Source organism: Chryseobacterium taiwanense, from assembly GCF_000813825.1.
GTDB lineage: Bacteria > Bacteroidota > Bacteroidia > Flavobacteriales > Weeksellaceae > Chryseobacterium > Chryseobacterium taiwanense.
This window is the reverse complement of record NZ_JWTA01000004.1, coordinates 230,687-346,029: the sequence shown is the minus strand read 5'-3', so window position 1 is coordinate 346,029 and position 115,343 is coordinate 230,687. Positions and strand designations below refer to the sequence as shown.

Annotated in this window: 89 protein-coding genes, 1 tRNA gene and 1 pseudogene (2 of these 91 running past the window's edge); 46 read left to right on the top strand and 45 right to left on the bottom strand. The window is 35.7% G+C overall.

The window, feature by feature from the left end:
- Positions 1–303, bottom strand: the 5' portion of a protein-coding gene (locus RM51_RS05050; protein WP_039365772.1) for a 23S rRNA (pseudouridine(1915)-N(3))-methyltransferase RlmH. The gene continues 171 nt to the left of window position 1, outside the view; 303 of the gene's 474 nt are visible here — the first part of the coding sequence; its start codon is at positions 301–303; its stop codon lies beyond the left edge, outside the window.
- A 123-nt stretch (positions 304–426) separates the two neighbouring features.
- On the opposite strand from RM51_RS05050, the gene RM51_RS05045 reads away from it, so the two are divergent.
- Together RM51_RS05045 and RM51_RS05040 are read left to right on the top strand one after the other, a co-directional pair.
- On the top strand, positions 427–1,449 hold the full coding sequence (locus RM51_RS05045) for a DUF4421 family protein (protein ID WP_039365771.1): 1,023 nt from the start codon (positions 427–429) through the stop codon (positions 1,447–1,449).
- A 3-nt stretch (positions 1,450–1,452) separates the two neighbouring features.
- Positions 1,453–2,472: a YihY/virulence factor BrkB family protein gene (locus RM51_RS05040; RefSeq protein ID WP_039365769.1), complete on the top strand. Its 1,020-nt coding sequence runs from the start codon at positions 1,453–1,455 to the stop codon at positions 2,470–2,472.
- A 71-nt stretch (positions 2,473–2,543) separates the two neighbouring features.
- On the opposite strand, the gene nhaA is transcribed toward RM51_RS05040, so the two are convergent.
- From nhaA to RM51_RS04980, 12 genes and pseudogenes are all read right to left on the bottom strand, one after another.
- Entirely contained in the window at positions 2,544–3,713 is a 1,170-nt protein-coding gene (gene nhaA / locus RM51_RS05035) for a Na+/H+ antiporter NhaA (protein ID WP_039365767.1), read from the bottom strand.
- Between the two features lie 5 nt (positions 3,714–3,718).
- Positions 3,719–5,923: a RelA/SpoT family protein gene (locus RM51_RS05030; protein WP_039365765.1), complete on the bottom strand. Its 2,205-nt coding sequence runs from the start codon at positions 5,921–5,923 to the stop codon at positions 3,719–3,721.
- Between the two features lie 105 nt (positions 5,924–6,028).
- Entirely contained in the window at positions 6,029–6,394 is a 366-nt protein-coding gene (locus tag RM51_RS05025; RefSeq protein ID WP_039365764.1) for a hypothetical protein, read from the bottom strand.
- A gap of 212 nt (positions 6,395–6,606) precedes the next feature.
- Positions 6,607–8,523, bottom strand: a pseudogene (gene acs / locus RM51_RS05020) (acetate--CoA ligase); the annotation flags it as partial.
- Positions 8,524–8,565: 42 nt separating this feature from the next.
- Positions 8,566–10,464, bottom strand: coding sequence for an AMP-binding protein (locus tag RM51_RS05015; RefSeq protein ID WP_039366463.1), 1,899 nt, complete (start codon positions 10,462–10,464; stop codon positions 8,566–8,568).
- Positions 10,465–10,578: 114 nt separating this feature from the next.
- The gene (locus tag RM51_RS05010) at positions 10,579–10,938 is read right to left on the bottom strand and encodes a response regulator transcription factor (protein WP_039365759.1); all 360 of its coding nucleotides are present in this window, start codon (positions 10,936–10,938) and stop codon (positions 10,579–10,581) included.
- Entirely contained in the window at positions 10,935–13,646 is a 2,712-nt protein-coding gene (locus RM51_RS05005; protein WP_039365757.1) for an ATP-binding protein, read from the bottom strand. Before RM51_RS05005 ends, RM51_RS05010 begins: the two co-directional genes overlap by 4 nt.
- Positions 13,639–13,833 carry a hypothetical protein gene (locus RM51_RS05000; RefSeq protein ID WP_039365756.1) on the bottom strand — a complete coding sequence of 65 codons (195 nt, stop codon included), beginning with the start codon at positions 13,831–13,833 and terminating at the stop codon, positions 13,639–13,641. Before RM51_RS05000 ends, RM51_RS05005 begins: the two co-directional genes overlap by 8 nt.
- A 74-nt stretch (positions 13,834–13,907) precedes the next feature.
- A complete protein-coding gene (locus RM51_RS04995) occupies positions 13,908–14,135 on the bottom strand; it encodes a DUF6814 family protein (protein WP_039365754.1) in 228 nt (75 codons plus the stop codon).
- Between the two features lie 43 nt (positions 14,136–14,178).
- Positions 14,179–15,759, bottom strand: coding sequence for an MFS transporter (locus RM51_RS04990; protein WP_052248406.1), 1,581 nt, complete (start codon positions 15,757–15,759; stop codon positions 14,179–14,181).
- Between the two features lie 223 nt (positions 15,760–15,982).
- Positions 15,983–17,362 (bottom strand): porin, encoded by a 1,380-nt coding sequence (locus tag RM51_RS04985; protein WP_039365752.1) that lies wholly within the window; start codon positions 17,360–17,362, stop codon positions 15,983–15,985.
- Between the two features lie 252 nt (positions 17,363–17,614).
- Entirely contained in the window at positions 17,615–18,031 is a 417-nt protein-coding gene (locus tag RM51_RS04980) for an IS1/IS1595 family N-terminal zinc-binding domain-containing protein (RefSeq protein ID WP_039365749.1), read from the bottom strand.
- Positions 18,032–18,191: 160 nt separating this feature from the next.
- Here RM51_RS04980 and RM51_RS04975 point away from each other — a divergent pair, with 160 nt between their 5' ends.
- The 8 genes from RM51_RS04975 to argH all read left to right on the top strand — a co-directional run bounded on the left by RM51_RS04975 (position 18,192) and on the right by argH (position 26,963).
- Entirely contained in the window at positions 18,192–18,791 is a 600-nt protein-coding gene (locus RM51_RS04975) for a GNAT family N-acetyltransferase (protein WP_228375777.1), read from the top strand.
- Positions 18,763–19,956 (top strand): argininosuccinate synthase, encoded by a 1,194-nt coding sequence (argG, locus tag RM51_RS04970; protein WP_039365747.1) that lies wholly within the window; start codon positions 18,763–18,765, stop codon positions 19,954–19,956. The genes RM51_RS04975 and argG overlap by 29 nt, the downstream gene beginning before the upstream one ends.
- 59 nt (positions 19,957–20,015) lie before the next feature.
- Entirely contained in the window at positions 20,016–21,002 is a 987-nt protein-coding gene (gene argC / locus RM51_RS04965) for an N-acetyl-gamma-glutamyl-phosphate reductase (protein ID WP_039365745.1), read from the top strand.
- A gap of 286 nt (positions 21,003–21,288) precedes the next feature.
- Positions 21,289–22,428, top strand: coding sequence for an aspartate aminotransferase family protein (locus tag RM51_RS04960; RefSeq protein WP_039366457.1), 1,140 nt, complete (start codon positions 21,289–21,291; stop codon positions 22,426–22,428).
- Positions 22,429–22,439: 11 nt separating this feature from the next.
- Complete coding sequence (locus RM51_RS04955) at positions 22,440–23,399, top strand: N-acetylornithine carbamoyltransferase (RefSeq protein ID WP_039365743.1); 960 nt, start codon at positions 22,440–22,442, stop codon at positions 23,397–23,399.
- 7 nt (positions 23,400–23,406) lie between these two features.
- The gene (argB, locus tag RM51_RS04950; protein ID WP_039365741.1) at positions 23,407–24,201 is read left to right on the top strand and encodes an acetylglutamate kinase; all 795 of its coding nucleotides are present in this window, start codon (positions 23,407–23,409) and stop codon (positions 24,199–24,201) included.
- Complete coding sequence (locus RM51_RS04945) at positions 24,176–25,258, top strand: M20 family metallo-hydrolase (protein WP_039365739.1); 1,083 nt, start codon at positions 24,176–24,178, stop codon at positions 25,256–25,258. The genes argB and RM51_RS04945 overlap by 26 nt, the downstream gene beginning before the upstream one ends.
- A 400-nt stretch (positions 25,259–25,658) precedes the next feature.
- Positions 25,659–26,963, top strand: a complete 1,305-nt coding sequence (argH, locus tag RM51_RS04940; RefSeq protein ID WP_052248405.1) for an argininosuccinate lyase — start codon at positions 25,659–25,661, stop codon at positions 26,961–26,963.
- Between the two features lie 22 nt (positions 26,964–26,985).
- On the opposite strand, the gene RM51_RS04935 is transcribed toward argH, so the two are convergent.
- Positions 26,986–27,996: a hypothetical protein gene (locus RM51_RS04935; RefSeq protein WP_039365737.1), complete on the bottom strand. Its 1,011-nt coding sequence runs from the start codon at positions 27,994–27,996 to the stop codon at positions 26,986–26,988.
- A gap of 1 nt (position 27,997) precedes the next feature.
- Positions 27,998–28,459, bottom strand: a complete 462-nt coding sequence (locus RM51_RS04930; RefSeq protein ID WP_039365735.1) for an Lrp/AsnC family transcriptional regulator — start codon at positions 28,457–28,459, stop codon at positions 27,998–28,000.
- A 242-nt stretch (positions 28,460–28,701) separates the two neighbouring features.
- Between RM51_RS04930 and RM51_RS04925 the strand changes: the two genes are divergently transcribed.
- The 4 genes from RM51_RS04925 (at position 28,702) to RM51_RS04910 (ending at position 34,791) form a co-directional block, all read left to right on the top strand.
- Positions 28,702–29,592, top strand: a complete 891-nt coding sequence (locus tag RM51_RS04925; RefSeq protein ID WP_039365733.1) for an aspartate carbamoyltransferase catalytic subunit — start codon at positions 28,702–28,704, stop codon at positions 29,590–29,592.
- Between the two features lie 174 nt (positions 29,593–29,766).
- Positions 29,767–30,840 carry a carbamoyl phosphate synthase small subunit gene (locus RM51_RS04920; RefSeq protein WP_039365731.1) on the top strand — a complete coding sequence of 358 codons (1,074 nt, stop codon included), beginning with the start codon at positions 29,767–29,769 and terminating at the stop codon, positions 30,838–30,840.
- A gap of 133 nt (positions 30,841–30,973) precedes the next feature.
- Complete coding sequence (gene carB, locus RM51_RS04915; protein WP_039365729.1) at positions 30,974–34,156, top strand: carbamoyl-phosphate synthase large subunit; 3,183 nt, start codon at positions 30,974–30,976, stop codon at positions 34,154–34,156.
- A 107-nt stretch (positions 34,157–34,263) separates the two neighbouring features.
- On the top strand, positions 34,264–34,791 hold the full coding sequence (locus RM51_RS04910) for a hypothetical protein (RefSeq protein WP_039365727.1): 528 nt from the start codon (positions 34,264–34,266) through the stop codon (positions 34,789–34,791).
- Here RM51_RS04910 and RM51_RS04905 read toward each other — a convergent pair.
- From RM51_RS04905 to fucP, 9 genes are all read right to left on the bottom strand, one after another.
- A complete protein-coding gene (locus tag RM51_RS04905; protein WP_039365725.1) occupies positions 34,788–35,087 on the bottom strand; it encodes a type II toxin-antitoxin system RelE/ParE family toxin in 300 nt (99 codons plus the stop codon). The two genes, RM51_RS04910 and RM51_RS04905, sit on opposite strands and share 4 nt — an antisense overlap.
- On the bottom strand, positions 35,077–35,307 hold the full coding sequence (locus RM51_RS04900; protein WP_039365723.1) for a hypothetical protein: 231 nt from the start codon (positions 35,305–35,307) through the stop codon (positions 35,077–35,079). Before RM51_RS04900 ends, RM51_RS04905 begins: the two co-directional genes overlap by 11 nt.
- A gap of 63 nt (positions 35,308–35,370) precedes the next feature.
- Entirely contained in the window at positions 35,371–36,153 is a 783-nt protein-coding gene (locus RM51_RS04895) for an L-fucose dehydrogenase (RefSeq protein WP_039365721.1), read from the bottom strand.
- Positions 36,154–36,561: 408 nt separating this feature from the next.
- Complete coding sequence (locus RM51_RS04885) at positions 36,562–37,386, bottom strand: amidohydrolase family protein (protein ID WP_052248404.1); 825 nt, start codon at positions 37,384–37,386, stop codon at positions 36,562–36,564.
- A gap of 27 nt (positions 37,387–37,413) precedes the next feature.
- Positions 37,414–37,743, bottom strand: a complete 330-nt coding sequence (locus RM51_RS04880) for an L-rhamnose mutarotase (protein ID WP_039365716.1) — start codon at positions 37,741–37,743, stop codon at positions 37,414–37,416.
- The gene (locus tag RM51_RS04875) at positions 37,740–38,591 is read right to left on the bottom strand and encodes a fumarylacetoacetate hydrolase family protein (protein WP_039365714.1); all 852 of its coding nucleotides are present in this window, start codon (positions 38,589–38,591) and stop codon (positions 37,740–37,742) included. Before RM51_RS04875 ends, RM51_RS04880 begins: the two co-directional genes overlap by 4 nt.
- Positions 38,592–38,789: 198 nt before the next feature.
- A complete protein-coding gene (locus tag RM51_RS04870; protein WP_039365712.1) occupies positions 38,790–39,554 on the bottom strand; it encodes an SDR family NAD(P)-dependent oxidoreductase in 765 nt (254 codons plus the stop codon).
- Positions 39,555–39,695: 141 nt separating this feature from the next.
- The gene (locus RM51_RS04865; protein ID WP_039365710.1) at positions 39,696–41,336 is read right to left on the bottom strand and encodes a UxaA family hydrolase; all 1,641 of its coding nucleotides are present in this window, start codon (positions 41,334–41,336) and stop codon (positions 39,696–39,698) included.
- Between the two features lie 137 nt (positions 41,337–41,473).
- On the bottom strand, positions 41,474–42,754 hold the full coding sequence (gene fucP / locus RM51_RS04860; RefSeq protein WP_052248403.1) for an L-fucose:H+ symporter permease: 1,281 nt from the start codon (positions 42,752–42,754) through the stop codon (positions 41,474–41,476).
- A 486-nt stretch (positions 42,755–43,240) separates the two neighbouring features.
- Between fucP and RM51_RS04855 the strand changes: the two genes are divergently transcribed.
- The 7 genes from RM51_RS04855 (at position 43,241) to RM51_RS04825 (ending at position 47,601) form a co-directional block, all read left to right on the top strand.
- On the top strand, positions 43,241–43,735 hold the full coding sequence (locus tag RM51_RS04855) for a hypothetical protein (RefSeq protein ID WP_039365708.1): 495 nt from the start codon (positions 43,241–43,243) through the stop codon (positions 43,733–43,735).
- A 254-nt stretch (positions 43,736–43,989) separates the two neighbouring features.
- The gene (locus RM51_RS04850; RefSeq protein ID WP_039365706.1) at positions 43,990–44,766 is read left to right on the top strand and encodes an isocitrate lyase/PEP mutase family protein; all 777 of its coding nucleotides are present in this window, start codon (positions 43,990–43,992) and stop codon (positions 44,764–44,766) included.
- Complete coding sequence (locus RM51_RS04845; protein ID WP_039365704.1) at positions 44,766–45,809, top strand: bifunctional transcriptional activator/DNA repair enzyme AdaA; 1,044 nt, start codon at positions 44,766–44,768, stop codon at positions 45,807–45,809. Before RM51_RS04850 ends, RM51_RS04845 begins: the two co-directional genes overlap by 1 nt.
- Before the next feature lie 29 nt (positions 45,810–45,838).
- Positions 45,839–46,444: a DUF2911 domain-containing protein gene (locus tag RM51_RS04840; protein WP_039366444.1), complete on the top strand. Its 606-nt coding sequence runs from the start codon at positions 45,839–45,841 to the stop codon at positions 46,442–46,444.
- A gap of 31 nt (positions 46,445–46,475) precedes the next feature.
- Entirely contained in the window at positions 46,476–47,003 is a 528-nt protein-coding gene (locus RM51_RS04835; protein WP_039365702.1) for a GNAT family N-acetyltransferase, read from the top strand.
- Positions 47,000–47,368, top strand: coding sequence for a cupin domain-containing protein (locus RM51_RS04830; protein WP_039365700.1), 369 nt, complete (start codon positions 47,000–47,002; stop codon positions 47,366–47,368). The genes RM51_RS04835 and RM51_RS04830 overlap by 4 nt, the downstream gene beginning before the upstream one ends.
- A 2-nt stretch (positions 47,369–47,370) precedes the next feature.
- Positions 47,371–47,601 carry a hypothetical protein gene (locus tag RM51_RS04825; protein ID WP_039365699.1) on the top strand — a complete coding sequence of 77 codons (231 nt, stop codon included), beginning with the start codon at positions 47,371–47,373 and terminating at the stop codon, positions 47,599–47,601.
- A 53-nt stretch (positions 47,602–47,654) separates the two neighbouring features.
- Here the strand turns inward: RM51_RS04825 and RM51_RS04820 are convergent, their stop codons facing one another.
- The 3 genes from RM51_RS04820 to RM51_RS04810 all read right to left on the bottom strand — a co-directional run bounded on the left by RM51_RS04820 (position 47,655) and on the right by RM51_RS04810 (position 49,574).
- Positions 47,655–48,398, bottom strand: coding sequence for a dienelactone hydrolase family protein (locus tag RM51_RS04820; RefSeq protein WP_039365697.1), 744 nt, complete (start codon positions 48,396–48,398; stop codon positions 47,655–47,657).
- 104 nt (positions 48,399–48,502) lie between these two features.
- Positions 48,503–49,117, bottom strand: a complete 615-nt coding sequence (locus tag RM51_RS04815) for an HAD family hydrolase (protein WP_039365695.1) — start codon at positions 49,115–49,117, stop codon at positions 48,503–48,505.
- Positions 49,118–49,142: 25 nt separating this feature from the next.
- Positions 49,143–49,574, bottom strand: coding sequence for a type I restriction enzyme HsdR N-terminal domain-containing protein (locus RM51_RS04810; protein ID WP_039365693.1), 432 nt, complete (start codon positions 49,572–49,574; stop codon positions 49,143–49,145).
- 7 nt (positions 49,575–49,581) lie between these two features.
- On the opposite strand from RM51_RS04810, the gene holA reads away from it, so the two are divergent.
- The 3 genes from holA to RM51_RS04795 all read left to right on the top strand — a co-directional run bounded on the left by holA (position 49,582) and on the right by RM51_RS04795 (position 52,065).
- Complete coding sequence (holA, locus tag RM51_RS04805; protein WP_039365691.1) at positions 49,582–50,619, top strand: DNA polymerase III subunit delta; 1,038 nt, start codon at positions 49,582–49,584, stop codon at positions 50,617–50,619.
- Positions 50,620–50,815: 196 nt separating this feature from the next.
- Positions 50,816–51,757 carry a thioredoxin-disulfide reductase gene (gene trxB, locus RM51_RS04800; protein WP_039365689.1) on the top strand — a complete coding sequence of 314 codons (942 nt, stop codon included), beginning with the start codon at positions 50,816–50,818 and terminating at the stop codon, positions 51,755–51,757.
- A gap of 223 nt (positions 51,758–51,980) precedes the next feature.
- Positions 51,981–52,065 (top strand) — tRNA-Ser (locus RM51_RS04795).
- An 83-nt stretch (positions 52,066–52,148) separates the two neighbouring features.
- Here RM51_RS04795 and RM51_RS04790 read toward each other — a convergent pair.
- A complete protein-coding gene (locus tag RM51_RS04790; protein WP_039365687.1) occupies positions 52,149–52,595 on the bottom strand; it encodes a PepSY-like domain-containing protein in 447 nt (148 codons plus the stop codon).
- A 168-nt stretch (positions 52,596–52,763) separates the two neighbouring features.
- On the opposite strand from RM51_RS04790, the gene RM51_RS04785 reads away from it, so the two are divergent.
- The gene (locus RM51_RS04785; RefSeq protein ID WP_039365685.1) at positions 52,764–53,192 is read left to right on the top strand and encodes a cupin domain-containing protein; all 429 of its coding nucleotides are present in this window, start codon (positions 52,764–52,766) and stop codon (positions 53,190–53,192) included.
- Between the two features lie 77 nt (positions 53,193–53,269).
- On the opposite strand, the gene RM51_RS04780 is transcribed toward RM51_RS04785, so the two are convergent.
- From RM51_RS04780 to RM51_RS04760, 5 genes are all read right to left on the bottom strand, one after another.
- Positions 53,270–54,079: an HAEPLYID family protein gene (locus RM51_RS04780; RefSeq protein ID WP_039365682.1), complete on the bottom strand. Its 810-nt coding sequence runs from the start codon at positions 54,077–54,079 to the stop codon at positions 53,270–53,272.
- Positions 54,080–54,386: 307 nt separating this feature from the next.
- The gene (locus RM51_RS04775; RefSeq protein ID WP_039365681.1) at positions 54,387–55,664 is read right to left on the bottom strand and encodes a sensor histidine kinase; all 1,278 of its coding nucleotides are present in this window, start codon (positions 55,662–55,664) and stop codon (positions 54,387–54,389) included.
- Positions 55,661–56,338: a response regulator transcription factor gene (locus tag RM51_RS04770; protein ID WP_039365679.1), complete on the bottom strand. Its 678-nt coding sequence runs from the start codon at positions 56,336–56,338 to the stop codon at positions 55,661–55,663. Before RM51_RS04770 ends, RM51_RS04775 begins: the two co-directional genes overlap by 4 nt.
- Before the next feature lie 145 nt (positions 56,339–56,483).
- Positions 56,484–57,281, bottom strand: a complete 798-nt coding sequence (locus RM51_RS04765; protein WP_039365677.1) for an SDR family NAD(P)-dependent oxidoreductase — start codon at positions 57,279–57,281, stop codon at positions 56,484–56,486.
- A gap of 35 nt (positions 57,282–57,316) precedes the next feature.
- A complete protein-coding gene (locus RM51_RS04760) occupies positions 57,317–58,138 on the bottom strand; it encodes a helix-turn-helix domain-containing protein (protein WP_052248402.1) in 822 nt (273 codons plus the stop codon).
- 658 nt (positions 58,139–58,796) lie between these two features.
- On the opposite strand from RM51_RS04760, the gene RM51_RS04755 reads away from it, so the two are divergent.
- The 16 genes from RM51_RS04755 to RM51_RS04680 all read left to right on the top strand — a co-directional run bounded on the left by RM51_RS04755 (position 58,797) and on the right by RM51_RS04680 (position 82,515).
- The gene (locus RM51_RS04755) at positions 58,797–60,683 is read left to right on the top strand and encodes an amidohydrolase (protein WP_039365674.1); all 1,887 of its coding nucleotides are present in this window, start codon (positions 58,797–58,799) and stop codon (positions 60,681–60,683) included.
- A 112-nt stretch (positions 60,684–60,795) separates the two neighbouring features.
- The gene (locus tag RM51_RS04750) at positions 60,796–61,713 is read left to right on the top strand and encodes a helix-turn-helix domain-containing protein (RefSeq protein WP_039365671.1); all 918 of its coding nucleotides are present in this window, start codon (positions 60,796–60,798) and stop codon (positions 61,711–61,713) included.
- Positions 61,714–62,135: 422 nt separating this feature from the next.
- On the top strand, positions 62,136–63,281 hold the full coding sequence (locus RM51_RS04745) for an efflux RND transporter periplasmic adaptor subunit (protein WP_039365669.1): 1,146 nt from the start codon (positions 62,136–62,138) through the stop codon (positions 63,279–63,281).
- A 9-nt stretch (positions 63,282–63,290) separates the two neighbouring features.
- Positions 63,291–66,431, top strand: a complete 3,141-nt coding sequence (locus RM51_RS04740) for an efflux RND transporter permease subunit (protein WP_039365663.1) — start codon at positions 63,291–63,293, stop codon at positions 66,429–66,431.
- Between the two features lie 17 nt (positions 66,432–66,448).
- Positions 66,449–67,867, top strand: a complete 1,419-nt coding sequence (locus tag RM51_RS04735; protein WP_039365661.1) for an efflux transporter outer membrane subunit — start codon at positions 66,449–66,451, stop codon at positions 67,865–67,867.
- A gap of 56 nt (positions 67,868–67,923) precedes the next feature.
- A complete protein-coding gene (locus RM51_RS04730; RefSeq protein WP_039365659.1) occupies positions 67,924–68,463 on the top strand; it encodes a DUF2652 domain-containing protein in 540 nt (179 codons plus the stop codon).
- Between the two features lie 279 nt (positions 68,464–68,742).
- Complete coding sequence (locus tag RM51_RS04725) at positions 68,743–69,201, top strand: hypothetical protein (RefSeq protein ID WP_131667045.1); 459 nt, start codon at positions 68,743–68,745, stop codon at positions 69,199–69,201.
- Between the two features lie 101 nt (positions 69,202–69,302).
- The gene (locus RM51_RS04720; RefSeq protein WP_039365654.1) at positions 69,303–70,388 is read left to right on the top strand and encodes an efflux RND transporter periplasmic adaptor subunit; all 1,086 of its coding nucleotides are present in this window, start codon (positions 69,303–69,305) and stop codon (positions 70,386–70,388) included.
- A 15-nt stretch (positions 70,389–70,403) separates the two neighbouring features.
- Positions 70,404–73,565: an efflux RND transporter permease subunit gene (locus RM51_RS04715; protein WP_039365652.1), complete on the top strand. Its 3,162-nt coding sequence runs from the start codon at positions 70,404–70,406 to the stop codon at positions 73,563–73,565.
- Positions 73,558–75,024 carry a TolC family protein gene (locus RM51_RS04710; RefSeq protein WP_039365650.1) on the top strand — a complete coding sequence of 489 codons (1,467 nt, stop codon included), beginning with the start codon at positions 73,558–73,560 and terminating at the stop codon, positions 75,022–75,024. Before RM51_RS04715 ends, RM51_RS04710 begins: the two co-directional genes overlap by 8 nt.
- 181 nt (positions 75,025–75,205) lie before the next feature.
- Positions 75,206–77,710 carry a cation-translocating P-type ATPase gene (locus RM51_RS04705; RefSeq protein WP_039365648.1) on the top strand — a complete coding sequence of 835 codons (2,505 nt, stop codon included), beginning with the start codon at positions 75,206–75,208 and terminating at the stop codon, positions 77,708–77,710.
- 175 nt (positions 77,711–77,885) lie between these two features.
- The gene (locus RM51_RS04700; RefSeq protein WP_039365646.1) at positions 77,886–78,692 is read left to right on the top strand and encodes an AraC family transcriptional regulator; all 807 of its coding nucleotides are present in this window, start codon (positions 77,886–77,888) and stop codon (positions 78,690–78,692) included.
- A gap of 170 nt (positions 78,693–78,862) precedes the next feature.
- On the top strand, positions 78,863–79,732 hold the full coding sequence (locus tag RM51_RS04695; RefSeq protein WP_039365644.1) for an SDR family oxidoreductase: 870 nt from the start codon (positions 78,863–78,865) through the stop codon (positions 79,730–79,732).
- A 21-nt stretch (positions 79,733–79,753) separates the two neighbouring features.
- On the top strand, positions 79,754–80,293 hold the full coding sequence (locus RM51_RS04690; protein ID WP_052248400.1) for an SRPBCC family protein: 540 nt from the start codon (positions 79,754–79,756) through the stop codon (positions 80,291–80,293).
- Positions 80,294–80,548: 255 nt separating this feature from the next.
- Positions 80,549–81,496 (top strand): alpha/beta fold hydrolase, encoded by a 948-nt coding sequence (locus tag RM51_RS04685; RefSeq protein ID WP_052248399.1) that lies wholly within the window; start codon positions 80,549–80,551, stop codon positions 81,494–81,496.
- Positions 81,497–81,882: 386 nt separating this feature from the next.
- On the top strand, positions 81,883–82,515 hold the full coding sequence (locus RM51_RS04680) for an HdeD family acid-resistance protein (protein ID WP_039365642.1): 633 nt from the start codon (positions 81,883–81,885) through the stop codon (positions 82,513–82,515).
- Positions 82,516–82,640: 125 nt separating this feature from the next.
- On the opposite strand, the gene RM51_RS04675 is transcribed toward RM51_RS04680, so the two are convergent.
- From RM51_RS04675 to RM51_RS04620, 12 genes are all read right to left on the bottom strand, one after another.
- The gene (locus RM51_RS04675) at positions 82,641–84,197 is read right to left on the bottom strand and encodes a peroxidase, FMP-type (RefSeq protein ID WP_228375776.1); all 1,557 of its coding nucleotides are present in this window, start codon (positions 84,195–84,197) and stop codon (positions 82,641–82,643) included.
- A 26-nt stretch (positions 84,198–84,223) separates the two neighbouring features.
- Positions 84,224–85,720 (bottom strand): ferritin-like domain-containing protein, encoded by a 1,497-nt coding sequence (locus RM51_RS04670; RefSeq protein WP_039365640.1) that lies wholly within the window; start codon positions 85,718–85,720, stop codon positions 84,224–84,226.
- 2 nt (positions 85,721–85,722) lie between these two features.
- Positions 85,723–87,777 (bottom strand): GMC oxidoreductase, encoded by a 2,055-nt coding sequence (locus RM51_RS04665; RefSeq protein ID WP_039365638.1) that lies wholly within the window; start codon positions 87,775–87,777, stop codon positions 85,723–85,725.
- Positions 87,774–88,217: a hypothetical protein gene (locus RM51_RS04660; protein WP_039365636.1), complete on the bottom strand. Its 444-nt coding sequence runs from the start codon at positions 88,215–88,217 to the stop codon at positions 87,774–87,776. Before RM51_RS04660 ends, RM51_RS04665 begins: the two co-directional genes overlap by 4 nt.
- A 525-nt stretch (positions 88,218–88,742) precedes the next feature.
- Positions 88,743–89,225 (bottom strand): hypothetical protein, encoded by a 483-nt coding sequence (locus tag RM51_RS04655; RefSeq protein WP_228375775.1) that lies wholly within the window; start codon positions 89,223–89,225, stop codon positions 88,743–88,745.
- A 71-nt stretch (positions 89,226–89,296) separates the two neighbouring features.
- A complete protein-coding gene (locus RM51_RS04650) occupies positions 89,297–90,544 on the bottom strand; it encodes a condensation domain-containing protein (RefSeq protein ID WP_039365634.1) in 1,248 nt (415 codons plus the stop codon).
- A complete protein-coding gene (locus tag RM51_RS04645) occupies positions 90,537–91,808 on the bottom strand; it encodes a condensation domain-containing protein (RefSeq protein WP_039365633.1) in 1,272 nt (423 codons plus the stop codon). Before RM51_RS04645 ends, RM51_RS04650 begins: the two co-directional genes overlap by 8 nt.
- Before the next feature lie 4 nt (positions 91,809–91,812).
- Positions 91,813–94,209, bottom strand: coding sequence for a glycosyltransferase (locus RM51_RS04640; RefSeq protein WP_039365631.1), 2,397 nt, complete (start codon positions 94,207–94,209; stop codon positions 91,813–91,815).
- Positions 94,202–94,993, bottom strand: a complete 792-nt coding sequence (locus RM51_RS04635; protein ID WP_039365629.1) for an alpha/beta fold hydrolase — start codon at positions 94,991–94,993, stop codon at positions 94,202–94,204. The genes RM51_RS04640 and RM51_RS04635 overlap by 8 nt, the downstream gene beginning before the upstream one ends.
- Positions 94,984–95,283, bottom strand: a complete 300-nt coding sequence (locus RM51_RS04630) for an acyl carrier protein (RefSeq protein WP_039365627.1) — start codon at positions 95,281–95,283, stop codon at positions 94,984–94,986. Before RM51_RS04630 ends, RM51_RS04635 begins: the two co-directional genes overlap by 10 nt.
- Positions 95,271–99,506 (bottom strand): type I polyketide synthase, encoded by a 4,236-nt coding sequence (locus tag RM51_RS04625; protein WP_039365625.1) that lies wholly within the window; start codon positions 99,504–99,506, stop codon positions 95,271–95,273. The genes RM51_RS04630 and RM51_RS04625 overlap by 13 nt, the downstream gene beginning before the upstream one ends.
- A gap of 21 nt (positions 99,507–99,527) precedes the next feature.
- Positions 99,528–106,526, bottom strand: a complete 6,999-nt coding sequence (locus RM51_RS04620; RefSeq protein WP_039365623.1) for a type I polyketide synthase — start codon at positions 106,524–106,526, stop codon at positions 99,528–99,530.
- 1,105 nt (positions 106,527–107,631) lie between these two features.
- On the opposite strand from RM51_RS04620, the gene RM51_RS04615 reads away from it, so the two are divergent.
- The 5 genes from RM51_RS04615 to RM51_RS04595 form a co-directional block, all read left to right on the top strand.
- A complete protein-coding gene (locus tag RM51_RS04615; protein WP_052194093.1) occupies positions 107,632–108,348 on the top strand; it encodes an NUDIX hydrolase in 717 nt (238 codons plus the stop codon).
- A 16-nt stretch (positions 108,349–108,364) separates the two neighbouring features.
- A complete protein-coding gene (locus RM51_RS04610; RefSeq protein WP_039365619.1) occupies positions 108,365–109,843 on the top strand; it encodes a xylulokinase in 1,479 nt (492 codons plus the stop codon).
- Positions 109,844–109,957: 114 nt separating this feature from the next.
- The gene (xylA, locus tag RM51_RS04605) at positions 109,958–111,286 is read left to right on the top strand and encodes a xylose isomerase (RefSeq protein WP_039365617.1); all 1,329 of its coding nucleotides are present in this window, start codon (positions 109,958–109,960) and stop codon (positions 111,284–111,286) included.
- A 96-nt stretch (positions 111,287–111,382) separates the two neighbouring features.
- Positions 111,383–114,247, top strand: a complete 2,865-nt coding sequence (locus tag RM51_RS04600) for a SusC/RagA family TonB-linked outer membrane protein (RefSeq protein WP_039365615.1) — start codon at positions 111,383–111,385, stop codon at positions 114,245–114,247.
- A gap of 10 nt (positions 114,248–114,257) precedes the next feature.
- A protein-coding gene (locus RM51_RS04595; RefSeq protein ID WP_039365613.1) for a RagB/SusD family nutrient uptake outer membrane protein crosses the window boundary here: on the top strand, positions 114,258–115,343 show its 5' portion. The gene runs 852 nt beyond the window's last position; the window shows 1,086 of its 1,938 coding nt (coding positions 1–1,086); it begins with the start codon at positions 114,258–114,260; its stop codon lies beyond the right edge, outside the window.

Here is a 115,343-nt window from a genome sequence, read left to right as displayed (position 1 = left end):
GTGAATTTTCTTTACCGATGAATTCATCCAGGTATCAATTTTCTGAGCAAATTCTCTGCTGGTAAATTGTTTTCCTTTTTCGTCGAGAATAATCACCAAATCATTCTTATCGATATGGTTCAGAAAAAGCTTGGCCTCTTCTTTTTTCAGAAGATCCGGAGTGAGATTCTTGGCATTTTTAACATCAGGAATTTCAATAATTTCAAAATTCCAGTGTTTGGGAAGACGTTTTAGATAGTAACTAATTAATGAAGTGATTTCCTTATCGTCTGTTTTACCAATACAAAGCAAATTAATCTGCATTTTCTGTCTTTAAATATTTACAGGGTCAAAGATATTCATAAATTAAAGAAAGTCATAATTTGAGCAACTTTTAGAGAATTTTAAGTTTAAAAAAATCATTACTTTTGTTAGAACACCCATCTCATGAAAGAAAAAATCCTTTCCTGTTTCTTGATCTGTTTTTCATTACTTTCCTATGCTCAGGAAATTGACGAAACTCAGGAGAAGAAATATGTAGAAGAGGATAAAAATAAAATTTCAGTCGTTACGGGATTAAGTTATATCCACAATATTTTTGGATTATTGTATCAGGATAAAGTTTTTCGGTTAAGACCTAATGACGCTTTTTATACCGAGTTTTTCTTGCGCTATCGATGGCTGGATGTGAGTTTTTCTTTTGCTCCGAAACTAACGAGAATCAATAATGATGATCCCGAAAAAGGAAAATCAAAGTATTTCAACGTAGGATTTACTTTTTTTCTTAGCCCAAAACTCAGGCAATATGTTTATTTTAGTGAAGTGAAAGGATTGTATTTTCAGGATACCAAAGAATTTATGCGCCTGATTTACGACGAAGATTATAATGAAGAAGGTTATTTACAGTTTCCTGATGCGAAATATAAGTCTTTTAAAGGCGAAACAAGTTATCTGTGGCTGGGAAATAAAACTGACTACAGAAGTTTCAACAATATGACGTATAAGCCGCTGAAAGATGTTTTTATTGTAAGTACAGGATTGTTTTATCAGTATAATATTCTCAGTGATCTTAATAAGACAATCTATCAGGGCGAAATTTTTAGTGAAAGTGCAGATGATTCGCCTTCAAAGGATTTTAGAATTGCTCTAAGATCGGGTGGAGGTGTGCAGAAAAAAATTGGAGGCAATTGGTATACTATCGTAGAAGCTTATCCAGAATTGTATTATTCAAAATTAATAGGAGAAGACTTTCATGAGTTTAATGTGGGATTGTATTCCAATGCAAGAATGGGATATGATAACGGAAAATGGTTTTTCGGTGGGGGATTTCAGCTGAACTGGATCAACAGTTCTAATGAGAATTTTTATTCAACAACACAGTGGTTGTTTCGGGTGGGAGTTGGTTTCCGGTTTAATTCACCTACATTTGTAAACAGAAACTTTGATAGAATAGATCATATTTTAAAGTAACTTATGGGTATAAAACTTCCTAGATTTATCTTGAAAATTCAAGAGTTTTTTGATGACATTCATATTCCTGTTTTAGGAATATCGCTTTGGCAGATGTTTCAAATCTATATTTCAGGTATTTTCAAAGGGAAAATAGGAAGAAAAGCAGCGGCAATTTCCTGGAGCTTTACCATAAGTTTATTTCCGTTTATTCTTTTCTTATTGTCCGTTTTACCTTATATGCCGCATTATGACAAGCTTCAATTCTATATTTTTGAGGTTTTGATGCACAATGTATTTCCCTCAAATATGGAAGGTGATGTAAGAGGCTATATAGAAACAAATATTATTCCTAATATGAAGGGAATCAGTAATCTGACGATTGTTTTAGCATTGGTATTTGCGACGAATGGTACGTTTTCCTTAATCAATGGTTTTAATGAAAATTCTGAAGAAAAGCTGACGGATGTGAAAGAATTTATACTTTCTTTTTTCATTACCATCGGGTTTATTTTAATTGTATTTCTGGCACTTTTTGGAGTGTATTATGTAGAAGTTGTCATGAAACTGTTTACCCCGTCTTATGATATTTCATGGCTGGTGAATAACCTTTCTAAAATCATCGGATTTGTTTCTTTTCCTGTGTTTTACTTTATCCTTTTGGCCTTGTTTTATTGGTTGGGTACCGTGAAGATTACAAGATTCAGACAGGCAGTTCCGGGAGCAATCTTAACAACGGTTTTGTTTGTTCTTACCACTTATATTTTTGCCATTTATGTAAAAGATATCGCAAGATACAACGTGTTATATGGCTCTATCGGAAGTATGATCCTTCTGATGGTTTGGGTAAATGTAAATGTATATCTTCTTCTTTTCGGAAACGAACTGAATATGGCGATCAGAAAGCTCAGAATTGAAAAACTACTTTCAGATGAACTTCAGAAGGAAGCTTTAAGTTATCACACGGGAACTAAGGAACCTAACTTGGAAAGCGATGAAGAACATACCAGAAAATTAAATCAGCAAAGCGATTTTAAAGCATAATCCTGATGTAAAAAGCCTTATTAAACTAATGGTGTAATTTAATAAGGCTTTGTTTTTGTAAATATTGAGTTTTACTCTCCTGAATATTTCTTAGAACTTATTTTCAAGATGATAAAGCCTAAAAATGCTGATAAAAAAGAAGCGACCAGTATGGCAAACTTGGCTTCATCCTGAATCTGTATTTCCGTTTTAAAAGAAAGCAGGGAGATAAAAATAGACATGGTAAAACCGATTCCTGCCAAACATCCGACTCCTATCATTTGTCTCCATGAACTATTCTGTGGTAAAGAGCTTACTTTTAATTTTATAGCTAAAAAAGAGAACAGATTGATTCCTATCAATTTACCTAAAACCAATCCGCAGATAATTCCTAGTCCTAACGTACTGGTAAGTCCACCAACCATTCCATTAGTAAATGTGATATTCGTATTGGCAAGAGCAAATACAGGCATGATTAAAAAGCTTACCGGAAATTGTAGTTGATGTTCCAGTTTTTCTAATGGAGATATTTCTGTATTTGATTCATTGGTAGGGATGGAGAACGCCAGTAAAACTCCTGCAATCGTCGCATGAATTCCGGAATGATGAAGGAAATACCAGAGAAATAACCCCAGAATAATATAAAAAATAAGTTTGGTGACTTTAAAAAAGTTTAACAGGAATAATAAGATTGTTACTCCTAAAGAAAGGAATAAATAAACCCAGTGGATTTGGTCGGTATAGAAGATGGCAATTACCAAAATAGCTCCCAAATCATCTACAATCGCCAATGCAGCTAGGAAAATCTTAATTGAATTGGGGATCCTGCTTCCAAGCATTGAAATAATAGCCAATGAGAAAGCGATATCTGTTGCCATAGGAATTCCCCAACCATTTTCGTAAGGCGTTCCATAATTGAAAATTGTGAAAATAACGGCAGGAACGAGCATTCCGCCAACAGCAGCAAAAATAGGAAGAGAAGCATTTTTAAAAGAAGAAAGTTCCCCTTCAATAATTTCTCTTTTAATCTCAAGACCTACTAATAGGAAAAAGATAGCCATTAAACCATCATTAATCCAGATACTTATAGGATATTCTAAATGAAAAAGAGAAGTTCCTACTGTTGTGTCTAACAGTTTCTGAAAACTTTCGCCGGCAGATGAGTTGGCAATCAATAAGGAAACTATGACACATAAAATGAGCATAATTCCCGAAAACTGACTACTGTTGAAGAATTTTTTAAAATATAAAGTTAATTTCATTCCAATTATATTCTTCTTATCCTTGAAACTCCGTTGATACCTTTCAGTTTTTTGAAGGTTTCTTCTAGCTGGTTTCTATTCTTCACTTCAAGATTTATAGTACCGTTGAAAACACCATTGTTAGATTCAATAGACATACTCTTCATATCCATTCCCATTGCGCCGCTTATTACGGTTGTTATATCATTGATCATTCCCATTCTGTCCAGACCTTCAATTTCAATTTTTATTCTGTTTTTAAAGCTCTCTTCATTTACCCATTTTGCAGGAATTACCCTATAATCGTACTGTGCACGTAGATTGATAGCATTAGGACAATTGTCACTGTGTACTTTAATTCCGTCAGAAATAGTAATAAATCCAAAAATTTTGTCTCCCGGAATTACGGTACAGCATTTTGCATAGCTGTAATTAAGTTTTTCCTCATCTTTCCCGAAGACAATCATATCCAGATTCTGCTCTTTAGGCTCTTCGTAGTGTACATTCTTTGAAGGCGACTTTCTGAATCTGGAAAGTAAGTTGTTGAAAACGTTTTTACTTTCGATATATTTTCTTAAACTGCTTGCATCCAGTTCGTTATTTTGGAATTTAAGAAATAGCTCCTGCGAACTTTTAAGATTGAAGAATTTTTGCAGTTTATTGATTTCCTCATCATTAAAGTTAATTTTTGCGTGGCGCAGTTTTCTCTGAAGAATTTCTTTTCCTTCTTCTACAATCTGATTTTTTTGTGAATTTAAATAGCTTTTAATCTTAGATTTAGCTTTAGAAGTAACAACAAATTCAAGCCAATCTGATTTTGGTTTTTGATTCTGTGAAGATAAAATATCTACCTGATCTCCGTTTTGAAGGGTATAGGAAATAGGAACAAGCTTTCCGTTGATTTTTGCACCTAAACATTTCATTCCTAAATCTGAATGCACAGCAAAAGCAAAATCTAAAGCGGTAGCATTGGTCGGTAAAATTTTAATTTCCCCTTTGGGCGTAAATACAAAAACCTCTTTTGAATATAAATTAAGTTTAATATTATCCAAAAGTTCTGATGTAGAAAGGTTTTGCTGTTGTTCCAGTACTTCACGAATCTCTGTTACCCAATTTTCAAAATTTCGGTCTTCCGAACTTTGTTTATAGCCTTCTTTGTATTTGTAATGTGCAGCAACTCCTTTTTCTGCAATTTCATCCATTCTTTCGGAACGGATTTGCACTTCGATCCATTTTTTATCAGGACCAAGAACCGTTAAATGTAAACTCTCGTATCCTGTAGAACGCGGTTGTGTAATCCAGTCACGCATTCTGGAAGGGTTACTGTGATAAACATCCGTTACAATTGAATATATTTTCCAAGCAAGAAATTTTTCATTCTTAGCATCTGATTTATAGATGATTCTGATCGCGTAGTTGTCAAAGACCTCTTCAAAAGAAACCCCTTGTTTCAGCATCTTTCTGTAAATAGAAGAAATAGCTTTTGCACGACCTTTAATTTTAAAGTTTAATCCTTCTTCATGTAGCTTTTTAGAAACTTCTTTTGTAAACTCCTCAATATATCTTTCACGGTTTTCCTTAGCTAATTCTAATTTCTCCGAAATTTCATTATAAACATCAGGATTGTTATATTTTAAAGATAGATCTTCAAGCTCAGATTTGATATTATAGAGCCCTAAACGGTGCGCCATCGGAGCATAGATATAAACGGTTTCAGAAGCAATTTTCTTCTGCTTATCCGGAGCCATGCTTTCCAAGGTTCGCATATTGTGAAGACGGTCTGCAATCTTAATCAGAATAACTCTGAAATCTTCTGAAAGGGTAAGAAGCAGCTTTCTGTAATTTTCAGATTGTACGGAGATATTTTGATGGTTCATAATGGATATTTTCGTCAATCCATTTACGATATCCGCAATTTTTTTTCCGAATATTTTCTTTAAATCTTCGTATGTATAATCTGAATCTTCAATCACGTCGTGTAGAAGCGCACAGGCAATAGAAGTAGCTCCCAAACCAATTTCGGTAGCAACAATCTTTGCTACGGCAATAGGGTGGTAAATATAAGGTTCTCCGGTTTTTCTTCTTTGTTCTTTATGAGCATCTAGCGCAATATCAAATGCCTTTCGGATGAGCTTATTGTTTTCCTCATCCAAAGTTCTGTATGTATTGGAAATTAAATCTTTATATCTTGCAAGAATTTCTTTATTTTCTTGCTCTAAGTCGTAGCTCATGTGAATACCTATGTTTAGACGAATATACGAAAAAATAAGCATTTTTCCAATAAGAAAATCCGTAGATGACTCTACGGATCTTTGGCTATTAGAATTTTATCTTTATTAGAATTTTACTTCAGAATCCATCCCTGTACTTGATGCTTTTATTCTTACTTCCGGGCAGTTGTGAATTTCAGCCTTATTTCTGGCATCAATATATCCTTTGAGATGGGCGTAATCAGCTTGTTCAATACTCATATTTTCAAATAAATATGTTTTATGAACCGTGTGCTTGGTGAAAATATCTTTCGCAATATTGGCTTGGTGATTATCTTGAACAGCTACACTGACCAGATATTGGGAATGGTGCAGTGAATCATTAAGATATACAATATAATCAGAACTTGTGAAACCAGAATTTTCTAAATCTGCTTCGAGCTTTTTGTAATCGCTGTGATGTTCAAATAATCCAGCTAATATATTTGACATAAGCAATAGTTTTTAAATTTGTACCTTAAAGATAATACTATTTTGAATACGAATTAAATTATTTTTAATAAAATTTAATATTTTATAATTTTATCTATTGTTTTTGATTTAATATTTGTATATTTCTATTGAACGTGTGTTTAATTTTAAGTATTTGTAAATGAAAAAACGGGCGTTTAAGCCCGTTCTCCTGATTTCTCAGTTCATATAGTTTAATTAATTCGCTCGTTTTTAATTTCTTCAACAATCTCAGGATTTAATAGAGTCGTAATGTCTCCAAAGTTACTGAAATCTCCTTCTGCAATTTTTCTCAGAATTCTACGCATGATTTTTCCGGAACGCGTTTTCGGAAGCCCTGAAACAAACTGAATTTTATCCAGTTTAGCAATTGGTCCTATTTGATCAGAAATCAATTGATTGATCTCTTTTACAAGATTCTCCTGCTTTCTGTCCGCTCCTGAATCTTTTAAAATAACAAAGCCATACAATGCACTTCCTTTGATATCGTGAGGAAACCCTACAATCGCAGATTCCGCTACAGCAGGATGTTCATTGATGCTGTCTTCAATTGGAGCGGTTCCTAAATTGTGCCCAGAAACGATAATCACGTCATCCACACGACCTGTAATTCTGTAATAGCCAACTTCGTCTCTCAAAGCACCATCACCTGTAAAATATTTTCCAGGGAAAGCAGAGAAATAGGTTTCTTTATAACGTTGATGATCTCCCCAGATTGTTCTTGCAATTCCCGGCCACGGAAAACGGATGCAAAGATTTCCTGTTACTTGATTTCCCGAGATTTCATTACGTTTATCATCCATCAGAACGGGTTGAATTCCCGGTAAAGGTAGCGTTGCATAAGTCGGTTTTGTAGGGGTAACAAATGGAAGCGGTGAGATCATGATTCCTCCCGTTTCAGTTTGCCACCAAGTATCAACAACCGGGCATTTTTTCTTTCCGACATGATCATTAAACCAATGCCAAGCTTCATCATTAATAGGCTCACCGACAGAACCGATTACTTTTAAGGTGCTTAAATCATGCTTGTCCACCCATTCTGTACTTTCTTTTGCTAATGAACGAATTGCAGTAGGAGCGGTGTAGAATTGGGTTACTTTGTGTTTTTCAATAACTTCCCAGAATCTGTCCGGTTCAGGGTAAGTCGGTACACCTTCGAAGATTACGGTGGTTGCCCCATTTAAAAGTGGTCCATACAAAATGTATGAGTGTCCTGTAATCCAGCCGATATCGGCTGTACACCAATAAATATCGTTTTCTTTATAGTTGAATACATTTTTGAAAGTATAAGCGGTATAAACCATGTATCCTGCGCACGTATGAAGCATTCCTTTTGGTTTTCCTGTAGAACCGGAAGTATACAGAATGAAAAGTGGATCTTCTGCATCCATAATGATGGTAACGAAATCAGCGGATGCTTTTTCATACAGATCAGCTAGCCAGAAATCTCTATGTTCCTTCATTTTAATTGGATTGTTGGTTCTTTTTACCACCAAAACATTTTCCACGGTTGGTGTTTTTTCCAACGCTTCATCTACGATGCTTTTTAAGTCTAACACTTTGCTTCCCCTGTAGCTTCCGTCTGATGTAATCACCATTTTTGCTCCACAGTCATTGACTCTTGAAGAGACGGCAGATGCGGAAAATCCCGCAAAAATTACGGAATGAACAGCGCCCAGTTTAGCACAAGCCAACATGGTAATCGCCAACTCAGGAATCATCGGAAGGTAGATGCAGACTCTGTCGCCTTTTTCGATGCCCATTTCTTTTAAAACATTGGCCGTTTTGTTAACTCTTGTATATAATTCGTTGTAAGAAATATGCTGTGCTTCTTCTTTCGGATCGTTGGGCTCCCAAATAATAGCTGTTTTTTCGCCTCTTACGGAAAGATGTCTGTCTAAACAGTTTTTGGTGATATTTAGTTTTGCGTTTTTAAACCAGGTGATTTTCGCTTCATTCATATCATACTTTACAACCTTGCTCCATCTCTGATACCACACAAAATTTTGGTCGGCTATCTTGTCCCAGAATTTCTTAGGATTTTTGATAGAGTTTTTATACTCTTCAAAATAGTGTGGTAAATCTTCTATTAGGTAATTTCTCATATCTCTTTCGTTTTTGAAATTTGAATTTTATTTAGATTAAATTTATGTTTAATTTCTTGTTCCGGCTCTATATTCTGTAATTTTTTCCTGAATTTCTTCAATGATTTTTTCGTCATCAATTGTCGATGGAATCTGGAATTCTTTTCCGTCTAATAAGGTTCGGACCAGTTTTCTTAAAATCTTTCCCGAACGTGTTTTTGGTAAACGTTTTACAACCATTACATTTTTAAGACAGGCAACAGCTCCGATTTTTTCACGGACAGTTTTTACAATGTCTTTTTCTACTTCTTCTTCCGAAATTGTGGAGCCATTTTTTAAAACAACCGTAGCGAAAGGAATTTGTCCTTTCAGTTCATCATCAATTCCGACAACGGCGCATTCTGCTACATCGGGATGAGACGAAACAATTTCCTCCATTTCAGAAGTGGAAAGTCGATGTCCTGCAACATTTATGACATCATCGACTCTTCCTGTAATGAAAATATAACCGTCTTCATCTTTTATCGCTCCGTCTCCTGAAAAATAATATCCGTTGTATTGTGATAAATAACTATTTTGAAAACGCTCATTATCATTCCAGATTCCTAATAAGGCTCCCGGAGGAAGTGGAAGTTTGATGATTAAGTATCCTTCTTGGTGTGCATCGAGTTCATATCCGTTCTCATCGAAGATTTTTATATCGTAACCCGGAATTGGTTTTCCGGCAGCGGCTCTTTTTATTTTGTAATTTTCATCATAGGTCATTAAACCTAGCATTGGCCAGCCTGATTCAGTTTGCCACCAGTGATCGATTGCAGGAACTCCGATATGTTCTGCAAACCAGTCTAAAGTCGCAACATCACATCTTTCCCCGGCTAAAAACTGTTTTTTAAAATGGTTTAAATCGTATTTTTTTACCAATTCTCCGTTCGGATCTTCCTTTTTAATTGCACGAATGGCTGTTGGAGCAGTGAACATTACTGAAACTTTATATTCTGAAATAATTCTCCAAAATGTTCCTGCATCGGGAGTCATAATGGGTTTTCCTTCGAAAATGATAGTTGTATTTCTATTGATTAAAGGTCCGTACACTGAAAAACTATGACCAACTGCCCAGCCAAAATCGGATGCTGCCCAATAGGTTTCTCCCGGTTCAACGCCGTAAATGTATTTCATGGAAAATTTTAACGCTGTTGCATATCCACCTGTATCACGGGTAATTCCCTTTGGCTTTCCTGTTGTTCCGGATGTGTATAATAAATAGAGTGGGTGAGTAGATTCAACGGAAACACAGTCTGCAGGTTCTGATTGTTGAACTAATTCTTCATAATCGATCAGTCCTTCAAACATTTCGTGTTGATTGTTTACTAGTTTTCTGTTGTAAACAATGATGTTGTCAACTTTATCCTGAGCTAATTCAATTGCTTTTTCTACCAAAGGTAAATAGGGTATTCTCTTTGCGATTTCTACTCCTGCGGTTGCTGTTATCAACGCTTTAGGTTTACAATCGTCGATTCTCACTACTAATTCATGGGGTGCAAAACCTCCGAAAACCACATTGTGAATCACTCCGATTCTCGCACAAGCTAACATGGCGAAAAGCGTTTGCGGAATCATTGGCATATAAATAACAGCGGTGTCTCCTTTTTTTAGGCCTAAAGAAACCAATCCTCCTGCTAATTTTGAAACTTCTTCTTTTGCCTGATTAAATGTATAGGTTTTTTTCTGTTGGGTTACAGGTGAGTCATAAACAATGGCAACCTGCTCTCCAAAACCGTCTTCAATATGTTTGTCAATACACAGATAAGACATATTCAATTTTCCGTCGGAAAACCATTGAGTATAATTTTTCTCATCTTCAGAAAGTATCTGCGTAGGAAATTCAAACCAGCTGATTTCCTGAGCCTGTTCTTTCCAGAAATTCTCTTTGTCTTCTATACTTCTTGTGAATAGACTATCTGTATTCATATGAATTTTTTGTTTTTTAGGGAGTTGTTGGCTCTTTGGTTTTGTCATTGCGAGGAGCGAAGCGACGAAGCAATCTCTTAATACTCTTAATTCCTTAATTAAAACTTTAATGGTTTAAAACATTTCCTCAATCTGCTGCATCAGTTTTTTTATAGAATAAGGTTTCGTTACATATGCATCAGCTCCCATTTCCAATCCTCTTTCAATATCTTTCGGGTTGTTTTTCGCACTCAGGAAAATAACTTTTGTATCTTTTAATTTTTCGTCTTGTTTGATGAGTTCCAATGTGCTGTACCCATCTAAGTTTGGCATCATAATATCCAGTAAAATCACATCCGGAACCATTGTTTTTAAGAATTCCAGAACTTCTGTACCGTCTCTTGCAATGAAAACATCATAACCGTTTTTTTTGAAACTGTATTCCAGCGACATTAATATTTTGTGCTCATCATCTGCAATAATTATCTTTTTCATGGGGTGTGTTTGTGTTGTTCAACTTCATTTTTATTCTCTTTTATTTTTTCAGGGAGGGTGATGGTAAAAGTCACACCCAACCCACTGTTTTCTGCTTTTATGGAGCCTCCTTGAGCCTGAACTATTTTTTTAGAAATGGCGAGTCCAAGTCCGCTTCCTGTAGGTTTTAAAATATTTTGATTTTTCGACTGATAAAATTTATCAAAAATCATTTCCAGATCTTCTTCAGGAATATGTTTTCCTGTGTTGAAAATTTTAATAACTAATTGATTTTCTTTTTCAGATAATTTCGTTTGAATGGTTCCCTGTTCATCGGTAAACTTTAAGGCATTTCCTAAAATGTTCTGAAATAGCTGAATCATTCTTGCTTCATCATATCTGAATAAAAACTGGTTTAAGAGATTAACTTCACTCAAATGGATATTTTTCTGCTGAATCAAATGCAGAAGAGGGTTTAAAGCCTTTTTATAGGTTTCGATGATATTGTTTTCCTGAATATGTAAAACAATTTCTCCGTGTTGAAGTTTGTCTAAATAAAGAATGTCATTAATGATTTCGCTTAGTCTGTCAGATTCTGTGATGATATTATTTAAAAATTCTCTTTTGATATCTAAAGGGATATCATCGTCATCTGCTAAAATTTCTCCGGCAGAACGGATAGCGGTAATCGGAGTTCTCAATTCATGAGCAACGGAATCAAGGAAATCGTCTTTTTGATGGTCTTTGATGATTAAACTTTCATTGGCTTTTCTTAAATCATCAGATAGCTTTTGAAGTTCTTCAGATTGTTCGGTTAGCTTTTTATTGAGTGTAATATTCTCTTTGGACTCCTCTAAAATATTTAAGACCTCCTTTAAAGATATTTTATCTTCTTTCGTTACGCCTTCAATCAAAATTTTGGCAGAAGCAGTTCCGATTCTTCCGGCTAAAAGGTTTTCTGAAAACTTGATAAATCTTGAATCTGCAGTTTCTGCTTGGGAATCAATATTGTATTTTAAATTGAAAATTCTTAACGCTTGCTCTGTCTTATTTTTACCTAAAAATCTTTCAAGAATATTTTTAATATCTGAAACATAGGCTGTTCCGCGCCAAATGAAAGCGTTTTCGTGGTTTTGAATGTATTTGTCAATATCTACATACAGTTCGGCAAAATTTCTTTCCCGGTAATTTCCTTTGATACTTACAGAAATAATACTGAATAAACCTGTGTTTACCAATAACGACCAAAAGAAGATCTGAGGAATTTTACCTAAATAGGGAATCGTGAAAAAATCGAAAGCATTATAAATATCTCTCAAAGCTCCTTTGAATTCCTGATTGTAAGAAAAATAATATTGAGGAATGATTAAACCAAAATAACAAATTGCTAATCCTGCTAATAATCCGACAACGGCACCTTTATAACTTCCTCTTCTCCAGAAAATAGCTCCAAAAAATGCGGGTGCTAATTGTGCAATCACAACAAATGAGATCAGACCAACCGAATCTAATGATGTTTTTAAAATGAAATATTTATAAAAGGCAAACGCCATGATGATCAATGCGAAAATGCTGAATTTCCTGATGTTGGTAATATTTCGTGTGTTCTGAACTTCGTTTTCAGATTTAAATTTTCCCAACAAACCATACGGAATGATCAGGTTGTTGGAAAGCATGATGGATAAAGTGATGGCAGAAATAATAATCATCGAAATACAAGAGCTTAATCCACCTAAAAACACAAAAACAGTAATCCATGTATTGCCAAAATGCTGAGGAATTAAAATAGAGTAGAATTCCGGATTTACTTTTTCTCCGTCAAAAATCAATCTTCCTCCCCATGCAATCGGGAAGATGAAAATGGTAAAAATCAATAAATAAAGAGGAAAGAACCAAATAGCAGTTTTAATATGTTTTTCCTGTCTGTTTTCAACAATTGCGGTATGAAACTGTCTTGGCAAAATACAAATTGCCGTTCCGGAAATCATACATAAAACCATCCAATTCAAAGCGCCTTCAATTCCGTTGAAGGTATTTTTTTCTTTAAAATCTTCAAACTGACTGGCTTTTTGATAAATGTCTGAAAATCCGTCAAAAACAAAATAAATGACGAAAAATCCTAAAATGATAATAAAGAAAAGCTTTAAAAAACTTTCTAAAGCGATCGCAGAAATAATTCCTAGACGTTTTTCAGAAGCATCAACATATTTTGTTCCATAATAGGAAGAGAATAAGGCAATTAAAACCACAACGAAAGTTGCATTATCTGTCAGAATATTATTCGACATTGGTGTTTCCGTTACCAAGTGAAAAGTTTCGGAAATTGCTTTTATCTGTAAACCGATGTAAGGAACAATGGCTAAAAGGCAGACAATTGTAATAATTGCACTAAAACTTCTGCTGTTACCGTATCGTAATGAAATAAAATCCGCCAAACTACTGATTTTATTGACTCTTGAAATTCGTACAATTCTGGTATTAATGTAAATCCATGCAGGAATTACCACGATGGGACCAATGTAAATCGGAAGATAATTAAGTCCGCTTGTTGCGGCAACTCCTATGCTTCCGTAATACGTCCAGGCTGTGCAGTACACCGCCAGAGAAAGCGCGTAGATGTAGGGATTGTTGATCCAAAGCTTACTCTTTTTCTTCTCCGCCAAATGAGCGACTAAGAATAAAAGTGCCAGATAAAACATAACCACGGTAAATAACGCGAAACTACTCATCATATTTTTTTACGATTACAAAAGAAATGATGATGGAAACCATCCAGATCACGAAAATATAAATCAGAATCATCGGATACCCGAAAACTTCTTTGTCGCTGTTGAACAACAAAGAGATAGGAATACTGAATGCGATCAGAAGTCCGAGGCTTAAAATGATTAGCTTTTGTTCGTGTCTCTTTTTCATACATGATCATTGATAAAAGATAATTGATGAATAAATGCTGGATCATTCATCAATTATCATTCATCGTTTATAGATTAAACTTTATCGTCAGAATATTCTCCGGTTAAAGCATAATAGCCGAAAATGGCTAATCCGCCTGAGATAATTGGCATCAGAACAAACAAAATAATGATTCCGAAAACCAAGTCTTCCTGTTTTCCTGAGGTGATTTTTGGAATTCCCAATACCGTAATTCCGAAATATCCTACCACCAATGCGATGGCTATCCAAAGTATGCCTAATATTTTTTTTAGTCCGTTCATTTTAGTTGTTTTAAAATTAATAAAAATTTGAGTGATTCAGTGGTTAATCGTGAATATTATTGTTCTTAGTCTTAAGATAAAATAATCCGATCACTAAGCAGACGGTAGCAACTCCAATCGGATACCAAAGTCCTTCCAGATACCAGGTTGCGTGCCCTGCCTCTTTTCCTGTGGTTACTAAATAGGTTGCAACAGCAGGAAGTAATCCTCCAAATACTCCGTTTCCGATGTGATAAGGTAAAGACATCGATGTGTAACGGATTCTTACCGGGAACATTTCCACTAAAAATGCTGCAATAGGACCATAAACCATTGTTACAAAAATCACCTGAATGAATACTAAAAATATCAAATACCATTTTGTATTATCAGCAAGTGTAATGCTTTGAGAAACTTTTGGCTCTTCCGCTTTTCCGTCTTTCATAACGGGACCGTTCGGTGACCAATGAGTTACACTGTCTTTTTTTATTAAAGTTCCGTCTGTGTAAAGTATTTCTTTATGGAAAGTTACTAAGCTGTCGGTGGTGATTTTATCATGGATTTTTGCTGTTCTTTTTTCTATAATTCCGTTAACGGCGACTGTTTTACTTTCAAGATTTACGCTTTTGAACATCGAGTCATAAATCGGTCTGTACGCTAAAATAGCAACAAGCATCCCTGTTAACATCACTGCTTTTCGTCCTATTTTATCAGAAAGCCATCCGAAAAATACGAAGAAAGGAGTTCCTAAAAATAAAGCGGTTGCCATTAATGAATCAACCTGTGCAGATTCCACATTCATTACTTTTTGAAGGAAGCTCATGGCGTAGAATTGTCCGGTGTACCAGATCACCCCTTGTCCCATTGCAGCTCCGAATAATGCCAATAAAACAAATTTGAAGTTGAATTTATTCCCGAAACTTTCTTTTAACGGATTTTTAGAAGTTTTCCCCTCGCTTTTAGCCTTGGCGAAAAGCGGTGATTCCTTCATGTTTCTTCGGATGATGTAAGAAACTCCCACCATTAAAATAGAAATCCAGAACGGAACTCTCCAACCCCAACCGTCAAATTCTTCCGCAGAAAGAGAGGTTTTCGTTACCAGGATTACAATTAATGAAATGAAAAGTCCTGCTGTTGCTGTTGTTTGGATCCATGAAGTCCAGTAACCTCTTCTTCCGGGTTGTGCGTATTCTGCGACATACGTTGCAGCTCCTCCGTATTCCCCTCCTAAAGCCAATCCTTGTAATAATCTTAAAATTAAAACTAAAACAGGCGCCATAAATCCGATGGTTTCATAACTTGGGATACATCCAATCAGGAATGTTGAGAACCCCATAATTAACAAAGTAACCAAAAAGGTATATTTTCTTCCGATAATATCTCCCAATCTTCCGAAGAATAATGCACCGAAAGGTCTTACCACAAATCCTGCTGCAAAAGTGGCAAGCGTAGATAAAAATGCTGCAGTCGGGTTGTCTGCCGGGAAAAATTTTGTGGCTAAAACTACGGCTAAACTTCCGAAAATATAGAAGTCATACCATTCTATCAATGTGCCGAGTGATGATGCAGTGATCACGCTCCATATCGTGCGGTTTTTCTGCTTGTCGGTCATGTTTTCGTAGGTATCGTGATGATTTTCGCTCATATTGCTTAAATTTTGATGTTAGTTAAATTGATATTGAGTTTTTTTGATAATTTGTATTTAATTATTTTAACATTAAGAAGTTTAGAAACTTTGCTGTAAAAAAGATTCATTAAGGTATTTGAAAAAGTCAAAATAATAAGTATCACGCTTAAAAACATCTTTGATGTTTTTCTTAATTTATCTTAACCGCTTAGATAATCTTAATGTTTAATGTCTAATGTTTTTATAAGTAAATCTGGAATTGTATAATGAATTCTCCTTTAGATTTTGGACTTTCCGTAGGGCTTGTATAGGTTGGTCTTGTGGAATATTGGGTTGTGATTTTCGCGTGATGTCCATCTATGAACCAATTCGCACCGATATCAAACTGTGATGATGATTTATTAAACGCCTCGAAGCTTTTATGGGTAAATGCTGCAAAAGGCTGAATTCTGATTTTTGGTTTTTCGGTTTGATTAGGTAGTAGTAAACCAGCCTGTGCGTAGATAATATTACCTGTTCCAATAGTAGGTTGTAGATTTCCCGGTCCTGCAATCGCTTTGTCTCCGATAAAATTAGGATCTGTAGAAGCGATGTTCATAATGCCTAAATTTCGGATGTAATTTGGGCCAAATTGATAGTTGTAATATCCTGCGTATGCCGAAACTGCCATTTTATTTTTAGCATTTCCTAAAGGGATATCTGCAAAAGCATCTACTGCAACGAGTGAAATGTCATGTTTTTCAATAGCTGAATTTACAGAAGATCGTGTTCCATCTTTTTGATGATAAAAGCCTGCTCCTACATTAAAAACCTTTTTTGTACCTAAGTAAGAACCAACTTTAAAAGGTAAGGTATTAGATTCTTCATCCAAAAATTGATATTCAACATACCCTGCTTTTGAAAAATTAGGATTTCCATTATTATCAACAGCCACGGCTTTAGACGGATCGGTAACATTTGTTGGAACTATATCTGTTGCAAAAGGTTTATTTAAGCTAAAACGATATTCCAATTTTCCATATTTTCCTTTTGCGAACATTCCCAATTGTCTGGCGAACTGGTCGGAATTATCAATTAACGGCCAGGTGAAAATAGGAGAATCAACTGTAAGGAAATTTAAGGTAGAAGCCATGGTCATACGGGAAAGTCCCATGTAATAATGCAGTCCTGCTCCTAAACTCAAACTGAATTTTCCTGCTTCCCCAGGTAGAATAACTGCATATTCATTCCACGCATCATGAAAAAATAGTTGAGGTTTTTTCCCGTTTCCATAACCGCCTGTTCCTGAAGTTCCGGAACCACCACCGTTGATAAATGTTTGATTATTAATTCCAAAATGCCCCAAAATCATATATCTTTTGGAAATCTGAGCATACGCTAAAACACGCAATCGTCTGTTTCCTAAGCTCCAGGAATTATCGGTAGCTTCTCCGCCAACCATACTTCCGGGGTTCATTTGAGTATTTCTTAACCAAAATTGGTCCCACAAAATAAATCTGACGTATTTATCGCCTTGTTGGTTGAGGTTTACTTTTAAGCCACTTCCATAATCAGGCGAACCTTGAGAATATAAAGAATTGCTGATTAAAGCTAATCCAATAAAAGTGAGTAATTTCTTCATAAATTATCAATTTTTGGCGTTGTTTTTTGTGAAAGCCAAATTGTAATTAATAATTTGTTTGAAGAAATTTAATATATATTAATGGTAATACTATAGTTTTAAGTTTTAAGTGATGAATTATGAGTTATTAAAATGTTCATTTTTTTTTGAATTAGTATCATATATAATGTTTTGATTTTTAATTATATAATTATTTTTATCTGCGTACAAGAAAACTCATAACTTATAATTAATAACTTATAACTCTCAAGTTTATTTTTTAAATCTTTCCCATTTTATCAGCATATATTTATCCGCAAACTGAGTAATGATTAAACCTGAATTTTTAATATTTTCTTCCTTGCTCATGTATTCAAGCAATTCATTTTGTTTTAAAATTTTATACACCGGATGAAATTCCGAATGGGGAGGTCTGATGATATTATATTTCTTGATCCAAGAACTGATCGTAACATGAGAAACACCGATAATTCTTTCTATTTCTCGGAAGCTTAGACCTTCAAGATAGAGCTGTAATGCTTTCGTTACGTAGTAATCATCTATTTGTTTTCCGAGTTTTTTTACCGTGAAATAATAGTTACAGTCTTTGCAGTGGAAGCGTTGTTTTTCATTCACGATTCCACTTTTTACAACTTTCGTGCTGCTGCATTTTGGACATTGATTTTCCATAACTATATCTTTTTAGCAAATATATAATAATTTAGCAAAATGTTAATTTAGTGTAAAGATAAAATTACCTGTATATTAATTAAATTCAATAAAATTATCTTTTTTATTTTGATTTAAAAGAAATTTTATTTTAAATTTGCCAAAAAATTTAGATAAATAAATGGAAATAGAAATTTCCTCATCCATACATCTGATGTATGTGAGTGAAATACAGCAGGAAATGTACGATTCTGCACAGCGTAGAGGGACGGGTATAGCAAAACGTTCCATAGAGTATTTAAGTAAGAAGATTTCAGAAGGCAATGCTGTGGTGGCTACTGAAAATGGGGAGTGGGTAGGTTTCTGCTATATAGAAACTTGGTCGCATGGTCAGTTTGTGGCCAACTCCGGACTGATTGTTTCTCCGAAATTCAGGGAAAGGGGTGCTGCGACTTTAATTAAAAATAAAGTTTTCCAATTATCTAGAGATAAATATCCGAATGCGAAAGTATTTGGGCTTACGACAGGTCTTGCCGTGATGAAAATCAACAGTGATTTAGGCTATAAACCGGTAATTTATTCTGAGCTGACTCAGGATGAAGAATTCTGGAATGGTTGTAAAAACTGTGTGAATTATGATATTTTAATGAAAAAAGAACGAAAAAACTGTCTGTGTACAGCGATGCTTTTCGTTCCAGAGAATATAACAAAAAATGGAGCTGCCCATACGCAGCCGGAAATTAAATATAGCAATGAACAAGAAAGTCATCTTAGCGTTTAGTGGAGGATTGGATACCTCTTACTGTGCCAAATATCTGAGTGAAACACTTGGGTATGAGGTGTATGCAGTTACTGTAAATACCGGAGGTTTTTCTAAAGAAGAAGAAAAAGAACTGGAGAAAAAAGCCTTAAATCTTGGGGTGAAAGAATACAGGTGCGTGGATGCTCAGGAAGATTATTACAATTCTTGCGTGAAGTATTTGATTTTTGGGAATGTCTTAAAAAACAATACCTATCCTTTGTCTGTGAGTGCAGAGCGTACAATTCAGGCACAGGAAATTGCAAAATTTGCGATTGAAGTTGGAGCAGATGCTATTGCTCACGGAAGTACAGGAGCGGGAAACGATCAGGTTCGTTTCGACCTGATTTTCCAGGTGATGTGTCCGAATGTTGAGATCATCACACCGATTCGTGATATGGCTTTATCTCGTGAAGAAGAAATCGAGTTTTTGAAAAGCTACGGTTACGAAATGGAATTCCAAAAAGCACAATATTCTGTGAATAAAGGACTTTGGGGAACTTCTGTTGGTGGTAAGGAAACATTAACTTCAAGAAATTATCTACCTGAAGAAGCTTTCCCTTCTCAAATTAAAGAAACTCAGCCTTCAGATTTGGAAATTGAGTTTAAAAATGGGGAAGTTGTAGCGGTAAACGGAGAGAATTTTGAACATTCAGTTTACGCGATTCAAAAGATTGAAGAATTAGCTTCGGCTTACGGGGTTGGGCGTGATATTCATGTTGGAGATACGATTGTTGGAATTAAAGGAAGAGTAGGGTTTGAAGCAGCTGCGGCGTCTGTGATTATTAAATCGCATCATTTATTGGAAAAACACACGCTTTCAAAATATCAGCAGATGATGAAGTCTCAATTATCCGATTGGTACGGAAACTGGCTTCACGAAGCACTTTTCTTAGATCCTGTGATGAGAAATATTGAGTCTTTCTTGGTAGATTCTCAGAAAACAGTAAGCGGAAAAGTTTTTGTAACCCTTCATCCGTACAGATTTATCTTAAACGGAATTGAATCTGAGCACGATTTGATGTCAGACAAATTCGGAAGTTATGGTGAAGCGAACAGAGCTTGGACGGGTGAAGATGTAAAAGGGTACACGAAAATTGTAAGCAATTCATTAAATATATATCATCAGATTAATTCTGGATTTTAACAGGGAACCCAGAGGGTTCAATAATAATAGCCATAGGTGAAACCTGTGGAAAAAATAAAATGATTGAGATTAATCAAAAAGAAATAAAAACAGCAGGAATCATCGGAGCTAACGGTTATACGGGAAGCGAATTGGTTCGACTGCTGGCTTTTCATCCTTATGTGTCTTTGAGTTTTTTATATAGTCGTTCGAATTCGGGAACAAAAATTTCAGATTTGTACCCGGATTTAGCGACGGTTTGTGAAATGGTCTTGACAGATAAACCTGAAGAGGTAGATATTTTATTTTTGTGTCTTCCTCACAAAGAAAGTCAGAATTGGCTGACTCAAAATCCGGTAAAAGATGAAACGTTAGTGATCGATTTAGGAAACGATTTTCGTTTAGATGGAAATTTTTCAAACAGAAATTTTATCTACGGATTGCCTGAAATCAATAAAAAACAACTTTCAGGAGCGAAAAGTATTGCGAATCCGGGATGTTTTGCAACGGCAATTCAACTGGCTTTGCTTCCTTTAGCTCAAAAAGGTTTGTTGAATGAAGTGTACACAACAGGGATTACGGGTTCAACAGGTGCAGGTCAGTCTTTACAGGCAACGACGCATTTTACCTGGAGGAATGATAATATTTCAGCGTATAAAACTTTGACACATCAACATGTGGATGAGATTTTACAGCAGTTAGTTTCTTTTAATACAAATGAAATCAGTCTGAATTTTGTTCCATGGAGAGGGGATTTTGCGAGAGGAATTTTTACGAGTTCCACAGTGAAAACAGATTTAGAACTTTCAGATATCGAACAATTGTTTAAGGATTTTTATGCAGATGAGCCTTTTGTAAAGATAAGCGAAAAAGCAATTGATCTAAAACAGGTTGTCAACACGAATCGCTGTGTGATTCATATAGAAAAGAGTGGAAATGTTGCGGTTATTCACTCAGCGATTGACAATTTGTTAAAAGGAGCTTCCGGACAGGCTGTTCAAAATATGAATATTGCATTGGGATGGGAAGAGAATTTAGGATTAAACTTAAAGCCGATAGCATTTTAAATGTGAATTAAAAATGTGAATTGTCAATAAGTCAATTGTGAATTTTAAAAGCTCGAATTAAAAACGACTTAGGAAAATGGAGCGTTAAGAAAAATAATTTTGTGAACGTTAAGAAAATTCTACTGTTTGAAGCGCGACACGAAAGTCGAGTCGAAGAACAAATGCTGATTTCGCGCAAGTTTTAGAATTTTTAGAGAACAAAAATATTTTTTAGCGAAAGTTTCCAAGTCTTGAACTTTTGTTTCTTTTGTTTCAAGACAAAAGAAAAATAATAAAAAAACAAAAAATGAATTTATTCAACGTATATCCATTATTCAACATAAATCCGGTAAAAGCTCAAGGATCATTTCTTTGGGACGATAAAGGAGAAAAATACCTTGATTTTTACGGAGGTCACGCTGTGATTTCTATAGGTCACAACCATCCGCATTATCAAACTCAATTAAAAGATCAATTAGAGAAAATATCTTTCTATTCAAACTCGGTTCAGAACGAATTACAAACTGAATTAGCTGAAAAATTAGGGAAGCTTTCAGGTTTGGAAGATTACAACTTGTTTTTATGTAATTCTGGCGCTGAAGCGAATGAAAATGCTTTAAAACTGGCTTCTTTTCATAACGGAAAAAGTAAGGTATTGTATTTTTCAGGTTCATTTCATGGAAGAACTTCAGCAGCGGTTTCGGTGACGGATAATCCCAAAATTGTAGCTCCGGTAAATTATGACGAAAGATTTATTAAATCTGAATGGAATAATATCGAACAGCTTCAAGAAGTTTTCGAAAAACAAGGAAGTGAAATTTCATCTGTAATTATCGAAGGAATTCAGGGGGTTGGCGGAATTATGATTCCAACGGTTGAGTTTTTAACTAAAATCAAAGAATTGTGTGAAAAACATGATGTTGTTTTGATTTTGGATGAAGTTCAGTCAGGATATGGAAGAAGCGGGTATTTCTTTGCCCATCAGGAATTTGGAATTGAAGCCGATATCATTACAACGGCAAAAGGAATGGGGAACGGTTTTCCGATTGGCGGCGTTTTAATTCACCCTAAATTTAAAGCAAGTAACGGTTTATTAGGAACAACGTTCGGAGGAAATCATTTGGCTTGTGTTGCGGCGATTGCTGTATTAGATGTAATGAAAGATGAAAATCTCATCGAAAATGCTCAGGAAATGGGCGCTTATATTGAAAATGAAATTAAAGATTTTCCACATATTAAAACCATCCGAAGGAAAGGTTTGATGATTGGAATTGAACTTTACAGGGATTGCTCAGAAGTGAGAAATAAACTGTTGTACGATCATCATATTTTCACAGGAAACTCTAATGATAAGGCTGTGTTGAGGATTCTTCCGGCACTTAACATTAAAAAAGAAGAAACTGATGTATTTATCAGTGCTTTAAAAACTGTTTTAGAAAATCTTTAAATCAATTCAAAATGAAAAAATTCACCTCTGTAAGTGATGTTGAAAACTTGCAGGAAATTATAAAAAAGGCTTTACAAATTAAAGTAGACCCTCTTTCGGAAACCGGGAAGGGAAAAGGAAAAACCATTGGACTTGTATTTTTAAATTCAAGTTTGAGAACCCGTTTAAGTAGTCAGATTGCAGCGCAGAACTTAGGTTTAAATGTGTTAACTTTAAATGCAGCTCAGGAAGCATGGAATTTGGAGTTTGCAGATGGTGCTGTGATGAACGGCGATACGGTTGAGCATATCAAAGACGCTATTGAAGTATTAAATCAATACTGTGATATCATCGCGGTTCGTTGTTTTGCAGGAATGAAAAGCAAAGAAGATGATGTTAATGAAAGCATTTTAAGCCAGTTCGAGCAACATGCAAAAGTTCCGGTTATTTCTTTAGAATCTGCAACACGTCATCCTTTACAGAGTTTGGCAGATTGCATCACGATTACCGAAAACTGGAAAGAAGAACGTAAGCCGAAAGTGGTTTTAACTTGGGCGCCTCACATCAAGCCTATTGCTCATGCAGTGGGAAATTCTTTTGCAGAATGGATGCAGGAAATGGATGTGGATTTTGTGATCACAAACCCTGAAGGGTATGATTTAGATAAAAACTTCACAAAAAATGTAAAAGTAATCCACGATCAGGATGAAGCACTGAAAGATGCAGATTTTATCTATGTGAAAAACTGGTCGTCTTTTGATGATTATGCGGCAATGCCGGAAGTAAAAGAAAACTGGATGTTGACAAATGAAAAGTTGGAAAATACTAACAATGCAAAAGTAATGCACTGTCTTCCGGTTCGTCGAAATGTGGAATTGAGTGATGAAGTGATGGATGGTGGTAATTCTATTATTTATCAGCAGGCGAAAAACCGAATTTTCTCAGCTCAGGCAGTTTTCTCTGAAATTTTAGAAGAAATTAATTCAAAATAATCAAATCATGCAAGAAAAGCTTTTCGTCATAAAAATAGGAGGTGCTTTGATTGATGATGAAGAATTATTAGAGCAATTTCTGGAGCAGTTTTCTGAAATTCAGGAAAAGAAAATTCTTGTTCATGGTGGTGGGAAATTAGCGACGACTTTAGCGGATAAATTGGGAATTAAGCAAAAGCTGGTGAATGGACGAAGAATCACCGATAAAGATACTTTGGATATTGTAGCAATGGTGTATGCAGGAGGGATCAACAAAAATATTGTGGCAAAGCTTCAGCAAAAGAAGTGTAAAGCTATAGGTTTTTCCGGTGCAGATGCTAATTTAATTAAAGCAACAAAAAGAGAAGATGAGGAGATTGATTTTGGATTTGTAGGAGATATTACGGAGAAAAGTATCAATAAAAAAATCATCTCAAAGCTACTTAAACTTGGGTTGGTTCCAGTATTTTCAGCGATTACTCACGATAAAAAAGGACATCTTTTCAATACCAATGCAGATACGATTGCTTCGGTAATTGCACAGGCATTATCAATAAAATATGATGTGGAATTATTGTATTGCTTTGATAAAGATGGCGTTTTGGAAGATGTGAATAATCCGGAATCTACTATCAAAAATATTTCAGAAGAAGAATTTTCAACCTTAAAAGACGAAGGAAAACTTCACAAAGGAATTCTTCCCAAGTTGGAAAATGCTCTTGGAGCAGTAAAAAATAATGTAAATAAGGTATTCTTAATCAAAGAAACCGAACTAAAAAACCACATAGAAAACCATCATGCAGGAACTGAAATCTGTTTATAGTAAAGAAGAATTGCTAAATAATGCAGTGGAATTGTTGAAAAAACTGATTGAAATTCCGTCATTCAGCAAAGATGAATTTAATACGTCTGTGGAGATTGAAAATTTTTTCAAAAAACATCAGATTCCTACCAAACGTTTTAAAAATAACATCTGGGCAGTAAATAAAAACTTTGATGTTTTCAAACCGTCGATTTTGCTGAATACGCATCATGATACCGTAAAACCGAATAAAGCTTACACGCTGGATCCTTTTTTACCGATTGAAAAAGACGGGAAATTATTCGGATTGGGAAGTAACGATGCAGGAGCTTCTTTGGTTTCGATGGCGCAGGTTTTTTTACATTTTTATGATAAAGAAGATTTACAATATAATTTAGTTATTGCTTTGACGGCAGAGGAGGAGATTTCAGGGTTTGACGGGATCGAAGCTTTATTTCCACAGCTTCCGAATGTGGAGCTTGCTATTGTAGGAGAACCAACGCAGATGAATTTAGCGATTGCGGAAAAAGGACTTTTGGTTATTGATGGAGAAATGAAAGGCACTCCTTCTCACGCTGCTCATCCGAATAATGATAATTCGATTGTGAAATGTATGGAAGATCTCCAGAATATCTTAAACTTCAAATTTCCAAAAGTTTCGGATTATTTAGGTGAGGTTAAAGTTACACTTTCAGGGATTCATGCCGGAGTTCAGCATAATGTCGTTCCGGAATCCTGTGCTTTTACTTTAGATGTAAGAGTTACTGATGAATATTCTAATAAAGAAGCCTTTGAAATCATCCAATCACAGATGAAATCAACTTTAACGGCGAGATCTTTCAGGCTAAATTCATCAAAAATAGAAATGGAACATCCATTTGTACAGGCAGGATTAGAAATAGGCAGGACAACTTACGGTTCACCCACTTCATCCGATCAGGCGATTATTCCTTGTACCTCTGTTAAGCTAGGTCCTGGAGACAGTAGGCGTTCTCATACCGCAGATGAATTTATTTTCATTGAAGAAATTGCGGAGGGAATTGAGATTTACATCAAGATTCTGGAGAAAGTTTTATAAGCTGGAAGTTTGATGATGGAGACTTGTAAACCGACCTAGGAAATGTAGGTGTTAAGAAAATTCTTCTGTTTGAAGCGCGCAATAAATATTGAGATGAAAAACCAATTGCTGAATTCGCGCAAGTTTTAGAATTTTTAGAGAACAGAAATAATTTTTAGCCGGAATTTCCAAGTCTTGAATTTTTGTTTTAAGACAAAAGAAATTTAGAAAAAATAGTTAGTTTTTTACTGTTTTGACCTTACTCAGCAGGCGATGGAGTTTGAATGTTTTTAATAAAGATTTATGCAAGAATTAATGTTAAAAATGAAAGACTTTAAAAATGTGGAAATGTTTAAAGTTGCAGAAATAGAAATGGGTTCTGCTGAGTTGTCAAAATAGATTAAATTTTTAAAGAAAGAATATGAAAAAAATATGGCAGAAAGACGATAATGCCACCAATATATTAGTTAATCAATTTACAGTCGGGAAGGATCTCGACTTTGATGAGCGTTTGGCGAAATACGATGTTAAAGGTTCGATGGCGCACTGTAAAATGTTGGCAGAAGTTGGAATTATTTCCAATGAAGAATCAAAGCAGATGCTATCTGTTTTGGCAGAAATTTTAGAAGATATCGAAAACGGAACTTTTGAAATTGATAAAAATGCGGAAGATATTCATTCGCAGGTGGAATCTATTTTAATTGAAAAATTAGGTGATACAGGAAAGAAAATACATACCGCAAGATCACGTAATGATCAGGTTTTATTAGATATTAAATTATATTTAGTGGATGAAATCCGTGAAATTACCGCATTAACGGATGAATTTTTTCAGATATTGATCAAATTAGCGGAACAACATAAAAATGTTTTGCTTCCGGGATATACCCATTTACAGATTGCAATGCCTTCCTCATTTGGATTGTGGTTTGGAGCATATGCAGAAGCGTTGCTGGATGATGTTGAAATGTTGTTTTCGGTTAAAAATATCATTAATAAAAATCCGCTGGGTTCGGCGGCAGGTTACGGTTCTTCTTTCCCGATTGATCGTGAGAGTACGACGTATAATTTAGGTTTCCAGTCCATGAATTATAATTCAGTATATGCTCAGATGACGCGTGGAAAGTCAGAAAAAATGTTGTCGATGGCAATGGCAACTTTGGCGGGAACGTTGGGTAAATTTTCTTACGATGTTTGTCTGTATTTAAGTCAAAATTTTGATTTTATCAGTTTTCCTAAAGAATTTACAACGGGAAGTAGCATTATGCCTCACAAGAAAAATCCGGATATTTTCGAATTGGTTCGTGCGCGTTGCAACAGAATTCAGTCATTGCCGAATGAGTTTATTTTGTTGACGAACAATCTTCCTTCAGGCTATCACCGAGATATGCAATTGACGAAAGAAATTCTTTTCCCGGCAATTGATTCTTTAAAAGAATGTCTGGAAATTTTAAATTACACGTTACCAAATATTCAGGTGAAAGATGGAATTCTTGAAGATGAAAAATATAAATATCTTTTCAGCGTAGAGAAAATTAATGAAGAAGTGAAAAATGGAAGTTCATTCCGTGATGCTTATATAAAAGTGGGACAGGAGATTGAAAATAATGAGTTTGATTTTGAAATTGGAAATCTGAATCATACCCATCAGGGAAGTATCGGGAATTTGTGTCTGGATAAGATAGAATATCAGTTTAATAAACTGAAAAATAAATTATTGGGTTGATAGTCTTTTTTTAAGGATATTTTTATTTTTTTAATATATATAAAACTGAATTTAGGTGGGGGTCAACATCACTTATCATGATAAAGTTTAGCGATTTGTCCATATAACTTCTGTAGTCTGAGAATTCTTGAGGCTTCTTATCGTCACACATAGATTGATTCATATTTTTTAATTTTATTCCCGATTGAAGTGTAATGAAATAAGTGCCATAAAAGAGATTGCAAGGATCCATTCCTCCGCCATTTATATATAGATTGAAGTCGGGTTTATTTCCGGGAATAAAGGTTTTGTGGGTATTGGCAAAAAAATTGTCTACGTTATAAAAATTAGTTGTAGCTAAAGAAAGTTCTTTATATTTTTCAGAAAAATCGTAGGATATATTATTGTCGCCAATAATTTCTAATAAAGATTGAGAATGAATATTTTTGGAATAATTGAATTTTTGGAGCTTATTATTTTTAAAAGAAATGATAAAATTGCAAGTGTCAATATTACTATTAGAAGAATTTTTTACTTCTGAATAGAATGCGATGTTGTTATTTTTAAGTGATTTAATTAATCTTTTTAATTTTGTTGTGTCCGATTTAGAAAAATAAGTAATATTTTCAAGTTGTTTGATTTCTTTGTTGTTATCAATAAACCAGCTTATATATGAGTCTTTTTCAATAATAAAATTATTAATTATTGTTGAGTACTTATTTATTATTATTGAATCGACTAAAGCTCCGTTATGGTCTAATTTTAAGATTATGTTCTTGTCTTTGTTTGGATGATATTTTTTTTCAATATAAACATATTTGTTATCATATATTAACGGAGAATAAAAGTGAAAATAACCTTGATTATTTATACTATCAGAAGTTATTATTTTATTGACTTTTCTACTTAAATATAGTTCTTCAATAGTTTTATATTGTGTAGTATCAATTATGTGCCCAAGAAGAAACCTGTTTTCTGTTTTACTTGACCATCTATCTTCACGACAGGATGTAAGCAAAGTAATAAGTAAAATTACCCAAATACAAAATTTCATTTTAATCCAAATCAATCTTAAACTTAGTAGATTTTTTTACTTCGTGAAGCACGATAGAACTGTGGTATTGTCCGATATTAGGAATGTTTGAAATCACATTTACGGCGAATTCATTATAAGAATTAATATCCTTTGCAATGATCTTCAACATATAGTCGTATTCGCCGGAAAGACTAATGATTTCTTGAACTTCATCGTGTTTACCAATGTTTTTCTCAAATGTTTCCAAAACTTTCTGAGATTGCTCTTTTAGGCGGACATTGCAATAAACAACGATATTCAGACCCAGTTTTTCACGGTTTAAAAGACCTACATATTTCTCAATAATTCCGTTTTTCTCCAATTGCTTGATTCTTTCATAGGTTGGAGTAAAGGTAAGACCAATCTTTTCTGAAATTTCTTTTACAGATAAAGTGGAGTCTTCCTGAATTATGCTGAGAATCATTCTGTCTTTTAAATCCATATAATAATGTTGAGTTGTAACAAAAATAATATTTAAAAATGAAAATAACGAGAGATTAAGATTTTTTAATCTAAATCAAACTTTAGTTTTGTCAGTTTGTAAAATTGTTGTATCTTTGCACCTAATGAATAACACAGTATTTATATCATTAGAATTACCGGGCGTAGACGCCCTTTACGATATTTATTTATAGTAAGCGAAGATATTTTCTTCGCTTTTTTTTTGTAAAAAATTAAGATATTATGTTTACAATTACAGAACTAAGCACCGAGAGAATCAACAGTATAGTAACAGAAGCCTTGGCTTTTGCGAATGGGAAAACTGCTAAAATTGAAGGGGAAGTTTTTTGCTCAAATCTTTTCTTTGAAGACAGTACAAGAACGAAAACAAGTTTTGATATTGCCGAGAGAAAATTAGGATTACAGGTAGTTCCTTTTGACGCTTCTCACAGTTCGGTAAACAAAGGTGAAAGCCTTTACGATACGGTAAGAACGCTTGAAAGTCTTGGAGTGAATCTTGTTGTAATCAGAGATAAAAAAGACAGATATTTTGATGAATTGGAGCAGATTAAAATTCCTGTAATCAACGGAGGAGACGGAACGGGAAACCATCCTTCTCAATGTATGCTAGATTTGATGACGATTTATCAGGAATTCGGAAAATTTGAAGGCTTAAAAGTAGGAATTGTAGGAGATGTAAAACACAGCCGAGTTGCCAATTCAAATGCAGAAGCATTAAGAAGATTAGGTGCAAAAGTATATTTCTCAGGACCTGAAGACTGGTTTGATGAAGGAGCATTAATCAACGGAACCTATTTAAGTGTTGATGAATTAATTGCAGAAGTTGATGTGTTAATGTTGCTAAGAATCCAACACGAAAGACACGATGCAAAAATGAGTTTCTCAGCTTCAGATTACCACAGGAAATATGGTTTGACGAAAGAAAGAGAAAAAGCAATGAAAAAAGAAGCGATCATCATGCACCCAGCTCCTATCAACAGAGGAGTTGAAATTGATACAGACTTAGTTGAATGTGAACGTTCAAGAGTATTCAAGCAAATGCAGAACGGTGTTTTCGCAAGAATGGCAATCTTGAAAGAGGCCTTAGAGAAAGAAGGGTATACTTTTAAGTAAGAGAAAAGTAAAAAGAGCCAAGTTAAAAGTAAAGTGCCCACAAAATTCCCCTCCTCTGGAGGGGTGGCAAAAATTCAAAGAATTTTTGACGGGGTGGTTCAAAAAGAAAGATCATCAATAGTAAGGATGATTAAAAGAATAAAATAGAAAGTAAAAGAAAATCTAAATAAAAAAATGAAGAAAAAGTTAATACTGGAGTCCGGTGAAGTGTTTCATGGAGAAGGTTTCGGAACAGAATTGGAAACTGCAGGAGAAGTAGTTTTCAATACCGGAATGACAGGGTATCAAGAACTGATTTCTGACCCGTCTTATTGCGGTCAGATTGTGTGTATGACCTATCCATTAATCGGGAACTATGGGATTAATAGAGATGATTATGAGAGTATTGAGCCGGCTATCAAAGGTCTTATTGTAAAAGAGCTTTGTGATTTGCCTTCAAATTTCCGTACTCAGATTACTTTAGATGAATTATTTAAAAGGAAAAACCTTTCAGGAATTTCAGGAATCGATACAAGAAGACTGACAAGAATTCTTCGTAACTACGGAGTGGTGAAAGGGAAAATTGTAAACGCTGATGCTGACGAAAGTACAGTAGTTGCAGAATTAAAATCAACAAACTTTCCTACCAATCAGGTGGAGCAGGTTTCTACAAAAACTCCTTATGCAAATCCGGGAAGAGGTTTGAAAGTAGTATTGGTAGACTTTGGTTCTAAGTTGGGAATTATCAGAGAATTGTCTCAGAGAAACTGTGATATTACGGTAGTTTCTCAGGATGTAACGGCAGAAGAAATTTTGTTGATGAATCCGGACGGAGTCATGTTGTCAAACGGTCCTGGAGATCCTGAAGATAACCAACACGCGCTGGAAATGATCAGAGGAATTCTAGGAAAAGTTCCAATTTTCGGAATCTGTTTAGGACACCAATTGATCGGTTTGGCTTGTGGAGCTAAAACTTTCAAATTAAAATTCGGACACAGAGGAGGAAACCATCCGGTGTTGGATTTAGAGAAAAATAAAGTGGCAATTACTTCTCAAAACCACGGTTATGCAGTTGACCAAGAGAGTTTAAAGGGAACAGATTTAATTGAAACGCACATCGCATTGAACGACAGAACAAACGAAGGTTTGAAACACAAAATTCACCCTTGTTTCTCAGTTCAGTATCACCCGGAAGCAAGTCCAGGTCCAGAAGATGCAAACTACTTATTTGATGAGTTCATTGAATTAATGGAAAACTTCAAAAAGTAAGACATGTAATTGTCATTCTGACGAAAGAAGAATCTCAGAAATTAAGAATGACAATGTGTAAAAATTAAATCTAAATAAAAACAGTGCTAAAAGTCAACATTTAAACTTCTAGCATCTAACATCTAACTTAGAAATGGCAAAACGTACAGATATAAAAACAATTTTAGTAATCGGTTCAGGACCTATCATCATTGGTCAGGCGGCGGAATTTGATTACGCAGGAACGCAGGCTTGTTTGTCTTTGAGAGAAGAAGGCTACAAGGTAATTTTGATCAACTCAAATCCTGCAACGATTATGACGGATGTTGAAATCGCAGATAAAGTATACATCGAGCCGATTTCATTACAGTTTGTAAGTCATATTATCAGAAAAGAGCGTCCGGATGCGCTTTTACCAACTTTGGGAGGACAGACTGGCCTGAATATGGCAGTAGAATTGGAAAAATCAGGAATTCTTGAAGAATGTAAAGTTGAAGTATTGGGAACAAAACTTTCAGCAATCAACAGAGCGGAAGACAGAGATTTGTTCCGTGAACTGATGAGAGAATTAAACGAGCCAGTTCCAGAATCAGATATCGTAAATACCGTTGAAGGAGCATTAAATTTTGCTAACGAAATCGGGTATCCTGTAATTGTTCGTCCTGCCTTCACAATGGGAGGAACAGGTGGTGGAATTGCTTCCACAGAGGCTGAATTGAAAGAAATTGCTGAATTAGGACTAAAACATAGTCCTGTTACGCAATGTTTGATCGAAAGATCAATTGCAGGTTTCAAAGAAATTGAATACGAAGTAATGCGTGATGCAAACGACAACGCGATTGTGGTTTGTAACATGGAAAATATCGATCCGGTTGGAGTTCACACAGGAGATTCAATCGTTGTTGCGCCTTCTCAAACGCTTTCAGACAGAGAGTATCAGTTATTGAGAAACGCTTCATTAAAAATCATCAGAGCATTAGGAATCGAAGGGGGATGTAACGTACAGTTAGCGTTAGATCCACACTCATTCAACTATTATATCATCGAGGTAAACCCAAGAGTTTCCCGTTCATCAGCTTTAGCATCAAAAGCAACAGGATATCCGATTGCTAAAATCGCTGCTAAAATTGCGGTAGGATTAACACTTGATGAAATCATGAACCCAGTTACTGGAAAGACTTACGCTTGTTTCGAACCAGCTTTGGACTATGTGGTAACTAAATTCCCAAGATTCCCATTCGATAAGTTCGAAACAGCGGACAGAAGATTATCAACTCAGATGAAAGCAACGGGTGAAGTAATGGCGATTGGAAGAAATTTTGAAGAGTCTTTACAAAAAGCAATCCGTTCTCTTGAAACTGGGATTAAACATATCGGTTTAAAAACTAAGCAGGCTGCAGCTTTAACGGCAGAAGAAATCGAAAGAAGAATCAGAGTTTGTGATGACGAAAGATTGTTCATCATTGGAGATGCTTTAAGAAGAGGGTACGACTGGGAACAAATCGTAGAGTGGAGCAAAATCGATAAATTCTTCATCTGGAAAATCAAGAAATTAATTGACTTCGAAAAAGTTATCGCTGAAAACAAATTTAACAAAGAAATTGTTTTAGAAGCTAAAAAACTAGGTTTCGCAGATGTAAACATCGCAGTTCTTTGGGATGTGACTGAGCGTGAAGTTTTCAATTTCAGAAAAGAAAATGGAGTAATGCCGGTATACAAAATGGTAGATACTTGTGCTGCTGAATTCGAATCTGAAACCCCTTATTTCTACGGAACGTATGAAGAAGAAAACGAAAGTGTTGCTTCTGATAAAGAAAAAATCATCGTTCTAGGTTCTGGACCAATCAGAATCGGACAGGGAGTTGAGTTTGATTACGCAACAGTTCACTCAGTTTGGGCAATCAAAGAGATGGGGTACGAAGCGATTATCATCAACAACAACCCTGAAACAGTTTCTACAGACTTCTCAATTTCAGATAAATTATACTTCGAGCCTCTAACAGAAGAAGATGTGATGAACATCATCGAATTGGAAAAACCAAAAGGTGTTGTAGTACAGTTCGGAGGACAGACTGCAATCAATTTGGCAGATAAATTAGCTTCTCACGGAGTTCAGATTTTAGGAACTTCTTTGGAAGATCTAGACAGAGCTGAAAACAGAGATAAGTTTGAAAAAGCCCTTCAGGAAATGGGAATTCCTCAGCCTTTAGGAAAAACTTCAACTTCGAAAGAAGAAGCCATAAAAATCGCTAACGAAATCGGTTATCCTGTATTGGTTCGCCCAAGTTATGTTTTGGGAGGTAGAGCAATGGAAATTGTATACTCAGAAAGCGAATTGGCTCACTATATGGAATTTGCAGTAGATGCAAGTCCGGAACATCCGGTTTTGGTCGACAGATACATGGTTGGAAAAGAAATAGAAGTTGATGCGATCTGCGACGGTGAAACGGTAATCATTCCTGGAATTATGGAGCACATCGAAAGAGCGGGAGTTCACTCCGGAGACTCAATTGCAGTGTATCCTCCACAGAATATTTCACAAAGTGAAGTTGAGACTTTGGTAGATTATACTCAAAGATTAGCTAAAGGATTGAATGTGATTGGATTAATGAATATTCAATATGTACTTTTCGAAGGAAATGTATATGTAATCGAGGTAAATCCACGTTCATCGAGAACAGTTCCTTTCTTGTCTAAAATCACGGATGTTCCAATGGCAAATTTGGCTACAAAAGCAATTTTAGGTCAAAAACTGACAGATTTAGGATACAAAAACGGATTGGTTCCAAATAAAGAAGGTGTTTTCGTAAAAGTTCCTGTGTTCTCTTTCTCTAAATTAACGAAAGTTGACATCTCTTTAGGCCCAGAAATGAAGTCTACAGGAGAGGTTATGGGTAAAGACACAACGCTAGAAAAAGCACTTTACAAAGGATTGGTTGCAGCAGGAAGAAAAGTTCCGATGCACGGATCGATCTTGTTCACAGTAGCAGATAAACACAAGCAGGAAGCAGCTGATTTAGCATCAAGATTCCATGAAGTTGGTTTCAGAATCTGGGCTACAGAAGGAACTGCAAAATTCTTCGAAGAAAAAGGAATTCCTTGCAAAATAGGATACAAAATAGGAGAGGAAGATGTAAATCTGATCGACTTGATCCAGAAAGGAAAAGTTCAGTACGTTGTCAACACGACTACCAAAGGAAAACAGGCTGAAAGAGACGGTTTCCAGATCAGAAGAATGAGTGTTGAAAACGGTGTTCCTTGTTTAACATCAATGGATACGGTTGAAGCGATCCTGAAAGTGATTGAAAGCATGAGTTTTAAGATGGAAACGATGTAGTTTTCGGATTAAAATATTTAAACCTCGTAAGTTTTCTTGCGAGGTTTTTTGTAGGTTTATGTAAATAAAGAATAAATTAAATTTTGTATTTTTTTCAAAATAAATATATGCATAGTTTTAAAGATTTAGCATTCAAGAGTGCCAATTTTTCATTAGAAATGATGAAACATGCAGAATCTAAAATAATTGAAGATTTACAAACAAATGGATCAACCGTTGCTGTAAAAAATCTTCAAATGATACAAGTAAATAAAGTAATTATCTCAATTGGAATCTTTTCTTTATTTGAATCCATGCTTCAAGAGGGATTACAATGCCAAAATGGCTTTGAAGAAGCAAAAAAGATTCTCATTAATTTAGGTAAAAATGATCTTTATGACTTATTTGTAGATTTCAACTGTGCAATAAATGTACTTAAACACGGAAAAGGAAGAAGTTATGATTTATTAGTTAATAAATATAGTTCATTACCTTTTAGAATTAAATTACCAAATGAAGATTTTTTCAACGAAGGTGATGTTTCAGAAGTTGCAACTTTAATTGAAGTCGATGATAAGTTTGTTTTGAACTGTGTTAAAATAATAGAGGATGTTTCAAATGAAATTAGAACTATAATCCCTGATTTTTACTATTAAATAGTATCATACTTTTTAGGATTTTGAGAAGTATGAAATACCCTTGCTATAACAATGATTTTAGCATCTTTATTAATTGTATAAAATATCAGAAAGGGGTACTTTTTCATTAACTTTCCATGAAAATCTTCAAACCAAATTTTAAAATATGGGTTCTTAGAAATGGTATTTAAATTAGATTTAAAATCTTTGAAAAAATTATCGGCTACTTTTTTAGTGACTTTAGTTTTATAGTAAAGATAGGAGTATTCAACATCTGCTTTTGCTTCATCAGAAATGATAATCTTAAATGCCATATTTTGAACTCATTTCGTTAAGAAAAGCATCAATTTCTGTGTGTTGTTTGTAGGATCTTTTTTTTATTTGACGAAGACTTTCTTTTTGTTCTTCAGAAAGTTTAAAATCAGTATTTTCCTCTTCTAAAATCCCCTCAATATAACCTAAGATTCTCTCCAAAATATTTTCTGGAGCGTCTTTAAGAATTTTGTTGATGTTTTTTAGTGTAGCAGATTCCATCTTTTTCGTTTTAAACAAATTTATAAATATCTTTTGACTTAAGTAAAATTAAAATGATTTATATTACCCCAAACTCCTATCCAAATGCACATAACCACCATCCACATGAATCAATTGTCCCGTTGTATGTGAAGATTTTTCCGATAATAAAAACGCAACCATATTCGCAATTTCTTCCGAAGTCGTCATTCGTTTTTCCAAAGGAATTTTTGAGGTAATCGTTTTCAGTTTTTCTTCCGGATTTTCAAAAGTAGAAATCCAAGATTGATAAAGGGGAGTCCAAGCTTCTGCAACAATCACAGCATTCACACGAATATTGTAAGGTAAAAGTTCCACCGCCCATTCTCTTGTTAAAGCGTTTCTTGCACCGTTTGCCGCGGCATAACCTGAAGTTCCGCCTTGTCCGGTTTCGGCAGTTTTACTTCCGATATTTACAATCGAACCTTTGCTTTCTTTCAAGTAGGGAAGTGCATGATGCACCAAAAGATAATAATGCACAACATTCTTGTGATAAGATGCCATAAATCCTTCATACGAACCGTTTTCCAAACCAACTCCGTCATTGACTCCTGCATTATTGACGATTCCATTAACTTTCCCATATTTTTTTACGACTTCATCAATTGCCTTTTTACATTCTTCGGGTTGAGAAAGTCCGGCAGTCACAAAATCCGCCCTTCCACCATTATTAATGATTTCATGAACTGCTTTTTTATTGTCTTCTTCGTTTCTCCCAATGATGATTGGGAATGCTTTTTCTTCGGCTAAAATTTTAGCAATACCGTTTCCGATACCTTTTGCACCACCACTTACGATGATTATTTTATTATCTAAATTTAAATTCATGTTTTTGTTTTTAAACGCAAAGAGCGCAAAGTTTTTTTATATTGTTTTGCATATTTTCCGCTCGCAAAAGCGTAAATGTTCTAGTCATGATATTCTCACAATAAAAATCTTTGATTTTTTTAACTTATGTGTTCTAAATATTCTCAAAGTTTTTTAACTTAAATTTAATGTGACTCATATGTCAAAATCTTTTGTGACTTTTGTGGTTAATTATAAGTTTTAATTCTTAAAGTTCTTAATTAAAATAAACAGAGTTTATTCTTTTTTACCATTAAGAAAGTTTAGAAATAAAGCCTAATTAAGAGATTATTTATAATTACTTTTAAGAATCAATAAATTGATTTTGCTTAAGATGAATTAAGCAGTAATTCTTAAAATATTAATTTTCTTAATGTTAAAAAATACCAACTACAATTTGTAAAATTTCACCGCATTTCCAAAGAAAAAAAGTTTTTGTTCTTCCTTTGAAAACTGATTGACATATTTTGAAACCAGTTCCAGCCATAAAGCATAATTTCCACCCAATAGCATCACAGGCCAATCGCTCCCGAAAAGTAAACGCCCAATCCCAAACTGAGAAAAAACAAAATCTAAAGTTTCAAAAATTGATTTTTCATCAATCAAATTCCAGCTTCCTTGCGTCAAAAGCCCCGAAATTTTACAATACATATTCGGATTTTTAGCCAATTCTGAAATATTCGATTTCCAGTCTTTCAAATCATTTGTTTTCAAATCCGGTTTTCCGCAATGATCTAAAATGAAAGGCTGATCTGGTAATTTTTCTGAAAGTTTCACTGCATCCAAAAGTTGATGCTGCCTCAACAAAATATCAAAAGTATAATTAAATTGATGAAGTTTTTTGATTCCGTTGAGTACTTTTTCCTGCAACAAAAATCCCGTTTCTTCACCTTCAGCAATATGTCTGAAACCTTTAATTAACTTTTCAGATTGATACTTTTGAAGCGATTCCTCTAATTTTTCGGAAGCCAAATCAACCCAGCCTACAATGCCTTTAATAAAAGTATTTTCTTTAGCCAAATTCAGCAAAAAAGTAGTTTCCTCATCACTTTGATCTGCCTGAACTGCAATACAACCTTCAACCTGATTTTCATTTAAATAAAACGAAAAATCTTGTGGCAAAAAATCTCGTCGAATTGCAGTCATTTCATCCGTAATCCAAGCATCACGAATCGGATCAAATTTCCAAAAATGCACGTGAGAATCAATAATCATAAACTATTATTTTTACTAAAATTGGATTTACAGTGAAAATATTTGAGTCATCAGTTTCCATTTTTCTCCTGGCTTCGAATTGGGTAATTGTTGTTGAAATTTCCACATCAATTCTTCCCATTCCTGAACTTTCGGCCTGTTTTTATCCGCTTCATTCTTAGCTTCAAAAGAGAAATTATCATCTGCCTCAACAATCATGAATAATCTATTTTGAATACGATAAATTTCCATATTCAAAATTCCCGAATTCAAAATACTCTGCTTGATTTCCGGCCAGATATTTTGATGATATTTTTCGTATTCCGCTATCAGTTTTTCATCGTCTACCAAGTCGAGAGCGAGACAGAATTTTTTCATTCGTCGTACGCTTTTACGTGCTGTGTACTGCTTCCCAAACCATCAATTCCCAATTCAACTACATCTCCAGCTTTCAAATACCACGGTTCAGGTTTTTGTCCCAAACCAACACCAGCAGGCGTCCCTGTCGTGATTACATCACCCGGGAGCAAAGTCATAAACTGACTGATATAGCTCACCACAAAAGGGATATTGAAAATCAAATTTGAAGTGTTTCCATCCTGTAAAATTTGTCCATTAACTTTCAGCCAAAGACGCAAATTATGAACATTTTCAATTTCATCAGGCGTTGCAATAAAAGGTCCGATTGGCGCAAACGTATCACAGCTTTTTCCTTTTACCCATTGTCCGTTTCTTTCGATTTGAAAGGCTCTTTCACTATAATCGTTGTGCAAAACATATCCTGCAACGTGCTCAAGTGCATTTTCTTCGGAAACATAACTTGCTTTTTTCCCAATCACAACAGCCAATTCAACTTCCCAGTCGGTTTTTGTGCTGTTTTTCGGAATAATTAAATCATCATTCGGCCCAACAATTGCCGAAGTCGCCTTGAAAAATAAGATCGGTTCCTGAGGAATCGGAGCGTTGGTTTCAGCAGCATGATCTTTATAATTTAAACCTACACAAATGATTTTTGAAGGTCTTGCCAAAGGTGATCCCAATCTTTCGTCAGCCGAAATTTCGGGTAAATTATGTGTATGTATTTCAGATTTTAATCTTTCTAAAGCATCACCGGAAAAAAAGTTTTCATCGTAATCTTTTACCAAATGAGAAACATCGTATCTTTTTTCGCCGATAATGACTCCCGGTTTTTCCTGTCCTGGTTTTCCGAATTTTATTAATTTCATATTTTAATCTTATTATTTCTATTAAATTTATTTTTAGGAGCTTAATCCCGCTATCCACTATATCTTTTTTGTTATTGCGAACAAAGTGAGGCAATCTGTTGAACTTTTTCAGCCCTCGCAATAACAAAAAAGGATGTCGTTTCTATCGGGGCTAGGGTAGTTTAGCTCCGTTTCAACTTTTGTATTAATTTACAAAAGTTAATTGTTCAAAGTTGTAAAACCACCATCAATTGGATAGTCTACGCCCGTAATGAATGACGCTTCATCACTGCATAAGTACAATGCTAAAGATGCCACTTCCTCCGGTTGCGCCATTCTTCCAATTGGCTGAGTTTTCGATAATTTTTCAAACATTTCATCAATATTACCAGGGTAATTTTTCTGTAAAAATCCATCCACGAAAGGCGTGTGAACTCTTGCCGGAGAAATTGAATTACAACGAATATTTTCATTGATATAATCTTTGGCAACGCTCATCGTCATTGCTTTCACCGCACCTTTTGCTGTACTGTACGCAAATCGATCAGGAATTCCGACCAATGCCGCAATCGAAGCCATATTGATAATTACACCTCCATTTGATTTTCTAATTTGTGGAATTCCGGCAAACAGACAATTGTAAACACCTTTAATATTGACATTATACAATTTGTCGAAATCTTCTTCTGAAGTCGTATCCGCTTTTCCAATGTGTGCAATTCCGGCGTTATTAATCAAAATATTGATCGCTCCAATTTGCTCAAAAACAGCTAAAACATCTTTCTGTTTTGAAACATCACAGGCATACACTTTTGCATTTCCGCCTACAGATTGTATTTTCTCTAAAGTTTCCTGTCCGTTCTGTTCTGTGATTTCGAGAATATGAACTTCCGCACCATTGGTTGCAAGTTGAACGGCAATGGCTTGTCCGATTCCGCTTCCTCCGCCTGTTACGACTGCTTTTTTATTTTTTAATGAAAACATTTTTTTTTATTATTATTTTATTGATACTGTCATAAACCACCCCGTCAAAAAATCAAAGATTTTTTGCCACCCCTCCAAAGGAGGGGAATTTTGTCCGCATCTTTAAACTTGGCTCTTTTTACTTTTAACTTGTCTCTTCCATCAAAGACTTACCCCTCTTTTCCACGGAATAAAATCATCCTGATTCAATGCTACAGCTTTAGGAATAATATTTCCACTGGCGACTTCAATGCAGAAATCCAAAATATCTTCACCCATTTCCTGAATCGTTTTTTCACCACGAACAACCGCACCTGTATCAATATCAATAATATCCGACATTTTTGTTGCCAGAGCGGTGTTGGTTGCTACTTTGATAACCGGACAAACCGGATTTCCTGTCGGAGTTCCTAGGCCTGTGGTAAATAAAATTAAAGTTGCTCCGGAAGCTGCTTTTCCTGTGGTTGCTTCCACATCATTTCCTGGTGTGCAAACTAAGCTCAATCCTGGTTTGGTTGCAGGTTCTGTGTAATCCAAAACATCAACAACAGGAGATGAGCCTCCTTTTTTAGCTGCTCCGGCAGATTTTATGGCATCGGTAATCAAGCCATCTTTTATATTTCCCGGTGATGGATTCATATAAAAGCCTGAACCGACTGCATGAGCCAATTCATCGTATTCCGTCATCAATTTAATGAATTTTTCGGCAGTTTCTTTGTCTACAGAACGGTCGATTAATTCCTGCTCAACGCCACATAATTCTGGGAATTCTGCGAGTAGAACTTTAGCTCCCAAAATAGAAAGCATATCTGCAAGATGTCCAACCGCAGGATTCGCTGAAATTCCACTAAAACCATCGCTTCCACCGCATTTTACGCCTATACAAAGTTTGCTGATGGGTGCATCTTCACGTTCAATTTTATTAATTTCAAGAAGTCCTTTTAATGTTCCGAAAATTGCATTTTTAAGCATGGTTTCTTCACTTTCGGCTTTTTGTTGCTCAAAAACGAGTAGAGGTTTGTCGAAATCAGGATTTCTGTTGTATAAATCTTTTTTAAAATTATCAATCTGAAGATGTTGGCAGCCTAAACTCAACAAAGTAACCCCTGCAACATTGGGATGATCGGCATAAGAGGCCAACAATCTGCTGAGCGTATCGGCATCCTGTCTTGTACCGCCACAACCGCCTGTGTGATTGAGAAATTTGATTCCATCCACATTTTTAAAAATTCTTTCTTTAGAAGGAATATTGGATGGCGAAAAATCAATATCATCCAAATTTTCTCCTTTTGAAATGGCTTCTACGAGTTGATGTGTGTAGTTTTTGTATTTTGCATCAACAGCATATCCGAGTTCGTTGTAAAGGGATTCTTTAATGATATCAAGATTGCGGTTTTCACAAAAAACAGTCGGAATAAAAAGCCAGTAATTGGCTGTTCCTACATTGCCATTTGAACGGTGGTATCCTTTAAAAGTTTTATGTAGAAATCTACTGACATCAGGTTTTGTCCATTGATAGTCGACTTTACGGTAATAATAAGGTTCGGCGGCGTGTTTTGTGTTTTCTGTTGTCATTCGGGTTCCTGCTCCCAAATCGTACTGAACTTTTCCGACTAAAACGCCATACATAAAGATTTCGTCACCTTGTTTCATGTCGTTCATGAAGAATTTATGTTTGGCAGGAATAGCTTCTAAAGTCTTGTATGTTACACTTTCAAAAACAATTTCGGTTTCTGCGGGGATATCCTGCAAAGCGACCAAAACATTGTCTCTTTGATTTATTTTTAAAATTAAATTGCTCATTTTTAATTTATCCTTTTTTATGCGCCTTGTTTTTTAACGCAAAGTGCGCAAAGATTTTCTTTACTATTGTTCTGCATATTTTTCGTTCACAAAGGCACTCCGCTCAGCAAAGACATGAACGATTTTATTTTCATTAATTATGATGATGAATTTTTATTTCTGAATCTTAGTGAAAACAGAAATACGATGATAAAACAGATAACAGGAACGATATAAGATAAATGAATATTCCCTGAAATATCTGTGATTTTACTTGCTATTGGAGGGATGATTGCACCTCCGACAATCGACATAATTAACAAACTCGATGCTGATTTGGTTTCCGAACCCGCTCCTTCAATTCCTAAAGCAAAAATCGTTGGGAACATGATTGACATAAAGAATGTCAGCAAAACAAGTGCATACAACGTTGAAATTCCCGATCCTATAACGATCCAAATGCTTAGAATGATACTGATTACACTATAAATTCCCAGCAGCTTTTGTGGCGAAATATATTTCATGAAAAACGTTCCGGCAAAGCGTCCAATCATAAATAAAAGTCCGGCAACTCCTGCGTAGTATTTTGCTTCTTGTCCGGCCATATCAATAGCGTCTTCCGCAAATACCAAAAGAAAACTAAAGATATAAATTTGTGCCCCAATGTAAAAAAACTGAGCCAAGACTCCCCAACCGACATTTTCCACACCTAAAACCTGCAGGAAATTCTTGGTTGATTTTTCTTTATTTTCGGATACTTCCGGAAGTTTTATGAATAAAAATAAAATCATCACCAGCAAAAGAATCAAACCTAAAATTAGGTAAGGTCCTTTTACCAGTGAGGTTTCAGCTTGAATATAGGCTACTTTTGCTGCTTCAGAAAGTGTTGAAAGTTCTTCCTGAGATTTTGGTTCTTCACCTAAAATAAAAATTCCGCCAATGATAGGAGCAACAGAAGCTGCTAAACCATTGAAAGACTGAGCAAAATTCAATCTTTGTGCTGCTTTTTCCGGTTCGCCTAAAATCGTGATATAAGGATTTGCTGCAGTTTCCAAAATTGCCAAACCACAGGACAAAACGAATAATGCTCCGAGAAAAAACGGGTAACTAATTGTATTGGCAGCCGGAATAAATAAAAAACATCCCGCTGCAAAAAAGAATAAACCCGTTAAAATTCCTGTTTTGTAGCCATATTTTTGAATGATGATTCCTGCAGGGATGGCGAGTAAAAAGTACGCCGCAAAAACAGCGGAGTCTACCAATGAAGCCTGAAAATGACTCAATTGAAAAGCGCTTCGTAAATGTTTAATCAAAATAGGATCGAGGTTGTGGATAAATCCCCAAAAGAAAAATAAACTCGTGATAAGAATTAAAGGAAAAAGATAATTTTTCTTTTTGAATACAGAAGAAATCGAACTTCCGGTATAGGTATTATTCATTGATCTGGTATATTGATGAATTACTATTTTGCTATTTGTTTGCCATGAAATTGTACTGCATTTTTTTGAGCAGCATCTTTAACAGGTTTTTCTTCAAAAAATAAAGCTTTTCTGATTTTTTAAAAGTATAACATTTTTACAAAATAAAAATTAACAGAGCAGGATAGTACAAGATAGTTTAAGTATTTTTGTAATTTATTGAGAATTTGTTATTGGGTTTTTGTTTTACTTTATTTTTTGATTTTACTTAGAGAGTGATGATTTTAAATAGAAATATTTTAATTTATCAGAATGTGTTTTTGAAATAAAATTGTTTGTTAACGATCTCAATTTGTAAATTTTAATATAATTTAGTGAAGCCTTATATAAAATTATATCCATGAAAGAAATTATATTGTTTTTGATTGAAAAAACTTTATAACAGAAGTTGGAAAAGAATAAATAAGTAATCTTGAAATTACATTCACCATCAACAAAATAAAGCTAATGACAGAATATAAAGTAAAATCAAGCAATTCTTTAGTTTTTGAATTAACAAAAGACGAAGCGTCTATTGGAACTTTGACTTATACAAGTTGGTTTAGATTCAGTGCTGAATTTGAAATTTTACATTCAAAATATCAGATTGAACCCAAAGGTTTTTGGGGAACGACTATTGAGCTTAAAGAAGGTGAAAGAATACTTTTGAAATTCAGAATGAACTGGAATGGAGAAATTGTGATTCAAACGTATTTTAATGAAATTAAAAGCGGATATATTTTTAAACATCGAGGTATTTTCAAAGAATCATTTGTACTTGCTGATCAAAACGGAATAGAGCTTTTAGTGATGAAACCGGATTTAAAATGGCATACTATGCATTATGAATATCAAATCACAACTTCAGATACCTTCGATACTTTTTTCGAAAAAGAAATATTATTGATGACTTCTTTACATTGTGCCAATTATTATATGTCGATGATGACAGCAGGAATGTAAGCTGAGATTATAAAAGAATATGATGAGCGGTAAGTAAGGACTGCTCAATTTTTATTTTTAAGATTTAATTTATACCTATAAAAACCAAATGACGAAACATCTAGGTAGAAGAGTTCAGTAAACTTGTACCGAAATAATTTACTTTCTGATTTGTAAAATTATTTACAAAGATATACTTGCTTCTTGAAAAAATACTTGTCCATTTTTCGGTTGTATACAGAATGCTGATAACACTAGTTTTGTAAAAAAATAATATGACACATATTCAGACTTTTAAAGAACTGCATACAAACGAAGAGCCTTTATTATTAGGAAATGTATGGAATCCGCAAAGTGCGAAAGTATATGAAAAATTAGGATATAAAGCATTGGCAACTTCCAGTTCAGCTGTTGCCCATAGTTTAGGATATGAAGACGGTGAAAATATGACCTTTGATGAGTATCTTTATATTATTGAACGAATTTTAAAATCTATATCAATCCCATTAACGGTAGATTTGGAAGGCGGTTATGGAAAAAATGCGGAAGAAATCGTTTCAAATATTTCAAAGCTTGCCGAAAGAGGAGTAGTCGGAATTAATATTGAAGACAGTGTGATGGTAAATGGAATCAGACAAATTACAGATAAAGAGATTGTTTACGAAAAGCTGAAATCGGTTATTTCAAAATTAAAAGAAAACAATATTGATATATTCGTTAACCTGAGAACTGATCCGTTTTTATTGGGATTGGAAAACCCTGTAGAAGAAACACTTCAAAGAATAAAGCTCTTTGAAAAAGCAGGAATTGATGGTATTTTCGTTCCTTGTATTACTTCAGAAAATGATATTGAAACAATTGTAAATTCAACAATACTTCCTGTAAACGTAATGGCGATGCCTGAACTTCCGGACTTTATCACATTAAAAAGATTAGGCGTAAAAAGAATTTCTTCAGGTAATTTTGCCAATGGATATATTTATAAAAGCTTAGAAGAAAAAGGCCTGGAAATTATAAAAGAGAAAAGTTTTTCACCTATTTTTATATCGTAATGAAATTAACAGCAGACAGAATGTATCAGGCATCTTTAGATAAAGATTCTTCATTTGAAGGAACTTACTGGATGGCTGTAAAAACGACCGGAATATTTTGCCGGCCGACCTGTACTGCGCGAAAACCCAAAAAGGAAAACGTAGAATTTTTCCTAAGCACACAAGAAGCTATTGAAAAAGGATACCGTGCCTGTAAGATCTGCAACCCTCTGAAAAAATTAAATGAAACCCCTCAATATATTCAGGAGCTGTTGGCAGAACTGGCGCAAGATATATCGCTGAAAATAAAAGATGCAGATCTCTCAAAAAGAAATATAGAACCTGTAACACTCCGTCGATGGTTTTTAAAAAATCATAGGATGACTTTTCAGGCTTTTCAACGAGAATTTCGGATGAATGCTGCTTTTAAGAAAATTAAAAATGGAGAAAGTATTATAGAAACGGCTTTAGATTCAGGATATGAAAGCTTAAGTGGTTTTAATGAAGGATTTAAAAACATTTTGGGAAGTTCGCCGACAAAAAGTAAAAAACAGATGATTATTGATCTTAAAAGAATAGAAACCCCTCTCGGAACCATGTTTGCCTGCGCTATTGATGAAGGAATCTGCCTGCTCGAATTTACAGATCGCAAAAATATGGAAAAGCAGTTCATCGCATTATCCAAAGCTTTGAATGCGGAAATTGTGCAGGGTGAGAACAAACACTTTAAGCAGCTGGAAGAAGAATTGAAGGAATATTTTGAAGGCAAAAGACAGATATTTGAAGTTCCGTTATATATCACAGGCACACCGTTTCAGGAGAAAGTTTGGCAACTGTTGAGAGAAATTCCTGTAGGGGAGATCAGAACCTATAAACAACAATCAGAACTTCTTGGAAATCCAAAAGCGATTCGTGCGGTAGGAACTGCAAACGGAATTAATAAAATAGCCATTTTGATTCCCTGCCATCGCGTGATTGGTTCAAACGGAGAGTTGGTGGGCTATGCGGGAGGAATATGGAGAAAACAAAAATTATTGGAATTGGAGAAGGCTATTCTGTTTTGATTTTTGTAATTTTAAACAAAAATTTACACGTGAAAAAGTTACTATTTGCACTTTGCATATCAACTTCAGTTTTCAGTTTTGCACAAGACTATTCTGTACCGGCTGTAAGTCCGCGTCAGAAGGTAGAGCAGCAGTTTTCAATGTCTAAAATCTCAGTCGATTACGGAAGACCGGGAGTGAAAGGACGTAAGATTTTCGGAGATTTGGTTCCTTACGGACAGGTTTGGAGAGCCGGAGCGAATTCATCAACAAAAATTACTTTCGGACAGTCAATTAATTTCGGAGGAAAAGTAGTTCCTGCAGGAACGTATGGTTTATTCATTGTTCCGACAGAAAAAGAATGGAAAGTTATTTTAAATAAAGATTTTCAGCAGTGGGGCGCTTATACGTATGATCCAAAACAGGATGTTGTAGACGTTACTGTTCCTGTGAATAAACTTGCGGATAAACAAGAGTGGTTTGAAATTACTTTAAATCCAACAGATGAAAATACAGGAAATCTAGTGATTAAATGGGATAATTCTCAGGCGGAAGTAAGTATGAAACCTGCAAAACTAGATGCAGTCATTAAAATTTCAGACAAACTGAAAGAAATTAAAAAAATTGAATCTGACGCAGCAAAAGCTAAAAGCTAAAATCAGTCTGATTTAAATCAAAAATATACTGATGAAATTTTCTATACAAACCATTCTAGAAAATCAGGAATATCAATTAATCCCCTTACAGCAAGGGGATTTTGAATCTCTATATGAAGTGGCTTCCGATCCTAAAGTGTGGCAACAACATCCGAATAAAGATCGTTACCAGCGAGAAGTTTTTGAAAACTTTTTCAAAGGTGCCATAGAAAGTAAAGGAGCTTTTAAAATTGTTGAAAAATCGACTGGAGATATTTTAGGAAGTACACGTTTTTATGACTTTGATGAACATAGAAACAGCATTTTTATTGGCTATACCTTTTACGGAACAAAATCTTGGGGAAAAGGAATCAATCCTCAGATCAAGAAGATAATGCTGGATTATATTTTTCAGTTTGTGGATATTGTTTATTTTCATATTGGAAAAGAAAATTTCCGTTCACAAATTGCATTAGAACGATTGGGCGGACAAAAAATTGCGGAAGAGGAAGTGGCTTATTTCGGAGAACCGACGAGAACCAATTTTGTGTATGAAATAAAAAAAGAGAACTGGGTATGAAAAAATATAAAATTCAGAAATCACCGTTTGTAGTTCCGACAACAGATGGAAAATTAATAGAAGAACACTGGGGAAATTCAACGCAGAATTCTAATATTTCAATTGCTCATATGGTGGCACCGCCGGATTGGAGCGAACCACACCAAACTCCCGAATTTGACGAGTTTACCTTAATCATTTCCGGGAAAAAACAATTTGAAATTGACGGAGAAATTGTGACTTTAGAAAAAGGTCAAAGTATTTTGATTGAAAAAGGAGCAAGAGTCCGTTACAGCAATCCGTTTTCAGAGCCTTGTGAATATATTGCAATTTGCCTTCCTGCGTTTTCTATGGATTTGGTAAATAGAGAAGAAGAAACAATTTAAATATGGCATTACAAACTTGTCCTAAATGTAAAGAAAATTCATTTACTTGGTTTATCAACGGAAAAACTCATTTGACGAGTTGGAGTTGTTTTAATTGCGATTATGAAGCAAAGGAAAATGAAAGTGATCTATGTGTCTGTGAAAATTGTGAGCAGCAAACAAAAACGAAGTTAAAAGATAAGGAAAAAGAATATTGGTGGTGTTCTAATTGTGATGAAACCAGTGATTTATAAATGTAAAAACAACCTCTATTGTTGAGGTTGTTTTTTTATGTATTGTAGTTGAATTATTTCAAAATTTCCTTCAAAAACATCAACGTATGATTCCAGGCTCTTTTTGCCATGATCTCATTATAATCCGGTGATTTCGGATCTGTAAAAGTATGTTTTGAATGTGCATACGTAATGATCTGCCAATCTGCATTTCCTTCGTTCATTTCCTTGATCAGATTGTTGTAATCTTCAGGAGTTACACTTTTATCATCGGCTGGATTTTCAACCAGAATTTTAGTAGAAATAGGACCGTTCTTTCTGGTCTGATCTTTCCCGATGCTTCCATGAATAGAAACAACGCCTACTACCGGAAGACTTCCTCTTGCCGATTCTAAAGCTCCCGTTCCTCCGAAACAATAACCGATCACCGCAATTTTATTCGGAAGTGCCCCGTTTTTCTTTAATTGTTCCAAAGCAAGGGTTATCCTTTTCTGATAAGCCTCATAATTTTGTTTGTAATATCCCGCAGATTTCCCTGCGCTTGCATTATCTGCCGGAATATTGCCTTCCCCGTAAATATCTGCAACAAAAGCAATGTATCCTTGTTTTTCAAGTTCTACAGCAGCTGTTTTTGCTTCATCATCAATTCCCTTCCAGGCCGGAAGGATTAAAACGCCCGGAAGTTTTTTGCCTGCGTTGGAAGTTACCAGTCCGTTCAGCTTTTGAGAACCGTCCTGATAAGCAATTGGTTTAAGATTTTGACTGAAAATTGTCCCTGAAATGATTAAAAATGCTGCGGACAAGATTGATCGTATCATATTTTGTAATTTTTAGTGTTGTTTTGTCATTATAGGAATGACTTATCTAAATTAATAAAAATAACTTACAATGAGATTGGTGCTATGAAAAATGAGATTTAAGCTTACCCGAATTGTATACCTAAATCGATTAATTCTTGCTCTAAATTAGTTTCAGGAGTAATATGAACGGTTGCAAAACCTAATGATTGAGCGATTTCAATATTTTTCGGATTATCATCAATAAAAACTGATTCCTGGGCTTGAAGATTGTATCTTTCTAACAAAATATGCCAGATTTTAGGATCAGGTTTAATTAATTTTTCGGTTCCGGAAACCACAATTTTTCCGTCAAATAATTGAAAAAAATCATAAGTTTCCAGCGCATAGGGAAACGTTTCTTCCGACCAGTTGGTTAATCCGAATAAGTGATAATGGGTTTTTCCAAGCTTTCTCAATACTTCTACATTATCAGGAATATCACTTTTTAACATGGTAGTCCAGTTATCATAATAAGCTCTGATTTCTTTTTCCCAGTCCGGAAATTTTTTCACCTGAATTTCTGTTCCTTCAGAAAGTGTTCTTCCTCGGTCTTGCTCTTCATTCCATGAAGTTTGAGCAATGTTTTCAAGAAAATATTCCATCTTTTCGTCGTTATTAAAGTAGGCTTTGAAAAAATATCTGGGATTCCAGTCCATTAAGACGCCTCCAAAATCGAATATGATGTTTTTTATTTCCATAATAAATGTTGAGTGTTAGAAAAGCTTATTCAGGTCTGTAAAACTGATATTGTTCGTTCTCGTAATAAGCGTTGATATGTTGCAGACCATTCGTTAAAATAATCTCTTTGGCTCCGATAATGGAGTTGTATCTTGCGGTCTGTTCAAACGTTTTTTCGGTTAATTTGATCTGTGGAGCTTTACATTCAATTAAAATAATAGGCTCTGTTTTTTCTGTGATCAGAAGATCGATTCTCTTTGTCAAACCGTTTAAAACGATCTTTTTTTCAGTAATTAAAGCTGAGGTAGAATACGATTTTACAGTAAGATAATAATGGATCCAGTGTTGGCGAACCCATTCTTCGGGAGTGAGTAAAAGATAGGTCTTACGAACTAAATCATAAATAAAAAACTTATCTTTGTCTTTCTTGAATTTAAAATCAAAAGTTTCCTGAAAATTCAGTTTTGGAAGTTCCATTTATAAGATGAAAGAATTAGATTTAATCCTCAAAAATATTAAAAATAAAGAAGTATTACCTATTTATTTTTTCCACGGAGAAGAACCTTACTTTATAGATCTTGCTGTAAAAGCTTTAGAACACGATTTTTTGAATGAAGATGAAAAAGCATTCAATCAAACGGTGGTGTATGGAAAGGATACCTCTTATCAGGAAGTTCTTTCGTTGGCGAGACAGTTTCCGATGATGGGAGACAAGCAGGTGATTATTGTAAAAGAAGCGCAGGATTTAAAATTAAATGAAGAGGAAAACAGAATTTTAGAAGCTTATGTTACAAATCATGTTCCGTCTACCGTGTTGGTTTTTGCCCATAAACACAAAAAACTAGACAGCAGGAAAAAAGTAACCAAAGCGTTGGATAAAGCCAATGCATTGTTTTTAAGCGAATCCATCAGAGAAAACAACCTTCCGAAATGGATTGCCGATGAATGTATTTCTTTAGGCATAAAAACCGCGCCCAACATTTCCCATCTTTTAGCAGAGTATCTAGGAAATGACCTTTCTAGAATTGCCAATGAGTTGAATAAGCTGAAAATCATTCTTAAAGAAGGTGAAGTACTGGATGGAACAATTATCGAAAACCATATTGGAATCAGTAAGGAATACAACGTTTTTGAATTACAAAAAGCTTTAGGAACAAAAAATGCCAATGCTGCATTCAAAATTGCTCATTTTATGGGTAAAAATCCGAAAAATAATCCTTTTGTGATGATGTTGGCGAGTTTATATAACTATTTCTCTAATGTCATTATTTATAATACAATGACAGGTCAATCACCACAGGCGATTGCCTCTCAAATGGGAGTAAATCCGTATTTCATTAAAGACTATGCAGAGTCGGCAAGACTATATCCTTTGAAGCACGCCACAAGAGTGATCTCTATTTTAAGAGAATTTGATATGAAAGGAAAAGGATTGGGAGCTGTAAATATGAGTGAAGCAGAACTTATTAAAGAGCTGGTCTACAAAATCATCAATGTTGATAAGATTAAGATGAAAGTATGATGTGAGGTAACGAGATACGAGGTGCGAGTTGATAGAAAGATCAACATTATAGATTCGAATCCCGAACCTCGCACAACCCGAACCATTGAAAATTGACATAGTAGATATTGACAACTATCATTAAAATAACTTTAAATTAATATTAAAAATTACGAAATTAGCACTCGTAAATTTTTAAATCTTTGAAAAGCAAATTATGGAGCAAAACATTTTAGATTGTGTGATCGTTGGATCTGGACCTTCTGGTTTCACAGCGGCAATTTATGCAGCAAGAGCAGACCTTAAACCTGAATTGTATACAGGTCTGGAACCGGGTGGACAATTGACTACAACTACGGAGGTGGATAACTTTCCGGGTTACCCAGCGGGAATTACAGGTCCTGAAATGATGATGGATTTGCAAAAACAAGCGGAAAGATTCGACACAAAAGTGCATTATGAAATGATCACTAAAGTTGAATTTTCTAAGGAAGTAGGAGGGATCCACAAATTATATGCAGGTAATAAAGAGATCTTGGCGAGAACAGTAATTATCTCTACAGGAGCGACTGCAAAATATTTAGGGCTAGATGACGAGAAAAAATATAATGGAGGAGGGGTTTCTGCATGTGCAACATGTGACGGATTTTTCTACAGAGGGAAAGACGTTGTCGTAGTTGGAGCAGGAGATACAGCAGCTGAAGAGGCTACTTATCTTGCTAAACTGGTAAACAAAGTTACCATGTTGGTGAGAAAAGATGAGTTCAGAGCTTCAAAAGCAATGATTCACAGAGTTCAGAATACACCAAATATTGAAGTGAAATTCCACCATGAATTAATTGGTATTGAAGGTGAAAATAATCTGGTAGAAAGAGCGGTGGTAATTAATAATCAGACTCAGGAAAAATCTACAGTAGATGTTCACGGAATTTTTATCGCGATTGGTCACAAACCTAATACCGATATTTTTGTCGGGCAGATCGATTTAGATGAAAACGGATATATCGATACTGAAAAAGGTTCTTCAAGAACAAATCTTCCTGGGGTTTTTGCTGCAGGAGATGTTCAGGATCATATCTACAGACAGGCGATCACCGCGGCTGGAAGCGGTTGTATGGCTGCAATGGATGCTGAAAAGTATTTGGCAGAATTGCATTAATAGCAAATTAACTTTTACAACATATAAAACGCATCTTTCGGGATGTGTTTTTTATTTTTTATTCCGAACATTTCTATTATTAATCGATGTTTGATAAAAATAATTGATTTGATTTCTAGTCTATTATTAAGTTTTGTTAAAATTTGTGTGGAAAATATTTTGTGGGAATTAAAAAACGCTCTATATTTGCACCACTGAAAACGACGATAACATCGGAGTTTATGGAGAGTTGGCAGAGTGGTCGATTGCGGCAGTCTTGAAAACTGTTGACTGTAACAGGTCCGGGGGTTCGAATCCCTCACTCTCCGCAAAAAACCTTTAAATCAAATGATTTAAAGGTTTTTTTATTTATAGATGTTTTATTTCGAATTAAGTTGAACTATATGATTATTTAATCTTCTCTTTTCTGTAAAATTCTTCCCTGGGAATCAAAAACAACTTTCCATTCTGTTGAATAGTTTTTCAGTTCAACCTTGTAAATGACTTTTCTGTTTTCTGAAATCCTTTTCACATCATCAACTCTATAACTTGAATAATACCTGTGAATGGTTTCCAAAACTGTTTTTGGAAGATTACTTTTGGCAATTTCCTCTTCATGTCTGACTAGTTTTCCGTCTCGTGTATACAGAGCTTTGTGGTCATCACCGAAAATTCCTGTCTCAAATTCTACTTCATACAGATTTCCTTTTATTTCCCACTCTATATCTCTGGCTTTTGGGAAGGTCTTTTGGAAATTATTTAAGATCACAGATGAAACTTCACTGGGATGAAGATGTTGAGCTGATATAAAGTTGAAACTTAAAGCTAAAATACTGATTGTTAAAATTAAATTTTTCATAATGTAAATTTTATATTGCTAATTTCCGAAACGATTCTGGAAACATTTGGGAACGAAATTTCTAAAGGATGAAGATGAATTATATAATTTGAAGTTGTAAAAATATTTGCACCATTGCGATTACTCATTAATTTAAAATTCCCATTTTTTTTCATATTATTACAGAATATGGAAAGATTAAAATGTATTACAGTACTATTGATTTGTATTGTGTTTCAGCAGACCGTAAATGCTCAAAAAACTAAAGATCCCATCAATTACACGATCGAAAACTGTGTCAACGAATTTGATGTGTCGAAAGCAACCAAGACAAAAGTTGGCTATCAATACTGGTTTGGTGACAAAAATTTTACGGAAGAAAATACTTTGAAAATGAGTATTGTAGAACCCGGAAAATCTACGCACCCTCCACATCATCACCCCGAAGAAGAATTTTTTTACATTCTTGAAGGAAAAGCATCTTTCTATCTCGACGGAAAAACAAGAACAGTAGGTCCGAATACAAGTTTGTATTGTCCACCCAATTCTGAACATGGAATTAGTAATGCGGGTTCGACTGATTTGAAATACTTAGTGATTAAAAAAGATTTACGTTAATACCATACAAATCATTGAGATTTATTAAATCGTGAACTTTGAAGCTGTAAAAATCTTTACACCTTGGAAAAACATAATCAAAGTTCATAAACTAATCTAAAGAATGAAGAGTTATTCTGCTTATCACGATTCAAAGGAATTCCTGTTACAATGCCGACTGCAAAATGAGAATCAAGTTTGATTTTAACTTGCGGACGTAAAGTTGACGAGATTTTTCCGTGACTGATTTCCTGATTGAGTTCCATACCAATAAAATGACTTGTATTGGGAATCGTGTACATCACAGAACTGTTGATTTCCCAGTCAACTACAGTTCCGTTTTCTCTCAATTCGTGTTGAATTTTCGGATAGGTATACACCAAAGTATGAATGTTTGAACCCCATCTTTTCGCTGCTACAAAAAACGGACTGTATACTAAACCTGTGATGAATTTTCCTTTACCATAGTTTTTAAAATCATTAAATTCTAAAACTTGTGTATAACCTATAGCCATTGAGGTTTTAGCCTTTTCTGATACAAAAAATGAGTACTGTGCAGAAAATCTGATTCCGTCTAAACGGTTTCCCGGAACTTGTTCTTTAGGAGTTCCATTTTTGGGACTGAAAAAAGAAAAATCAGTTTCCACTTCAAGACCTAATCGATTGATGGGTGCAAATTCGTATTCGGCTAAATAGCCATTTTCTCTGTAATTGTTCGTGCTTGAAAAATCAGCTCCGATGTTTAATTCTTTTTCTCCTTTTCTTGCACCAAGATCTCTTACTAAGTCTTGATAAATAGGTTCTGCATGAGAAACTTTTACCGATTTAGATTGTGTTTGCGCAGCTACTGAAAAGCATCCCAACAATTGAACTGTTCCGATGAGTAATATTCCTTTAATTGTTTTCATATTGCAAATCAACAGTATGAATCGGGAAAATTTTGGGAACAAATCTGGAATGAAATGGGAATTTTTTTGTAAAAGTAAAAAGTAAAAAGTAAAAAGTAAAAAGTTTTTTGTTAAGTCTTTAAAAACCTCACGCAGATTTTGGAGATTGAGCTGATTTTTTGTTGAATTTTAATGTAAAGATTGCGACAAATTGTTTAATGAAGCTTGAAAAAACGTACGCTTACAATCAACTTATTGATTACTCTTTGCACTCTAAAAAATTAGATTTTTATAATAAGTCTTTGCATTTAAAATATTCCAGGATATTTTAAAATTTCATTTTAAACTGATGCATTTCTTCTTCAAAAGCATATACGACAGAAAATCCATACAAATCCGCAATGGCTTTCACAATCGCCAATCCTAAACCTGTCCCAGATTGATTTTGTTGATTTTTCTGGAATCTAGTAAAGATCTTTTCCTGAGCTAGGATGTTCTGATTTCCTGTGTTTTTTACAAGTAAATAATTTTCAGAAATTTCAATCTCTACTTTTCCGTTTTTGACATTATGGAAAATAGCATTTCGCAAAAGATTGGAAACGATGATATTAATTAAGGCTGAATCGGCATTAACAGAAAGTTGTGTGTTTTCTTTAGCGGAAATTTCAACCCTCTTAAATTCAGCAATATCATGGAGGTCATTCACACTTTTAGTCACAATTTCATTCACAGATACTTCAGTATTGTCAAAAAACTGTTTGTTTTCAATTTTTGTCAATAGTAAAAGTGATTTGTTGAGACGAACCAACCTTTCAATAATTTCCATAATCTCTGCAATTTTTTCCGCTTGATCATTGGTGAAATTTTCTTTTTCCATCAACAGTTCAAGTTTACTGATGGCAATTGCTAAAGGAGTTTGGAGTTCGTGAGAAGCGTTTCCGATGAATTCCTTTTGTTGCTCGTACGTTTTTTCACTGTATTGTAAAAGAGTTGTTACGGCTTCCTGCAAATCTGAAAATTCTTTGGTTTTTGTCTCTACTTTCGGAAATTTTTTTCCTGCTCCGAGACGATAATTTTTTAGATCCTGAAGTAAATCGTAGAAAGGTTTCCACAATTTTTTAAGAATTAAATTATTGATTATTAATATACTGAAAATTAAAAGTACATACAATCCTGCGGCGTCCCAAAGCAATTCTTTTACGAGATCATCTTCTTCCACCATGTTGTTGAAAATTTTTAGCTCGTAAAAATTTCCATTCTGTTCAAAAACAGTCGTTAAAACTCGTACAGGTTCCAGTTCAGGAGCTTCATCATCGGCATCTTGGGCATAAATTTCAGTGTCTTTGTAGGTGTCTTTAAAATTAAGAGCCTCTTTTTTACTGATCGGGTTTACAGAGAAAAAGCCTTCATCAAAAGTTTTTTGTTGTAAAATAGTGGGATCTTTTTCGGCTCTGGAAACAATCTGTCGTTTGTAATTTTCCAGTTCTTCATCTACGCTGTCTTTGATTTCGTTCAGCATATTAAAATAAAACACCACCGACCAAAGACTTACAATAAGCAATAGCCACGACATGAGGTGAATAAGAGATCGGTTGAGGAGTTTCATTTTTCTTTTAATTTGTAGCCGATTCCGTAGATGGCTTCGATTTCGATTTCAGCGTCGCTTTGTTGAAGTTTCTTTCTTAAATTTTTAATCTGATAATAAATAAAATCAAAATTATCTGCCTGATCAATGTTGTCGCCCCAAACGTGTTCTGCTAAAGCTGTTTTCGTCACCAAACGATTTTTATTAAGCAGGAAATAATTCAAAATGTCAAATTCTTTTCTGTTAAGAGCGAGATGTTCTCCATTTACGGTCAAAGTTCGTTCCGTAAGATCCATTTCGAGATTGGAAATAATAATTGAATCTTTTCCATCAAGGTTTTTTCGACGCAAAACGGCTTTTATTCTGGCGTTGAGTTCAGCATTGTGGAATGGTTTGGTTAAATAATCATCTGCTCCGAGTTCAAGACCTTTCAGTTTATCCTCCAAAGAATCCTTTGCGGAAATAATGATGACATTTTCAGACTTTCCCAACTCTTTCAATTGCTGTAAAAGCTGGAGCCCGTTTCCATCGGGAAGCATGATATCGAGAAGGATACAGTCGTAGTTATACAAACCAATTTTTTCACTTGCATCATTGTAATTTTCGGCCGTTTCAATAAGATACTGCTCCTGAACCAGCGAATCGTAAATTGACTTTAAAAGTTCTTTTTCATCTTCAACAACAAGGATTTTCATACAACAAATGTAGAGAATGATTCTGGAAAGAAGTGGGAATTTTGAAGTAAAAATACTTCCATTGAAAAATTATAATAATTATCAAAATAGTAAAAGAAAAAGAGTTGGCAAATTATAAAATAGGCCAACTCTTATTATTAAAAACTTATAAACAGCGTATAGTACCTCCGTCAACTCTTATAACCGAGCCGCTGATGTAATCTGAAAAACGGCTGCAAAGATATAAAACAGTCCCTGCGATTTCTTCAGGTTCACCAAATCTTCCTGTATCGTTTGGGATTAGATCCTGAACTGCTCTATATTTGATTTCCTCCATATCAGTTCCCCAATTGAACTTAGGAGCAGCATTTTTAAGCCAGTCTTCAACCATTGGATTAATAATGGCTCCGGGAGAAACCACATTGGATGTTATTCCTGTTTCTTTTAATGATCTTGCTAAAGAAACGGATACATTATGACGGGCTGCCAATGTTGCATTATAATGAGGCTGTTCTTTGATAGGCTGTATACCAAGACCGCCACCGATGTGAATTACGCGTCCCCATCCCAGTTTTTTCATTTGTGGTACAATACGTTGAATCATCCGAACATAAGAAACTACATTCGTATTATAAATATCCAGCCAATCGTCTGCGGTGGCTTCTCCCCATGATTTGTGAGAGGTAGCTCCAGCGTTATTTACAAGAATATCTATCTGCCCGGATTTCAGTGCTGCTTCTGCAACCTGATCTGCGCCTTCATCAGTTGAAAGGTCACCAATTGCAACTTCTGCAATTCCTCCTTTTTCTAATATTGAGTTAGCCACTTTCTCGGCACGGTCTTTATCTCGCCCATGAATAATTACAGTAGCTCCTTCATCAGCAAGCATCTTTGCAATGGCTTCTCCAAGTCCTGAACTGGAACCTGTTACTAACGCTCTTTTTCCTTTTAATTGTATGTCCATTGTAATAAAATTTTATGGTTTTTTTATTGATTTGTCTAAATTCTTTTGTTGGGTGCATATCCAAATGCTTTTTTGTAGGCGTATGAAAAATGGGAAAGGTCTTCAAACCCCAATTCCAGATAGACTTCAGACGGTTTTTCTTTCTTATTTTCAATCTGATATTTTGCATCTTCCAATCTATTTCTGATTAGCCATCTGCTCGGGCTTGTATTGAAAAGTTTCTCAAAGTCTCTTTTAAATCCGGAAAGACTTCTTCCAGTAAGAAAGGCAAAGCGTTCGATGCTTACATTATATCGGTAATGGCTATTCATAAATGCTTCAAGGTCAATCTTACCAGGTTCAGCAAAATCAAAAAGTATATTTTTAAATGAAGGATTATTTTCCAATAGTAAGAAGACCAATTCTTGAGTTTTTAGAAGTACGATTCGTTCATCAACCTTGGGTTCTTGTAAATAATGGGTAAGAGATTCAACAAATCCTTTTAATTTATGATCCGGTTGTATAAAGAATGCTTCTCCTTCGGAATATGTCTCTTCCGCAAAAAGCGAGTATTGCTTACTCATTTCTTTTAAAGTTGTCTGATCAATGTGAACAGCTATTGATTTAAAGCCGCCATTATCCGTATTTTTTACATATTTTGACAATTGATTTCGTTTAAAAAATCTAAAGTCTCCCTCTTGAAACGAGTATTTTTTACCGCCCACCCATACATCATGTTTTCCATGAAGGATATAACTGAAAATATGATCTGTAATAAATGCTTCTCCTTCTATATTTTTACCGATATACGTATTTAAAACTAGCTTAGGTGTCCAAGTAGATTTTTCATTCTTGCTTTTTGTTGTATTATTTGTCATTTTATATTGCCTACTGCTTTACAGTATTATTTTTATTGACAAAATTACATTGTTAATCAGATTGTTATGTTTGTTGAGAAGTTCAGAATACTTTGTTAAAAAGTCCAGATCTAATAAGAATTATGTATGATTTTCTTTTTAGAGACAGTTGAGTGTAGTGAGAAGAATGATATGTATTGTAAATAAGAAGGAAGAGAGAAATAAAAATGACGAAAAGATCAGAGGAATTTTGTTGGTGTCTATAGTGATATATTATTATCCGTTAAAGAATAAAGACCTTATTCAAAGCTTCTCATAGCACAAGAAATTGAAATTGGTGATGTGGATTATGGTATTAACTTTCTGTAAATTAAAATATTATATAGATAAAATTAATCAATATTTAGTGATAAAAAAGTTTTTTGAAAAGATATTTTTACTATTTTTAACATAATAAACTAATACATTAATAATGAAAACTCTTCCGATTTTAATATTCTTAAAAACATAATACTCTAGCAAAATTCCCCCCCTTTTAATTTTAATAGACGAGTAAACCTTCATTGATGATTGGCTGTTCTTTCTATGCTTATAAAGTAATTTATAATTGAAGATGTGGTAACAGAATTAAACTTCAAATAAAATCAAACTCAACACAAAATTAAACCAAATCATTTCTATGGAAAAAACACACGTACACTCTCATGGTTGCACACATTGTGCTTGTAACAACCCTGTTTTAGACATTCTTAAAGAAGAGCTTTTTAGTTCAGAAAATTTGGCTAAAATGAAGCCCAGTTCTACACAGTTAACTGATCAACAATCCCAAAATCTAATGATTAGCGGAGGAACCATCCGACCGATGATTGGTGGATCAACAGATACAGTTGAATCTATTGGGATCGCGAATGGAAATGTAGTGGTGACAGGAAAGAAAATTGATGTGGAAGCACATATGATGGAAAATTATCCGGGATATGAAACCAAAGAATTAACCGGAACACAGACTTTACTTCCCGGTTTGATTGAGCCTCATGTTCATATGGTTCCTACTGCGATGATGACTGATTGGCTAGATGTGAGTCCTTTTAATGGACAGGATTTACTTTCTACTTACGATTTGACTTCTGTAGGATCAATTATAAACAATAACTTACCTAAAATTCCTGGTTATGTAGTTTTAGGAAGAGGGCTGGATCCGTCATTGATGCCTTTTGTTAGAAATACAGATGGTACAAAAGAATTACAAACGATTACCAATACAGTACTTGATAGTATTAATGCAGACGAATCTATTATTCTGTTAAGCGCTTCAATGCATACGCTTTATTTAAATACGAAGGCGTTAAATCATGTATATAGTCATAGTAAAACAATACAGAGCCAGTATCAATCCGTTGATGATTATATTACGGCAACTAACGGACAGCTACAAGAAAGTCCGGAGATGAAGCCTGCATTGGAGGTGGTAATGGTACAGATCCTTGCGATGAGCGTACATATAAACACATATTTAACGGAACTTTTCCAGTTAGCAAATTCGAGAGGAGTTACATTTATGTATGATGCAGGGCTGAATAAAGGATTTGAAAAGCTTTTGACTAAATATTTTGAAACTCATCCAGAAACAGTGCGAACAGGTGGGGCTTATCTTTGTGGCAGTCAGGAAGATGCTAATAACTTAGGCGCTTATACAGAGCCTGAAAACTATAAACCAGTTTATTATGGGCACGTTAAAGTTGTTTCTGACGGTTCAAACCAAGGATTAACCGGATATCAGAGTACACCATACTTGTGTAATCCTGCTGATAATACAGGGATATTTAATTTTCCACAAACTGGAATTCCTGCAAATACGATTCCACCAAGCTATAATGCACTAATCAATACTGTGGTAGCTGGGAAAGGTTGGCCATTAATGGTTCATGCCAATGGAGATCAGGCGGTAACATTTGCGATAAATGCCTATCAAAGTGCTCTTGCACACTATAAAGGTCCTGAACTTCGTAATCGTATAGAACATTGCTCGCTTCTGACAGCGGATCAGATTACCAATATGCTGCAAATGGGAGTATCACCAAGTTTCTTAATCGGACATGTCGGGTATTGGGGATATGCTTTTAGCGAAGTAATATTCGGTGAGAAAGCACAAATGCTGGATCTTTGTGGTTCATCTTTAGCTGTTGGTATGAGAATCAGTCTTCACAGTGATAATGAAGTAAGCCCTTTGGGACCTTTGAGAATGATGGAGCAGTCAATTACCAGAATAATGGAAGAGAATAGAGCAGGTATTAAAGTTTTAAACAGTGATGAGTGTCTTACCCCTGAACAAGCTTTGATTGCCGTTACCTATGATGCTGCATGGCAATGTTATGCAGATCAGTGGGTGGGTTCATTAAATGTAGGTCACTTTGCAGATTTCGTGATATTGGATCAGGATCCTCTTTCCTTAACGACTCAGGCTTCACAGTATATGAAAATGCGAAATATCCCGGTATTGGAAACCTGGTTAGGCGGTGTACTTGTATATGTTGGAGAGAAGAATTTAGAATTAGAAACAGTATAATCCCCATAAGATGTATTAATAATATCCCTTGTATTTATAACAAGGGATATTTTTTATGTGTTAATTTAGACTAATTTTGTAAATAAGAAATTAGTCTTTTTACTCATTGTATATGGCCAGTAATTCCCGCTCAAAATCTGTTGATCCCATCTCACTTTTTACTTTTGAAGAGCTACTTCAGGAAGTAGAATTCGATTTAAGAATAAAAGAGTTTGTTGTCATGGAGATTGAAACAGCCAATCACAGTGTAGAGCTGAACAAACCTTTTCGTTCCGACTATTTTGCTGTTTTTATGATCCAGAAAGGGAATATTGGTTTCAGAATCGAAGATAAAAGCTACGAAGCAGAAAAAGGGGATATTATCTTTTCTCCCATCGCAGAAACAGTTTGTATAGAAAAAGTATCGGATGATTATAAAGCGAAGTACATTTTCTTTTCTTTAGATTTCATTATGGAAGCCGGCTTCAATTATAAGTCGAATGATGTCCTTAAAAGTCTTTCTTCAGACCCTACCAACATTATTCGAAACGAACCCGATCTTTACCGGAGAATGAATTTTCATCTCGATGAGTTGAAAGTTCTGAATGACACCGAAAAAGACAATTATTACTTCAATGAAATGATTTGGCATCATTTCTCGTTAGTTATTTACGAGATCGATAATCATTTTAAAAAAACAGACCGACCGAATTCTGTTACGTATCGCGAAGATGAAATCACCACAAGTTTTTTTATCCTCGTTCGCAAGCATTTTAAAGAGCAGCACAATGTACAGTTTTACGCCGATCAGCTTTTTATCAGCCGAAAATATCTCACGAAAGTTATTAATAAGACGATGCACAAGTCTCCCCGAGATATTATTCATCAGGTTTTGGCAGTAGAAGCAAGAATTTTACTTCGAAATACCAATTCCAATGTAAACGAAGTGGCTACACAGTTGAAATTTTCCGATCAGGCATCGTTTAGCAAGTTCTTTAAAAAACATTCCGGAAAATCTCCGTTAGATTATAAAAAAGATGATTTATATTAAAAGATAAAGATATCTGATTGATGTCTTTTATCTAAATTTTTAACGTTTTTCACTTTGACTTAGGAAGCGAAAGCGTTAAGAAAATGGATTTTATGAACGTTAAAAAAATTCTACTGTTTGAGTGTGACACAAATATCAAATTGAAAAACAAATATTATATTCGCACGAGTTTTAGAATTTTTAGAGAATAAAAACCATTTTTAGCTTGAACTTCCCGTCTTGAATTTTTGTTTCTTTTGTTTTTAAGACAAAAGAAAAATATTTGATATAAAAATCATAACCATCCAAATTGTAAATATATGATATTTCTCATGATTTCTGAAAAATAGGCGTCATTTTGACAAATTTAGGTGTTTTTCGAGTATTTCTGTAGAACTTTTTTCAAACGAATTTTGCCTCGTAAAATTTTAAGGAAAAGTGTTATGCAGAGATTTTCTATTCAGAAATCGATTATACTTGGAGTAACCTTATTGGTGCTTACTGGGTGTAAAAAAGATAATCCAAATCAAGCTTATCAGCAGCAGGCTCCGGAACTTCCGGTAGAAATAGTGAAGCAGGGAGATGCTTCTGTTTCAAGAGAATATGCTGCTTCTATAGAAGGCGTTTCGAATGTTGAAATCCGTCCGCAGGTTACAGGATATTTAAGCAAAATTTTCGTGGACGAAGGAGATTTCGTGACAGCGGGACAGGCATTGTTCAAAATTGAGGATCGTGTTTTTCAGGAACAATTAAAAAGTGCTCAGGCAGCACTGATTACGGCACAAGCAAATCTTTCAACGTCTAAAATAGATTTAGACCGAAAAAAGGAATTATTCAGAAATAAAATGGTTTCGGATATTCAAGTGAAGGAAGCAGAAGCGGCTTATAATGCGGCAAGAGGAGCGGTAAGCCAGTCAATGTCTACGATTGAATCGACGAAGATCAATCTTAATTTCTCAACGATAAAAGCTCCGGTGAGCGGATATATTGGGAGATTCAATTATCGTCTGGGAAGTTTGATGACGCCTTCAAATCAGGAAGCAATTACATTATTGTCGGATATTCATGATGTTTATATCTATTTCAGCATGAGTGAAAATGATTTCAATAATTTCCAGAGACAAACGGAAGGAAGCAGCATCAACGAGATCATTAAAAATACGCCGATGGTTTCTCTATTGCTTTCAGGCGGTGAAAAGTACGAGGAAAAAGGGAAGATTGATGCGGTTGAAGGGCAGTTTAACAAAACAACGGGTTCTATCACATTAAGAGCAAAATTCTCCAATCCTAAAAACCTTTTAAGAAGCGGAAATACAGGAAAAATTGTATTAGATCAGTTCTATAGCAACGTTATTTTATTGCCGATCGCTTCTACAAGAACCATTCAGGATAAAACGTTTGTATTCACCATTAAAGACGGAAAAGCGGCCATGCTTCCGATTGAAGTGAGCGGAAAGGCAGGAGATAATTTCATCATATCAAAAGGGTTGAAAGGTGGAGATCAATACATTGTTACTGGCTTCGACAGACTACAGCCGGGAACTCCAGTAGTTGCACAAAAGAAAGCGGCCCAACCGAAAAAATCGTAAGAAAAAATCATGTTAAAGAAAATTATAAAAAGACCCGTACTGGCGACGGTTATCTCCGTATTGCTTGTTATTTTGGGTATCGTCGGAATGGTAAGTCTGCCGATTACGAAATTTCCGGATATCGCACCGCCTACCGTCATGGTAACGGCAGCTTATCCCGGAGCCAATGCAGAAACGATTGCAAGATCGGTTGCACCACCATTGGAAAATGCGATCAATGGGGTAGAAAATATGGATTATATTACCTCTACGGCGAGTAACGACGGTTCATTATCCATTACTGTTATTTTTAAACTGGGGACAGATCCAGATCAGGCAGCAATCAACGTTCAGAATAGAGTAGCTCAGGTAACCAACCAGCTTCCTTCTGAGGTGGTTCAGGCGGGAATTACCACAGTGAAAAGACAGAACAGTATGATTGCCATGGTTTCCTTAACGAGTAAAGATGGTACAATGGACGATCTTTTCCTTGAAAACTATGCGAAAATTAACATCGTTCCGGAATTAAAAAGAGTAAAAGGAGTAGGAGATGCGATGGTGTACGGAAATAAGGATTATTCAATGAGAGTTTGGCTGGATCCGAATAAACTGACTTCCTATAATTTAACACCTTCCGATGTTTCAAGAGCGATCCAGTCTCAAAACTTAGAAGCAGCACCTGGAAGATTCGGGGAAAGGAGTAAAGAAGCGATGGAATATGTCCTTCGTTACAAAGGGAAATTTACAGAACCTGAACAATATGAAAATATTACAATCAAAGCATTAAGTGATGGTTCTGTTTTAAAATTAAAAGATGTTGCGAAAGTAGAATTTGGAGCATACAGTTATACCGTAGCTTCGAAATATAATAAGAAAGCATCTGTAACGATGGCGATCTTCCAGATGGCGGGATCGAATGCCAATGAAGTGCAGATTGCCCTTCAGCAAAGAATGAAAGAATTGGAGAAATCTTTTCCACAAGGAATGGCTTACGAGATTCCGTATGCTACTAAAGATGCCTTAGACCAATCAATAGAGCAGGTAATTCACACGTTGATTGAGGCGTTTATCCTTGTATTTATCGTGGTATATATCTTCTTACAAGATTTCCGTTCAACACTGATTCCGGCGATTGCGGTTCCGGTTTCCATTGTGGGAACGTTCTTCTTTATGAAAATTTTCGGGTTCTCAATCAATATATTGACGTTATTTGCCCTTGTACTGGCCATTGGTATTGTGGTGGATGACGCCATTGTCGTCGTGGAAGCGGTTCATGCTAAAATGGAACACAAAAAGCTGAACCCGAGAGCCGCGACCATGTCGGCGATGAGTGAGATCACGGGAGCGATTGTTTCGATTACCTTAATTATGTCTGCCGTATTCGTTCCGGTAGCGTTTATGAGTGGCTCGACAGGATTGTTTTATCAGCAGTTTGCTTTAACGTTAGCGATTGCTATTGTGATTTCAGCAATTAATGCATTGACCTTAAGCCCTGCTTTGTGTGCGATTTTCTTAAAACAACACCATGCAGGTTCTCATGAAAAAATGAATTTCAAAGACCGTTTCTTTGCCGTATTTAATGCGAGTTTCAACAAACTGACATTCCGTTACGGAAAAGCTGTTTTATTTTTATTAAAAAGAAAGTGGATTGCATTAATCATTGTTTTGGTATTCGGTGGACTATTTGCTTGGATGTCTATGACTACACCAAAAGGATTTATTCCAGATGAAGATCAGAGTTTTATCATTGTAACCGCAAATCTGGCTCCGGGAGCTTCTAAAGACAGAACGTCGAAAGTGGTTTCGGATACGGAAGATAAATTGATGAAAAATCCTGCAGTTGATAAAGTGATTTCTGTAGATGGATTAAACCTTTTCAGTGGTTCGATGTCTTCTTCGGCAGCTTCTATTTTCGTTAAACTGAAAAATGGTAAAGAAAGAGGTCAGGTAAGCAATATCAACGATATTATCGGTCAGGTTCAGGGAATGCTTTCTCAGGATAAAAGAGCAAATTTCTTGGTAATCAATACACCAACCGTTGATGGTTTCGGGAATACCAGCGGAATGGAATTGGTGCTACAGGACAGAACAAACGGTGAACTTCAGAATTTAGGAAATATCTCTTACGGAATGATGGGTGCTTTAATGCAGAGACCTGAAGTTGCAGTGGCATTTACAACTTTTGATGTTTCTTACCCTCAGTTTGAGGTTGTCGTTGATGAAGTAAAAGTGGCGCAACTTGGCGTAAGTGTTTCCGATGTTTTGGGTGTAATGCAGGGCTATTATGGAAGTATTCAGTCTTCGGATTTTAACAGATTCGGGAAATATTACAGAGTTTTGGTACAATCTACTCCGGAAACCAGACAGGATAAAGAATCTTTGAACGGAATTTTTGTGAAAAACAGTTCTGGCGAAATGGTTCCAGTGAATACTTTGGTGAGTTTGAGACAAGTAACCGGTGCAGAAGTGGTTGACCGTTTCAACTTATTCAACTCCTCGAATTTAACGGTAATGCCGGCTCCTGGATTCAGTACGGGACAAGCAATGGCGGCGATTGAAGAAGTGAGCAAGCAGGTTCTTCCTCCTGGATATACGTATGATTACAAAGGAATGAGCCGTGAGGAAGCGGGTTCAAGCTCGCAGTCGGTGATGATCTTCGGATTATGTATCGTGTTTGTATTCTTCCTTTTATCTGCACAATATGAAAGTTATATTCTTCCTTTTGCTGTATTGATCGCAATTCCGGTTGGTTTATCAGGGGTATTTGTGGGAATTACATTTGCAGAATTATCCAACAATATTTATGTGCAGATCGCTTTGGTGATGTTGATTGGTCTATTGGCGAAAAACGGGATCCTTATCGTAGAATTTGCCATCCAGAGACGTAGAGCAGGAAAAAGTTTGATTGCTTCGGCAGTAGAAGGAGCAAAAGCACGTTTTCGTCCGATTTTGATGACTTCATTAGCATTCATAACAGGTTTGGTTCCATTGGTTTTCGTGGTAGGACCTTCCGCCATGGGTAACCTTTCCATCGGTTATGCTGCGATTTCGGGAATGTTATTCGGAACGATCTTAGGAGTTTTCGTGGTTCCTGTTCTGTTTGTGGTGTTTCAAGCATTACATGAGAAAATCAATGGTAGAGTAGTAACAGAAGCCGATTGGGAATATTAATTCAAATGATTTTTAAAATGAATTCAATTAAAAATATAGCATATATCGCATTGATTTCGGGAACGGCTATTGCCTGTAAAGTTCAGAAATATGAACAGCCCGAAGTGAAAATGCCTGAAGCCTTCAGAAGCGACAGTATCGTAGCTGATCACAATGAAAATATTGCAAAAATCAGTTATAAAGACTTTTTCAAAGATCCTGTTTTGGTAAGTTTGATTGATAAAGCAATGGCTCAGAATAATGATCTACAGGTTGCTTTAAAACAGATCGAATTTGCTTCATTAGCATATAATCAAAGTAAATGGGGAAATGTTCCGACGGTGAGCGCAACTATTGCCAATGCAAGTATCAACCGACCTTCTGATAACAGTATGAATGGGGTAATGGCAGGACAGTTTCTAGGAAGCAAATACACACAAGATTATACAACTTCCATTAATATTTCGTGGGAAGCTGATATTTGGGGTAAAATTAAAGGCAGAAAAGAACAGGCTTTAGCAGATTATCTGAAAACTCAGGAAGCAGCAAAAGCGGTTAAGACACAATTGGTTGCTACGGTTGTTCAAGGATATTATAATTTGTTGATGCTTGATACGCAATTGGAAATTACGAAATCAAACCTGACCTATTCCGATAATACCTTAAAGTTTTTAGCCAAACAACAAGAATTAGGTTTAACCACAGCTTTAGCTGTTCAGCAGCAGGAAATTGTAAAAGATCAGATCTTAAAATCAATTCCGGCGATTGAAAGCTCAATTACGACTCAGGAAAATGCTTTAAGTATTTTAACAGGTTCCATGCCTGATAAAATTGAAAGAAGTGCAAGTTTAAATAATGTTCAATCACCCGATAATATTGCAACTGGAATTCCTTCCGAATTGTTAAGTTACAGACCCGATATTAAAAGCGCTGAATTAGATGTGAAAAGAAGTATTTCTTCTATCAATGTAGCGAAAGGAAATATGTATCCGTCTTTCAATATCACGGCTCAAGGTGGTTTGAATGCTTTTAAGGCAAGTAATTGGTTTAATATTCCGGGTTCGCTTTTCGGTTCTGTGGTTGGAACTTTAGCACAACCAATCTTGAACGGAAAGCAATTGAAAACGCAATATGAACAGTCAAAAATTGTGTCAGAACAAGCTGAAATCAACTTTAAACAATCGGTTTTAAAAGCTGTGGGTGAAGTTTCAGATGCTTTGGTGCAGATTCAAAAATTAGAAGAACAGCAGAAGATTGCGGAAGGTTTAGTAAAAAAATCTAATGAAGCGGTTCATAAAGCGGATGTTTTATTTAAATACAATTCAGCGACTTATGTTGAGGTGATTTTAGCTCAAACCAATAAACTGCAAACCGAACTAGATCTGGCTTCTCTGAAAACTCAGCGATTAAATGCGATAACAACCCTTTACCGTTCAGTTGGTGGAGGATGGCAATAGAGTAAAATGAAACCTGTTACGTTTTAGAATGTAACAGGTTTTTAACCCCAATTAATATGGAGAATACAAATGTTAGAGATGGAATCATTTTGATTCCCGATTTCAGCGGATTTACTGAATTTGTGTTCAATACCAAGCTTTATACCGGAGAATATATTGTAAGACAACTCCTTTCTATTTTGATTGATGTGAACAATAGATATTTTGATATTTCTGAAATCGAGGGCGATGCGATTCTTTTTTATAAATACGATCAAAACCCGTCCTATCAAAAAGTTTCTAAGATCCTTCGGATGATGAGGAGCGCTTTTAACATGAAAATTCTGGAGCTGAACGAAATGTTGAATACCACCATTGAATTGTCATTAAAATTCGTTGTACACTATGGAAAGTTTTCACAATACAATATTGGAAGTTTCAAGAAATTATATGGAAAGCCAGTGATAGAGGCTCATCAAATGCTGAAGAATAATCTTGCAAAACAGCCTTCTTATGCCTTGTTTAGCAACTCGTTCTTAGAGAGAATAGAAAGTGTAGAAATAAGTGAGTATATGCAGCTTTCTGACGTTGGTGGCATTGAGTATTTTTTAAATTGAAAAACGTATGAATTCCGAATTTATTCTGAAAAGTCTTGAAGCTTCAAAGATTCACTCTGACGGAAAAGGCATTTTTTAATGCGTTTTCCGTTTTATATTGATTGCAGATTTTTAAAAGTATGACTTCAAATGGTTCTAATTGTTTTGTATGAATAAATTTGTATAGTATAAAAAGGCTATTAATAACAAAGTCAATGAATTTTTGTTATTTATTTTAACAATTTTTAATAAGTTAATGATTTGCTGTCCTTTTGAAGATTACTTACCTTTGTCACTAACATGAAAGGGAGGTTTCACCAATATTTATACAGCTTGCTGTTTGTATTACTTACCGTATTAGGTTTGTATTATGGGCAAATGCAGCAGTATATTTCTACCGATATTTCCCCTGATTTCCAATTTACAACAGATATTCTCACAAAGCAGGACAACAGTGCAGAAGAGTTTACTGTATTTGCTAAAGAGTACGGAAAAGATGATTTATACAGTATTGAGCACCCTCGTTATAATAAAATCCGTGCTAATCTTTCCGAAAACGATACCGAAAATGATGAAAATGTAGAAACTTCTGCTTCTTCAGAATTGCTCATGCTTTTCAGAGAAGGTTTCTGGCATTTGATCTCGGATTATGTCACTGTATTTCATGACAGGAAAATTGCTGTCTCACTTTCTCATTCTAGACTTTTAAAAACTCTTACAGATGATCTGTACATCCAGTACAGGGTCATCCGACTGTGATTTTATAATACTTTTTCCGAAAAACTATAAGGTTTTCATGATTCGTTCTGAAAACCGGTAACTCTATTTTTCAATTTTAAAATATTATAAAAATTATTATCATGGTCAAGAAAAGTCTCATGTATATAAATCTATGCCTTATTCTGTTGTGTCTAAGCTGCAATTCTGAGAAAAAAGAAAAGAAAGAAGCAAGCTCTTTCAATGTGACGAGTCCGCTTGTAAAGGATACCTTAATCGATAAAGATTATGTAGCGCAAATCCGTTCGATCAATCACATTGAGCTTCGTGCTCAGGAAAAAGGATATATTCAGGGGATTTATGTAGATGAAGGGCAGTTTGTTCAGAAAGGACAACTTTTGTTTAAAATTATGCCTAATTTATATGAATCTGATGTAAATCGTGCCAAAGCAGAAGCAAAATACGCCGAAATCGAATATCAAAACACTAAAAATCTTGCAGTTAAAGACATTGTTGCGCCTCAGGAAATGGCAATGGCAAAAGCAAGATATGAAAAAGCTAAAGCTGAGCTTTCCTCAACCAATACCCACTTAGGTTTCACGGAGATCCGCGCTCCTTTTACTGGAATTGTTGGAAGATTACACGTGAGAAAAGGAAGTTTGGTAGATGATGGGGAATTGATTACCGAGCTGTCAGACAACAGCAAAATGTGGGTGTATTTCAATGTTCCTGAGGCGGAATATCTGAATCAGATGAGTGAGAGAACAACCAATGATCAGATGCATGTTCGTCTGAGAATGGCCAACGGAAAAGAATTTACTCAGGACGGTGTTGTGGAAACCATAGAATCTGATTTCGATAACGAAACCGGAAACATCGCTTACAGAGCTACTTTCCCGAATCCAAAAGGATTATTGAGATTTGGTGAAACCGGAAATGTTGTGATTACATCACCTTATGCAAACGCCTTGATGATTCCTCAGAAAGCGACTTTTGAAGAATTAGAGAAGAAATATGTCTACGTGATCACAAAAGACAACAAAGTAAAAGCAAGAGAAATAAAAATTGCTGCCGAATTACCGCATTTGTATGTTGTAGCTTCAGGTCTTGGAAAGGACGAAAGAATCCTTTTGGATGGTCTTAGAATGGTTCAGGAGAATCAGACGATCAGTTCAAAATACCAGAACCCTGAAAAAGTAATGTCGAATCTGGATCTGTATGCCGAGTAATTAAAAAGCAAGATTATGTTTAAAAAAGTAATACACCGACCGGTATTCGCTATCGTATTATCGGTTGTTATCTTATTTATCGGAGGCTTGGCAATGAAACAGCTTCCTACCGAACAGTTTCCGAAAATTGCTCCTACAACCGTTGCTGTTACCATTGCGTACCCAGGAGCGAGTGCCGATGTTTTGGTAAAATCTTCATTAATTACCATTGAAAATGCCATCAACGGAGTTCAGGGAATGCGTTATATCACAACCGATGCAACGAGTGCCGGAGAAGCAACTGTAAACGTTATTTTCGATCCGGGAACCGATCCCAACGCAGCCGTAGTTTTGGTTAAAACAAGAGTAGATCAGGTAATGCCTTTGCTTCCTGAATTGGTGCAAAAAGAAGGAGTTGTTGTAAACCCGATCCAGCCGAGTATGTTGATGTACGTGAACTTGTACAGTACCAACAAAAGTATGGATGAAAAATTCCTTTATAACTATGCAACAGTAAATATTATTCCAGAAATCAACCGTATTCACGGGATTGCAAAATCTCAGATCTTAGGAAGTAGAAGGTATGCGATGCGTATCTGGCTGAATCCTGATAGAATGCGTGCTTATTCGATTTCTGTGGATGAAGTGATGAAGGCGATCGGTGAACAGAGTATCATTGGGCGTCCCGGAAGAATCGGGCAGAGTTCCGGTATTGTAGCGCAGTCTTTGGAATATGTTCTTACCTATAAAGGTCAATATAATAAGCCTGAAGAATATGAAAATATCATCGTCCGTTCCAATTCTGAAGGAGAAAATATTAAGCTTAAAGATGTTGCAAAAGTTGAGTTGGGAAGTGAGTTTTTTGATATTTATTCAAATCTCGACGGACATCCTTCTGCTTCTATTGTGTTAAAACAAAACTACGGAAGTAATGCCAATGACGTTATTAAAGATGTAAAAGCCAAGTTGGAGGAAATGAAAGGAAATTTTCCTCCGGGAGTTGATTATAAGATCAGTTATGATGTTTCGCAATTCTTAGATGCATCAATTGAACAGGTAATGCATACTCTAAGAGATGCCTTTATTTTGGTAGCAATTGTAGTTTTTATTTTCTTAGGTGACTGGCGTTCAACCTTAATTCCAATTATCGCTGTTCCCGTTTCGTTGATCGGAACCTTCTTTGTGATCCAAATGTTTGGAATGTCAATCAACTTAGTAACCCTTTTTGCTTTAGTTTTATCAATTGGAATCGTGGTAGATAACGCGATTGTCGTGATTGAAGCTGTTCACGCGAAGATGGAGGAAAGTGATATTTCCACTTATAAAGCAGTAAAAGAAGTAATGGGAGAAATTGCCGGAGCGATTATCGCAATTACGGCAGTAATGGTTGCCGTGTTTATCCCTATTTCATTTATGACAGGTCCTGTGGGAACTTTTTATCGCCAGTTTTCGATTACGATGGCGAGTTCGATTGTAATTTCTGCGATTGTGGCTTTAACATTAACTCCGGTTTTGGCGGCAATGTTATTGAAAAGTCATCATGGGAAACCGAAAAAATCTAATATTTTCACTAAAGCTTTAGATTCTTTTAACAAGGGATTTGATAAAGTTACAGGAAAATATGCTTTATTCTTAAGAAGAATCATTACCAGAAAAGTCGTGACATGGGGAATTTTAGTAGCATTCTGCGTCGGAATTTTTGTTGTGAATAAAGCGCTTCCGGGTGGTTTCATTCCGAATGAAGATCAAGGAACAATTTACGCCATCGTACAAACACCTCCAGGATCAACGCTGGAACAAACCAACAAAGTTTCAAGAGCTTTACAGAAAATCTGTCAGGGTGTAGATGGAGTAGAATCCGTTTCATCTTTGGCGGGATACGAGATCATGACGGAAGGTCGTGGTTCCAATGCAGGAACGTGTTTGATTAACTTGAAAAGCTGGAACGACCGTGAGCACAATGTAAAAGAGATCATGGAAGAGCTTGAAGAGAAATCAAAAGATCTTGGAGCTACGATAGAATTTTTTGAACCGCCTGCTGTGCCTGGTTTCGGATCTTCCGGAGGTTTCTCCATGAGATTACTTGATCTTAACAGAACAACGAATTATCAGGATTTTGATAAAATCAATAAAGATTTTATTGCTCAGCTTAAAAAACGTAAAGAATTGACCGGAGTGTTCACCTTCTTTGCAGCCAATTATCCTCAGTATGAATTGGTTTTCGATAATAATGCAGCCATGCAGAAAGGAGTTTCTATCGGTACTGCAATGGAAAATCTGAATATCCTGATTGGAAGTACTTACGAACAGGGGTTCATACGTTTCGGACAGTTCTTTAAAGTCTATGTTCAGTCTTCCCCGGAATTCAGAAGACTTCCTACCGATATTTTAGGATTGTATGTGAAAAATGATCATGGTGAAATGGTTCCTTATTCAGCGTTTATGACGATGAAAAAAACACAGGGACCGAACGAAATTACCCGTTACAATATGTACAACTCAGCGGCAATCCGTGGACTTCCGGCTGAAGGTTATACCACGGCAGACGCAATTCAGGTAATTAATGAAGTGGCGGCAAAAACCTTACCTCACGGTTATAAAGTAGCTTGGGAAGGGTTGTCTTATGATGAAGCACAACGTGGTAATGAAGCAATTTATGTATTCCTAGTCGTTTTGGTATTCGTTTATCTGGTTTTGGCGGCGCAATACGAAAGTTTTATCATTCCGTTTGCGGTACTGTTTTCATTGCCGGTCGGAGTTTTCGGATCTTTCATGTTGTTGAAAGCAATGGGACTGGAAAATGATATCTATGCGCAGGTTGGTTTAATTATGATCATCGGGTTACTCGGTAAAAATGCCGTATTGATCGTGGAAGTTGCTGTTAAAAGACGACAGGCAGGAGATTCTATTCTGGAAGCAGCGATTGAGGGTTCCAGAGCCCGTTTCAGACCGATTTTGATGACTTCATTTGCATTTATTGCAGGTTTGGTGCCACTTGTTTTTGCGGGTGGAGCAGGTGCCATTGGAAACCATACCATCGGAGCTTCCGCATTGGGAGGAATGCTGATTGGAACTTTATTCGGAGTTATTGTAATTCCGGGACTCTACTACATTTTTGCCAAATTATCCGATGGCAGAAAAATGATCAAAGACGAAGACGAATCACCTTTAAGCGAAGACATGATCCATTATGAATAAAAATAAAATATATCAATATGCAGGAGCTGCCTTCTTTTTATTAAGTCTCGCGGCCTGCAAATCAATAGACGTACAGCAACGTGCTGAAAACAGAACGGTTCCAGAAAAATACGCATTAGCAGAAAATGATACGGTAAATTCTGGAAAACAAAAATGGAACGAATATTTCAGTGATCCGAATCTTCAAAATCTGATCAATCAGGCGTTACAAAATAATCAGGAATTAAATATTGTCCTTCAGGAAATTGAAATTTCTAAAAACGAAATTAAAGCGAAGAAAGGAGAATATTTACCTTCTGTAGGCTTAAAAGCAGGAGTTGGAGTTGATAAAGTAAGCCGTTATACGAACATCGGAGCAATGGAAGTCAATACTGAAATGGAACCGGGAAAAGAAATGCCCGATCCTTTATTTGACTTTGGAGTTGGAGTACAGGCAAAATGGGAAACCGATATTTGGGGAAAACTTCACAATGCGAAAAAAGCTCAGGTTCAGAGATATCTGGCGAGTGTAGAAGGGAAAAATTTCATGATCACGAATCTGATCTCAGAAATTGCGGATTCTTACTACGAATTGCTTGCTCTGGATAATGAATTGGTTATTTTAAATCAAAATATTAAAATTCAGGAAAATGCACTGGATATTATTAAAGATTTAAAAAAGAATGCCCGTTCCAATGAACTTGCCGTGAAGAGATTTCAGGCACAGGTTCTCAAAACACAGGGAATGCAATACGATATTCAGCAGAAGATTGTGGAAACTGAAAATAAGATCAATTATCTGGTGGGAAGATTTCCTCAGCCTGTGGAAAGGAGTCAGGATTTTGATTCGGTTGTGCCACAGACGGTCTATGCCGGAATTCCTTCAGAATTGTTGGAAAACCGTCCGGATATCAAACAGGCTGAATATGAATTAGCTGCTTCAAAATTAGATATCAAATCAGCAAAAGCTAGATTTTATCCTTCTTTGGGCATCGGTGCAGGTATCGGATTACAGGCATTTAATCCTACGTATCTTATTAAACCGGAATCGTTTCTGTTTTCTTTAGCGGGTGAACTTACAGCTCCGTTGATCAACAGAGCAGCGATCAAAGCGGCATATTATAATGCCAATGCTAAACAGGTTCAGGCAGTTTATCATTACGAGCAGACTGTTTTGGGAGCTTATATTGAAGTAGCCAACCAGCTTTCTAAAATCAAAAATCTGGAAAATAGTTTAGGTATTAAAACCAAAGAAGTTGATGCTTTAACGAAATCCATCGACATTTCCAATGATTTATTCAAATATGCCCGTGCTGATTATATGGAAGTTTTGCTGACGCAACGTGATGCATTGGAATCAAAATTTGAATTGGTTGAAAAGAAAGTTAACCAGTTGAAAGCAAGTGTTGCAGTTTACAGAGCACTTGGTGGCGGTTGGGATCAGAATCCTGTTGCCTCGCCGGAAATTATTAAAAAATAAAATTTCATAATAAATTTTTTCTCAGGAAGGAACTCATCGAAAGATGGGTTCCTTTTTTATTGGTCAGCATAGTTTGTTAAATGTTTAAATAGATTTTAGGTTCGAAGAGAAATTAAAAAATAGGAATAATACTCTGTTATGAAGAAAACAATTAGTAATTTTAATACTACATCCATTTCACATGACTTACAATATACCCGAAGATTTACAAGGACTTACGGAAGCTGAAGTTGTTGTTTCCAGAGAAAAATACGGATATAACCGATTGGAATCGGTTAAGAAAGATACGTGGATCAATCTTCTGATTGATATTCTGAAAGAACCCATGCTCATTTTGCTCATAGCGGTATCTCTCATTTATCTGTTAATAGGAGATTATGGAGAAGCAGTATTTATGTTTGTTGCTATCGTAGGAGTCACGGCAATTTCTTTTTATCAGGATAATCGGAGCAAGAAAGCGTTGGAAGAATTAGAAAAACTTAATGAACCTTTGAGTAAAGTAATCAGAAATTCTAAGGTCATTGAAATTCCCACTTTCGAAATCGCTGTCGGAGATTTGTGTATTACAGAAGAAGGAAACCTAATCAATGCCGATGGAAAAATTTTACATAGCAATGATTTTTCTGTCAATGAATCTTCACTTACAGGAGAGAGTTTTTCTGTTTTTAAAGATAATAAATCGGAAGACAACCAAGTGTATAGCGGAACCATTACGGTTTCCGGACTTGCGGTCTTTCAGGTTGAAAAAATAGGCAAAGAAACTAAAGTTGGAAAAATAGGACAGTCTATACTGAACATAAAAGAAGAATCGTCCCCTTTGCAGATTCAGATTCGGAATTTTGTAAAAGGAATGGCAATCATTGGAGTCATTATCTTTCTGGCGGTATGTATTTTCAGCTTTATCAAAACAGGAGATTTTGTGACCAGTTTGTTGAGTGGTCTTACCTTAGCTATGTCTGTACTTCCGGAGGAAATTCCTGTAGCTTTTACAACTTTTATGGCTTTAGGAGCTTGGAAATTGATGCGTGAAGGCATTATCATTAAACGAAGCAGCATTGTAGAGACTTTAGGGAGTGTTACGGTGATTTGTACTGATAAAACAGGAACGATTACTGAAAATTCGATGCAGTTGAAACATGTTTATGATTACCATTCAGATAAGGTCTATGAACAGCAAGAGTTCAGTACCAAAGAATTAAGTCAAGTTATTGATTATGCAATGTGGAGTAGTGAACCTGTCCCATTTGATCCTATGGAAATAACTTTGCATAAGGTGTATGAGCAGACTCAGAATTCCGACAAAAGAAAGGAATATCAGATGTTTCATGAATATCCGTTGGAAGGTAAACCGCCTATGATGACCCACCTTTTTGAAAATGAACAAAAAGATCGGATCATTGCAGCAAAAGGAGCTCCCGAAGCAATTCTCAATGTTTCTCAGTTATCAGAAGAAGAAAAAAATAAAATACGAGGAGAGATAAAAGAATTCGGGGAACAGGGATATCGGGTTCTAGGTGTTGCCAAATCGAATTTTGAAGGAAATGATTTTCCAGTGAAGCAACAGGATTTTACATTTGAATTTTTAGGACTTCTTGTATTTTATGATCCTCCTAAAGAAGGGATTAAAAATGTATTTCAGCAAATCTATGATGCAGGAATTAAGGTAAAAGTCATTACAGGAGATAATGCAGATACAACAAAAGCCATCGCGTTGCAGGCCGGAATTAAAAATAATACTCCAGCTGTTAATGGAAGTGAAATTGCAGCGAGTTCAAAAGAGGACTTAATGAAGATTTCAGAAAATACAACTTTGTTTACCAGAATGTTTCCCGAAGCTAAACTAGAAGTAGTTACCGCACTGAAACAACAGGGAGATATTGTCGCTATGCTTGGAGATGGGGTAAATGACGGACCCGCTTTAAAAGCTGCACACATTGGTGTAGCTATGGGGAATAAAGGAACTGAAATTGCTAAATCAGCCGCAGCTTTGGTCATTACCAATGATGATCTGGAAAAACTGGTTGTGGGAATTGCGGCAGGGCGAAGAATTTATGCAAATATTAAAAAAGCGGTTCAATATATTATTTCTATCCATATTCCCATTATACTCACTGTATCTTTACCTCTGTTTCTGGGCTGGGTATTTCCACATATATTCACTCCTGTGCATGTAATATTCCTTGAATTGGTGATGGGACCTACCTGTTCCATTGTCTATGAAAATGAACCTATTGAAAAAAATGCAATGCAAAAACCTCCGAGAGCTCTTACAGATACATTTCTGAATTGGAGAGAGCTCACAATAAGTATTATTCAGGGATTAGTTATCACTGCTGGAATATTATGGGTATATCAATATTCTGTTGATCTTGGAAATGATGAGGTAAAAACAAGGGCATTGGTTTTCAGCACTCTTATATTTGCCAACATTCTATTAAGTTTTGTAAACCGCTCTTTTTATTATAGTATTTTTGAAAGCTTTAAAAACCGTAATTTTTTACTTGTAGGAATATCTCTGTTGGTTTTGATTTTTCTATTGATCATTCTATATGTAAAGCCTGTTTCAGAATTCTTCAGTGTAACTTCTCTTACTACAATAGAGTTAGGATTGGTTTTGATGGTTGCTGCTGTTTCCGTTTTATGGTTTGAAATTTATAAACTTATAAAAAGGGTTTCTAAAAAATAGATGATTTTTACGGGATGAATAATGATTATTGACGAGAAAGGCAATGGTTTTTTGTTATTCTGAATATTGAAAATTTTAAATACATTTGTGTAGGATACGCATGTATATTTTGATTAATGTCAATAGAGGAAGTGTTAAAATATGAATGGTTTTAATTTTTAAAAATTAGAAAATTATGAAGGGTTATATTAGCAATCGAATATCGGTTCCTTCAGTATTTGAAAGTGTTTTTTCTCATTTTTACCATGCAGAAAACAGATCAGAAGAATCTATTGAAAAAACGCTCTTGCCATCATATCAGACTATCATGATTTTCAGTTTTGGGGCTCCTGCTTCTTTTATTGCTAATAATAAAGAAGAAATTACAGTAGAAAAATGTATCGTGTTGGGATCTATAAAACATGCTTTTAACTATATTTTACCACCGGATACCGAAATCTTAGTTTGTAATTTTAAAGATGATGCCTTTTTCAGATTTTTTGGTAATATAGATTTGGTAGAGAGTTTGGCTATGCATCCTGATGAATTGTTACATCAAAATTGCTTTACAACACTTTGGTCTGAATTGAAACAGACGAATAAAGAAAGTCGAACTCAAGTGATACTTGATTTTTGTGAACCTTATTTGAGAAACCGTAATAAAATAGCAGAGCAAATTGCAGCTTTTGATTATTCTACTTTTAGTCCGATAAAAGAGATTTCTAAAAAAAATAAATTGACCGAAAGAACCTTGCAAGTCAATCATAAAAAGCATTTTGGATATACCTCAAAAGAAATGTATCGATATCAACGTTTTTTAAAGGCGGTGCAGATGATACAGGAAGCTTCTTGTAAAAACGCAAAAATAGATTGGTTTGATGTAATAAATACATGTGGATATTATGATCAAAGCCAGCTTATCAAAGACTTTCAGCATTATATTAATCTGAGCCCATCCAAATATTTGAAATTTCAAGAATCGATTTGCGATCCTAAAAACTAGATAGACTATTCATTACTCTTTTGTAAATACTTTATATCAGCCAATTTATTCTCAATATTGGTTGAAATGTTTCTTGCATTATTTTTTTAATATTTAAATCCATTCTTCGTTTTCTTACAATTCTGTTTTTCTATTTAGATTGAAATTTGGCATAGAAAAAAACAGTTTTTATGAAATCAACAAATCTTTTAATTAAAGGAGCTACAGGAAGTGTAGGAACACAACTTGTTAAGAAATTAACGAACATGAATGTCTCTTTTAGAGCTTTGGTTCGTAATAACAATCAAGGTGACTTGATGTCTAATTTACCTCAGGCGGAAATTGTAGGAGGTGATCTTTCAGATCATGATAGTCTTGTTCAGGCATTGCAAGGTATCGAAAAAGCATTTTTGCTTACGAATTCATCGGAAAATGCAGAGGAGCTTCAACTTAATTTTGTAAATGCAGCTCACAAAGCTGGTGTAAAGCATATTGTGAAGCTATCTCAACTGGCTGCTGATGAAAATTCAAATGTTCGTTTTCTCAGATATCATGCAGTGGTAGAAAACAGGATCAAAGAGCTAGGAATGGACTATACTTTTTTACGTGCGAATTTATTTATGCAGGGTTTTCTGGCATTTGGGAATTCTATTAAATACGAAGGAAAATTTTATGGCTCATTGGGAAATGCTACCGTTAGTGCTGTAGATATAAGAGATATTGCAGCAGTAGCTATGAAAGTTTTAACAGAAAATGGACATGAAAACAAAATTTACAATATTACCGGACAAGAATCTATTACACATTTTCAAATGGCAGAGATATTTTCTCGTGTATTAGATACCCAAGTTACCTATATCGATTTAAACTCCGAACAAATGTATGAAGCATTGACTTCTACCGGATTTCCGGAATGGCAAGTAGGAGGTCTTATTGAAGATTATGCTCATTATGCAAGAGGTGAGGCTGCTGAGGTTTTTAGCACGATTCGTGATATAACAGGGCAGACTGCGATCAGTTTTGAACAATTTGTTCATGATTACAAAGAATTTTTTAAATAAGGAATATTAAAAAAATAGAAAATGAAAATGATAACTTATAGTTTACTATTAATAATAGGGGTACTTACAGTAATTATTACCTGCTTAGAAGTATTTATTTCGTATGATGTATCTGAATCTATTAATAAGAAGGCTCCTGTAAAAACATATCAGGAAATTACAATAAATGCCTCTCCCAAAGAGGTCTTTAGGATTATGAGTGATATCGATCATTGGGAGGAATGGCATAGTGATGTGAAGGAACCTAAATTGAACGGTTTATTCAAAAAAGGTAGCAGTTTTGGCTGGAAAAGCGGTGGATTGACTATTCATTCAACTTTACATACTGTTATTCCTGAAAGAAAAATCGGATGGTCTGGAAAAGCATTTGGAGCATTTGCAATACACAACTGGTCTTTTATCGAAAAGGAAGGAAAAACAGTAGTGAGAGTTGAAGAAAGCATGGAGGGATGGTTGGTGTACCTACTTCAGAATACCTTTCAAAGAGGACTGGAAGATTCACTCAAAGTATGGTTGAAAAATCTTAAAGTTAAAGCGGAACAATCAATACTGAAAAAATAGGAGTAATTTCATTACAGTAGTCATTTAAAAATCAAAGAATAGACTCGTATTAAGGAGAAAATCCTTAACTCTCCGCAGAAAACCTTTAAATAATATGATTTAAAGGTTTTTTCATTTCAAATCAATCACAGAAAACATTTCATCTTCCCAAATGTCTGTGTGAATCTTCAAAATGTCCGCTTAAAGCACTTTCCAAGTGACCCGCTTGCTTTCATCCTGTAAGTTTGCACCATAATCTTACAAAAATAAACTACAATGAAAACAATTAGAAAAATTTCAGTTACAGGTGCACTTTGTTTTACACTTTTTACAACTTTAGCAATGTCTTGTACAAGTGAAAACGATGTTACAATTACTCAGGAAGCTCCGGCTCCAACTCATCAAAATGCCAAAACTCAATTTGTGGATGTAAAAGGTGTATCATTTGCATACCGTGTTATCGGAAGAGAAAGTGGAACTCCTATTGTATTATTTCCAGGTTTGGGTGGTTCTATGGATGATTGGGATCCTGCGGTAATAGACGGATTGGCTCAAAAAAATAAGGTAATCATTTTTGACAACAAGGGAGTTGCTGCATCAAAAGGAACAACTCCTAGTGATATCCAGTCGATGGCAAACGATGCCATTGATTTTATTGAAGCACTTCATCTTACTAAGGTCAACATTATGGGCTTTTCAATGGGAGGTTTTATCGCTCAAAGAGTTGCCTTAACAAAACCGGCTTTGATTAATAAAATTATCTTAACGGGAACAGGTCCGCAAGGAGCAATCGGGCTGTCAAACTTACCTAATATTGTGGCAAGTACCGCTGGATTAAGCCCTGAAGAATCTTTCCTTAAATTCGGATTTACCTCATCTACACAAAGTATTGCAGCCGGAAAAGCAGCGTATGCAAGAATTCAGCTTCGTACGATTGACCGAGATCTTACGCTGAGTGATGCAACTTCAGCATCACAGTTCACAGCGGTTTTAACTTGGGCTCAACCCAATGTAAATGCACTTGTAGAACTAAAAAATATTAAAAATCCGGTTCTAATTGTACATGGCGAAAATGATCTTCCAGTATCAGTGCAGAATGCTCACAATATGTCTCAAAGTTTAGAGAATTCAGAGTTATTGATTTTCCCGGATTCAGGACATGCGTCTTTCTTTCAGAATCACGATGCTTTTGTTACAAAAGCAATTCAGTTTTTGAATAAATAAGTTTAGTTTGAATAAACTTTTAGCCTTAATGGAAACATTAAGGCTTTTTTTTATGGATTACATTTATGATGGGTTATTAGAGAGAAAATGTAATAAATATTCCTATTGACCTGATCTTTGGAATTAATTTTTAAAGGTTCTTATTCTCTTATTTTGGGTAAATGTCATAATAATTTTAATTATTAACTGGTTTATATTCAGATGTTTTTACGTAAATTAGAGTGTCTAAAGAAAAGTTTTTATGCGGTAATGAAGACTTTATAGGTCAATATTCAGGCATTTTCACATTTCTTTTATAGAGATTTTTCAAATATGATTAATAAAAATATAAACACGGAATCGCCGAACACCGTATTGCAAAGTAGGCACTAAAAATTTATTCAGTTATGCCAAATCTATTAAAATCATTCAGAAACTCTGTTAAACATTGGTACATCCCTCTTATACTGGGAATTATCTTTATTGCATGTGGAATCTATGTATTCTCTTCACCTCTCGGAACCTATGTTGCCTTATCTGTCCTCTTTAGCGTATCTTTTATTGTTTCAGGGATATTTGATATCTTTTTCTCTGTTGAAAACCGTAAATCATTAAACGGTTGGGGATGGTATCTTGTGAGTGGGCTTTTATCTTTAATAATGGGGATCTACTTAGTTAATTATCCTAAAATATCTATGAGTATACTTCCTTTCATTGTTGGATTTACGGTAATGTTCCGTTCATTCCAGCTATTGGGAATTTCTTTTGACTTAAAAGATGCACACGTGCTTCGTTGGGGAAATCTTGCTATTTTCAGTATTCTTGGGATTATTCTGTCTTTTATGCTTTTGGCTAACCCTATATTTTCTGGAATGTCATTGGTTGTTGTTACCGGATTGTCATTTATTTTTGTTGGGGTAGCCTCTGTCATTTTGGCTTTCGATCTTAAAAAACTTAAAAATTTTCCTAGTAAGCTTAGTGAAGAAATAAAAGAAAAAATTACCAATCTGCAGGAAGAAATTAATGAAAGAATGAGATAAAATATAATCATAAAATGCTGATATATGAGTGTCTTTATGATTCATTTTTAGCTTATTAAAGAAAAAACAACACCTCAAATTGAAGTGTTGTTTTTTTTGTTTTGAAAATATAAGTTAGAGATTTCTTATTCTTTATGATAAGGACATCCTGAAGGAGGATTGGCAATACGCTCAGAAACAGCAGCAGTAGTTGTCATGCTCATTGCAGGAGGTGCATTGAAAAATTCTTGTTCAATTACTTTTCTCTGATCTGCAGGGATATCCTCGATCTTACGAAGGGTATTTACCTGAATGTGAGGCCAGCTTGTTGTACCTCCGTCATTCCCGAAATCAAATTCAAAGAATATGATCTGCTCATATTGTAGCTGAAGAATTTCTTTTCCATCTTCAACCACAGTTTCGATCCAAAGATTAAATTCTATTTCAACGGTCGGTACAAAACGATTCACAAAAGGAACGTTTAAAATTCCACCTTGTGCTCCGGTGCTCATTCTTGATGATAATTGAACAAGAACATAATTTTTAACAGTTTGTCCGCTCAGTGTATCTCTTAATCGCATATCCGGTCTTACACAATAAGGATATAACTCGTTTGCTAATATTCTTTGAGTATAGATTTTATTCGAACCTGGGTCATTTTCATCCGTTAAAGTTTCGTGAACCCAAGCCGGAGCTGGTTCGTCAAGATTAATAGGACCTCCTGCACCTCCCATAGTAGGTGAGATAGCAAGATGGGGAGGATCCCAAGTTTTAATACCGGTAGGGAACTTTGGAGCGCCCTCTCTAAGGTAATATTGCTTGTTGTCTTTATTTTCGGGGGTAATATCTCCCAACACAGTAATCGTACTTCCGTGAGGAATAACTCCGCTTCTTGAGATTGAATAATCAGGGATGAAATAAGGTCCAGTGATTCCATCCATTGGCTTTATTTCCTGCGCTGGAATGATTTCGTAATATTGTTGTCCTTCTTTTAACTGGCTTAAAAGGATATATGAAGGATTACCGTGTTCATCTCTTACTTCAACTAATGGTTCGTTTCTGTATTTACCATCGTAGCCGTATTTTTTGTAGTCTTCTTCAGAAAAAGCATGAATTCCGCGGTCTCTTTTGATAGTTTCTTCAGTTGCAGCATAATTATAAACATCACTTAACCAAAGATACATTCCGTTTTCTTCGTGAATTCCGGCGTACTGTAAATCTGGATTTCCTTCAACTTTATTTACACTTTTAATAGTTTGATCATATTTTACCGCACCGCAAAATAATTCAGTGGCACCACCACGGTTACGAACACCGCCGGGAACGATCTCAAAGGTTAGTTTTTCAATATACTCTTCCGTATCAAAGCTAAATTTTCCAGGAATTGTTGATGGATTTGTCCCTGGAGAAGGCATGATCGTTGTATGAACTCCGCTTCCCAGACATGGTCTTGTTATATTTTTATTGTAATTGGCATTATAACTTACCCAAGTTCCGTTGAGTGCTTCTAAAACCCCATAGTCAACATTGTTTGCGATTTCCTGTAGGTTTTCTTCTCTAAATGGTCTTACAGGATCATCGATTAAAAGTTTAGAATATCCTTTCATCAGACCCGCAAGATAACCTTGTTGATTCTCTGTTGGTTGTGGTGATCTTAAAAGTTCACTTCCTTTTTCAAAAATTTCTTTTTCTCTTTTTAGCATAATGTTAAGTTTTTATGGTTGTTCAATTAGTTTGATGGGTATTCGAAAGTAGGACCTGCATTTTGAGTAGAATTTAAAGGCTGGCTCATCAATCCGATGGCTTGCTCTTTCAAAGCATACATATACATGATTGATTTTTCAAGCTCTTTTGCATTGCCTTCTACAGCCGCCTGAATGGCATCCAATAGACTTTTGTAGGTTTGGTTAAATGCTTTTCCTTGTGCGTATAGTTGCGGATTTGATTGATAATCTGCCATTTTTGGATTAGGTTTCATAGGATAAGCAGCATTCCAGTCAACAGGAAGTGGTTTTCCGACTGGTGGAGTCGTCACAGGCATCATTCCGTCTTCATCGGTGAAAGGTTTGTAATCTCCTCCCACATAAAAATGCTCGTGGAAGACTTCTTTAAATCTGAAATAGTGCGCCAATTCCGCACCTTCTTCAAACTGAGACGGATCTACATCGAAAATAGAATCATCAGCACCTTCTCCTTGTCCTTTAATTTCCTGGAAAACAGCAATTACGCCAGTTAGCGCTTCTACAGCATGTAATTTTCCGCCGCTTCCGTAATATTGTTCCGGACGGATTTGTTTTGCTGGATCTCCGGTGAAAATTCCACCAGTATTCAATTCTTCAAAATTCTGTGGAAATGTTCCATGTTCTTTATAATAAGCAATGATTTGGAAAACAGTGATATAAAAGAATAAGACATCATAATATTCACCAATGGTATGAACGTTTTCCATGATGAACCCTTTCATATTTTCAAGCGTCCAGTGATTATTTTCCTGTATAGCGGCACTTTTGGCAAAGGAAACAGTCGGTTCAAATTCTTCATGGTATTTCGGTGCTTTTACCAAAGGGCTGCTCGGACTTTCAATAGCAATAAATGTAGCGATACTATTAGTAGAGAACGTTTCTAACCCAACAAAGAAATCAACATTCATCGGTAATTTCATCGGATAGGAAGGGTAGTTCTGAGGTCTGTTTACAGAAGGCTGAATGCTTACCGCATTCATGACGTTACATACCATGATCATGTGAAGCATTTCTTCTACGGCAACACTTCGAATGATTTGTGAAGCCAATGCATTGGTTCCGTCTTTAATTGAATACAAAGCAGTAAGATAAGGGGGAATCGTAGAATGCTCAATCAAAATTGCGGTTTGCAAAAGATCCTGTAAAACCGGACGGTAATCAAGACTTTCTAACCCACCTTTTTTAGCTTCCAAACTTGTTTTAGCAGATAAATCAGCAGGTTGTAATTCTGAAATTACTCCGGCAAACTGTGAACTTAAATAATCATTAAATTCTTTGATCTGATCATTTAATAAAAGGTTTGTCAGTGTTTTGCTGTGGTATTTTAAACCTTCGATCCAGTCAGCTTTACTGATTGAAGTGTCAAATAATAAGGATTGTAATGAAAGAGCCTCTGCTACAGCGGCATTTCTGCCCATAAGATTTGATCCTTTCGCGAAAGAAGTTTCCTGAGGTTCTGTTTTATTGATAAGTCTTTGTCTCATGATTAGTTTTTTAGTTTAGTTTCCAGATCTGCCAAAATAGATTCCACAGAACGGATCGTGAATGCTGATAAAGTTAGTGTCGGATTTGAAGTTCCCAAAGTAGTCATGTTTCCTGCTCCTACGATGTACAAATTCGGGTGATCCCAGGATTTGCAATAGCTGTTCGTGACAGAATCTTCCGGAGTAGAACCCATTCTGTGAGTTCCTACGATATGACCGGCTCCGTTATAAGAATATCTTACATTATTGTACACACAAGTATTATTGTCTGTCGCATTATATTTTGTGAAATCTTCAATATCCAGTCTTTCAAACATCTGGTCTGAAGCCAGTTTTGCCTGTTCCATAGCTCTCTTTTCATAATCGGTCAATTCATAATGAATGACAGGACGGGGAATTCCCAAAACATCCAGATATTGATCGTTAATGGTCACTCTGTTATTTGGATTCGGTAACTGCTCAATCTCAAAATGGAATAAAACCTGTCTTGAAAGCCGGTAGGTTAAAGCTTCTTTTAGATCTTCTCCAAAAAGACCTTCCCCTAAAAATTCTGAAAGATCAGATCCCGGTGAAAATGTTGGCCAGCTCCATCCCCAGTTGTCTAATGGAGAGATCCAGGCTGAGAATTCGCTTCTAAAATTTCCGTCACGGAAAGATGAAATATTGGTTGTAGAACCCGGTCCTCTGTAAGAATAAATAGGTTCCGGGAACAGTCCCCAAGTCAGCATGACCATGTGATCCATTAGATTTCGTCCTACCTGATCACTGCTGTTGGCCACAGTTTTTTCAACTTTCTGACCATTTTCAAGGACTGTATATTTAGAATTCAATAAGATTTTAGGATTTTCAAAAGCATTTGCTGCAAGAATAACGATTGAATCTGAAGTATCAATCACATCTTCAACGAAATCCGTTTTCTCTCTTGAAGCATATCTTCTTAAATGAACTTTTGAAATTTTCTCTTTATCATTTTGATCTACGCTTAATTTGTAAACAACGCTTTGAGCTTTTACTTCAATGAAAGGATTGCGAGAAAGATTTTCATTTTCATTGACTTTATACAAAGCTTTTTTCAAAGTTTTTAACGCATTGTACTTGGCCTGAACTGGACAGATCGGAACGCATGATGCATTTCCTTCACAACGTTCTCCCATATAAGGATTCCAGACTGAGCCAAGCGCTTTATATTCCTCTTTTCCTGAACCATCCAAAACCAGTTTATATCCCGATTCTGAAGATTCTGCTTTAATGATTTTTGTTTTTCCGTATTTCGGATTGGGTGTAGAGTTTCTTCCCTGCGGTGATGGGACAAGCATCAACGGAATGTTTTCAAAATTTAATTGAACACTTGTTCCTGAAAGTCCGTCAATGATCTTCTGATCCATATAACTTTGTGGAATTTCATACATTGGGAATACATAATCGCCATAATATTGTTCCATACTTTCAGAAATAGGGTATTCCTGTTTTGAAACATTTCCTGAAACTCCGATCTCAAATTCGGCCATTTCATAGTACGGTTTTAAAATGTCGTAAGTAATTGGCCAATCCATTCCTCTTCCGTATTTTTCCTTCAAATGAAAGTCGTTTGGAAGCATTCTAGGGGTGGTTCCCAACCAGTGAAGGGTGGTTCCGCCACCAACACGAATGGCATCACTCGCAAAAGGCATTGGACCGAACTGAACCAAGTATCCTTTTTTATCTGGAAAAGGGGGAATAATAGGTTCCATATCCAAAACATTTGGGGAGGGAGCCTGTTTTAAATTGGGATAAGGAGAGTTCGGAACTTTAGCTTCCTGCAGATAAAAAGTACGCATGTACTCATTATAATTGGTCATTGAAGAGACTGAGTCCAGTTCCAATCCAGCTTCCAGACCCGCTTCAAACATTAATATTGATAATTCGCGAACTTCATTGCCTTTTTGGGCATCCGCTCTGTGAATCATTTTTCCTTTTTGAGTATCGAATACGTGATCGGTCAGGAGTTTTGCGATCAATGATCCTGCAATCCCCGTTCCTACGATGATTACATCTTTTTTATTGTCTGTCTGGCTCATGAGTTGCTGTTTACAGGTTTAACGGCCCAAGATTTATACCCAGGTTGTTTGGCTCCCGGCGGATGCGCGTTCATGACATTCCAAACCAGCCCTTCTTTGTAAGAAAGGTCGTTAACATAAGCCCCTTCCCAGGTTCCTAAATACCAAAGTGTAATAACACTGTTGGCAATATCCTGAGTGGAAGGATTGGCAATAATTTCAGCGTTGATTGAATTTTTAAGCTGATCCTGACTGTAAGAATTTTCTAGGATCGTTTTAGAAGTGTTTAAAAATTCGATGAAGGTTGCCGTTTCTATTTTGCCGAGGATGTGCGTATAATACGTCTCAGCTAAGCCTGTAGCTTGTAATTCGTTCACGGAAAACCCTGTGAGAGCTTCTGAAATAGCCATGAACACGTCGTAGTAATAATCATCGACGTTGAGGATTTTGTTGATAATCATTTCGTTGAATTTGATGTTAGATTTCTGCCTTCTTATTAAAAAGAAGGTTTTGTTACGATTAAAAATAAATTTTGAGTTACCTTTTATGGGTGAACAGAATACGTTCGTAATAGGGTTTTAAAGTTAGACATGGTTAGTAGTTTTAATTCTCTAAAGATAGTGAATTATCTTATGCGTAAAATTGTAAATTATATGTAAAGTATTGTTTATGTGTTATTTATAATTATTCTATTGATTGAAAGTAAATGTATAAATATTGTAATACTTTTATTTTAATTTAGAATTATTTTAAACAAGTCGTTCGTTGTAGAAAATTCAATGGATCCTTATGAATAAAAAGCATTCATGAATTGTGAATTATTTTAAAATGTGTTTTTTTAAAGAATCTTTGGAAGCTCATTGCTCCGAATTTTTGTAATTCAATAGAGATATCAAAAAAAACATCTGAAATTAATAGTTACTAATTTCAGATGTTTGATGTATTAATTAAGACAATTAAATACGGGTATAATTTAAATTTGATTTCTATAAATGGTTGTTAGTTTCAATTGAATCTAGTGCCAAAGGTTTATATAAATAAGTTCTAAGGATTCTAATAGGAAGATAGGTGAAGAGTACGGAAAGTATTCCAGCCAAAACTCCAACTAATACAGCCATTGCTGTTGGATCTAGTTTGTAATATTTTGAAAGAATGAACTGACCAAATAATAAACTTGATAAAACAAGTGAACCACTAATCAAACCATGTAGAATACTCAGTTTAGTGAGCAGTTTTTTTAAATTAAGTTGCTCATCTACTTCAAATTCAATTGCCTTTTGATTGGCTGCATCCGTAACTCTTTTAATAATGTCAATGGTAAGAACTACGGGTAAAAATATAGCCATCGGTAAAGTAAGTCGGGCTAAACTTTGAGTGCAGGCAAAAAAATGGGTATATCCTAATTCATTAAAACTGGCTAAAGCAATAATAAAATTGAAAAGTACGTTTGGAATCAAATAAATAAGCATTCGCTTTCTGAGAAAGCGATTGAGTGTGGTTTTTTTGAGTGGTTTGGGTTGAGCTTTTTTTATTTTAAATTTCATGAAGTCAATAGCTCAATAGCTTTATCTTTTATTTTTTTTGCTTCTTCTTTCGGAAGAAAGTTTTCATTAGACATAAAAGTGAAATCCATTTGCTGATTATAAGTTGTAACCACCAATGTATTGGAATTCAACCAAGGGAAGGCGACAGTAGGACTGTAAATCGTTTCCAGTGTAAAGTTTTTATACTCACCTGGAATATCAATTTTTCCCATATTGGACAACGTAATGTCGTGTCCGCCTTTACTGGATTTCAACAACGAAATCATTCGTTCAACAATAGGATGCATATTTTCACCCATCCACAACAATTCTCTTGCTTCCGTTTTTTCTATTTTATCAACAAGATCTTTTTTGATATGTTCAGCTTGATCCAACAGACTGTGAGTTCCTTTTTTCAAAGATAATTCTACAGTAGGAGCGAAGGCGAAAATATGATCTTGTTTAATTTCAGGAATAAAATGTCTTACATCAACCGGACTAATTATTTTTCCTTGCGCATCTTTACCTAAAGTTTCCTGAAACGCTTGCATAACAGCAGAAGATAGTAATGCATGAACGGAAATTCCTTTGGCTTTACATTTTTCAACTATTTTTTTGGAAGCAGTAGCATCCAGTTTACGGTGAAGAGCATAATTTTTTCCAAGATTTCTGTCCTTGCTTTTACTTTGTAATAAAAAGAATAATTTAGCCATGATCAGGTAAAATCGGGCTTTTCGTTTCTTTTTTTTCAGATTAAAATCTGCAGGTAGAAAATCATTAACAGAGTTAAAGGTTTGATAAGAATCTAATGATAAAGAAGGATTATCCAATAAAGAAAAAAGCTCACGTAATAAGGTTACACCCGTTGTACCGTCACAGATACAGTGGGGCATTACCCAAAGAATTTCGGAAACGTTTTCTCCTTTTATCCAAACCAATTGTGCTAAAGGTTTTGTACGATCTTCAAAGATTCTGTACCATTCATTTTCAGATTCCAACAGCCAATCTTCATCAGATTTTCTTTCAAGAATTCGAAGCGGAATCGGTGAAATTTCTTTCTCTTCCACAAAGAATGGATATTTTGCACTTTTATGATCGATAGAAGCCCTTAACAATGGATGTTTCTGTTGAATTTTATCTAAAGCAATTCTGAACAGGTCTTCAGAGATTTCACCATTAATTTTAGCTGTAAATACGCAATTTACAGGAGTTTTAGAATCAACGTACATGATTCTTTCCACCATCATGAGTTTTCGTTTAATCATATACAGCTAAAGATTCCAGTTTGTGTTTTATGATGGCAGTAACTTCATCACGAATAGCCAATGCTTCAGAGTATGGTAAATAACCTTCACTTCCCATGAAAGAAAAATCCATTTCTCCGCGGAAAGTAGAAGCAACCATAGTCGTTGTGTTTCCTAAAGGTCCGATTACAGAAGGGCTGAAAACATTTTCTAGTGTAAACTCTTTGTAGTCGTGGGCAATGGAAATACGTCCCAAGTTGGAAAACATACAGTCGTTGGAAGACTTTCCGTTTTTCAGCAATTTGGTGAAATTCGTCAATGCATCGTGTGCAGATTCCATCACCATCATGGTGATATAAGGATTCAGCTTAGAGGTTTTCTTCTCAACGGTTTCCTGCATTAGTTTTAAATTTTCTTCAAAGCTAAATTTTTTATTTAAAGAAACGACAATCATTAATCCAAAAGCGAAAATGTGGTCGGCTTTGATCTGATTGGCAAAACGTCTGATATCAACAGGACAAGAAACTTTATTAAATGCTTTCTCCTTTCTGACCTTTTGAAATGCCTTTAAAATCGTAGCGCAAAGAAAGGTATTGACAGTCACTTTTTGGGACTTGCAATAATCGATTAATTCCTTACTTGTTTCCTTATCAAATTTCCAGTTGAGTAAATAATCCTTTTGTCTGTCCGTAGATTTTTTGTTGACAGGAATACATTTAATGGCTGTAGCAGCCAGTCTTCCAATTATTTTTGCTTTGAATTTTTGCCCGCGGTTATTTAAAATTTCACTTGGAACGACATCATGGATTCCCAAAATTGGATTTTCCACACCAATATCATAAGTTGGATTGTCCAATAATTTTAAAAATTCATCTAGCAAAACCATTGCAGAACCACCATCACATAAACAATGGTGGAACACGAACATCATATCTGAAATTTCTTCGCCCTTGATCCAGACAAATCGCATCAGCGGTTGTTCCTTGTAATTGAACATTTTGTACCACTCAGTTTTCGATTCTTCTAGCCAGTCGTTTTCTTCTTTTTTCGCTAAAATCCTAATCGGAATTTTTACTTTTTCTGAAACCTCAAACCACGGAATATTTTTTTCATCATGTTGAATAACAGCTTTTAACCAAGGATGCTTCTCCTGGATTTTTTCTAAAGCATGCTGAATATCTTTCAGCACAAATGCTCCCTTTAATCTGAAAGGAATCACCGTGTTGAAAGGTTCTGTTCCGTCGCCAAGCAACATTCGTTCGCCAAATAACAATCTTCGTTTCATAGGCTTACACGGGAACTAAAGTGGATTGTTCAACAAAATTTTCAAGCAATTCTACCGCACGATCATTTCCTCCGGCATTAATTAAGCTCGATTGAACTTCTTTCGCTGCATTTCTATACGTTGGATTTTCCAATAATTCAAAAACCGTTTCGCGAAGTGCATCAACACGCAGTCTTTTATATCGGATGCTGATTCCGCAACCTGCTTTTTCAATCAGTTTTGCAATATGAAAATGGTCGTAAGCGATGGGTGTAATCAACATCGGCAATCCGTTGGTGAAGGTATCATTTACGGTGTTAAAACCACCATGACAAATCACGGCATCCATATGCGGCATCAACGCAGATTGAGGTACAAAACTGCTCACAATAAAGTTCGAAGGCCATTCCTCAAAAATTTCCGGTGGAGTAGTGGCAATTACTGTTACAGGCTGATCTGCAAATGCGGCAATTACTTTTTCGAAAAATGCTTTTCGGATGTCTACCAATAATGTACCTAATGAAACAAATATTTTCGGTGTTGTCGAAGCATTCAGTTTATCCCAGTCAAAAGGTGCAGGATTTGGCCTTCCTTTCACAGGCCCAACAAATTTCATGTGACTGGGAACCTCATCAAAATCAGCAAATTTTTGTGAGGTAAAAATTAAATTCAAATGATGAGAATGAATGAAGATTCCGTCATCTTCAATTCCAACTTCTTTTTGAAGAGTTTTAATTAAATTCTGCTGCCATTCAAAGATTTTCGGGGCACTGTTTTCTGTATCGCCCATTACATCGGGTGGAACAGGCGTTGTTGTCACACATGGGATATTATTTTTATGAGCAAAAAGCGCTCCTCCAAAAGTAATACAATCGTTCACAATAACATCGGGTTGCCATTCTTTAGTTAGTGTTTCCAAACCGGGCATCATCATTTTTGCGAAAGGAACGTAGGTTTCTTCCAAAGCCAGTTTCATCACTTCAGGCCCTGAACAGGCGGGACCATCATCCTGTCTTTTTAAAATTTTAGCAATTTCCTCCTGATATGGAATTAAATCCTTTTCTGGATAAAAATAACTTCCGCCTTCCGGAATATGTTTGTTGTCTAAAGGCGTAATTCCGAACCATTTTACTTCGTGACCACGGGCAATTAAACTCGCTCCAACGCTTAAAGTTGGACTGATATGTCCAAAAAACGGAGGAACAACAAATAAAAATTTAGACTTCGGTTTTCCCATAGTTGAATTTGAAATGGCGTTTTCTAATAAATTGGCTGCAGTTGCGCTTCCTCCTGCTTCAACGAAAGATTCACGAACAATTTCTGCAGCTTTTTTGTATTCAGGATTGGTTAAAATATTTTGTACGGCTTCGTTTAAATGATGGGCTTTAAATCTGTTAAAATTCAGACGTTCACCCGCTCCGGTACGCACAACACGTCCCGCAACATGCGACTGATCATACGCAATCGGAATCACCACCAACGGCAAACCGTTTGACAACGTTTCGGAAACCGTATTATGACCGCCGTGAGAAACTACACCGTCAAGATGAGGTAGTAAATCCAACTGAGGAATTTGTTGATAGACCATAAAATTTTCCGGCCATTCTTCAAAAAGTTGAGGGTCTGAAACCACAGCAACCGTTAAGTTTTCATCTTTAAAAGCATCAACAACCTTTTGGAAAAATGCTTTTTTATGCTCGTGATCGAAAGTCGTTCCGATGCTTACCAGAATCTTTTTGTTTGAATTAGCATTGAATTTATCCCAATCAAAATCAGAAGAAACACGGCGTTCCGTAAGAACAGGACCTGTGAATTGGAAATTCGATTCCAAATCCATTTCACCAAAGAAATATTGGGAGGTTAAAACCAGCGTCAATAAATCCGAACAATCTAATGCGTGGTTTTCTTCAACGCCTAATTCCTGCTGTAATGCGATGATTTGTTTTTCTTCCCATTCATGAACTTTCGGAAGTTCACTCATGATTTTAATTGCAGCAGGAGCGGTCACTGTCGTAGCATAAGGCAATCCTAATTTTTTCGCAGCAATAGAAGCGGCAAATAATTGATGGTCACCAATCACTAAATCGGGTTGATATTCTTTTAATAAAGGAATAATTCCGTTATAGCAATGTCTGTTTAGAGGAATCAGCACATCTTCGTACAGAAATTTGATGCTGTCGATTCCGTAAACCACTTTTTTAGAAATAATATCGAGATAGTTTTCGCTTTCTCTTTTTTCTTCGTCGGTCTGGTCGTACTGAATCAATAATAATTCTCCGCCTTCCGGAAGTTTATGTTGTAATTGTTGGTCGAGGCTTATCCATGCAACTTGGTGTCCTCTTTCCAGAAGAGTAGCACCGATGCTTAATGTGGGATTGACATGACCAGTTAAAGGTGGAACTATAAATACAAATTTAGCCATGGTTTTGTGATAAGGTTTTTAATGATTTTGATAAAAAATGGGTGATAGTTTCCGCAATCAAAACAGGTTCCTGAATCGGGATGTTGTGATCTCCCTGAATTAATTGTATTTCAGAATTTTCGATTTGAGTACTCAGCCATTCTCCTGTCGGTCTGCAGTTGGAATCTTTGCCATACATCAGCATTGTCGAAGGTTTTAATTCAGAAAAATCAACTTCGCTCAGGAAATGTTTTTCTTTAATCATATCCGCTTTAATGCTGGTCTGATTAAACAGAAATTCATACATTCTGTGGTTTTTTTCCATCTGTCTTTTGCCCATCTGTACTTTGGTGGTGTCGGTAAAATTGGCTACATAATGCTCCAAAAACTCTTTGCTGTACTCATCAATAATATTTCTCGCTTTTTCGTCCTGCGGATCGGGAGCTTCAATAACAACAAGTTGCTCGATGCGATTGGGAGATTTTAAAGCGGTTTTTAAAGAAATCAATCCTCCGAAACTGTAACCGACAAGATGTGCTTTTTCAATATGTAAAATATCCATCAACGCTAAAACATCGGAAGACATATTTTCCAGATCGTAACCGTCTGTAAAACGCTCGCTCATGCCGTGACTTTTCAAATCATACATCACCACATGGAAGTGTTTTGCCAGAATCGGAGCAATATTAAAATAATAAATAGACAGGTTGCTGAACATACCGTGGATCAGCACCACAGTTTGTTCAGCCCCTTTGTTGAGTTCCTGAATATGAACCTTTTTGTCGTTAACAGAGATTATTGGCATTCGTAGATGTAATTGATAATCATACTTAAATCTAGGTTGATCAGCTCGTCCAGATCCATTGAAGACAACCATCCCGTAAAGTCGATCTGGTCGCCAAAATGAGCTTTGATTTTTTCTGAAAAAGAAACGATTTCGATGCTGTCCATTTCCAAATCTTTAGTGAAAGAACTTTCCGGTGTAATGTCCATTTCCTCTACAAATTCTTCACCGATAACTTCTGTGATAAAACCTTTTAAAAGAGTGAATAATTCTTCGTGATTTAATTTTGCTGTAGTGTTTATAGTGTCCATCCTATGATATAATTTTTATGTTTAATTGTTTTGATTTCTGTTTGATTGATCCATAAAGAATCTTCTGTTATTTTCTCGACTGCGAAGTTTTTCGGGTTTCCTTTAAGTCCTGTTCCGACGAATTTTCCGTAGGCTTCTTTGGCTACCCAGAATTTTGTTGTCCATTCTGCCTGATCTTTGCCTTTTAATAAAGCTAATTCGTTATCGGTAAAGACCAAATCGTAGAATCCTGAGCTTCTTTCTTCCATGATTTCCATATCGATTCCGACTGGTTTTCCACTTTTTGCAATTCCAACCGCATCTTTTCCTTTATGCGCTAAAGAAATGTGAATGTCTTGCGTGGAATCTCCGATTAAGAAAGGTTTTCCAACCTCATCTTTGCCAACTTCAAAAGTAATCGGGAAGCAAGGATGATTTTTTTCTTTTTTAAGAAGATTTCTCACCGCATCTTTTACCGCAACGCGACTTACCATATAGCTTTTTCTCTTGTTAGGAAGCAAAGTTTGGTGATGTTGTTTTTCGGTCTGATTGAAATATCTTTTCAGAATAAAATCCCAAGAAGCAACCCTTGAATACGCCTGATGGAAGAAAAATACTTCGGGAGCAATTTCTTCCGAAAGACGGTTGTGCAAAGGCGACATCGAAACATTCCAAAGCGCAGCATCGATTTCGAGACGGCGGTTTTGCCACCCTGAAATTTTGCACCAGACTTTTCCGTTTTTAGTTAAAAGAATATCTCCGATCGCAAATTCGTCATTCATTTCAGTCAGACTGCAGGTACATTCGAAAATACCATCCTGATCCTGTAAATCTCCGAAAAATTCAATGTCTTTGATTTTTACAGGGAAGGCAATTCTGTCTTTCGTTAAAGTTAATTGTAACCAAAGCCCGAATAACTGACCTGCATTATCCAACAATGAACCTTTTCCACCATTTCCTTTTATTTTTCCGATAATTCCTTTCGTTCCGACCTTTGAAACTTCTGTAATTCCCTGATATTTTTCACCGTGAAACATGTGCATTTCGTAGATTTCCTCGGGAGTTCTCTCAATGGGTAATATTTCGCCGATAGAAAGATTAAAGGTTGGATTCGGTCTTGCAGTTGAGGTTAATAAAACTTCAGCATTCGCAAAATTTTTAATATCTAAATAAGCGTGGTTTGTAGATTTCCATTCTCCTTTTACAGTTTTTTCGAAAGGTTTTGCGACATTCATCCATTGAAAAACGCTTACATTCATGATTTTATGAACCTGGCTTCCTTCAATTTCTGCTTGAGCAATTTCAGCGAGTTGTTCGAAAATCATCGTCATAGGAATCACGGGTTCCATATCGGCAACTTCCGTCCAGCCTTTTGGCTGTCTCAATAAGCTGTGATCGATAAGGTAGGGGTGGGTTTCCAACGTTACATACAATGTTTTTTCAAAATTCTTGCTTATCGGAGCCTGAACTTTTGGCAATACAACATTCGGAACTGAAACTTTCGGACGATCTTGAAATAAAGTTAGAACCTCTTCCTGCATTTTAATCATATCCGAAATATTATCCTGAAATGCCTGAACCAAAGGATGTCCTGTTTTTGCAACGGTTGCAGAAACTTTCGGCTTCGATGTATCAATTGATTTTGCTAAATGTTGAATTTCCTTAAAATCACGGATAATTGGCGAACCTAATTCTAGTTTAATGCCTTTTCCGGATGATTTTTTGGTTTGATTTTGAATATCTAAAAAGTCCAGTGCAACTGTTTTTCCTTCCACGAATAACGCCGCAACAACTCTTTGGAATTGAGCTAATGCAGAACGTGTCGCAACGCTGGAAGCAATCGTGCTGAATGCTTTTCCTTTCAACGTATCATCAATAAATCCGATCAAACCTCCGGTTCCGACCTGAATGAAAAATCTTGCGCCTTCTTCGTATAATTTGTCCGTCAATTCACGGAAACGAACGGGTTCCACAAGATGTTCCGCACTCAGTTTTCGGATAGATTCCTGATCAGCCGGATAAGGTTCCAAAGTCGTTGCCGACCATAACGGAATTTTCGTCTGTTGAAACTGTGCCTTTTCCATTCCTGCTAAAATCACATCTAATTTATCAGCGATAAAAGGCGAGTGAAATCCTGATTGGAAGGGTAATATCTGATGAAAGATCTGTTTTGATTTTAAAACGGGAACCAATTCATCCAAAGCCGAATTACTTCCGCAAAGAATCACCTGATTTGGACAGTTGTCATTAGAAATATAAACGTTCGGAATCTCTTCAATGATAGGTTTAATGGTTTCAATTCCTGCTCCGATGGCGATGAATTTAGAATCTTTTAATTCAAAAGTTTCGGGATTTAAAACATCAATGAGAGCTTTTACAGAATTTACTTCCGCCAATTCAGAAGAGTAGCCTGCGAGCCATTCTCCCAAACTGTGACCTGCATTCATATCGGGAATAATTCCTAGTTTTTTCAATGAATTATCGAGAATACTGCAGTTGTTGAAGATATTTAAAGCGTCATTTAACAATCCTTCACCTTCTGTTTCAATCGGTGCATTGATGTTGAAATAACGGCTTACACTTTCAACTTCGCCTTTCGCCAATCCATCTAATCCTGGAAATACGAAAGCTACTTTTTCTTCGTTTTGTAAAAGGGGAGTGTTGGTGTACCAAATATCCTGTTTATTTCTCCATGGATTATTTTTAGCAACAATTTTAGTCGCTTTTTCAATTCTCGCAGGAGTCGGTTCGAAAATCGCCACACGGAAATTTCCTTCGCCAACCGCCTTTTCGTTATTTTGTAACGCGTTTAATAATTCTTCATGTGTTGGTCTTGCCAAGATTAAAACCTTGTCTTTTTTAGGCATATCATAGCCTTCCAATACCACGTGCGCATTGATTCCTCCGAATCCGAAAGCATTCACCGCCGCTACTTTTGGTAAACCTGTTTTCGACCAGTTTTTTGCTTCCTGAACAGGTTCGAATCTGGTGTTCTGCATTTCCGAAGTCGGATTTTCGCAGTATAAAGTCGGTGGTAATGTATCGTGATGCAGAGCCAAACAGGTTTTAATTAAACCAGCAATTCCCGCAGCAGGCATCGCATGACCAATATTTGATTTTACAGAGCCGATTCCTGCAATCTTAGTACCTTCTTCTTTTCCGAAAAACTGAGCTAAAGTCTGCAATTCCGTCTTGTCACCAAGCGGAGTTCCCGTTCCGTGAGCTTCGATATAACCGATTTGATTTTCATCTAAATCTGCATTTGTCCAAGCTTGTTGCAAAGCTTTTAATTGTCCTTTTACAGAAGGGCTCATCACACTGGTTCCGTTTCCGTCACTGCTGATTCCGACACCTTTAATGACTGCATAAATTTTATCCTGATCACGAACGGCATCTTCTAATCTTTTTAAGACTACAAATCCGCAACCTTCGCCAATCAATAATCCATCTGCATCATTACTGAAAGGCTTGATTTGTTGTTGACGAGACATTGCACCCAACTGAGCAAAAATACTCCAGAACGCTGCGTTTTGTCCGGTGTGAACACCACCTGCAATCATAATATCAGAACGACCTCTCTGAAGTTCCTGAACAGCGTGATCGACTGCTAGTAAAGCACTTGCACAAGCAGCATCAACAGTAAAAGCTGCACCTCCAAGATTAAAACGATTCGCTACTAATGAAGCCACCAAGTTTGGGATTAATCCCATTGCTGTATCGGCTGCAAAACGTCCTTTTTTTCCCTGAAAAGCGTGTTTTACTTTTTCAATATCAGCGGAAGAAACTTCGGGTAATAATTCTTTTAATAAAGAAGAAATTTGCTCTCCTGTTCTTACAATTTCGATGGCACGAGTTGCACCTGGTCCTGTGTAATTTCCTTTTCCAATGATGATTCCTGTTTTTTCCAGCGAAATATTTTTCTGGAAAATTCCGGCATCCTCTAAGGCTTTTTGAACTAAATCTAAGGTTAATAAATGATCGGGTTCAGTTCCTTCAACCGCCAATGGTAAAATTCCGAAAGCAGTTGGATCGAATTCATAATCGGGGATAAATCCACCGCGCTGACAATAAAAACGGTCAACCGGATTCGTGCTGTCACTGAAATGAACAGGATCGATTCGGTCGGCTGGAGCCAGTTGGGTAGAATCTACTTTATTGACAATATTCTGCCAAAAAGTGTTGGCATCTTGTGCCCCCGGAAAGACACAAGACAAACCAATTATTGCAACATCTGTTTTTTTCATAAATTAAATTTAAAACAGAGATTACCAGTTACTTCCAGACATGATTAATACCTGACTTTCAGTTCCGTATTTTATTTCGTTAAGGAAAATTTCCTTCCCTTGATCCAATGGAATTAAAGAGATTCCTCTTCTTTCATATTCTGTTTCCAAGGTTGGAGAAACCATTCCGGCTCCTTTCCAAGGCCCCCAGTTGATGGAAATTACTTTTCCTTTTAATTTTTTATTTAAAGCATTCGCATAATCATCCAAAACAGAGTTTGCGGCGGCGTAATCGGTTTGACCTTTATTTCCATACACCGAAGCGATGCTTGAGAACAATACCACAAACTGACAATCCGTGCGAAGCTGTTCTGCCAAAACACGAAGCGGTTTTACTTTAGTATCGAAAACACGTCCGAAAGAGCTTGTTGTTTTTTGCTTGAATAATTTATCTTCCAACAATCCTGCACCGTGAATAACTCCGTCTAAACGATTATACTTTTCGTAAATATTGTTGATTAATTCAGATAAACCATTTTCATCACAAAGGTCTAACGATTTATAAACGATCGTATTTCCCAATTGCTCCATATCACGGATGGTACGTAGAATCTGATTATTTTTATAAACTTTTATCGTTTCTTTTTCAATCTCAGAAGGCGAAGTGAATGTTCCGGATTTGATGAGATATGCTCTTATTTCTTCCTTCGTTTTAAATGCTTCTAATTCACTATTTGTCGCCTGATTTCTTGGATCTGCAGATCTTCCAACCAAAACGTAAGTACAAGGATAAGCCTGTGACATATGTTTTACCAATTCGGAAGTAATTCCTTGAGCGCCACCAAGAACCAATACAACGGAATTTGTATCCAGTTGAATTTGAGCTTCACTTAAACCTGTTGACAAAGGCGACGGAATGATATCTACTTTATGTCTTTTATCATTTTTATAAATAACTTCTGCAGGTTTATCTTTCGTTAAGATTTCCTTTAAAGTAATTTCAGCGATCTGCTCGATTTGTTGAGGGGATGTTAAGCTGATTAATCTGCAATTCGTCTGTTCAAACTCACGAGCAAGGCTTTTGAAAAGTCCCGGATGTCCTTTGTAATGACGCAAAAGGGTAGTGTCCGTCAATTCCTGAACGTGAGCCGGAATATCGGAAATCAGATAAATCCATTTTGCTTTATCAAGATCCATTTTTTTGATTAAATCAACATGATCGATGATGTTGTGATTGGCGGAAGATGAGAATAGATCAAGAATAATTAATCCATCAAAATTGGTTAAATCTTGAGCAGAATCAATTAATTCTGCAATCGCACCATGTTTTTCAAGCTCATTTTTAATGGCTAAAGTCTGATTGCTGTCATTTTGAGTAATGGCAAAACGTTTTCCGTGAAGAATTTCTGTGTTTTCAGTTAAAGAAATATCAGTTGGAGTCAAATCAAAACGAAGACGAGATAATGCGCTTTGCTCTGGTTCAGAAGGAGTGTTTCCGCTCATTTCGTGAATCCAAGAAGCTAATCCGTTTAGTGTTTTAATGGCAGCTAATTTCTCCATTAAATCATCCGCTTGTTCCATGTCGCCACCGAAACCGATTTTTGTTTTTAAATCACCGATAATTTCCATACGTTTGATGGAATCGATGCTTAAATCTGCTTCTAAATCAAGGTCTAAACCTAACATTTCTTTAGGATAACCCGTTTTATCGCTTACAATATTTAAAATTGCCGTTTGAAGTTCTTCAAGAGAAAAACCAGTCTGAGCTTGAGGAGTTGAAGGCTGAGTTTCTATAACTCCAACTTTTTCTGTTGTATTTGAAGCGCCTGAATATTCTGTTAACCAAGAAACTAACCCATTTAGTGTTTTAATTCCAGCTAACTGTTCCATGATGGTATCTTCATTCGCTGTGTTCGAAGAGAAAGAGCCTAATTCAGCTTTCAGAGTACCAATAATTTCAACTCTTTTAATGGAATCGATGCTTAAATCTGCTTCCAAATCCATTTCCATACCCAACATTTCGTGAGGATAACCCGTTTTATCGCTTACAACTTGCAGCAATAGTGTTTTAATATCCTTTGTCGGAGCCTGTTTTGCAGAAACAGTAATTGTTGCTTGGCTAATGCTGTTCGTTGATGGAAAAATCTCTTGAACTGGGATATTCTGAGTCGGAATATTTTGAATCGGAGCTTGATAAACAGGAGCTTGATGAACCTGTGGATTCTGTCCCAAGAAGGAAAGCATCACATCACGTTGCGCCTGAATCATCATTTTCATGCTATTTAAATATTCCTGCAACATACGTTCTGCATTCGTCTGATTTTCAGCTACAGGAGTTTGTGTATTTTGAGTAAAATTGTTCATTTGAAGTGGATTTATGATTGGTAATGCACCATTAACAGGGAGTGAACCTGTCGTTGGATGAGCTGCTTGTCCGTTCACGCGCCAGATGGCAGGACTTTTCTTGTATAATTCTGGCTGATCGATTTGAATGGATTTTGCATTTCGACCGTCGAAAAGTTTAGCAATATTAAAGCTTCGGCCTGTTCCCAAATATTGAGCAAGCGTTGAAAGAAGATGCGTTAATTTATTGGTGTTATTATCTTCAACAAATAACGTCAACTGGTCTTTTTCCAGGCAAGATTTTGTTAGTCCTGTCAATACTTTTCCGGGACCTACCTCGATGAAAATTCTTGCGCCATCGTTGTACATCGCCTGAAGTTCTTCCACGAATCTTACAGGTTGTACCAAATGGTCTGTTAATCTTTCTTTGATGTCTGAAACATTTGTAGGATAGATTTCTGCCGTCGTATTTGACCAAACTGGAATCTGCATCTCGTTGAAAGGAACATTCTCTAAAACAGTTTGATATAAACCTTTAGATTTAGCCAACAACGGACTGTGGAAGGCACAGGCAACTTCCAGTTTTTTCGCTGAAATTCTTTCCTGTTTTAAGACTTCCATTAATTTGTTGATCGCTTCCGTACTTCCCGCTACAACACATTGAGTCGGAGCGTTGTAATTTACAGGATAGCAACCTTCAACCTGTGCTAAAATTGGCTGTAAGTTTTCTTTCGTTGCACTTACTGCAATCATAGAACCCGGATCGCCGCCTTCAACAGAATTTAAGATTGATTTTGCTCTTTGAATACTTAAATCAACCAGTTTTTCTTCTCCGAAAACGCCAGCGAAACACAATGCCGGTAATTCTCCGTAGCTGTGACCCGCCAACATATCGGGAACGATTCCGATGGATTGTAAGAATTTAGCCAATGCTAAATCTACAATACCTAAAAGTGGTTGTGCTAAGCGAGTATCTTTTATTGTTTCTTTTTGCTGTTTTAAATTAACTTCATTAAAAGTTTTTGAAGGGAAAATTACTTTTTCCAATTTAGGGTAAGAGTCGATTAATTTTCGCATTTCAGGGAAGGCAACGAATAAATCACGTGCCATGTTGATACGTTGACTGCCTTGTCCTGGGAATAAAAATGCTACTTTTCCTTCTTTTTTATTAACGGTGAACGTGTCTTTGCTTTCAATTCCTGATAATGCTAACTCGATGTTCATCATTAAATGTTCGGCTGTATCTGCAACGATGCTCAACTGAACCTGTTTTTCTGAACTTGTCGCTAAACTGTAAGCGATATCTTTTAAAGCAATACTGTCATTAACTTCAAGTAAAGATTTAATCTGATTTAATTGAATTTTAGCCTCATCATACGTGTCTCCACGGAACACAAATAATTCCGATGGCCAAGACTGCAACACCGCAGAATCGTCTTCTTTAGGGTGATTCGCAATAACCGTATGGAAATTTGTTCCACCAAAACCAAACGCACTGATTCCCGCATAACGATTTTTATCAGCCCAAATTCCTGTTTCTGCATTGAAAGCGAACGGACTTGTTGTTGAATTGTAATATGCATTCGGTTGTTGAAGGTGAATGGTCGGAGGTTTTACCCCATGATAAACTGCCAATGAAGCCTTAATTAAACCTGCCAAACCAGCCGCACATTTTGTATGCCCGATCTGCGTTTTAACCGAACCTAAATGCGTCTGTCCCGGTAAAGCTCCTGAACGGCTGAATAAATTCGTCAAAGCGCTTAATTCCGTTTTATCACCAACCACAGTTCCTGTTCCATGTGCCTCAACCAATCCAACAGATGCAGGGCTGATTCCGGCTTGAGTGTAGGCTCTTTCCAACGCACGAACCTGTCCGATTTTTCTCGGAGCAGTCAATCCAAGGGCTTTTCCGTCACTTGAACCACCAACACCTTTTATTACTGAATATATTCTGTCGCCGTCTTTTACGGCATCTTCATATCTTTTTAATACTAAAATTGCCACACCTTCACCCAAAGCAATTCCGTCTGCTTCGCTGTCGAAAGTTGCACATCTTCCTTTTCTGGAAAGTGCGTGTGTACTTGAAAACATCAGATAATCGTTGATTCCGTTGTGTAAATCTGCGCCACCTGCTAAAACCATATCTGATTTACCTAAGACCAATTCCTGACAAGCCAAATCAATTGCCGCCAAAGAAGAAGCACAGGCTGCATCTACGGTATAATTTCTTCCGCCTAAATCTAAACGGTTGGTAATTCTTCCTGCAATCACATTCGCTAAAATTCCAGGGAAGGAATCTTCTGTCGTGTGAGGAAAAGCTTCTTTTACTTCTTCATGAAGCTCACCGAAAACCTGCTTGTAGTATCCTCGGAAACTGTAACTGTTTGCTAAATCATTACCACCTTCAGCACCGATGATGACAGAAATATTTTCTCTGTTTGTATGTTTTTCACCATAACCAGCATCGTCCATCGCGCGTTTTGCAACTAATAAAGTCAACAATTGTGTTGGCTCGATAGCTGCCAAAGATTGCGGTGGAATTCCGAATGCCAATGGATCGAAATCGATTTTAGGAATAAATCCACCCCATTTTGAATGGGAAACATCGGCTTCGTTGGAATCTGGATGATAGTATAATTCTTTATTCCATCTTTCGTCCGGAACTTCGGTTACGCTGTCTTTTCCAAGAACGATATTTCTCCAGTATTCCTCTAAATTTTTAGCATCAGGGAAAATACATTCCATTCCGATAATGGCGATGTCTAAAGGTTTTTCTACGGAAATAGGTTCTTCTGAAAGTTCAGCTTCCTGAATATATTTTTGATTATTAATGCTTACATTTTCGTGTAATTCATCCAAAGAAATTACTTTGTTTTGCATTGTCGCAACCTGACCAATCATGTACATTCCTAAATCCAGTTGATCTTCTTTAGGAATATTCACCAATTGATCTCCTTGACGTTCAACGCCTTTTGCTGCAATTCTTAAACGACCAACATTTAATTTTTCAAGCTGTTCCCAAACTTCTTTCTTGTCGGTTCCGGCTGCAATTAATTTAGATTTTTCTTCATTAAAATATTGAGCAAAAGCCGTATCCAAACAACGTGTTTCGTGTCCCGGAGCGGTTTCTAGCAAAACCGTTTCTTTAGCCTGTAAAGCCTGTAATTGAAATTCCTCCTGAATTGCGCCACAAGTAACTGCTTCTTGTGTATAAAGGTAAGCGGTTCCGATTAATACACCGACTTTTACACCTCTTGCTGCCAACGGAGCGGCCATAATGGAAACAAAAGCGGTTGAAAAATCATTGTGAATTCCTCCTGCAAAAAATACACTGATATTTTCAGGATGATCTTCTTTTAAAATTCTTTCAATTTGTTTTTCCCAAAGAACCGTGCTTGAAAGTGGACCAACGTGACCGCCGCATTCACGACCTTCGAAGATGAAATTCGTAGCACCTTCTTTTAAGAAAATATCTAAAAGGGCAGGAGAAGGAACGTGTAAAAATGTTTTAATTCCTGCTTTTTCGAAAACTTTTGCCTGAGCAGGTCTTCCTCCTGCGATTAAAACAACAGGTGGTTTCGCTTCTAAAATATAAGAAGTTTGCTCATCTCTCAATTCCTGCGGTGCAAATCCTAAAATTCCGACACCCCAAGTTTTTTCTCCGGCTAAGTTTTTAGTATCAAATACCAAAGATTTTGCAGTATTACCTTTTAATAAAGATAAAGCTACGAATGGCAATGCTCCGGATTCCGCAACCGCATTTGCAAATGCAGGAACGTCGCTCACACGGGTCATCGGACCTTGTGCAATCGGATATTTTAAGTTTAAATCTTTGGCTAAAATATTTTCTTTGTCAATAATTTGAAGTGCTTTTGCCTGTTTTAAATGACCGTACATGGCTTCTTTAAATCCGAAAACTAATTTTTTCAGATTTTTAAAGTCTTCATACAGATCGATCGCTAAAGAAATATCCTGTCCCATAGGAATGTAGCTTTTGCTTACATCAAGATTTGTGAAATATTCGGTAAGTTCTTCAGCAGAAATATTTTCAGGTAGAGAAGGAGAGTTGGGTCTTACCAATACACGATGATTGGCGATGATTTTCGTTTCTGTCCCGTTTAATTTTGAACATAAATCTTTAATCTCTTTCGGAACAGAAGTTTCCGAGAATAAAGCCAATTGGCTATCCAAAACAATACCCGCAGCTCCAAGAGACTTTGCAGCAGCAGCGGTATGAAGCCCGATTCCGCCCTGTACCCAAACAGGAATGGATTTTATTTCTTTAATCACGCGCTGGAACAGCACAAACGTAGATTCGTATCCTACCAATCCTCCTGCTTCATTTCCTTTGATGATGATTCCTTTTGCGCCAGATTGCTCGGCTTTTTTGGCATCATCTAAACTGCTAACTTGATATAATATAGATTGAGTCCAGGAAGGATTTACCGAGATTTGTATCGGTAAAATTACAAATTGGACTTTATCCGAAAATGTTAGAGATTTTAATTTTTCATTTGAAATATGAATACCATAATAAGGTATATCTGCTTTGTCAAGTTGACTAAGTGATTCTTCTGCGGTCACTAACTCATGTCCTAAACTTAAAACAGGAAATGCACCTGCTTCATAGAGTTTACTGATAAGATTAACGTCCGGTTTTTCAAAAGGAGTTAATCCGATAATGGTTAAGTTTTTCATTGTGTTGTTGATATTGAAATGATGGAAGGGAAATTCATAAATAAACACCAAATTTTTTGATCTAAATATTGATACTTCATTATGAAGGGATAAAAGTAGTTAATTTTTATGATATTTCTAATGATAAACGATATTTAGTAATGATTTTTTAACATGGTGTTAAATTTATATTTAATAATCTTATATTCAATGCGTTGTATTTGTTTTTTTAAGTTGTTTTTTAATTGGTCATATTCATGATTAAAGATTAAATTTCTATTATATTGGTGTTGTAGGTCAATAGAAGGGGATTTTTTAATAATATAGATATTTTGATTCAAAGAGTAGTGAGTAAAATAACTGATATGAAAGAAAATATTTATGTTATATTATTAATGATAAAGATAAATTAGTAATAATTTATTAACATAGAAGTAATAGTCTATATACTTGTTGACGTGTATAGTCTATTTCGATTCTTAAGGTTAAGAATTTTTCGTTTAGTAGGATAATGTTAACAAATATATAAATAAAAAATAAAATATTTCAATGTTTTGAGACTTGTTTTTAATTTAAAAAATATGCGAGATGTAAAGCTTTACAATGATTTTGATTGTTTTACATCTATTTGATACTATAATTTTTTGGTCTAAAATTTTAACATATTTTAAGTTTCTGTACGAATTCTTATGGATGAAATTTTTTTGAGAGAAAGATTTATCAATTTTTTAAGGTTCTATTTCCTTTTTTGTAATATTTGGTACCTTGATATATAAAATGGGTGATTTTTTTGAGTTATTTTTATTCATTTTTGGTGTAAAATGATACTTTTTTGTAGAATGTTGAAAAAAATATCGATATTATTTATGAATTTTCTTATCATATTTTTAATGATTATCTCAAAATATTTTTTTGCTAATTTTTTTTAACATAAATACCTCTTTTTTAATATTTTCTGAAATATATATCATTTTAATAATGATAACCTTATCATAATTTTAATGGTATAGTTATCATTAAAAATAGATATGTAAATTGCTGATAAGCAGTAGATAGTGTTTATTTTATTTTTTTTATTCAGTTGAATTTTTATATTTGTCATGTTACGTAAATGTTAACGCATCAGATGAACTCAAACTTTATTCATACATATGTATCGGTAGACTGTGTGGTTTTTGGATTCGATCACGAAAACCGACTGAATATTTTACTGGTAGAACGCCACCTTGATGAGGAAAGACAGATAAAGCTTCCCGGAAGCTTAATTTTAAGTGATGAAGATGTTGACGATGCTGCTCAAAGAGTTCTTCATGAACTGACCGGGATAAAAAAAATGATCCTGAAGCAATTCAAATGTTTTGCTGATCCGATGAGAGCAAGCAGTCAGGACGATATCAAATGGATGGGGATGGAGTATAAGCATCATATTGACAGAATTATTACCGTAGCTTATCTTTCTCTATGTAAAATAGATCATAAGATCAATAGTACAAAATATAATACGGTAGATTGGTGTCCGATTGACAAGCTACCTTCTTTACCATTTGATCATAATAAAATTATTAATGAATCTTTAGTAGAAATAAGAAAGTGGATAGAGTCTGACTTCTCGATTATTTTTGAACTTCTTCCTAAAAGATTTACAATAAGACAATTGTATCAGTTGTATAGCGCGCTAAGCGAAAAATATATAGATATTAAAAATTTTCATAAAAAGATTTCTTCATTCAATTACATTGTTCCCTTGGATGAGATTGAAACCAATGTATCGCATCGTGCAGCAAGATATTATAAATTCGATGCTAAAATCTATAAAAAGAACAATACTAAACTAATAAAATAATCTACTTCTTTACATTATGTATTTACTAGGCTATGATATAGGCAGTTCTTCCGTGAAAGTATGTCTCATTGAGGCATCGAGCGGAAAAGTGATCGCCTCTGAATTTTCTCCTAAAAAAGAGATGAAAATCACTGCGGTTCATCCCGGTTGGGCAGAGCAGAATCCTGTCGACTGGTGGACGAATCTGAAGCTTGCCCATGAAGCCGTAATGCACGAATCCGGAATTCATCCTGAAGACATCAAAGGAATTGGGATTACATGGCAAATGCATGGTTTGATCTTGGTAGATAAAGACCAGAATTTATTAAGACCTTCCATCATCTGGTGTGATAGTCGCGCTGTTCCTTATGGTGAAAAGGCTTTCAAAGAAATTGGAGAGGAGAAATGTCTGTCTCATTTATTGAATTCTCCGGGGAATTTTACTGCTTCAAAATTAGCCTGGGTAAAAGAAAACGAGCCGGAAATTTTTGAAAAGATTGATAAAATAATGCTTCCGGGAGATTATATCGCCATGAGACTTTCCGGAGAGATAGGAATGACCATTGAAGGTTTGTCAGAAGGGATTTTTTGGGATTTTAAAAATAATTGTATCTCAGAAGATGTAATTAATTATTATGGAATTCCAAAAAGCTTTTTCCCTGAAATTATCCCGACTTTTGGGATTCAGGCGACGGTTTCTGCAACGGCAGCTCAGGAATTAGGGTTGAAGGAAGGAACTCCGATTTCGTACAGAGCAGGAGATCAGCCGAATAATGCATTGTCATTAAATGTATTCAACCCGGGAGAAATTGCTTCTACAGCTGGAACTTCAGGTGTTGTTTATGGAGTTTTAGATAAATTGGATTACGATAAATTATCAAGGGTAAATACTTTTGCTCACGTTAATTATACGGAAGAGCTGACAAGACTTGGTGTTTTGCTTTGCATCAACGGAACGGGAATTTTAAATTCTTGGTTAAAGCACAATTTTGCAACTTCATTATCTTCTTACGGAGATATGAACGATTTGGCTTCACTTTCTCCAGTAGGAGCAAAAGGATTAAGTATCATTCCTTTTGGAAACGGAGCAGAAAGAGTGTTGGAAAATAAAGAAACCAACTGTTCAATTCACGGAATTAATTTCAATATCCATACAAAAGGAGATATCCTACGCGCTGCACAAGAGGGTATTGTGTTCTCTTACGAATACGGAATGGATATCATGAGAAATATCGGAATGGATATTCAGGTCATTCGTGCAGGAAATGCCAATATGTTTTTAAGTTCGATTTTCAGAAAATCACTTGCCGGGGTGAGTAATGCTGTTATTGAGCTTTATGACACAGACGGAGCGGTAGGTGCTGCGAGAGCGGCAGGAATGGGAATCGGGTTTTATGCAGATTCTAAGGAAGCTTTTGCTTCTCTTGAGAGAATTGCGGTTATAGAACCTCAGTTAGAAAAACGAGAACAATATCTAGAAGCCTATTCAAGATGGAAACAGCATCTAAAGAAATAATCTAAAACAACTACAGCGGAAATTTTCCATTGCACTTATTGACTCTTTTGAATCAATGAGCAGGGGATTCTTACCCCTAATTTTAAAAGAAATTAAAAATTAAAACAATTATATATGAACACTTTAACAGGTACAAAAGAGTTTTTTACAGGTATCGACAAAATTCAGTTTGAAGGAAAAGAGAGCAGAAATCCATTAGCTTTCAGATATTATGATGCGGAAAGAATTGTCATGGGAAAACCTATGAAAGACTGGACACGTTTTGCAATGGCTTGGTGGCATACTTTGTGCGCCAACGGGAGCGATCCATTTGGTGGACCTACAATTCATCATCCTTGGGATATCGGGAATGATGCGGTAACAAGAGCAATGCATAAAATGGATGCAGGTTTTGAATTTATGTCTAAAATGGGATTCAATTACTATTGCTTCCATGATATCGATTTGGTAGATCCTGCTAACAATTGGAAAGAGTATGAAAAAAATCTTCAGGTGATTGTAGATTATGCAAAACAAAAGCAACAGGAAACCGGAATTAAGCTTTTATGGGGAACTGCAAATGTTTTCACGCATGAAAGATACATGAACGGAGCTTCTACCAATCCAAATTTTGATGTTGTGGCTTGTGCAGGAACTCAGGTTAAAAATTCTATCGATGCAACGATCGCGCTTGGAGGTGAAAATTATGTTTTCTGGGGTGGTAGAGAAGGGTATATGAGCCTTCTAAACACTGATATGAAGCGTGAAAAAGATCATTTGGCGCGTTTTCTTTCAATGTCAAGAGACTATGCTCGTCAGCAAGGTTTTAAAGGAACTTTCTTAATTGAACCAAAACCAATGGAGCCTACAAAACACCAATATGATTATGATTCTGAAACGGTAATCGGTTTCTTAAGACATTACGGATTAGATAAAGATTTTAAATTAAATATTGAAGTGAACCATGCAACTTTAGCGGGTCACACTTTCGAGCATGAGCTTCAGGCTGCTGTAGATGCAGGACTTTTAGGAAGTATTGATGCGAACAGGGGAGATTACCAGAATGGTTGGGATACAGATCAGTTCCCGGTAGATTATTATGACATGGTTCAGGCTTGGTTGGTACTTCTTCCAGCGGGTGGTTTAGGAAATGGTGGCGTAAATTTCGATGCTAAAATTAGAAGAAACTCTACTGATCCTGAAGATTTGTTCATCTCTCATATTTCAGGAATGGATGTTTTTGCAAAAGGTCTTTTGGCTGCTGCAGATATTCTTGAAAACTCTAATTATTCAAAATTAAGAACAGACCGTTATGCTTCTTTCGATAATGGTAACGGAAAAGCTTTTGAGGAAGGAAATCTTACGCTTGAAGATCTTCAAAGAATCGCCCATGAAATTGGAGAGCCTCAACCAAAAAGCGGAAAACAGGAATTGTTTGAAGCTATTGTGAATATGTATATCTAATAAAAAATAAAAAGGCTGTTAAACACTAAGGATTTTTTATAAATCATAATTATTACTGGCCTTTTTATTCAACCCTAATATTTAAAAATAATAATTATGAGCCGATTTAATTTTGGTAGTAACAAGGCTGCATTGTTTTTTGCGATGGCTTTGTTACCTTCAGGCATAGTTTATTCCCAGACAAAAAAAGATACTGTAGAGAAGGAGAAGAAGATTGAGGAGGTTGTTTTAATTGGATATGGGAAGCAGAGAAAAGAAGCGGTAACAGGATCTGTAGCTTCTGTAAAAGGAGATGTGGTGAGAGAAGTTCCTTCTGCAAACGTGAGTCAAGCATTACAAGGAAGAGTTGCCGGAGTTGATATTGCACAGACCTCCAGTAAACCTGGAGCAGCGATGCAAATTAGAATTAGAGGAACAAGATCTCTTACCGCTGATAACAATCCTTTAATTGTATTAGATGGTATTCCTTTCCCAGGATCTATTACAGATATAAGTCCTAATGATATCCAGAGTCTAGATATTTTAAAAGATGCTTCTGCAACAGCAATTTATGGGTCAAGAGGTGCGAACGGAGTCATTTTGATTACTTCTAAAACTGGTAGAAAACGTCAGAAAGCCACATTTAGTTATAATACCTACACAGGTTTATCTACTGTGTTTTCTAAATATCCGATGATGAGTTCTGAAAAGTTTATTAAACTTCGTCAGGATGCAGGAATGTTTACACAGTATGGAATTGATGAATCTAATGATGTGAATACGGACTGGCAGGATTTATTATATAAGAATGGGATTATTACCAATCATGATATTGGAATTTCCGGAGGAACAGAGAAGAGCTCTTACAATTTTGGATTTAGTTATTATAACGAAAAATCTGTATTGCCGGCACAAGGATTCGAAAGATTTAATCTTAGAGGAAGTTTGGATCAGGATTTAGGAAGCTATTTCCGTATTGGAATGACTACTAATAATGCCTATTCTGTGAATACAGGAAATAATTTGGCGTTATATAATACTTTAAGCGCAACTCCTATTGCTAACCCATACAATGCTGATGGTACATTAAAAGAAAGGATTGTAATGTCTGCTGATACTCAGTATGTATATACTCGAGAGGGGGTTAAAAATTTAGGAGATGCTTGGGTAGATAAATCTTTGGCTTTTAGCTCTTACAATAATTTCTTTGGAGAGTTTAAATTTCCGTGGATTAAAGGATTGACGTTTAGAACAAATGTAGGTTTAAACTTAAAGTCATCAAATTCAGGACAGTATGTAGGTGAAGGGGTGTTTAGTTCAGAGGCTAATACAGCATCTACTGCTACTGTAAGTAATTCTTGGATGACACATTGGGTAAACGAGAATATTTTAACGTATGACAGGACTTTTGAAGGAAAACATAAGGTAAATGTAGTTGCTTTACAATCACAGGAGCAAACCAATTATCATGCTTCAAGTATTACTGCGCTGGATATACCTGCAGATGCTTTCCAGTTTTATAATTTAGGATTGGCGGAAGGAGAAGTTAAAATTGATCCTGCAAAACAAACTTATTACAAAAAAGGACTAAGGTCATGGATGGGGCGTGTTATGTATGATTTCGATAACCGCTACATGTTTACTGCTACAGTAAGAGGAGATGGGTCTTCCGTATTGGCTCCTGGACACAAATGGAATATTTATAATGCTTTCTCTCTAGGTTGGAATATTGCCAATGAATCTTTCTTAAAAGATTCTAAATATGTAAACACCTTAAAACTTCGTTTAGGGTACGGTGAAACCTCAAATCAGGCTGTATCTCCATATCAAACGTTAGGACAATTGTCTACAAGTCCTTATAACTTTGGGGGAGATTATGCTTTAGGATATTATACGTCTTTATTACCAAACTCTAATTTGGGATGGGAGTTTTCTGAAACATGGAACTACGGTTTAGATTTTGGGTTCTTCAACAATAGATTGACGGGTACTTTCGAATATTATAAAACTGATACCAAAGATTTATTACAATATGTACAGTTACCAGCAACTTCCGGAGCGAATAGCTATTTAGGGAATGTAGGATCTACTCAAAATAAGGGATTCGAATTATCACTTAATGGTTCTATTCTTAATAATAGAAATGGGTTTTCTTGGGATTTAGGTTTCAATCTTTATTCTAATAAAAATAAAATTACTTCTCTTGCATCAGGTGCAACAAGAGATGAATCTAACTGGTGGTTTGTAGGGCATTCCATAAACTCTATTTATGATTACCAGTATGTTGGCCTTTGGCAGCAAGGAGATCCTTATCTTCAGCAGTATGAACCTGGTGGAAATGTGGGAATGATTAAAGTTTTATATACTGGCGGATATAATGCAGACGGCTCACCGGTAAGAGCAATTAATGCATCAGACAGGCAGATCATGAATGCAGATCCTGACTTCCAAGGAGGATTTAATACTCGTGTAGCGTATAAAAATTGGGATCTTAGTATTGTAGGAGCATTTAAGAGCGGAGGTATTCTAATTAGTACATTATATGGTAATTCAAGTTATTTAAATATGATGAATGGTCGTAGAAATAACGTAGATGTAGATTATTGGACTCCGGAAAATACAGATGCTTATTATCCGAAACCGGGAGGAATCGAAAGTAGTAACAATCCTAAGTATGGCAGTACTTTAGCATACTTTGATGCTTCCTATGTAAAATTAAGAACGATTACTATTGGATATAACTTTACTCAGGAATTTTTCAAAAAAGCAGGAATTTCTAAACTAAGAGTGTATGCAACAGTTACAAATCCATTTGTAATCTATTCACCATATCATAAGCAAACGGGTATGGATCCTGAAACAAACTCATATGGTAACGAAAACCAGGCAGTTTCAGATGTTTATAAAAGTAGATTCTTAACGATCGGAACCAATACACCATCTTTAAGAAATTATATGCTCGGTTTAAATTTAACATTCTAAAATTCAGTTCATGAAAAAATTAAGAATATTAGCAAATGTTGCTATAGTTGCTTTGACGATGTCAAGCTGCTCAGATCTTTTAGAAGAAACGCCGCGTACTAGCTTTACGCCAGAATATTATAATACTGCAGACGGAATCAATAGTGGAATTGTATCATTATATGCAGATATGCGCTATATTTATGGAAATGGATATTGGTTGAATGCATGTGAAACAGGTACCGATGAATATACATACGGTCATGGTGCAGATGCCAATTATAAAGATCTTGACTTAACCGGTGTCGGTCAGGTGACACCTTCCAGCAGCAGATCCGATGTATTATGGAATAATGTATTTAGAAATATCAATACAACAAATGGTATTTTAGAAAAAGGTCCTGGAATTGGGGTCGCTAGTAGTCTATTGGCAGAAGCAAGCTTTTTCAGAGGGTTTGATTATTTTAATCTTGTTCAGACATTTGGAGGTGTACCTTTAGATCTAGGCTCAGGAGAGTTAGTATATAATATTACTCCGTCCAGATTATCAAAAAGAAATACAGTATCGGAAGTGTATACAAAAGCAATATTTCCTGATCTTTTAAAAGCAATATCAGATTTGCCTACTTCTCCTAGGTTAACAGGTACTGTAACTAAAACTACAGCGAGATTATTTTTGGCAAAAGCATATCTTTCATACGGTTGGTGGTTACAAAACCCCAATAATATACCTACCTATCCAGAAGTTGCCAGAGTTGATCCCAATGGTCATGATGCGCAATGGTATTTTCAGCAGGCTTATAATGTAGCACTTGAAGGAATCAATAACCCCGGAAGTTATTCTTTACAATCTACTTACTATGATGTAAATCTGGGAAGTAAAGATAGAAATAGCGAAATGATGTTATATGCGGATCATACAGAATCTAGTGAGTATTATGATGGTTCTAGCCATTCTTATAATACAGGTTCTTCTCCTGGAAATTTTGCAGCTTGGATGGTAACTTGGGATTATACATTCTTGGAAAGTTCTCAAAATGCACAATGGACGGGAACAAGTGCCAGATCTGTACAGAGAGAAGCAGCACAAGCATATGGAAGACCGTGGAAATGTATG

Coding starts and splice junctions, on each gene's coding strand:
- RM51_RS05045 (WP_039365771.1), top strand. CDS start 427: ATGAAAGAAAAAATCCTTTCCTGTTTCTTGATCTGTTTTTCATTACTT.
- RM51_RS05040 (WP_039365769.1), top strand. CDS start 1,453: ATGGGTATAAAACTTCCTAGATTTATCTTGAAAATTCAAGAGTTTTTT.
- nhaA (WP_039365767.1), bottom strand. CDS start 3,713: ATGAAATTAACTTTATATTTTAAAAAATTCTTCAACAGTAGTCAGTTT.
- RM51_RS05030 (WP_039365765.1), bottom strand. CDS start 5,923: ATGAGCTACGACTTAGAGCAAGAAAATAAAGAAATTCTTGCAAGATAT.
- RM51_RS05025 (WP_039365764.1), bottom strand. CDS start 6,394: ATGTCAAATATATTAGCTGGATTATTTGAACATCACAGCGATTACAAA.
- RM51_RS05015 (WP_039366463.1), bottom strand. CDS start 10,464: ATGAATACAGATAGTCTATTCACAAGAAGTATAGAAGACAAAGAGAAT.
- RM51_RS05010 (WP_039365759.1), bottom strand. CDS start 10,938: ATGAAAAAGATAATTATTGCAGATGATGAGCACAAAATATTAATGTCG.
- RM51_RS05005 (WP_039365757.1), bottom strand. CDS start 13,646: ATGAGTAGTTTCGCGTTATTTACCGTGGTTATGTTTTATCTGGCACTT.
- RM51_RS05000 (WP_039365756.1), bottom strand. CDS start 13,833: ATGAAAAAGAGACACGAACAAAAGCTAATCATTTTAAGCCTCGGACTT.
- RM51_RS04995 (WP_039365754.1), bottom strand. CDS start 14,135: ATGAACGGACTAAAAAAAATATTAGGCATACTTTGGATAGCCATCGCA.
- RM51_RS04990 (WP_052248406.1), bottom strand. CDS start 15,759: ATGAGCGAAAATCATCACGATACCTACGAAAACATGACCGACAAGCAG.
- RM51_RS04985 (WP_039365752.1), bottom strand. CDS start 17,362: ATGAAGAAATTACTCACTTTTATTGGATTAGCTTTAATCAGCAATTCT.
- RM51_RS04980 (WP_039365749.1), bottom strand. CDS start 18,031: ATGGAAAATCAATGTCCAAAATGCAGCAGCACGAAAGTTGTAAAAAGT.
- RM51_RS04975 (WP_228375777.1), top strand. CDS start 18,192: ATGGAAATAGAAATTTCCTCATCCATACATCTGATGTATGTGAGTGAA.
- argG (WP_039365747.1), top strand. CDS start 18,763: ATGAACAAGAAAGTCATCTTAGCGTTTAGTGGAGGATTGGATACCTCT.
- argC (WP_039365745.1), top strand. CDS start 20,016: ATGATTGAGATTAATCAAAAAGAAATAAAAACAGCAGGAATCATCGGA.
- RM51_RS04960 (WP_039366457.1), top strand. CDS start 21,289: ATGAATTTATTCAACGTATATCCATTATTCAACATAAATCCGGTAAAA.
- RM51_RS04955 (WP_039365743.1), top strand. CDS start 22,440: ATGAAAAAATTCACCTCTGTAAGTGATGTTGAAAACTTGCAGGAAATT.
- argB (WP_039365741.1), top strand. CDS start 23,407: ATGCAAGAAAAGCTTTTCGTCATAAAAATAGGAGGTGCTTTGATTGAT.
- RM51_RS04945 (WP_039365739.1), top strand. CDS start 24,176: ATGCAGGAACTGAAATCTGTTTATAGTAAAGAAGAATTGCTAAATAAT.
- argH (WP_052248405.1), top strand. CDS start 25,659: ATGAAAAAAATATGGCAGAAAGACGATAATGCCACCAATATATTAGTT.
- RM51_RS04935 (WP_039365737.1), bottom strand. CDS start 27,996: ATGAAATTTTGTATTTGGGTAATTTTACTTATTACTTTGCTTACATCC.
- RM51_RS04930 (WP_039365735.1), bottom strand. CDS start 28,459: ATGGATTTAAAAGACAGAATGATTCTCAGCATAATTCAGGAAGACTCC.
- RM51_RS04925 (WP_039365733.1), top strand. CDS start 28,702: ATGTTTACAATTACAGAACTAAGCACCGAGAGAATCAACAGTATAGTA.
- RM51_RS04920 (WP_039365731.1), top strand. CDS start 29,767: ATGAAGAAAAAGTTAATACTGGAGTCCGGTGAAGTGTTTCATGGAGAA.
- carB (WP_039365729.1), top strand. CDS start 30,974: ATGGCAAAACGTACAGATATAAAAACAATTTTAGTAATCGGTTCAGGA.
- RM51_RS04910 (WP_039365727.1), top strand. CDS start 34,264: ATGCATAGTTTTAAAGATTTAGCATTCAAGAGTGCCAATTTTTCATTA.
- RM51_RS04905 (WP_039365725.1), bottom strand. CDS start 35,087: ATGGCATTTAAGATTATCATTTCTGATGAAGCAAAAGCAGATGTTGAA.
- RM51_RS04900 (WP_039365723.1), bottom strand. CDS start 35,307: ATGGAATCTGCTACACTAAAAAACATCAACAAAATTCTTAAAGACGCT.
- RM51_RS04895 (WP_039365721.1), bottom strand. CDS start 36,153: ATGAATTTAAATTTAGATAATAAAATAATCATCGTAAGTGGTGGTGCA.
- RM51_RS04885 (WP_052248404.1), bottom strand. CDS start 37,386: ATGATTATTGATTCTCACGTGCATTTTTGGAAATTTGATCCGATTCGT.
- RM51_RS04880 (WP_039365716.1), bottom strand. CDS start 37,743: ATGAAAAAATTCTGTCTCGCTCTCGACTTGGTAGACGATGAAAAACTG.
- RM51_RS04875 (WP_039365714.1), bottom strand. CDS start 38,591: ATGAAATTAATAAAATTCGGAAAACCAGGACAGGAAAAACCGGGAGTC.
- RM51_RS04870 (WP_039365712.1), bottom strand. CDS start 39,554: ATGTTTTCATTAAAAAATAAAAAAGCAGTCGTAACAGGCGGAGGAAGC.
- RM51_RS04865 (WP_039365710.1), bottom strand. CDS start 41,336: ATGAGCAATTTAATTTTAAAAATAAATCAAAGAGACAATGTTTTGGTC.
- fucP (WP_052248403.1), bottom strand. CDS start 42,754: ATGAATAATACCTATACCGGAAGTTCGATTTCTTCTGTATTCAAAAAG.
- RM51_RS04855 (WP_039365708.1), top strand. CDS start 43,241: ATGACAGAATATAAAGTAAAATCAAGCAATTCTTTAGTTTTTGAATTA.
- RM51_RS04850 (WP_039365706.1), top strand. CDS start 43,990: ATGACACATATTCAGACTTTTAAAGAACTGCATACAAACGAAGAGCCT.
- RM51_RS04845 (WP_039365704.1), top strand. CDS start 44,766: ATGAAATTAACAGCAGACAGAATGTATCAGGCATCTTTAGATAAAGAT.
- RM51_RS04835 (WP_039365702.1), top strand. CDS start 46,476: ATGAAATTTTCTATACAAACCATTCTAGAAAATCAGGAATATCAATTA.
- RM51_RS04830 (WP_039365700.1), top strand. CDS start 47,000: ATGAAAAAATATAAAATTCAGAAATCACCGTTTGTAGTTCCGACAACA.
- RM51_RS04825 (WP_039365699.1), top strand. CDS start 47,371: ATGGCATTACAAACTTGTCCTAAATGTAAAGAAAATTCATTTACTTGG.
- RM51_RS04820 (WP_039365697.1), bottom strand. CDS start 48,398: ATGATACGATCAATCTTGTCCGCAGCATTTTTAATCATTTCAGGGACA.
- RM51_RS04815 (WP_039365695.1), bottom strand. CDS start 49,117: ATGGAAATAAAAAACATCATATTCGATTTTGGAGGCGTCTTAATGGAC.
- RM51_RS04810 (WP_039365693.1), bottom strand. CDS start 49,574: ATGGAACTTCCAAAACTGAATTTTCAGGAAACTTTTGATTTTAAATTC.
- holA (WP_039365691.1), top strand. CDS start 49,582: ATGAAAGAATTAGATTTAATCCTCAAAAATATTAAAAATAAAGAAGTA.
- trxB (WP_039365689.1), top strand. CDS start 50,816: ATGGAGCAAAACATTTTAGATTGTGTGATCGTTGGATCTGGACCTTCT.
- RM51_RS04790 (WP_039365687.1), bottom strand. CDS start 52,595: ATGAAAAATTTAATTTTAACAATCAGTATTTTAGCTTTAAGTTTCAAC.
- RM51_RS04785 (WP_039365685.1), top strand. CDS start 52,764: ATGGAAAGATTAAAATGTATTACAGTACTATTGATTTGTATTGTGTTT.
- RM51_RS04780 (WP_039365682.1), bottom strand. CDS start 54,079: ATGAAAACAATTAAAGGAATATTACTCATCGGAACAGTTCAATTGTTG.
- RM51_RS04775 (WP_039365681.1), bottom strand. CDS start 55,664: ATGAAACTCCTCAACCGATCTCTTATTCACCTCATGTCGTGGCTATTG.
- RM51_RS04770 (WP_039365679.1), bottom strand. CDS start 56,338: ATGAAAATCCTTGTTGTTGAAGATGAAAAAGAACTTTTAAAGTCAATT.
- RM51_RS04765 (WP_039365677.1), bottom strand. CDS start 57,281: ATGGACATACAATTAAAAGGAAAAAGAGCGTTAGTAACAGGTTCCAGT.
- RM51_RS04760 (WP_052248402.1), bottom strand. CDS start 58,138: ATGACAAATAATACAACAAAAAGCAAGAATGAAAAATCTACTTGGACA.
- RM51_RS04755 (WP_039365674.1), top strand. CDS start 58,797: ATGGAAAAAACACACGTACACTCTCATGGTTGCACACATTGTGCTTGT.
- RM51_RS04750 (WP_039365671.1), top strand. CDS start 60,796: ATGGCCAGTAATTCCCGCTCAAAATCTGTTGATCCCATCTCACTTTTT.
- RM51_RS04745 (WP_039365669.1), top strand. CDS start 62,136: ATGCAGAGATTTTCTATTCAGAAATCGATTATACTTGGAGTAACCTTA.
- RM51_RS04740 (WP_039365663.1), top strand. CDS start 63,291: ATGTTAAAGAAAATTATAAAAAGACCCGTACTGGCGACGGTTATCTCC.
- RM51_RS04735 (WP_039365661.1), top strand. CDS start 66,449: ATGAATTCAATTAAAAATATAGCATATATCGCATTGATTTCGGGAACG.
- RM51_RS04730 (WP_039365659.1), top strand. CDS start 67,924: ATGGAGAATACAAATGTTAGAGATGGAATCATTTTGATTCCCGATTTC.
- RM51_RS04725 (WP_131667045.1), top strand. CDS start 68,743: ATGAAAGGGAGGTTTCACCAATATTTATACAGCTTGCTGTTTGTATTA.
- RM51_RS04720 (WP_039365654.1), top strand. CDS start 69,303: ATGGTCAAGAAAAGTCTCATGTATATAAATCTATGCCTTATTCTGTTG.
- RM51_RS04715 (WP_039365652.1), top strand. CDS start 70,404: ATGTTTAAAAAAGTAATACACCGACCGGTATTCGCTATCGTATTATCG.
- RM51_RS04710 (WP_039365650.1), top strand. CDS start 73,558: ATGAATAAAAATAAAATATATCAATATGCAGGAGCTGCCTTCTTTTTA.
- RM51_RS04705 (WP_039365648.1), top strand. CDS start 75,206: ATGACTTACAATATACCCGAAGATTTACAAGGACTTACGGAAGCTGAA.
- RM51_RS04700 (WP_039365646.1), top strand. CDS start 77,886: ATGAAGGGTTATATTAGCAATCGAATATCGGTTCCTTCAGTATTTGAA.
- RM51_RS04695 (WP_039365644.1), top strand. CDS start 78,863: ATGAAATCAACAAATCTTTTAATTAAAGGAGCTACAGGAAGTGTAGGA.
- RM51_RS04690 (WP_052248400.1), top strand. CDS start 79,754: ATGAAAATGATAACTTATAGTTTACTATTAATAATAGGGGTACTTACA.
- RM51_RS04685 (WP_052248399.1), top strand. CDS start 80,549: ATGAAAACAATTAGAAAAATTTCAGTTACAGGTGCACTTTGTTTTACA.
- RM51_RS04680 (WP_039365642.1), top strand. CDS start 81,883: ATGCCAAATCTATTAAAATCATTCAGAAACTCTGTTAAACATTGGTAC.
- RM51_RS04675 (WP_228375776.1), bottom strand. CDS start 84,197: ATGCTAAAAAGAGAAAAAGAAATTTTTGAAAAAGGAAGTGAACTTTTA.
- RM51_RS04670 (WP_039365640.1), bottom strand. CDS start 85,720: ATGAGACAAAGACTTATCAATAAAACAGAACCTCAGGAAACTTCTTTC.
- RM51_RS04665 (WP_039365638.1), bottom strand. CDS start 87,777: ATGAGCCAGACAGACAATAAAAAAGATGTAATCATCGTAGGAACGGGG.
- RM51_RS04660 (WP_039365636.1), bottom strand. CDS start 88,217: ATGATTATCAACAAAATCCTCAACGTCGATGATTATTACTACGACGTG.
- RM51_RS04655 (WP_228375775.1), bottom strand. CDS start 89,225: ATGCTTATTTATTTGATTCCAAACGTACTTTTCAATTTTATTATTGCT.
- RM51_RS04650 (WP_039365634.1), bottom strand. CDS start 90,544: ATGATTAAACGAAAACTCATGATGGTGGAAAGAATCATGTACGTTGAT.
- RM51_RS04645 (WP_039365633.1), bottom strand. CDS start 91,808: ATGAAACGAAGATTGTTATTTGGCGAACGAATGTTGCTTGGCGACGGA.
- RM51_RS04640 (WP_039365631.1), bottom strand. CDS start 94,209: ATGGCTAAATTTGTATTTATAGTTCCACCTTTAACTGGTCATGTCAAT.
- RM51_RS04635 (WP_039365629.1), bottom strand. CDS start 94,993: ATGCCAATAATCTCTGTTAACGACAAAAAGGTTCATATTCAGGAACTC.
- RM51_RS04630 (WP_039365627.1), bottom strand. CDS start 95,283: ATGGACACTATAAACACTACAGCAAAATTAAATCACGAAGAATTATTC.
- RM51_RS04625 (WP_039365625.1), bottom strand. CDS start 99,506: ATGAAAAAAACAGATGTTGCAATAATTGGTTTGTCTTGTGTCTTTCCG.
- RM51_RS04620 (WP_039365623.1), bottom strand. CDS start 106,526: ATGAAAAACTTAACCATTATCGGATTAACTCCTTTTGAAAAACCGGAC.
- RM51_RS04615 (WP_052194093.1), top strand. CDS start 107,632: ATGAACTCAAACTTTATTCATACATATGTATCGGTAGACTGTGTGGTT.
- RM51_RS04610 (WP_039365619.1), top strand. CDS start 108,365: ATGTATTTACTAGGCTATGATATAGGCAGTTCTTCCGTGAAAGTATGT.
- xylA (WP_039365617.1), top strand. CDS start 109,958: ATGAACACTTTAACAGGTACAAAAGAGTTTTTTACAGGTATCGACAAA.
- RM51_RS04600 (WP_039365615.1), top strand. CDS start 111,383: ATGAGCCGATTTAATTTTGGTAGTAACAAGGCTGCATTGTTTTTTGCG.